General features: G+C 69.3%; 94 protein-coding genes, 4 tRNA genes, 1 other RNA gene and 1 pseudogene (1 of these 100 running past the window's edge). 74 read left to right on the plus strand and 26 right to left on the minus strand.

The genetic code is table 11. The annotated features are described in order from the left end of the window. The 3 genes from H521_RS21375 to H521_RS0103795 form a co-directional block, all read right to left on the minus strand. Positions 1–1917 (minus strand): metallophosphoesterase (locus tag H521_RS21375; protein WP_051159176.1); only part of this gene is annotated, 1917 nt, incomplete at its 3' end. Next, positions 1914–3944 carry a purple acid phosphatase family protein gene (locus tag H521_RS21380; RefSeq protein WP_022891705.1) on the minus strand — a complete coding sequence of 677 codons (2031 nt, stop codon included), beginning with the start codon at positions 3942–3944 and terminating at the stop codon, positions 1914–1916. The genes H521_RS21375 and H521_RS21380, both read right to left, overlap by 4 nt. 337 nt (positions 3945–4281) lie before the next feature. Next, positions 4282–4363, minus strand: a tRNA-Leu gene (locus tag H521_RS0103795). A gap of 151 nt (positions 4364–4514) precedes the next feature. Between H521_RS0103795 and H521_RS0103800 the strand changes: the two genes are divergently transcribed. From H521_RS0103800 to H521_RS0103840, 9 genes are read left to right on the plus strand one after another with little or no spacing between them, the layout of a single operon-like run. Further along, the gene (locus H521_RS0103800; protein ID WP_026481871.1) at positions 4515–5747 is read left to right on the plus strand and encodes a TadA family conjugal transfer-associated ATPase; all 1233 of its coding nucleotides are present in this window, start codon (positions 4515–4517) and stop codon (positions 5745–5747) included. Next, positions 5744–6601: a type II secretion system F family protein gene (locus tag H521_RS0103805; protein WP_022891707.1), complete on the plus strand. Its 858-nt coding sequence runs from the start codon at positions 5744–5746 to the stop codon at positions 6599–6601. The genes H521_RS0103800 and H521_RS0103805 overlap by 4 nt, the downstream gene beginning before the upstream one ends. Next, positions 6589–7542, plus strand: a complete 954-nt coding sequence (locus H521_RS0103810; protein ID WP_022891708.1) for a type II secretion system F family protein — start codon at positions 6589–6591, stop codon at positions 7540–7542. The genes H521_RS0103805 and H521_RS0103810 overlap by 13 nt, the downstream gene beginning before the upstream one ends. A 51-nt stretch (positions 7543–7593) precedes the next feature. Then, positions 7594–7764, plus strand: a complete 171-nt coding sequence (locus H521_RS26060; RefSeq protein WP_022891709.1) for a hypothetical protein — start codon at positions 7594–7596, stop codon at positions 7762–7764. A gap of 8 nt (positions 7765–7772) precedes the next feature. Next, positions 7773–8177 (plus strand): TadE/TadG family type IV pilus assembly protein, encoded by a 405-nt coding sequence (locus tag H521_RS25730; protein WP_022891710.1) that lies wholly within the window; start codon positions 7773–7775, stop codon positions 8175–8177. Then, a complete protein-coding gene (locus tag H521_RS21385) occupies positions 8152–8628 on the plus strand; it encodes a hypothetical protein (RefSeq protein WP_022891711.1) in 477 nt (158 codons plus the stop codon). The genes H521_RS25730 and H521_RS21385 overlap by 26 nt, the downstream gene beginning before the upstream one ends. Continuing rightward, entirely contained in the window at positions 8625–9074 is a 450-nt protein-coding gene (locus tag H521_RS0103830) for a pilus assembly protein TadG-related protein (protein WP_022891712.1), read from the plus strand. The genes H521_RS21385 and H521_RS0103830 overlap by 4 nt, the downstream gene beginning before the upstream one ends. Positions 9075–9125: 51 nt before the next feature. Continuing rightward, positions 9126–9524, plus strand: a complete 399-nt coding sequence (locus H521_RS0103835) for a PPOX class F420-dependent oxidoreductase (protein WP_022891713.1) — start codon at positions 9126–9128, stop codon at positions 9522–9524. 1 nt (position 9525) lies between these two features. Then, positions 9526–9816 (plus strand): hypothetical protein, encoded by a 291-nt coding sequence (locus tag H521_RS0103840; protein ID WP_022891714.1) that lies wholly within the window; start codon positions 9526–9528, stop codon positions 9814–9816. 47 nt (positions 9817–9863) lie between these two features. Here H521_RS0103840 and H521_RS0103845 read toward each other — a convergent pair whose 3' ends face one another. Then, positions 9864–11174, minus strand: coding sequence for an MFS transporter (locus H521_RS0103845; protein WP_022891715.1), 1311 nt, complete (start codon positions 11172–11174; stop codon positions 9864–9866). Between the two features lie 87 nt (positions 11175–11261). On the opposite strand from H521_RS0103845, the gene prfB reads away from it, so the two are divergent. After that, positions 11262–12368, plus strand: a complete 1107-nt coding sequence (gene prfB / locus H521_RS0103850) for a peptide chain release factor 2 (protein WP_022891716.1) — start codon at positions 11262–11264, stop codon at positions 12366–12368. 67 nt (positions 12369–12435) lie between these two features. Here the strand turns inward: prfB and H521_RS21390 are convergent, their stop codons facing one another. Further along, a complete protein-coding gene (locus H521_RS21390) occupies positions 12436–13128 on the minus strand; it encodes a TetR/AcrR family transcriptional regulator (protein WP_040423810.1) in 693 nt (230 codons plus the stop codon). Between the two features lie 140 nt (positions 13129–13268). Between H521_RS21390 and H521_RS21395 the strand changes: the two genes are divergently transcribed. From H521_RS21395 to H521_RS0103885, 6 genes are all read left to right on the plus strand, one after another. Continuing rightward, positions 13269–14912 (plus strand): amidohydrolase, encoded by a 1644-nt coding sequence (locus H521_RS21395; RefSeq protein ID WP_022891718.1) that lies wholly within the window; start codon positions 13269–13271, stop codon positions 14910–14912. Positions 14913–14934: 22 nt separating this feature from the next. Beyond that, positions 14935–16428: a Na+/H+ antiporter NhaC family protein gene (locus H521_RS0103865; RefSeq protein WP_022891719.1), complete on the plus strand. Its 1494-nt coding sequence runs from the start codon at positions 14935–14937 to the stop codon at positions 16426–16428. 88 nt (positions 16429–16516) lie between these two features. After that, a complete protein-coding gene (gene ftsE, locus H521_RS0103870) occupies positions 16517–17551 on the plus strand; it encodes a cell division ATP-binding protein FtsE (protein WP_022891720.1) in 1035 nt (344 codons plus the stop codon). Then, entirely contained in the window at positions 17548–18459 is a 912-nt protein-coding gene (gene ftsX, locus H521_RS0103875; protein WP_022891721.1) for a permease-like cell division protein FtsX, read from the plus strand. Before ftsE ends, ftsX begins: the two co-directional genes overlap by 4 nt. A gap of 125 nt (positions 18460–18584) precedes the next feature. Next, positions 18585–19061, plus strand: coding sequence for an SsrA-binding protein SmpB (gene smpB / locus H521_RS0103880; protein ID WP_022891722.1), 477 nt, complete (start codon positions 18585–18587; stop codon positions 19059–19061). 40 nt (positions 19062–19101) lie between these two features. Continuing rightward, positions 19102–19839: a tyrosine-protein phosphatase gene (locus H521_RS0103885; protein ID WP_022891723.1), complete on the plus strand. Its 738-nt coding sequence runs from the start codon at positions 19102–19104 to the stop codon at positions 19837–19839. Between the two features lie 20 nt (positions 19840–19859). On the opposite strand, the gene H521_RS0103890 is transcribed toward H521_RS0103885, so the two are convergent. Beyond that, complete coding sequence (locus tag H521_RS0103890) at positions 19860–20537, minus strand: SIMPL domain-containing protein (RefSeq protein WP_022891724.1); 678 nt, start codon at positions 20535–20537, stop codon at positions 19860–19862. A 197-nt stretch (positions 20538–20734) separates the two neighbouring features. Between H521_RS0103890 and ssrA the strand changes: the two genes are divergently transcribed. Beyond that, positions 20735–21106: a transfer-messenger RNA gene (ssrA, locus tag H521_RS25375) on the plus strand. A gap of 127 nt (positions 21107–21233) precedes the next feature. Here the strand turns inward: ssrA and H521_RS21400 are convergent. Then, on the minus strand, positions 21234–22130 hold the full coding sequence (locus tag H521_RS21400; protein ID WP_169513966.1) for a LysR family transcriptional regulator: 897 nt from the start codon (positions 22128–22130) through the stop codon (positions 21234–21236). Between the two features lie 82 nt (positions 22131–22212). Between H521_RS21400 and H521_RS0103900 the strand changes: the two genes are divergently transcribed. Next, positions 22213–23136 carry a DMT family transporter gene (locus H521_RS0103900; RefSeq protein WP_022891725.1) on the plus strand — a complete coding sequence of 308 codons (924 nt, stop codon included), beginning with the start codon at positions 22213–22215 and terminating at the stop codon, positions 23134–23136. 178 nt (positions 23137–23314) lie between these two features. Here the strand turns inward: H521_RS0103900 and H521_RS21405 are convergent, their stop codons facing one another. The 3 genes and pseudogenes from H521_RS21405 to H521_RS0103915 all read right to left on the minus strand — a co-directional run bounded on the left by H521_RS21405 (position 23315) and on the right by H521_RS0103915 (position 25752). After that, entirely contained in the window at positions 23315–23839 is a 525-nt protein-coding gene (locus H521_RS21405) for a septum formation family protein (RefSeq protein WP_022891726.1), read from the minus strand. A gap of 125 nt (positions 23840–23964) precedes the next feature. After that, positions 23965–24887: pseudogene (locus H521_RS21410) on the minus strand (LLM class F420-dependent oxidoreductase). Between the two features lie 4 nt (positions 24888–24891). Further along, positions 24892–25752: an inositol monophosphatase family protein gene (locus tag H521_RS0103915; protein ID WP_022891729.1), complete on the minus strand. Its 861-nt coding sequence runs from the start codon at positions 25750–25752 to the stop codon at positions 24892–24894. 150 nt (positions 25753–25902) lie between these two features. Here H521_RS0103915 and H521_RS0103920 point away from each other — a divergent pair. Continuing rightward, positions 25903–25975: transfer RNA gene (locus H521_RS0103920), tRNA-Lys, on the plus strand. Between the two features lie 103 nt (positions 25976–26078). Here the strand turns inward: H521_RS0103920 and H521_RS0103925 are convergent. The 7 genes from H521_RS0103925 to H521_RS0103960 form a co-directional block, all read right to left on the minus strand. Then, entirely contained in the window at positions 26079–26672 is a 594-nt protein-coding gene (locus H521_RS0103925; RefSeq protein ID WP_022891730.1) for an energy-coupling factor transporter transmembrane component T family protein, read from the minus strand. Further along, on the minus strand, positions 26669–27358 hold the full coding sequence (locus tag H521_RS0103930) for an energy-coupling factor ABC transporter ATP-binding protein (protein WP_022891731.1): 690 nt from the start codon (positions 27356–27358) through the stop codon (positions 26669–26671). Before H521_RS0103930 ends, H521_RS0103925 begins: the two co-directional genes overlap by 4 nt. After that, positions 27355–28533, minus strand: a complete 1179-nt coding sequence (locus tag H521_RS0103935) for a thiolase family protein (RefSeq protein ID WP_022891732.1) — start codon at positions 28531–28533, stop codon at positions 27355–27357. The genes H521_RS0103930 and H521_RS0103935 overlap by 4 nt, the downstream gene beginning before the upstream one ends. Beyond that, positions 28530–29783 (minus strand): AMP-binding enzyme, encoded by a 1254-nt coding sequence (locus H521_RS21415; protein ID WP_156891272.1) that lies wholly within the window; start codon positions 29781–29783, stop codon positions 28530–28532. The genes H521_RS0103935 and H521_RS21415 overlap by 4 nt, the downstream gene beginning before the upstream one ends. Next, a complete protein-coding gene (locus H521_RS21420; protein ID WP_022891734.1) occupies positions 29780–30460 on the minus strand; it encodes a biotin transporter BioY in 681 nt (226 codons plus the stop codon). Before H521_RS21420 ends, H521_RS21415 begins: the two co-directional genes overlap by 4 nt. Before the next feature lie 211 nt (positions 30461–30671). Beyond that, positions 30672–31130 carry a hypothetical protein gene (locus tag H521_RS0103955; RefSeq protein WP_022891736.1) on the minus strand — a complete coding sequence of 153 codons (459 nt, stop codon included), beginning with the start codon at positions 31128–31130 and terminating at the stop codon, positions 30672–30674. Between the two features lie 104 nt (positions 31131–31234). Further along, entirely contained in the window at positions 31235–31423 is a 189-nt protein-coding gene (locus tag H521_RS0103960) for a hypothetical protein (RefSeq protein ID WP_022891737.1), read from the minus strand. A gap of 96 nt (positions 31424–31519) precedes the next feature. Between H521_RS0103960 and H521_RS0103965 the strand changes: the two genes are divergently transcribed. From H521_RS0103965 to ilvC, 8 genes are all read left to right on the plus strand, one after another. Continuing rightward, positions 31520–32122 (plus strand): TetR/AcrR family transcriptional regulator, encoded by a 603-nt coding sequence (locus H521_RS0103965; RefSeq protein ID WP_022891738.1) that lies wholly within the window; start codon positions 31520–31522, stop codon positions 32120–32122. Between the two features lie 11 nt (positions 32123–32133). Continuing rightward, on the plus strand, positions 32134–35016 hold the full coding sequence (locus H521_RS21425) for an MMPL family transporter (RefSeq protein WP_022891739.1): 2883 nt from the start codon (positions 32134–32136) through the stop codon (positions 35014–35016). Then, positions 35013–36983, plus strand: coding sequence for a YhgE/Pip family protein (locus H521_RS0103975; protein ID WP_022891740.1), 1971 nt, complete (start codon positions 35013–35015; stop codon positions 36981–36983). The genes H521_RS21425 and H521_RS0103975 overlap by 4 nt, the downstream gene beginning before the upstream one ends. A 96-nt stretch (positions 36984–37079) precedes the next feature. Then, positions 37080–39326, plus strand: a complete 2247-nt coding sequence (locus tag H521_RS24880) for a bifunctional alpha,alpha-trehalose-phosphate synthase (UDP-forming)/trehalose-phosphatase (RefSeq protein ID WP_022891741.1) — start codon at positions 37080–37082, stop codon at positions 39324–39326. Positions 39327–39335: 9 nt separating this feature from the next. Next, positions 39336–41030, plus strand: coding sequence for a dihydroxy-acid dehydratase (ilvD, locus tag H521_RS0103985; protein WP_022891742.1), 1695 nt, complete (start codon positions 39336–39338; stop codon positions 41028–41030). Positions 41031–41074: 44 nt separating this feature from the next. Further along, on the plus strand, positions 41075–42883 hold the full coding sequence (locus H521_RS0103990; protein WP_026481879.1) for an acetolactate synthase large subunit: 1809 nt from the start codon (positions 41075–41077) through the stop codon (positions 42881–42883). A gap of 2 nt (positions 42884–42885) precedes the next feature. Further along, on the plus strand, positions 42886–43395 hold the full coding sequence (ilvN, locus tag H521_RS0103995) for an acetolactate synthase small subunit (RefSeq protein WP_022891744.1): 510 nt from the start codon (positions 42886–42888) through the stop codon (positions 43393–43395). Further along, the gene (gene ilvC / locus H521_RS0104000) at positions 43392–44489 is read left to right on the plus strand and encodes a ketol-acid reductoisomerase (protein WP_281167448.1); all 1098 of its coding nucleotides are present in this window, start codon (positions 43392–43394) and stop codon (positions 44487–44489) included. The genes ilvN and ilvC overlap by 4 nt, the downstream gene beginning before the upstream one ends. A gap of 92 nt (positions 44490–44581) precedes the next feature. Here ilvC and H521_RS21435 read toward each other — a convergent pair whose 3' ends face one another. Beyond that, the gene (locus H521_RS21435; RefSeq protein WP_156891273.1) at positions 44582–45412 is read right to left on the minus strand and encodes a hypothetical protein; all 831 of its coding nucleotides are present in this window, start codon (positions 45410–45412) and stop codon (positions 44582–44584) included. A gap of 174 nt (positions 45413–45586) precedes the next feature. Between H521_RS21435 and H521_RS0104010 the strand changes: the two genes are divergently transcribed. Next, positions 45587–46846: an alpha-L-fucosidase gene (locus H521_RS0104010; RefSeq protein ID WP_026481881.1), complete on the plus strand. Its 1260-nt coding sequence runs from the start codon at positions 45587–45589 to the stop codon at positions 46844–46846. Between the two features lie 5 nt (positions 46847–46851). Here H521_RS0104010 and H521_RS0104015 read toward each other — a convergent pair whose 3' ends face one another. Next, entirely contained in the window at positions 46852–48042 is a 1191-nt protein-coding gene (locus tag H521_RS0104015) for an ROK family transcriptional regulator (RefSeq protein WP_051159177.1), read from the minus strand. A gap of 225 nt (positions 48043–48267) precedes the next feature. On the opposite strand from H521_RS0104015, the gene H521_RS0104020 reads away from it, so the two are divergent. The 12 genes from H521_RS0104020 to serA all read left to right on the plus strand — a co-directional run bounded on the left by H521_RS0104020 (position 48268) and on the right by serA (position 60592). Next, positions 48268–49518, plus strand: a complete 1251-nt coding sequence (locus tag H521_RS0104020; protein WP_022891749.1) for an ABC transporter substrate-binding protein — start codon at positions 48268–48270, stop codon at positions 49516–49518. A 26-nt stretch (positions 49519–49544) separates the two neighbouring features. Beyond that, the gene (locus H521_RS0104025; RefSeq protein WP_022891750.1) at positions 49545–50456 is read left to right on the plus strand and encodes a carbohydrate ABC transporter permease; all 912 of its coding nucleotides are present in this window, start codon (positions 49545–49547) and stop codon (positions 50454–50456) included. Then, positions 50446–51375, plus strand: a complete 930-nt coding sequence (locus H521_RS0104030; protein WP_022891751.1) for a carbohydrate ABC transporter permease — start codon at positions 50446–50448, stop codon at positions 51373–51375. The genes H521_RS0104025 and H521_RS0104030 overlap by 11 nt, the downstream gene beginning before the upstream one ends. A 53-nt stretch (positions 51376–51428) precedes the next feature. Continuing rightward, positions 51429–52415 (plus strand): ROK family protein, encoded by a 987-nt coding sequence (locus H521_RS21440; protein ID WP_022891752.1) that lies wholly within the window; start codon positions 51429–51431, stop codon positions 52413–52415. A gap of 82 nt (positions 52416–52497) precedes the next feature. After that, positions 52498–54030: a M81 family metallopeptidase gene (locus H521_RS0104040; protein ID WP_040423861.1), complete on the plus strand. Its 1533-nt coding sequence runs from the start codon at positions 52498–52500 to the stop codon at positions 54028–54030. A 19-nt stretch (positions 54031–54049) separates the two neighbouring features. Continuing rightward, complete coding sequence (locus tag H521_RS0104045; RefSeq protein WP_022891754.1) at positions 54050–55396, plus strand: alpha-L-fucosidase; 1347 nt, start codon at positions 54050–54052, stop codon at positions 55394–55396. Next, on the plus strand, positions 55393–56154 hold the full coding sequence (locus tag H521_RS0104050) for a copper homeostasis protein CutC (protein ID WP_022891755.1): 762 nt from the start codon (positions 55393–55395) through the stop codon (positions 56152–56154). The genes H521_RS0104045 and H521_RS0104050 overlap by 4 nt, the downstream gene beginning before the upstream one ends. Before the next feature lie 52 nt (positions 56155–56206). After that, a complete protein-coding gene (locus H521_RS0104055; protein ID WP_022891756.1) occupies positions 56207–56947 on the plus strand; it encodes a copper homeostasis protein CutC in 741 nt (246 codons plus the stop codon). Continuing rightward, complete coding sequence (locus H521_RS0104060) at positions 56944–57996, plus strand: hypothetical protein (protein ID WP_156891274.1); 1053 nt, start codon at positions 56944–56946, stop codon at positions 57994–57996. Before H521_RS0104055 ends, H521_RS0104060 begins: the two co-directional genes overlap by 4 nt. Before the next feature lie 25 nt (positions 57997–58021). Beyond that, entirely contained in the window at positions 58022–58504 is a 483-nt protein-coding gene (locus tag H521_RS0104065; RefSeq protein ID WP_026481886.1) for a hypothetical protein, read from the plus strand. Beyond that, positions 58501–58851 (plus strand): hypothetical protein, encoded by a 351-nt coding sequence (locus H521_RS0104070; protein WP_022891758.1) that lies wholly within the window; start codon positions 58501–58503, stop codon positions 58849–58851. The genes H521_RS0104065 and H521_RS0104070 overlap by 4 nt, the downstream gene beginning before the upstream one ends. 151 nt (positions 58852–59002) lie before the next feature. After that, a complete protein-coding gene (gene serA, locus H521_RS0104075) occupies positions 59003–60592 on the plus strand; it encodes a phosphoglycerate dehydrogenase (RefSeq protein ID WP_026481887.1) in 1590 nt (529 codons plus the stop codon). Between the two features lie 102 nt (positions 60593–60694). On the opposite strand, the gene H521_RS26565 is transcribed toward serA, so the two are convergent. Beyond that, entirely contained in the window at positions 60695–61273 is a 579-nt protein-coding gene (locus H521_RS26565; RefSeq protein ID WP_022891760.1) for a TetR/AcrR family transcriptional regulator, read from the minus strand. Between the two features lie 115 nt (positions 61274–61388). Between H521_RS26565 and H521_RS0104085 the strand changes: the two genes are divergently transcribed. From H521_RS0104085 to H521_RS0104100, 4 genes are all read left to right on the plus strand, one after another. Beyond that, positions 61389–62942 (plus strand): MFS transporter, encoded by a 1554-nt coding sequence (locus H521_RS0104085; protein ID WP_026481888.1) that lies wholly within the window; start codon positions 61389–61391, stop codon positions 62940–62942. A gap of 73 nt (positions 62943–63015) precedes the next feature. Continuing rightward, on the plus strand, positions 63016–64077 hold the full coding sequence (locus tag H521_RS0104090) for a 3-isopropylmalate dehydrogenase (RefSeq protein WP_022891762.1): 1062 nt from the start codon (positions 63016–63018) through the stop codon (positions 64075–64077). 23 nt (positions 64078–64100) lie between these two features. Next, a complete protein-coding gene (locus tag H521_RS0104095) occupies positions 64101–65216 on the plus strand; it encodes a branched-chain amino acid aminotransferase (protein WP_022891763.1) in 1116 nt (371 codons plus the stop codon). Between the two features lie 130 nt (positions 65217–65346). Beyond that, positions 65347–66120 carry a fumarylacetoacetate hydrolase family protein gene (locus H521_RS0104100; RefSeq protein ID WP_022891764.1) on the plus strand — a complete coding sequence of 258 codons (774 nt, stop codon included), beginning with the start codon at positions 65347–65349 and terminating at the stop codon, positions 66118–66120. 27 nt (positions 66121–66147) lie between these two features. On the opposite strand, the gene H521_RS0104105 is transcribed toward H521_RS0104100, so the two are convergent. Continuing rightward, a complete protein-coding gene (locus H521_RS0104105; protein WP_022891765.1) occupies positions 66148–67179 on the minus strand; it encodes an aminotransferase class V-fold PLP-dependent enzyme in 1032 nt (343 codons plus the stop codon). An 81-nt stretch (positions 67180–67260) separates the two neighbouring features. On the opposite strand from H521_RS0104105, the gene H521_RS0104110 reads away from it, so the two are divergent. From H521_RS0104110 to H521_RS21445, 4 genes are all read left to right on the plus strand, one after another. After that, positions 67261–68202, plus strand: a complete 942-nt coding sequence (locus H521_RS0104110; RefSeq protein ID WP_022891766.1) for a LysR family transcriptional regulator — start codon at positions 67261–67263, stop codon at positions 68200–68202. An 11-nt stretch (positions 68203–68213) separates the two neighbouring features. Continuing rightward, the gene (gene gltX / locus H521_RS0104115; protein WP_022891767.1) at positions 68214–69728 is read left to right on the plus strand and encodes a glutamate--tRNA ligase; all 1515 of its coding nucleotides are present in this window, start codon (positions 68214–68216) and stop codon (positions 69726–69728) included. 97 nt (positions 69729–69825) lie between these two features. Next, positions 69826–69900 (plus strand) — tRNA-Gln (locus H521_RS0104120). Between the two features lie 183 nt (positions 69901–70083). Then, a complete protein-coding gene (locus H521_RS21445; protein ID WP_022891768.1) occupies positions 70084–72447 on the plus strand; it encodes a transglycosylase domain-containing protein in 2364 nt (787 codons plus the stop codon). 167 nt (positions 72448–72614) lie between these two features. Here the strand turns inward: H521_RS21445 and H521_RS0104135 are convergent, their stop codons facing one another. After that, a complete protein-coding gene (locus H521_RS0104135; RefSeq protein WP_022891769.1) occupies positions 72615–74297 on the minus strand; it encodes a hypothetical protein in 1683 nt (560 codons plus the stop codon). A 363-nt stretch (positions 74298–74660) separates the two neighbouring features. Then, positions 74661–75296 (minus strand): MBL fold metallo-hydrolase, encoded by a 636-nt coding sequence (locus H521_RS0104140; protein WP_022891770.1) that lies wholly within the window; start codon positions 75294–75296, stop codon positions 74661–74663. Positions 75297–75356: 60 nt separating this feature from the next. Between H521_RS0104140 and H521_RS0104145 the strand changes: the two genes are divergently transcribed. Together H521_RS0104145 and H521_RS0104150 are read left to right on the plus strand one after the other, a co-directional pair. Next, complete coding sequence (locus H521_RS0104145; RefSeq protein WP_026481890.1) at positions 75357–76259, plus strand: diacylglycerol/lipid kinase family protein; 903 nt, start codon at positions 75357–75359, stop codon at positions 76257–76259. A gap of 99 nt (positions 76260–76358) precedes the next feature. Further along, positions 76359–76431, plus strand: a tRNA-Glu gene (locus tag H521_RS0104150). 141 nt (positions 76432–76572) lie between these two features. On the opposite strand, the gene H521_RS21450 is transcribed toward H521_RS0104150, so the two are convergent. After that, a complete protein-coding gene (locus tag H521_RS21450) occupies positions 76573–77289 on the minus strand; it encodes a TIGR00645 family protein (protein ID WP_022891772.1) in 717 nt (238 codons plus the stop codon). A 212-nt stretch (positions 77290–77501) separates the two neighbouring features. Between H521_RS21450 and H521_RS21455 the strand changes: the two genes are divergently transcribed. The 17 genes from H521_RS21455 to H521_RS0104245 all read left to right on the plus strand — a co-directional run bounded on the left by H521_RS21455 (position 77502) and on the right by H521_RS0104245 (position 105740). Continuing rightward, positions 77502–78539, plus strand: a complete 1038-nt coding sequence (locus tag H521_RS21455) for a TerC family protein (RefSeq protein ID WP_022891773.1) — start codon at positions 77502–77504, stop codon at positions 78537–78539. Positions 78540–78650: 111 nt separating this feature from the next. Further along, positions 78651–79544: a PP2C family protein-serine/threonine phosphatase gene (locus tag H521_RS21460; RefSeq protein WP_022891774.1), complete on the plus strand. Its 894-nt coding sequence runs from the start codon at positions 78651–78653 to the stop codon at positions 79542–79544. Further along, positions 79525–80721: an FHA domain-containing protein gene (locus tag H521_RS0104170; protein WP_022891775.1), complete on the plus strand. Its 1197-nt coding sequence runs from the start codon at positions 79525–79527 to the stop codon at positions 80719–80721. Before H521_RS21460 ends, H521_RS0104170 begins: the two co-directional genes overlap by 20 nt. Continuing rightward, positions 80721–82448 (plus strand): serine/threonine-protein kinase, encoded by a 1728-nt coding sequence (locus tag H521_RS0104175; RefSeq protein WP_022891776.1) that lies wholly within the window; start codon positions 80721–80723, stop codon positions 82446–82448. Before H521_RS0104170 ends, H521_RS0104175 begins: the two co-directional genes overlap by 1 nt. Continuing rightward, a complete protein-coding gene (locus H521_RS0104180) occupies positions 82445–83137 on the plus strand; it encodes a hypothetical protein (protein WP_156891275.1) in 693 nt (230 codons plus the stop codon). Before H521_RS0104175 ends, H521_RS0104180 begins: the two co-directional genes overlap by 4 nt. Next, positions 83134–88362, plus strand: a complete 5229-nt coding sequence (locus tag H521_RS0104185) for an Ig-like domain-containing protein (RefSeq protein WP_022891778.1) — start codon at positions 83134–83136, stop codon at positions 88360–88362. The genes H521_RS0104180 and H521_RS0104185 overlap by 4 nt, the downstream gene beginning before the upstream one ends. Positions 88363–88511: 149 nt before the next feature. Continuing rightward, on the plus strand, positions 88512–93824 hold the full coding sequence (locus H521_RS0104190) for an Ig-like domain-containing protein (protein WP_022891779.1): 5313 nt from the start codon (positions 88512–88514) through the stop codon (positions 93822–93824). 43 nt (positions 93825–93867) lie between these two features. Beyond that, positions 93868–94836, plus strand: a complete 969-nt coding sequence (locus H521_RS0104195) for an AAA family ATPase (protein WP_022891780.1) — start codon at positions 93868–93870, stop codon at positions 94834–94836. After that, positions 94833–96149: a DUF58 domain-containing protein gene (locus tag H521_RS21465; RefSeq protein ID WP_022891781.1), complete on the plus strand. Its 1317-nt coding sequence runs from the start codon at positions 94833–94835 to the stop codon at positions 96147–96149. The genes H521_RS0104195 and H521_RS21465 overlap by 4 nt, the downstream gene beginning before the upstream one ends. Beyond that, positions 96146–98680 carry a transglutaminase TgpA family protein gene (locus H521_RS21470; protein ID WP_156891276.1) on the plus strand — a complete coding sequence of 845 codons (2535 nt, stop codon included), beginning with the start codon at positions 96146–96148 and terminating at the stop codon, positions 98678–98680. The genes H521_RS21465 and H521_RS21470 overlap by 4 nt, the downstream gene beginning before the upstream one ends. 42 nt (positions 98681–98722) lie before the next feature. Beyond that, positions 98723–99226, plus strand: coding sequence for an FHA domain-containing protein (locus tag H521_RS21475; RefSeq protein ID WP_022891783.1), 504 nt, complete (start codon positions 98723–98725; stop codon positions 99224–99226). Between the two features lie 165 nt (positions 99227–99391). Further along, a complete protein-coding gene (gene leuC, locus H521_RS0104220) occupies positions 99392–100852 on the plus strand; it encodes a 3-isopropylmalate dehydratase large subunit (protein WP_022891785.1) in 1461 nt (486 codons plus the stop codon). Between the two features lie 2 nt (positions 100853–100854). Further along, complete coding sequence (leuD, locus tag H521_RS0104225; protein ID WP_022891786.1) at positions 100855–101475, plus strand: 3-isopropylmalate dehydratase small subunit; 621 nt, start codon at positions 100855–100857, stop codon at positions 101473–101475. After that, positions 101472–102839 carry a UDP-N-acetylglucosamine 1-carboxyvinyltransferase gene (gene murA, locus H521_RS0104230; protein WP_026481893.1) on the plus strand — a complete coding sequence of 456 codons (1368 nt, stop codon included), beginning with the start codon at positions 101472–101474 and terminating at the stop codon, positions 102837–102839. Before leuD ends, murA begins: the two co-directional genes overlap by 4 nt. Before the next feature lie 7 nt (positions 102840–102846). Beyond that, complete coding sequence (locus H521_RS0104235) at positions 102847–103623, plus strand: lysophospholipid acyltransferase family protein (RefSeq protein WP_022891788.1); 777 nt, start codon at positions 102847–102849, stop codon at positions 103621–103623. Next, positions 103589–104752, plus strand: a complete 1164-nt coding sequence (locus tag H521_RS0104240; protein WP_051159178.1) for an NAD(P)H-dependent glycerol-3-phosphate dehydrogenase — start codon at positions 103589–103591, stop codon at positions 104750–104752. The genes H521_RS0104235 and H521_RS0104240 overlap by 35 nt, the downstream gene beginning before the upstream one ends. After that, positions 104652–105740, plus strand: coding sequence for a D-alanine--D-alanine ligase family protein (locus H521_RS0104245; RefSeq protein ID WP_084511930.1), 1089 nt, complete (start codon positions 104652–104654; stop codon positions 105738–105740). Before H521_RS0104240 ends, H521_RS0104245 begins: the two co-directional genes overlap by 101 nt. Before the next feature lie 32 nt (positions 105741–105772). Here H521_RS0104245 and H521_RS0104250 read toward each other — a convergent pair whose 3' ends face one another. Next, the gene (locus H521_RS0104250) at positions 105773–106291 is read right to left on the minus strand and encodes a DUF3515 family protein (RefSeq protein WP_245560934.1); all 519 of its coding nucleotides are present in this window, start codon (positions 106289–106291) and stop codon (positions 105773–105775) included. 237 nt (positions 106292–106528) lie between these two features. Here H521_RS0104250 and H521_RS0104255 point away from each other — a divergent pair, with 237 nt between their 5' ends. After that, a complete protein-coding gene (locus tag H521_RS0104255) occupies positions 106529–108265 on the plus strand; it encodes a VWA domain-containing protein (protein WP_022891792.1) in 1737 nt (578 codons plus the stop codon). Positions 108266–108293: 28 nt separating this feature from the next. After that, positions 108294–109304, plus strand: a complete 1011-nt coding sequence (gene thiL, locus H521_RS0104260; protein WP_022891793.1) for a thiamine-phosphate kinase — start codon at positions 108294–108296, stop codon at positions 109302–109304. Here thiL and H521_RS0104265 read toward each other — a convergent pair. Next, positions 109274–109885: an RsmD family RNA methyltransferase gene (locus H521_RS0104265; RefSeq protein ID WP_026481896.1), complete on the minus strand. Its 612-nt coding sequence runs from the start codon at positions 109883–109885 to the stop codon at positions 109274–109276. The genes thiL and H521_RS0104265 overlap by 31 nt on opposite strands. A 90-nt stretch (positions 109886–109975) precedes the next feature. On the opposite strand from H521_RS0104265, the gene H521_RS21480 reads away from it, so the two are divergent. The 5 genes from H521_RS21480 to H521_RS0104290 all read left to right on the plus strand — a co-directional run. Next, positions 109976–110782 carry a tetratricopeptide repeat protein gene (locus H521_RS21480; protein ID WP_022891795.1) on the plus strand — a complete coding sequence of 269 codons (807 nt, stop codon included), beginning with the start codon at positions 109976–109978 and terminating at the stop codon, positions 110780–110782. Further along, complete coding sequence (locus H521_RS0104275; RefSeq protein WP_022891796.1) at positions 110779–113019, plus strand: ATP-dependent DNA helicase RecG; 2241 nt, start codon at positions 110779–110781, stop codon at positions 113017–113019. Before H521_RS21480 ends, H521_RS0104275 begins: the two co-directional genes overlap by 4 nt. A 124-nt stretch (positions 113020–113143) precedes the next feature. Beyond that, positions 113144–113635 carry a pantetheine-phosphate adenylyltransferase gene (coaD, locus tag H521_RS0104280; protein WP_022891797.1) on the plus strand — a complete coding sequence of 164 codons (492 nt, stop codon included), beginning with the start codon at positions 113144–113146 and terminating at the stop codon, positions 113633–113635. Between the two features lie 26 nt (positions 113636–113661). After that, positions 113662–114636 carry an AAA family ATPase gene (locus H521_RS0104285; protein ID WP_026481898.1) on the plus strand — a complete coding sequence of 325 codons (975 nt, stop codon included), beginning with the start codon at positions 113662–113664 and terminating at the stop codon, positions 114634–114636. A 1-nt stretch (position 114637) separates the two neighbouring features. Next, positions 114638–115343 carry the 5' portion of a DUF58 domain-containing protein gene (locus H521_RS0104290; RefSeq protein WP_022891799.1) on the plus strand. The gene runs 686 nt beyond the window's last position, so 706 of the gene's 1392 nt are visible here — the first part of the coding sequence; the start codon lies at positions 114638–114640; the stop codon falls past the right edge of the window.

Here is a 115343-nt window from a genome sequence, read left to right on the forward strand (position 1 = left end):
GGCGTCGAGGACTTCGACGCCGCGGGAGGGAACGGCGCCGTAGACGAGTCCGCGCACGGGGTCGACGTCGATGGAGCGGTTGGATTCGATGAACGGGAAGGGCCCGCGCACGACCTGGCCGAACGTGGCATCCGCGATCGAGACGACGACCCAGTTGCGGTTCTGCTGGCCGACGTAGAGCAGTTGCGCCTCATCGTCGATGCCGAGGTCGCGGATGTTCTCGGGTAGTTCCATCTCGCGGAGCACCTGATCGGTCTCGGGGTCGATCTCGAAGATCTTCCGCGAGTTCTGGTCGCCGAGGTAGAGCACGTCCTTCGACTCCGAGAATGCCGAACCCGCCGGCAGCTTCGCATTGTCGCGGTTCACGGAGCCGATGCCGCCGATCACGCGGTAGTCGACGGTCTCGGTCGGCACCTCTGGTTCACCGGTGCCGGGGTCGGGGTTCGGGTTGCAGCCGAGGCACGGCTGCTGGGTGCCCGGGTCGATCTTCTGCGGCGCCGCGTCATCGGTCACGGCCTTGCCGGCCTCGTTCTTCACGATCGTGAGGCCGTCGAAGTACTCGCCGTCGGCGGTGCGCGCCTCGTAACGGAGCTCATCGCCCGCGACGTCGATCAGCTGGTAGAGCTGCTTGCCGCCCTCGAGCCGGCGAAGGTGGGCGCCGTTCTCGTTCCAGAGGCGCGGGCCGACGCCCGAGTACATCTTCGAGCCGACGACGGAGATCGCGTAGACCGGGCCGTCGTAGTTGAGCTCGGCGTTCCACCCGGCGGGGTTGCCCTCCTCCGCGGCATCCGTGTTGCCCCGACCGTAGTTGTGGTCGTGGCCCTGCAGCACGAGGTCGACGTTGTGCGACTCGAGGAGTGGGAGCCACGCCTCGCGGATCGCGCGGTTGTTGCGCCCCTCGTCGAGCGAGAAGATCGGGTGGTGGAAGAAGACGACCGTCCACTTGTTGGGGTTGTTCTCGAGAGTGGCCTTCAGCCACTCGGTCTGCACGGCGAGGGCGGATGCCTCGGTGATGTTCGAGTTCAGCGAGATGAACCGAACTCCCTGGTAGTCGGTCGAGTACACGGTGCCGTCGAGCAGCGCTTCGGCTTCGGCCGACCCGGTCGGACCGTTGTCGGGGTATGCGAACTGGGCCTGCCACTGCTTGGAGAGCTCGGTGCCCTCGTACTCGTGATTTCCAGCCGCCGCGAGGAAGTTCTGCGTGCCGAACTGATAGCCGGCGGCGTCGAACACCTCGCCCCATTGCGTATCGTCGTGCGCGTCGTTGATGAGGTCACCGGCCTGCAGCACGATGCTCGCATCCGGCCGGTCGCGGAAGGCATTGCGAATCACGCGGGAGGCGTCGGACTTGATGCCGTTCTGCACGTCGCCGAGGTAGATGAACGAGAAGTCCTCGGGCCCGGCGGCAGCGGTGGTGAAGTGCTGCCACTCGCTGAAGTTCGTGCCGTCGCCGACCCGGTACTGGTACTGGGTCGCCGGCGCCAGCCGGTCGAACTTCACGGTGTGGAACACCTCGGAATACCCGTGCGCGGTGTCGACCTGCTCGTGGTCGACGGCGTTCACCGTCGTGAGGTCGGTGCGGTAGGGCTCGGCCGTCGCGACGCGAAGCTGCGCCTGCGCGGTGGTGACACCGGTGCTCGTGCGCCAGGTCACCGCCTGGGAGGTCGCGAGGTCGCCCGACGGCGTCAGCACGATGCGATCGGGGATGCGTGACGGCCCGTGCTGCTCGACGGGCGTCGCCGTCGCGGCGGTCGCGGGCGGCGCAGTGCCGACCAACGGTGTGATGAACGCCGCGGTGAGTGCGGCCGCGACGAAGACGGAGGTGAGCCTGGCTCGCCGGGGGCGTGCTGGCACCAGCTTCATGGAACGGCCCTTCTCTGATGACTGGATGGGGGAGGAGTCGAGGAAGGCGCTCATGCGTCGCCCTCCTTGCGGAAGCGCAGCCGGCGCGCGATGAGGAGGCCGGCGAGGCCGAGCAGCAGTGCGCCGCCCGCGATCGCGATGCCGGTGCCGACCCACGCGGTGCCCGTGTTCGCGAGGTCGCGAACGCCGGTGCTCGGTGCGCCGACCGCGAGGATCGTGATGGGCGCCTCTGCGGTCGCCCCGGATTCGAGCCCGCGCACAACGATGGTGTGCGCGCCCGGGGTGGCTCCCGCCGGGATGTGCGCCGTGTACGTGAAGGCACCGCTCGAGTCGGCCGTCGGGAAGCCGAGCACGATCGGGTCGGAGTGGAGGCTCACCTCGAGGTCCTCGTTCGGGAGGAACCCCGAACCTTTCATCGGCAGCGATCCGCCTGCGGCCACGCCTGCGGCACCGAGCTCGAGCGGGCCCGGGTTCGCGGTCGGCGGTGTCGTCGGCGGCTGGGTCGTCGGGGGAGTGGTGGGCGGTGTCGTCGGCGGTGGCGTCGTGGCGGGCGGTGTCGTCGGCGGCGTGGTGGGCGGCGTCGTGGCACCCGGCACGACCGGCGTGGGCCGCTCGGGCGCACTGCCGTCGCCGCGACCGGAACCGGGGCCCGATTCGCGCCCCTCGGTCTCGTCGGTGACGAGCTTCACGCCGTCGTCGGTCTTCGTGATCGTGAAGGCGTCGAACAGCGCCCCCGTGACATCCCGGCTCTCGAGGTGGATCTCGTCGTCGGTCACGTCGACGGTCTGGAACATCTGGGTGTCGCGGTTCATCGCGCGCAGGTTCGCGTCGTTGTTGATCCAGTTGTTGTTCGCCGGGTCGTCGGGAACGTACATCTTGGGCCCTGCGACGGTGACGAGGTAGACGGGGCCGGTGTGGCTCGTCTCGGCGTCGGCGCCGGCCGGGAGGTTCTCTTCGTTGGCGAAGAGGTTGCCGCGCCCGTAGGCGTGGTCGTGGCCCTGCAGCACGAGGTCGACGTCGTGCGACTCGAACAGCGGCAGCCAGGCGTTGCGGATCGTCGCGTTGTCGCGGCCCGACGTCACGGAGAAGATCGGCTGGTGGAACGACACGACGGTCCACTTGTTGGGGTTCTCGGTGAGCACCCGGTCGAGCCAGGTCGTCTGGGCGGCGAGGTCGGCGCCGTTCACCTGCGAGGCGTTCAGCGACACGAAGCGCACGCCCTGGAAGTCGACGTAGTAGGTGTTCTCGCTGAAGGTCGCGGCAATGGCCTCGGTGTCGGCCGGGCCGTTCTTCGGGTACTCGAACTGCGCGCCCCAGTACCGGGTGAGCTGCGGCCCCGGGTAGTACTCGTGGTTGCCGGGGGTGGCGATGACGTTCATGTAGGCGTTCTGGTAGCCAGCGGCCGAGAACCACTCGCCCCACTCGGCGTCGGCGACGTCGGTGTCGATGAGGTCGCCCAGGTGCACGACGGCCTTCGCGTAGGGCCGCGCTTCGAAGGCGGCGCGGAACGCGCGGGATGCATAGGACTTGACGTCGTTCTGGGCGTCGCCCTGCACGATGAAACTGAACGGCGCAGCAGCGGATGCCGCGGTGCGGAACTCGAACCACTCGCTCCAGGTCTGCCCGTCGCCGACGCGGTAGACGTAGCTGGAGTCCGGGGTGAGGCTCGTCATCGTGGCGGTGTGGTAAGCGATGGTGTACTTCAGGTCGGTCGCGAACTCCTGCGTCGACGTGGCGTCGATCGTCGTCCACGCGGTGATCGGCCCGTCGGTCAGCGGGGCGAACTGCGCCTGCGGAGTCACGACGTCGGTCGAGGTGCGCCACGACACGTGCTGCGACGTCGCCGGCGTCTCGCTCGGCGTCAGGATGACCCGGTCGGGCACGGCGCTCGCGAGGTGCACGGTCGCCGGGTTCACCGGGGGCGGGGCGAGGCCACCGCCGGCGGCCATGGCGAAGCCGCTGCCGATGCCGGTCAGGGCGAGCGCGATCGCCGCACCTCCGGCGATCAGTCTTGCGCGCCGTCTCGGCTTGGGCTTGGGCTTCGGCGCTGGGGTGGATCGTTGCTGGGTTTCACCGGTCATCGCAGGGCAGTCCTCGGGTCTCGACATGGGGGAAGCTCGTCGCGGCGCGCTCGTGAGCGAGGCACCGAGAAGTGACGCTATCGATCGCAGAATCGGGGAATCGCTTCGTCTGGCGTGTCTTCAACGGCCGTTCAGCAAGCGCGCGAGGAGTTCGCGAAAGCGCCCTGCGAAGAGGGTTGACGAGGGTGGCGTGCGCAGATACCGATAGCGACGCTCGAGGAGGTCCTCGACATGCCAGGACCGTTCTGGAGCGTACCCCGAACGGGGGTGATCATGGAACGAAATCCACCGGGCGTTCATGTGCCATTCGGCGCCGCGACGCATGCCAGGAGCAAGGTGCGGAAGGTGGGACTCGAACCCACACGCCCGAAGGCACAGGAACCTAAATCCTGCGTGTCTACCGATTTCACCACTCCCGCGAGTGCCCGATCAGTTTAGGCGCTGCGCGGGATGCGCCCGCGAAGCAACCGAGCGGATGTCGCGAGCGCTCGCTGCCGTTCGGAGCGCGCGCACACGGGGCTTGTGGATAACTTCGAGGCGCGACATCCGCTGCACCGCATGATGGATGCCATGACCGACCCCGTGCGCACCATCGCCGATCGCGTGCGCACTCGAGTGCTTCGCGACGGGGTCGACCTCACGCGAGACGAGTCCGCTGCCGCTCGCTACGCCCACGAAGAGGTGCGCCGCTACAGCGAGCGAGCGCTCGGCGGCGCCCACGCGGGGCTCGGCGACGAGCACGGCACCACTCGCGACGTCGTCGCCTCGATCACGGGCTACGGGCAGTTGCAGCCGTTCTTCGACGACCCCGAGGTCGAAGAGATCTGGATCAACGCGCCGACCAAGGTGTTCATCGCGCGCAACGGGGTGTCCGAGCTGACGACGGTCGTGCTCTCCGACCGCGAGGTGCGCGAACTCGTCGAGCGGATGCTGCAGCACTCGGGCCGACGCGTCGACCTCTCGTCGCCCTTCGTCGATGCATCGCTCCCCGACGGGTCGAGGCTGCACGTGGCGATCCCCGACGTCGCGCGTTCGCATTGGTCGGTGAACATCCGCAAGTTCCAGCGCCGCATCCGTTCGCTGACGCAACTCATCGAGCTGGGCTCGATCACGCCGCATGCGTCCGAGTTCCTGCGCATGAGCGTGCTCGCGGGCGCGAACATCCTCGTGTCGGGGGCGACGCACACGGGCAAGACCACGATGCTCAATGCACTCATGTCGGGCGCCCGCACGGGCGACCGGGTCGTCACGGTTGAAGAGACGTTCGAGCTCGACCTCGATGTGCGCGACCTCGTGGCGCTGCAGTGTCGTCAACCGAGTCTCGAGGGCACTGGCGAGATCACGCTGCGGCGTCTCATCAAAGAGGCATTGCGCATGCGGCCCGATCGGCTCATCGTCGGCGAGGTGCGCGAGGCCGAGAGCCTCGACCTGCTGATCGCGCTGAACTCGGGCCTTCCCGGCATGTGCACGATCCACGCGAACTCGGCTCGTGACGCCCTCGCGAAGCTCTGCACGCTGCCGCTCCTCGCCGGGCGGAACATCGACTCGGCGTTCGTCGTGCCGACCGTCGCCAGTTGCATCGACCTCGTCGTGCACCTCGCGATCGACCGCGACGGTTCCCGGCGGGTTGCTGAGATCAGCGCCCCGACCGGGGCATGCACCGGCGCTTCCGTCGATACCGAGGCCATCTTCGTGACTCGCGATCGCGCACTCGTGGCGACCGGCTCCGCGCCGGTGCGACTCGAGAAATACCGTGCCGTCGGACTCGACCCCGATCTCGTGCTCGCGGCGGCCCGCCGATGAGCCTTGCGCTCGGCGCGCTGCTCGGACTCGGCGTGCTCCTGACCCTCGCCCCGCTGTTGTGGCCGGCCAAGCGCGCGCGGGCCGACGGTGCGGGCATCAGTCGCGTTCGCGATGAGCTCACGCTCGCCGGGCTCGGCGCGGTGCCGGTCGCCGTGATCGTGGTGATCGTCGCCGTACTCGCCATGGTGACGGGTGCGATCGCGCAGGCGGTCTTCAACGTCCCCGCACTCACCGTCGTCGCAGCGACCCTCGGGGCGGCTCTCCTTCCACTCCTCGTGCGGGCGCGGGCCGCACGTCGACGCGCGGCCAACCGAGCCGTGTGGCCCGATGTCGTCGATCATCTCGTCGCTTCGGTTCGCGCGGGCATGTCGCTGCCCGACAGCCTCGGAGCCCTTGCCGATCTCGGGCCGGCGTCGACGCGTGCGTCGTTCGCCGCCTTCGACGACGAGTACCGGCGCACTGGCAACTTCGGGGCATGCCTCGACCGGCTGAAGAGCACGCTCGCCGACCCGGTCGCCGACCGAATCCTCGAGACCCTCCGCATGGCGCGCGAGGTGGGCGGCAGCGATGTCACGGCGGTGCTTCGAGGCCTGGCCGGCTACCTCCGCGAAGACGCAGCGCTCAGGGCCGAGGTCGTCGCCCGGCAGTCGTGGATTCGGAACGCTGCACGCCTCGGCGTCGCGGCACCGTGGCTGCTGCTGGTGGTGCTGGCCTCGCGACCCGAGACCATCGCCGCGTACGACTCGGCTGCCGGCGCAGCACTGATCATCGCCGGTGTCGCGGTGACCATCGTGGCGTACCAGGCCATGGTCACGCTCGGCCGACTGCCCGAGGAGCGCCGATGGTTCCACTGAATGGCGCGGCGGCGCTCGGGCTCGTGTTCGGCGCAGTGCTCGGCCTCGGCCTCTGGCTCATCGTGTCGACTGTGCCGCGTGTCGGGCGCGCTCGGCTCATCGAACGGGTGGCGCCGTATGTCGCCGACATCTCGGCCGAGGCGCGAACCCTGCTCGCCCGGCGTCCCGCCGATCCGACCCCGGTGCTGGGGTTCCTGGTCGGCCCGGTGGCCCGTGCTCTGCGTACCCTCGCCTCGGAGTGGCTCGGCGGTGCCGAGACGATCGCGCGGCGCCTGCGTCAATCGGGTTCGGCCGCATCCGTCGAGCGATTCCGCGGCGAGCAACTGGCGTGGGGCGCCGGGGGATTCGTCATCGCGTCGGCCCTCGCCCTGGCCTCACCTGCCTTCAGCTCCATGCCGCCCGTCGTGCGTCTGGCCATGCCGTTCCTCGCGGCTGCGCTCGGCATCGTCGCCCGCGACTGGCTGCTGCAGCGCGCTGCCAAGCGCCGACTCGCGCGCATCTCGGCGGAGCTGCCGACCGTGCTCGAGTTCCTCACCCTGAGCCTCACCGCAGGCGAGGGAATGCTCGATGCGATCCGCCGGCTCGCGGGCGTCGGCGCCGGCGGCGGAGAACTGCCCCGAGAGTTCGCCGGCGTCGTCGCTGCCGTCGGCACCGGCGTTCCGTTGGGTCAGGCGCTTGCGCAGCTCCGCGACGAGCTGGAGCATCCGGCCCTCTCGCGGGCGCTCGACCAGGTGCTGGGCGCGCTCGATCGAGGCGCCCCGCTGGCCGCCGTGCTGCGATCGCAGGCCGGCGATGCGCGAGAAGAGGCCAAGCGCACGATCATCGAGCTCGCCGGGCGCAAAGAGATCGCCATGCTCGTGCCGCTGATCTTCCTGATCCTGCCGGTGACGATCGCCTTCGCCCTGTTTCCCGGCTACCTCGTCTTGCAAGCGGGCTTCTGATGACTCCCGGCACCGATCGCGCGACTTCGCGCACCGACGAAAGGAACACCAATGCGCCAGTGGATCCAGCAACGGCTCGGCGACGAGCGCGGCGACGTACCGGGCTGGGTGTTGATCACCCTCATGACCGCGGGGCTCGTCATCGTCATCTGGGGCCTCGCCGGCCCGGCATTGTCGGGCGTCTTCGACCAGGCGATCAGTCGGGTGCTCGGCGGCGTCTGAGCACTTCGGTGCTGTTGGGGCGCACCCGCGCGCTGGCGCACGATGAGCGGGGCTCGGCCGTCGCCGAGTTCACCATGGTGGGCGTGCTGCTCACGGTGCTCGCGCTCGCCGTGGTGCAGCTCGCCCTCGCCTTGCACGTGCGCAACACCGTGCTCGACGCCGCTGCAGAAGGTGCTCGATACGCGGCTCTCGCGGGATCGAGCGAGGTGGCTGGCATCGCTCGTACCCGGGAGCTGATCGGTGCCGCCATCTCCACGGAGTACGCCGACGACATCGTCGCCGGTCTCGGGTCGGTCGGCGGCGTTCCGACGGTTTCGGTGACCGTGCGTGCACCGCTGCCGGTCATCGGCCTGCTCGGCGTCGAGCGTGCGCTGGAGGTGACCGGGCATGCAGCGCTCGAGGTGGTCGAATGAGACGGGGTCGGCCTCGCTCGAGTTCCTGACGGTCGGCGTCATCCTGCTCGTGCCGCTCGTCTACCTCGTGCTCGCGATGTCCGCGATCCAGGCCGGCGCGCTCGCCGTCGAAGGCGCGGCCCGCCAGGCTGCTCGCGTGGCAGTGCAGGCGATCGACGCGGGCGCTGCCGATGCCGCGGTCGAGCGCGCGGTGCGAGTGACGCTCGACGACTACGGCATCGATGCCGACGCGGCATCCGTCGTCGTCTCCTGCACCCCGACCGGCGACTGCCTCGCCGCCGAAGAGCGCGTGCGGGTCATGGTCTCGGCGAGCGTGTCGCTGCCGCTCGTGCCCGAGTTCCTCTCGCTCGACCGTGCCACGAGCGTTCCGCTCGAAGGTACCGCGACGCAGACGGTGTCGCGCTTCGCCTCGAACACGAGCACCGCAGTCACAGGTGGGAGCGGCCGATGATCGCACGGATAGGCGCTCGCCTCGACCGTGACGAGCAGGGGTCGACACTGCTGCTCACGATCTTCTACTGCTTCCTCGGCCTCTCGCTCGTGCTCGTGGTCATCTCGGCGACCTCGCTCTATCTCGACCGCAAGCGACTGTTCACCCTGGCCGACGGTGCCGCGCTCGCCGCAGCCGAGGCCTGGAGCCTCGACACCGTGCAACTCGACGGCGATCGCCTGTCACTCGAGCTCGACCCCGCGGAGGTGAGCGCGGCGGCCGGTGCGTACCTCGGCGACGCCGTGCACGGGCTGCGCGATGTCGAGCTCGTGCGCGCGACATCCGACGACGGCCAGAGCGCGACCGTCACGATTCGCGCCGTCTGGTACGCGCCGATCCACACCGAGTTGCTGCCGGTTTCGGTGCCGATCGAGGTGACCGCGACCGCACGATCGGTGTTCCACTGACGCCGTCGCGGACGGTTTCGTCGAGCGTGCTCGGTGCGATTGACTGGGAACATGACCGTCGAGATCTCAGACCACTTCACCCGCATCCTCTCCTCACCGGTGTTCGCCCACCTCGGCACGGTGCGCCCGAACGGCGAGGTGCAGGTGAACCCGATGTGGTTCGAGTTCGACGCCGAGCCGCAGACGATCCGCTTCACCCACACCTCGAAGCGCGCGAAGTTCCGCAACCTGCAGGCCGACCCGCGCATGACCCTCGAGATGACCGACCCTGAGAACCCGCTGAAGTACGTCGAGGTGCGCGGCACGCTCGTCGAGGTGATTCCCGATCCCGAAGGCTCGTTCTACGTGCACCTCGGGCAGCGCTACGGCAACCCGCACGAGCAGGCGCCTGCCGACAAGGCCGATCGGGTCATCCTCGTGATGCGCATCGAGAAGGTCAACGGGCGCTGAGATGAGCGGTGAGCGGGCGGCCCGACCCTCGTCGCGGGCAGACGGGCGTCGATACGCGTGGACGGCGATCATCGCCGTCGCGATCGTCGTCGTCGCATTGTTCACGCCGGCGATCGCCTCGCTGCCGCTCTCGGCGCTCGGCGTGGTGCTCGGGCTGCGTGCACGACGTGAGGTGAAGAACGACCCCACACTCGTGGCCGGGTGGCTCTGGATCGGTGCGGTCGTGGTCGGCGGCTTCGTGCTCGTCTCGCAGCTCATTCTCGTGGTGCTCTCGCTCACGACCACGGGCTGACCCGCACTCGCACGCAGCATGCACGGCGACGCGCATCGAGCCGGCCGTCAGCCCCGCCGTCGGTGCGGTACGTAGCGCGGAATCCAGCGCCAGAGCACGGCGGCACCGGCGAGGCCGAGCACGCCGACGACGACGTTCGCGGCCATGATCGAAAGGAGCGAGGTCACCCCGGCGATCATGAGCGGTGCACCCGCGCCGCCCGCGTCGGCGATCATGCGGAACGCGCCGAGGAACGGCGCCGGGCCCGACTTCGGCGCGAGATCGGCGCCGAGCGTCATGATGATGCCGCTCGTGATGCCGTTGGCGAGGCCGAGCCACACGGCGATCACCGTGAACCAGAGCGCGGCGCTCGGCAGGTCGTGGGTGAAGGCGAGCGCGATGTGGCCAGCGGCCATGCCGAGCATGCCGGGAATCGCGCTCCAGAGCCGGCCGAAGCGATCCATCAGCTGACCGCTCGCATAGAACAGTGCGAAGTCGAGCGTGCCCGAAATGCCGATCACGAGAGCCGCCTGCTCGGCGGGCAGGTCGATCGAGATCGACCACAACGGCAGTATGACGGTGCGACTCACACGGATCGCCGAGAGCAGGCCGACGCCCGTGCCGATGCGGGCGAGCACGCCGCGGTTCTCGCGGATCGCACGGAACACGCTCGTCGACGAGCCCGCCGCGGCCTCGGCTTCACCCGCGGTGAGCGGTGCGCCCGAGGCATCCGCCGCCGCGATCGCCGCGGCAGCCGAACGATCAGCGGATGCCTCGCGCGCGAGCTTCGCCGCCCCGAACACCCGCTCGGGGTCGGGCAGCAGCACGAGCACGGCGATGACCGCGAAGCACGCGGCCACGAGCACCCAGAAGACGGGCTCGCTCGAGCCCGTCCACGCGATGATCGCTGCGGCGAGGAACGGGCCGACCGCCCAGCCGGCTCGGAACACCCCGCCGAGCGTCGACAGGGCCCGTGCCCTGATGCGCACAGGCACGTAGCTCGTGAGGAACGCATGCCGAGCAAGGCCGAACACCGCGGTCGCGAGCCCCAGGAGGAACACGCCGATGCCGAGCGCAGCGACCGTGGGGGAGACGAGGGCGATGAGCACGCCGGTGACGGCGAGCAGGGCGGCGCCGATCATCGCGTTGCGCTCGCCGATGCGGGCGACGAGCCATCCGGCGGGCAGGTCGCCGGCGAGCTCGCCGACCATGATCATCGCCGCGATGAGGCCGGCGAGCGCGAGCGGGGCACCGCGTTCGGTCGCCACGAGCGGGATGATCGGGATCATCGCGCCCTCGCCGAGGGAGAAGACCAGCGTCGGCAGGTAGACGGGGAGGATGGTCGAGCGCCACGAGAATCGGGGCGCTGAGTCGGTCATCGATTCGACGCTACACCCGGTTCGGCGCGCCGCCCCGGCCCGCGCCGTCGGCAGGAGCCGGGGCGACTCGCGTAGTCTGGCAACGACATGTTGGATCTTGACCTCACACAGGAGATCGCCGCGCTGCGATCCACGTTCCGCGACATCCGTTCCGTCGTCGATGTCGACGGCCTCCAAGCCGAGATCGATCGCCTCTCGGAGCAGGCAGGCGCGCCCGACCTCTGGGACGACACCGAGAACGCCCAGAAGGTGACGAGCGCGCTCAGCCACCGGCAGACCGAGCTCGCTCGGGTGAAGCGCATCGATGCGCGGCTCGACGACCTCGAGGTGCTGATCGAGCTCGCCAACGAGATGGGCGACGAAGACAGCGCCGAAGAGGCGCGCGCAGAGCTCGTCTCGCTGCAGAAGGCGATCGGCGACCTCGAGGTGCAGACCCTGCTCGACGGCGAGTGGGACGACCGGCCGGCGGTCATCACGATTCGCGCGGGCGCGGGGGGCGTCGACGCCGCCGACTTCGCCGAGATGCTCATGCGCATGTACCTGCGCTGGGCCGAGCAGCACGGCCACAAGGCCACCGTCATGGACACGAGCTACGCCGAAGAGGCGGGCATCAAGTCGGCGACGTTCGAGATCGACGCTCCCTACGCCTTCGGCACCCTGAGCGTCGAGGCCGGCACGCACCGCCTCGTGCGAATGAGTCCCTTCGGTGCGGCGGGCAAGCGCCAGACGAGCTTCGCGGCGGTCGAGGTCATTCCGCTCATGGAAGAGGCGCAAGAGGTCGAGATTCCCGAGAACGACATCCGCGTCGACGTCTTCCGCTCGAGCGGCCCCGGCGGCCAGTCGGTCAACACCACCGACTCCGCCGTGCGCCTCACCCACCTGCCCACCGGCACCGTCGTGTCGATGCAGAACGAGAAGTCGCAGATCCAGAACCGCGCCGCCGCCATGCGCGTGCTGCAGTCGCGACTGCTGCTGCTGCAGAAAGAGCAGGAGGCAGCCCAGAAGAAGGAGCTCGCGGGCAACATCACCGCGAGCTGGGGCGACCAGATGCGCTCGTACGTGCTCGCGCCCTACCAGATGGTCAAAGACCTGCGCACCGAGTACGAAGAGGGAAATCCCTCGAAGGTCTTCGACGGCGATCTCGACGGCTTCATCGCCGCCGGCATCAAGTGGCGCAAGCGCCCGGCCGAGTAGCAGTTTCGCGACTTCGCTGAGCGGATGCCTCGAGCCGGCGTCGGCTCGAGGTCCGCGATGATCGCGGTCAGATGCGCTCGGCCTCCACGGCGGCCGCGAGTGCCGCGGGCAATCCGCCGACGAGCGCGGCGAGTCCGAGTTCGAATGAACGATCGGCGGGGTGGATGCCGCGTGCTGCGGCCTTCACACTGCGCAGCGCCTCGGCGCGGCTGAACTCGGGCGCGAGCCGCGCGGCGGTGCCCGGCGACATGATGTCGGCCGGAGCGATCGCGTCGAGCGCCGAGCCGATGATGAACGACTCGAGCGCCACGATCGCATCGACGGCGCCGCCGACGGGCCACCCTTCGCGCACGAATCGACGGGTGATCGACTCGTAGTTGGCGACCGACCGCTCCTGGCCGTCGATCGCGGTGGTCGCGAGCAGGGCGATGGCGGCGGGGTGGGTGGCGAACGCGGAGCGATACGAATGCGCCCAGCGCAGTACCGCGTCGGTGAGCGCGATCTCGGGAGTGTCGAATCCCGAGACGTCGAGCAACCCGGCGACGCGCCCGCGCATCGCGCGAACGACATCGGCCTTGCCGGCGAAGTAATGGTAGAGCGCCGGAGGATGCACCGAGAGGGAGCGCGCGAGCGCGGCCATCGTGAATCCGTCGGGTCCCGCCGTGCGGGCCAAGGCGAACGCCGCATCGACGATCTGCTCGGCGCTCAGCACGGGCGTGCGCGGGCGACCCGCGCCACGCTTGGCTGGAGAGGGACTCACGGGGCTCCTTCGAGGTGGTCGACGCACGGGGATTTGTCGATGAGCGTAGACGGGAGTAGCGTGTGCCCGAATTTAATCACATTAAATTGATTGATCGCCGATGGAGGTGATCTGAGAGGCGGGCGCACGTGCATCGGGCCATGGCTGACACCATCCTCGTCGGAGCGCGCGTCATCACGATGAATCCGCGGCAGCCGCACGCGACGGCCGTCGCGATCCGAGGCGGCCGCATCCTCGCCGTCGGCGACGGCGCCGACCTCGCCGAGTACCGCGGCCCGCACACGACGGTCGACGACCTCGCCGGGGCATCCGTCACCCCAGGGCTCATCGACGCCCACATGCACCCCATCCAGGGCATCGAACTCGCGGTCGGCATCGACTTCGGGGGAGTGCGCGACCCCGCCGTCTTCCAGCGGATGCTTCGCGAGGAGTCCGCCCGCGTCGCCGACGGCACCGCCGGCGGCTGGGTGCGCGGCTGGAACCTCGACTACGACCTCTTCTCGAGCCAGCCGATGACCGCCGCCGCGATCGACGAGGCCACCGACGGGGCGCCCGCCTTCCTCATGTGCTTCGACGGCCACACGGCGCTCGCCAACACCGAGGCCCTTCGGCGCTCGGGCATCACGGGCGCACGGCGCTTCGGCGACACCTCGGAGATCGTCGTCGACGAAGCCGGCCGGCCGACCGGATGCCTCCGCGAGGACTCGGCGTTCGACCTCGTGCTGCGCACCGCGCCCGAGTACACCCGCACCGAGACGCTCGAGCGCGTGCGCGGCATCCTCGGCGGGCTCGCCGCGTCGGGCATCACCGGCGGATGCATCATGGACGGCAACCCCGGCACGCTCGACCTGCTCGACGAGCTCGACGGCGGGGCATCCGCCGACCCCGAAGCCCCGAGCGGGCTGCCCGTGCGCATCGTCTCGGCGATGGCGCACAACCCCGGCTACGACGAGGAGCGCACGCAGCACCACCTCGCACAGCGCGATCGCCGCGGCAAACGCTGGCGCGGCGGCCTCGTGAAGCTCTTCGCCGACGGCGTCATCGACACCGGCACCGGCTGGCTCTACGAACCCGACACCCACGGCGACGGCGGCACCTCGTTCTGGGCCGACCCCGACGAGTTCGAACGAGTCGTGCACCGCTACGCCGAGGCCGGGTTCCAGATCGCGACGCACGCGATCGGCGACCGCGCGATCGGCGAGACGATCGACGCGTATCTCGCCGCCGGCGTGCATTCGAGCCGTGTCGCCGCGCACCGCATCGAGCACCTCGAGCTCCTCGCCGACCGCGACCTGCGCCGCATGGCCCACGCCGGCATCACCGCGTCGGTGCAGCCGCTGCACATGCAGTGGCGCAAGGCCGACGGCTCCGACTTCTGGGCCGAACGCCTCGGCCCCGAGCGCGCCGCCCTCGGCTGGCGAGTGCGCGACATGATCGATGCCGGCGCCCCCGTGGCGCTCGGCTCCGACTGGCCCGTCGCGCAGACCGATGCGCGCATCGGCCTCGCCTGGGCGCGGCTCCGCCGCGAACCCGGCAATCGTGATGCCCCGGTGTTCGAGCCCGACCAGGTACTCACGCCGTACGAGGCCCTACAGGGCTACACCGTCTGGGCTGCTGAAGCCCAGGGCGATCGCGATCTCGGCGTCATCGCGCCGGGCTACCGCGCCGACCTCGTCGTCTGGGCCGACAGCCCGCTCGACGTCGACGCGGACGAACTGCTGAACCTGCCCGTGCTGACGACGATCGTCGACGGGCAACCCGTGTTTGCGGCATCCGCCGCCTGACCCCTTCGAATCAGAGGCAACCATGCAAGACGTCGGCGCGCTCGCGCTCCTCCCCGTCGTCATCATCCTCGTCGTGGCCGTGCTCACCCGGCGCACGCTCTTCGCGATGCTCTGCGGCACCCTCGCCGGTGCCGTGCTGCTCGGCGGCTGGGAGTTCTTCGACTCCTGGATCGGCTACTTCGGCACCGCCATGGCCGATGAGACGCTGCAGTGGCTCATGCTCGTCGTCGTGCTCTTCGGCATCCTGATCACGCTCTTCGAGCGCTCGGGTGCCGTGCGGGAGTTCGCGGCCTGGGCCGAGCGCTTCGTGAACTCGCGGCGCAAGTCCACGGTGCTGAGCTTTCTGCTGAGCATCGTGCTCTTCGTCGACGACTACCTGAACGTGCTCACCGTCGGCACCTCGATGAAGGCCGTGACCGACCGCTACAGCGTGCCGCGCACCGAACTCGGCACGATCATGAAGATGACGGCGGCACCGATCGCCGTCATCGTGCCGTTCTCGACGTGGGCGCTGTTCTTCGCCGGCCTGCTCGAGGCGCAAGGCGTCACGTCGAACGGGTCGGGCTTCGGGGCCTACCTCGAGGCGATCCCGTTCATCTTCTTCGGCTGGATCGCGCTCGTGATCGCCGCGCTCGTCGCCATCGGATGGTTCCCGAAGCTGGGTGCGCTGAAGCGCGACATCGCGCGAGCGGATGCCTCGAGCGACGTGTTCCCCGTCGGCACGACGGCCGAGGAGCGCGCGGCCGAAGGCGGCCTGCCCGTGAATGCCGAGGTCGGCGAGTTCGCGGTCTCGGGCGACGACGCGGACCGCGCCGTCGCCGCGGCATCCGCATCGTCGACGGCGACGGCGACGGCGACCGCGACAGCCGTGGCGACTCGTGCGCCCGAGTACGCGAAGCCGCGCCCCTGGAACTTCCTGGTGCCGATCGCCGTCATGATCGCCGTGACGATCCTCACCGAGGTCGACGTGCTGAAGGGCACGGTCGCCGCCCTCATCGTCGCGATCGTGATGTACACGGTGCAGCGACGCCTGAAGATCACGGGCGTGCTCGAGGCCGCGTTCGATGGCGTCGGCAGCATGCTCTTCGTCATCGTGCTCACCGCGCTCGCCTTCATGGTGCAGCACATGAACATCGACCTGCACCTCGCCGACTGGGTGATCGACGCGACGCAGCCCGTCATGAACGGTGCGCTGCTGCCGGCGATGGTGTTCCTCGTCTGCGGGGTGTACGCGTACGCGACCGGCTCGTTCTGGGATCTCGCGGCCGTCATCACGCCCATCGTGATCCCGCTCGCCTTCGCGATGGACGTGAACCCGATCATCGCGGGCGCCGCGGTCTTCTCGGGCGCGGCGCTCGGCTCGACCACATGCCTGTACGGCGACGGCATCATCCTCGCCTCGCGATCGACGGGCATCAAGCCGCTCAACCTGATGACGGCGATCCCGCCGTACGCGGCGATCGCCGCCGCTGCCTCGCTCGTGCTCTACCTCATCGTCGGGTTCGCGGGCGTGTAGTACCGCGCGTCCCGAACCTGTGGGCGGCGACCCGGAATACCGGTGTCGCTGCCCACTTTTGCCCGGCCCCTGTTTAGGCTCGATTCCGATGATCCGCTTCGACTCCGTCACCAAGACCTACCCCGGCCAGGCCAGGCCCGCCCTGAACGACATCGGGGTGGAGATCCTCCGCGGCGAGTTCGTGTTCCTCGTCGGCGCCTCCGGCTCCGGCAAGTCGAGCTTCCTCCGGCTGATCCTCAAAGAGGAGAAGCCGTCGAAGGGCGCCATCCACGTGCTCGGGCAGGACCTCGGCTCGATCTCGAGCCGCAAGGTGCCCTACTTCCGGCGCGACCTCGGCGTCGTCTTCCAGGACTTCCGGCTGCTGCCGAACAAGTCGGTCTACGAGAACGTCGCGTTCACCCTGCGGGTCATCGGCAAGTCACGCGGCTTCGTGCAGACGGCGGTGCCCGAGACGCTCAAGCTCGTCGGCCTCGACGGCAAGGGCAAGCGCATGCCGCACGAGCTCTCGGGCGGTGAGCAGCAGCGAGTCGCCATCGCGCGCGCCATCGTGAACAATCCGCAGATCCTGTTGGCCGACGAGCCGACCGGCAACCTCGACCCGGTCACGAGCGCCGGCATCATGACCCTGCTCGAACGCATCAACTCGAGCGGCACGACCGTCGTGATGGCCACGCACGAAGCCGGCATCGTCGACCAGATGCGCCGACGCGTGATCGAGCTCTCGGCCGGCGACATCGTGCGCGACGAGCGCAGCGCCGGCTACGACGGGCAGACGGTTCGCGACATCGACTACGTTCCCGAGCAGGAGGGCGAGCCGGCACAAGCCGCCCAGCCCGCCCAGCCGGTCACTTCGGCCGCTCCGAAGGTCACCGTCGAGGTCATGCGCGACGCCGAGCCGCTCTACGTCGAGCCCGAGGCGACCGATGCCGTCACCGACGCCGCCGCCGAGATCACGGCGGCCGCCACCGGCACCATCCAGGTCGATCCCGCGAAGCTCGCGTCGAAGCCACGCGGCGCCGGCGCGGCATCCGAACACCTCACGCTCGCCGAACGACTCGGGCTCAGAGCCCCGGGAGGCCCCCGGGAAGGCGACGACGACCAAGAAGTGGGGCCGACGAAATGAGGATCGGTCTCGTGCTCTCCGAGGCGGCGAACGGCCTGCGCCGAAACGCCTCGATGGTGGTCTCCGTCGTGCTCGTCACGTTCATCTCGCTGACGTTCGTCGGCACGGCCGCCCTGCTGCAGCTGCAGATCGGGCAGATGAAGAACTACTGGTACGACCGCGCCCAGGTCGCCGTCTACCTCTGCACCGGCGTCTCGACGACGGCGGGCTGCACCGACGGCGAGGCGAGCGAAGAGCAGAAGGCCGCGATCGAAGATCAGCTGAGCTCCAACACGCTGGCCAAGTACATCGACGAGTTCTACTTCGAAGACCACGACCAGGCCTTCGCCAACTTCCAGGAGCAGTTCGCAGGCACCCCGGCGGCCGACTACGTGACGCCCGAGGTGCTCAACGAGACGTTCTGGGTCAACCTCGTCGACCCGTCGCAAGCGGCGGTGCTCGTCGAGAGCCTCGCGGGCATGGCCGGCGTCGAGGGAGTGGTCGATCAACGTCGCTACCTCGACCAGATCTTCGACGTCTTGAACGCCGCGAGTTACACCGCGATCGCGATCGCGGCCATCATGCTCGTCGCTGCGGCGCTGCTGATCGCCACGACCATCAGGCTGTCGGCGTTCTCACGCCGCCGAGAACTCGGCATCATGCGGCTCGTGGGTGCGTCGAACCGGTTCATCCAGACGCCGTTCGTGCTCGAGGGCGTGTTCGCCGGACTCATCGGGTCGCTGCTCGCGGGCGGGGCGGTGGTGGCGATCGTGCAGGTCTTCGTGCAGGGCTATCTGGCCGACAACCTGTCGTTCACCTTCGTCGACCTGACCGACGCCCTCATCGTCGTGCCGTTGCTGATCATCGTCGGCGTGCTGCTCGCAGCGGTGTCGGCCGGCATCGCGATCACTCGCTATCTGAAGGTGTAGTTGCGGCGGCTCGGCTCGAGTCGGTGGGGCGGCTGGCGATCGGCGAGCGGATGCCGCGGCATCCGCTAGACTGAACGGCTGCCCCGGATGCACCGGGGCTCCGCTATCGAAGCAAGGAGCAGCTCGTGCCCAGGGAGACCGGTCAGAAGGTCGTGGCGACCAACCGCAAGGCGCGCCACGATTACTCGATCGAAGACACCTATGAGGCCGGCATCGTGCTGACCGGCACCGAGGTGAAGTCGTTGCGCGAGGGTCGGGCGTCGCTCGTCGACGGCTACGCGTTCCTCGACGGCGGCGAGCTGTGGCTCGATGCGGTGCACATCCCCGAGTACACCGAAGGCACGTGGAACAACCACGCCCCGAGGCGCAAGCGCAAGCTGCTGCTGCACAAGCAGGAGATCGTGAAGATCAGCCACCGCACGAGCCAGGGCGGCTACACCCTCGTGCCGTTGCAGATCTACTTCAGCAACGGCCGTGCGAAGGTCGAGATCGCCGTCGCGAAGGGCAAGCGCGAGTACGACAAGCGCCAGGCGCTGCGCGAACGCCAAGACAAGCGAGAGGCCGATCGCGCCATGGCGAGCCGGAAGAACCTCGGCGACTGAGCCGGGCTCTGCACGGTGCCCACGGAGTAGGCTCGGCCCGATGGAGACCTCCACCCGCATCCCGGTGCCCGGCACGTTCAACTTCCGCGACGTCGGCGGCCTGCCCGCGCAGAACGGCGCGGTGCGCGGCGGGGTGCTGTACCGCTCCGACGGACTGCATCGCCTCGGCGATGCGGGGCGTGCCGCGCTGAGCGACCTCGGCGTCGGCATCGTGATCGACTTGCGCGACGAGAACGAAGCGGCATTCATGCCCGACGACCTCGGCGACCTCGAGGTCGAGGTGCTGCGCCTGCCCGTCTTCGAGGGCTCCGGAGCCTCGCAGGGGGCCACTGGCGTCTCGCTCGAGGCACTCTACGAGCGCATCGTCACCCAGCACGCATCGGTGGTGGTCGCGGCGCTGCGAGAGATCTCGACGGCCCAGGATCGCGCCGTGCTCGTGCACTGCACGGCGGGCAAAGACCGCACGGGCGTCGTGGTGGCACTCGCGCTGCTGGCAGTCGGAGTCGACCGCGAGTCGGTCGTCCTCGACTACACCTCGACCGAGGCGAACCTCGCCGGCCAGTGGCTCGACGAGATGGTGGCGATGGCCGTGCGCTACGGCGTACCCGACACCCCCGAGCTGCGCACCCTCATGGGCGGCAGCCCGCGCGATGCGATCGAGGGCGTCATCGAGATCATCGAGCGCGATCACGGCTCGGTGCGCGAATACCTGCTGGCGTTCGGCCTCAGCCTCGCGGAGCTCGCAGCCCTCGAGACCCTGCTCATCGACCCGAGCTGACCGGCGACCGCGGCGTCACCTCAGCCGGCGGCCTCTGCGGTGAACCTCGCTTCGACCGACGCCGTGATCACGAGCTGCGCCGGGGTGAACTGGGCGGGGCCGCCGCCGCCCGACATGTCGGCCGAGGCCCGCATGGCGTACATGCGTTCACCTGAGCCTCCGTGCGGCACCGGCTGCGCGGTGAGCAGCCCGGTATCGGCGAGCTCCGCCGGCGTCGGAGCGCCGAGCCCGAGTGCGGCGGCGTAGACCGCGGCCTTCGCGACGGCGTCTGACACGGCGCCTCGCTGGGCGAGCTCCTGGGTGCGCTTGCGCGTGGCATCCGTCAATCGCCAGTCGATGCCGCCGATGCCGATGAACTCGCCGAGCGAGACGGTGCTCACCCACTCGCCCAGTCGCTCGAGATCGGTGAAGACGACTTCGACGTCGGCGTTGGCCTGATGCACGACGGGCAACTGCTTGCCCTCGTTGTTCCATGGGCGGTGCGACGAGACGCGAAGCTGGCCGGCCGACCAGACATCGAGCACGCCGGATGCCTCGAGCTCGCGGATGCCCTCGATGAGGCGCTGGTGGGCATCGGAGGTGCGTGCGAGGGTGGCGTCGCGTTCTGCCCCGGATGCGCTCACGGTCAGCGACACGGCGCCGAGTTCGGGCGCGATGCGCTCTTCGGCGGTGCCCCGCACGGCGATGACGGTCGTCACATGAACCTCCAGATCGAGCCGCTCGGGAATGGCGGAGCGGCCGCGCCTGTTCTAGACTGTAAGGCCGGGCACTTCTCGTGACAACGAGGGGCGCTCGACCGGGGTTCACGCCCCTTGAGAATTCCACAGTGTGCGACAACGGCCCGCCAGAGGCCCACTGCTCAGTTTCGGCTGAGCGAGCGGTCACGGCGACACATGGGGATGATCGGTTTCGACATCGTCTGCGAACCCACGAGAAGCGGGCCGAGGATCCAGGGTTATCTCGTTAACGATCTCTGGAAAACAATAAGTGCCAATTCAAAGCGCACTGACTTCGCTCTCGCTGCTTAAGCGAGCCCGATAGTCCGTCAGCCCGCGGGTCTGTTCCCGCCCCGGTAGCTGGCGTCATCTAGGGAGCTTGCTGCGTGTCGTCGCCTGAGCGACACGCGGGACTTCATTCAGGCTGGGCTCGTCGACCTAGGCGCCTGTGGCAAAGGTCGGAGCCGAGCAGAACGCTTTCACAGGCTGCGCCCGGAGAAGGCGTGGAATCACAGCGATGGACGGGGGTTCAATTCCCCCCATCTCCACCAATGGTCGTTGTCGCACACTGAGGAAACCCCGAAGGCCGCCCATGGGCGGCCTTCGTCGTCTCAGCGCTCAGCGCTCGGTTCGATGGGTTCTGCGACCGGGGTGGCAGAGTCGGCAGCGTCGGCGGCCTCACGAAGCAGCGCCGAGATGCGCGCCACGGCCGGATGCATGCGCATCGACCGCTTCACTCGCAGCATGATGCGCCGTTGCACGTCGCCGTCGGCGATCGGCAGCACGACCACCCCGTCGGGAAGGGTCGATCACGCCGAGTCGGGGGAGCACCGTGATGCCGACGCCGTGGGCGACGTAGTCGAAGGCCGTGGCGTAGTCGGGCGCTTCGAGGCGGAACTGCGGGGCGAATCCCAGTTCGTTGCACGCCGCGAGGGTGATCTCGCGGCACGGGCCGTGGGCATGATCATTGTCGATCCACGGCTCGCCGGCGAGTTCTGCGAGCGTCACCGCATGCCGCGTCGAGAGCGGATGCGTGATCGGCACGACGGCGACGTAGCCCTCGGTGAGGAGGAGCTCGATGTCGTAGCCGTCGACGCTGCCGTCGGCCACGGCGGGGTCTCGGTCGCCGCGTACAGACTCGGCGACGTAGAGTTCGAGGTCGGCCTCGCCGACCTGCCGGCCCGGCAGTTCGATGAGACCGAGTTCGAGCCGTAGATCGGGGAACTCTCGAACGAGCGCTGCGACGATGGCGGGCATCCAGGCGCGGTTGGCCGACATGAAGCAGCTGATGCGCACCGTGCCGCTGCGGCCGGACCGGAGGTCATCGGCGAGCGAGTCGAAGTCTGCGAGCTGGTCGAGCACGCGATCGGCCCGCTCGGCCACGGCGATGCCGGCGGCGGTCGGCGCGATGCCGCGACCCCGTTTCTCGATGAGGGTGAGGCCGGTCTCACGTTGCAGCGTGCTGACGTGCTGGCTGACCGCCGACGGCGTGTATCCGAGCCGGGCGGCTGCGCGATTGATCGAGCCCGTCTGCACGACGGCTCGGAACACGCGGAGTCGATGTGGGTCCACCATGCTGACGATCGTACAGCGCCGCTGTACGAAACAATAGAAACGTTCACTTTTACTCAGGCGAACGGGGCGACAGGCTAGAGGGATGAGCCTCCCCGCGAACACCTCTCCCAGCGCCGTCACAACGACCGCACCGTCCGCGGCGATCGGCTGGAAGGTGCTCACGGCGATGCTCATCGTGCTGGTGCTGTGGGCGTCGGCGTTCATCGCCATCCGTGCGGTCGGCGATGCCATCTCCCCGGGTCCCCTTGCGCTCGGCCGGCAGCTCGTCGGGGCCGCCGTGCTCGTGGCCATCGCCGTCTGGCGGCGGCCACCGCTTCCGGGACCGCGTGCCCTCGCGCTCATCGCGGTCTACGGAGTGCTCTGGTTCGCGGGCTACACGCTCGTGCTCAACATCGCCGAGCGCCACCTCGACGCCGGTACCGTCGCGATGCTCGTGAACATCGCACCGCTCCTCGTGGCCCTGGCTGCCGGTGCGCTGCTGAAGGAGGGGTTTCCGAGACCGCTCATGGTCGGAATCGGCATCGCCTTCGCGGGCGTCGTGGTCATCGCGACCGGCGGTGTCGGCGCGCACAGTGAACCGCTCGGCATCGTGCTCGGCATTCTCGCCGCCGCGCTCTACGCCTCGGGCGTGCTCGTGCAGAAGGTGGCACTGCGTGAAGCCGACGCGCTGAGCGCGACGTGGATCGGCTGCGTCGTCGGCGCCGTGGTGCTGCTGCCGTTCCTCCCGCAGACGGTGGTGGAACTGAGCGGGGCGCCGGTGCCCGCCGTACTGGCGGTGGTGTACCTCGGCGTGTTCCCGACGGCGGTCGCGTTCCTGCTGTGGGCCTACGTGCTCAAGCGCAGCCCCGCCGGCGCCACCGCCTCGGCGACGCTCGCCGTTCCAGCGATCGTGGTGCTGCTGTCATGGCTGCTGCTCGGTGAGCTGCCCACCGTGCTCGGCATGATCGGCGGCGTGCTCTGCCTCGCCGGTGTCGCCTGGAGCCGCAGGAGGCCCCGCCAGGCGTGAGAATGTCGCCTGGAGCCGCAGGAGGCCCCGCCAGGCGTGAGAATGCCGCCTGGAGCCGCAGGAGGCCCCGCCAGGCGTGAGAAATGCCGCCTGGAGCCGCAGGAGGCCCCGCCAGGCATGAGAAATGCCGCGTGGTGCGCCCGAGGGCGCGCCACGCGGCATCCGTCTGCTCAGTCGATCAGCGAGCGGCAGCCGCGAGGGTGCCGGTCACCTGACCCGCCGGGTCGTAGATGACGCAGGAGACGACGCGGTCGTCGAGGCTCTCCCAGCTCTCCTGCGAGGGCCGGTAGGCGTAGAAGTCGAGTGTCGACGAGTCGTATGCGAGGCCGACGAACGTCTCGAACTGTGCAAGGCAGCCCTCGTCGGACTGCGTCTGCACGGCGTCGTCGCCGGGGTACTCCTCACCCTCGATGGTGAAGTCGAAGAAGACCTCTTCGTCGTGCGGCTGGTCGCACGGAACGACGGGAACCTCGGAGACGAGTTCTTCGGACACCTCGTTCATGCAGTCGCCGACCATGAGGGCGAAGACGTCGGCGTCACCCTCCTCGACGATCTCCTGAGTGGTGTCGTCGCGCTCGGGCTGCGGCGCCGGGCCGCCAACGAGGTCGCGGACCATGCTGCATCCGGAAAGCGGTATCGCCACCGCGACGGCGGCGAGGGAGACGAGTGCGCGCGTCAGCGTGCGGCGCGTGGCAGAGTTCACGGGGTAAGGCCTCTCGGTTCGGGGATCGATGACCACGAGAGGGCCGTAGTGCAGACCGACGCCCCCGCCTCATCCGGATGATTCGGTGTCAGCATAGCGGCAGATCGGAAACCGATGCTCGCGCTTCAGCGCAGGTGAGGCAGCACTTCTGCGGCGATGAGTTCGAGGTGCTCGAGGTCGCGGAGATCGACGAGCTGCAGGTAGACGCGGTCGGCACCGAGTTCGCGCAGGCGGAGGAGTTTCTCGACCGCCGCCGCGGGGGAGCCCGCGATGTTCACCGTGGCGAATTCTTCGGGGTCGGCGCCGATCGCAGCAAGACGGCGCCGATATTCGGCATCGTCGGCGGCGACGACCGTCGGCAGCGCCACGCTGGTGCGCATCGTCGCCGGGTCGCGACCGATCTGCTCGCACGCGCTTCGCACACCGTCGAAGGCTGCGGCGATGATCTCTTCGGAGCGGAAGCCGATGTTGAATTCGGTGGCGAACCGAGCCGCGATCGCGGGCGTGCGGCGCAGTCCCGAGCCGCCGAGATCACGGGCATGCGCGACTGTGCAGGCTTCGGCAGCGCAGGGGAGCCCTTCAGCGTGTAGTGCTCGCCGACGAAGTCGAGCGTCTCGCCGATGGGTGTCGACCACAGCCCGGTCAGCACTGCGAGCTGCTCCTCGAACATGCCGAAGCGCCTCGCCGGGAACGGAACCCCGTAGGCCTCGTGCTCCTCGGCGAACCATCCGGTGCCGAGCCCGAAGTCGACGCGCCCGCCCGACATCGCGTCGACCTGGGCGACCTGGATCGCGAGCAGCGACGGGTGCCGGAACGTGGCCGACGACACCAGGGTGCCGAGCCGGATGCGCTCGGTCTCGCGGGCGAGGCCCGCGAGCGTGACCCACGCGTCGGTCGGGCCGGGAAGCGGGTCGGTCTCGCCCATGACGAGGATGTGGTCGGAGCGGAACCAGCCGTGGAATCCAAGTCGCTCGGTGAGCGTCGCGTGCGCGAGTTGATCGTCGTAGCTCGCGCCCTGCTGCGGTTCGGTGAAGATGCAGAGTTCCACGCGGTCAGGCCTCCTTGGTGGAATCGAGGGCCGCGAGCACGGCGTCATGCAGCAACCCGTTCGTCGCCAGGGCGCTGCCGTGGGAATGGCCGGGCTCCCCGGTGATCGAGGTGAAGCGACCGCCCGCCTCTTCGACGATCGGGATCAGGGCCGCGAGGTCGTACGACTTCACGTCGAACTCGCCGGTGATGTCGATGAGCCCCTCGGCGAGCAGCATGTACGACCAGAGGTCGCCGTATGCGCGATCGCGCCAGACCTGCTGCGACAGCGAGAGGAGGTGATCGAGGTAGCCGGCGTCGCGCCACTGCGCGAGGCTCTGGAAGCTCAGCGAGGCATCGGCGAGCGAGGAGACTCCCGAGACCTGCAGGCGTCGCGCGCCCGGCACGGATGCGGCCGAGACCTCGGTGATCGACTCGCTCGCGCCGGCTTCGGCGGCCGAGGTCGTCGTCCAGGCGCCGAGGCCGGTCGCGCCCCACCACCGGCGGCCCATCGCCGGCGAGGATGCCACGCCGACGACCGGCACTCCGTCGACGGCGAGCGCGATGAGCGTGCCCCAGACCGGCACCCCGCGCAGGAAGTTCGCCGTGCCGTCGATCGGGTCGATGATCCACTGCCGCCGAGAGTCGCCCTCCGAGCCGAACTCCTCGCCCAGAATGCCGTCGCCGGGGCGGGCCGCTGCGATGTGTTCGCGGATCGCGCGTTCGACCGCGAGGTCGGCTTCGGTGACCGGAGAGCGGTCGGGCTTGGTCTGCACATCCAGATCGATCGCGCGGAACCGGGCGATCGAGACGGCGTCGGCGAGATCGGCGACGTCGAGGGCGAGCGCGAGATCGGCGGTGAGATCATGCTGAGGGTCGGCGGTCACGCTGATCAGGCTATCGCGGCGCCGCGACGGGCGACGCCGGTGCGCTTGCGCCGAATCCGGGGCTCGATTGGTGCAACGGTGGGTTCTCCTGATAATGTGATTCCTCGGTTCGGGTTGTTGGAAATCTGAACTGAAACATGCGAAAGCAACGCACCTCTAGCTCAATCGGCAGAGCAACTGACTCTTAATCAGTGGGTTCTGGGTTCAAGTCCCAGGGGGTGCACGATCAAGCCTCGAACCTCTCGCCGGGTTCGGGGCTTTTTCATTTGCGCAGCGGCTGTACCCGCCACACCCGCCGCACCTGCCGCACCCATCGCGCTGTCGTCTCAGTCGTCGAACCCGCGCGCGGTGAGCGCGTCGCCGAGGTGTTCGGCCGTCTGCAGCGCTCGCACGATCACCGGCACCGCCAGCGCCGCGATCGACCCCTCGGCACCGCGGGCCTTCCTGGCCTCGAGCACCTCTCGAACGATCTCGGCGAGCAGCGGCACGCAGCGGATCGTGAGGGCGAGCGTCAGGCCGACGCGATCGGCGTCGATCCACCGCCGGAACGGCCGCAGCAGCGCCTGCATCGCGTCGAGGGTCGCCGACACCGGCGTCGTCAGCGTGTAGAGCGCAGCCAGCGCGACCGCGAGCACGAGGCGCACCGCCATCATCGCCGCCGCTTCCCAGCCGCCGAACACGACCTGCACCGGCACCGCGAACGCGAGCAGCCAGAGGATCGGAACGACCTGCTGCCAAACAAGCCGCAGCGGCAGCCATGCGATGAGGAACAGCACCATGACGAGCACGGATGCTACGGCGAGTGCCATGAGCGACCCCTGCAGGGCGACGGCGGTGACGAACGCCGCGAGGAGGCCGAGTTTCAGCAGGGCGGGCGCACGGTGCAGGAGCGACCGCCCGGGGTGGAAGACCCCGATCATCGTGCACTGCCGATGAGCTCGCGATAGACGTCGAGCGCGGGGCCGGGGCGATCGTCGGCGATCACACGGCCGCCTTCCATCACGATGACCCGATCGAACTCCTCGAGCAGTTCGAGGTGGTGGCTCACGACGACGAGCTGCTGGGGGAGCTCGGCGAAATGCTCGCTCACGAGGCGGGCGTTACGTGCGTCGAGCAGGGTGGTCGGCTCGTCGGCGACGATGATCGACGGCTCGGCCACGAGCACCGCGGCGAGGGCGAGCAATTGCTTCTGCCCGCCCGAGAGCCGGTGCGCGGGGCGGTCGGCGAGTTCGGTGAGGCCGAAGCGCTGCAGCGCGGCATCGACGCGCGCCGCGGCATCCGCTCGGTCGAGCTTGTGCCGGCGCAGCGTGAAGGCGACATCTTCTCGCACCGTGGGCATGACGATCTGGTTGTCGGCGTTCGTGAAGACGAAGCCGACCATGCGGCGCACCTCGCGGGCGTGACGGGCGAGATCGAGACCACCGACCGAGACCCGGCCGGAGCTCGGGGTGACGAGGCCGTTGATCATGCGGGCGAGCGTCGACTTGCCCGAGCCGTTGGCGCCGACGATGCCGATGCGGTGCTCGGCGAGCACGAGCGAGACGTCGTCGACGACGCGGTCGGGTCCGAAGTCGTGGCTCACCCGGTCGAAGACGATCTCGGTCATGATGCACGCTCCACGATCATGGCGATGCCCTGGCCGCCGCCGATGGAGCACGCGGCGAGGCCGGGACGAGCGTCGTCGGACGCCAGCATGCGGGAGGCCAGTCGCACGAGGAGCACTGCACCGGATGCGCCCCACGGGTGGCCGAGGGCGATGGCCCCGCCATCGGCCGAGATGATCGACTCGTCGAGGCCGAGCTCGTCGCTGACGGCGAGCAGCTGGGCTGCGAACGCTTCGGTGATCTCGACGAAGCCGAGCTCGCCGGGGTCGATGCCGGCTCGGGCGAGCGCGAGACGGGCCGCCGGCGCGGCACCGAGGCCGGGCAGCGACGGGTCGCCGCCGGCGACGGCGGCGGCTCGCACGCGGAGCGAGGGCAGGCCGAGTTCGCGCGCGAGTTGCTCGGTCGTCACGGCCATGGCTGCCGCGCCGTCGGAGAATCCGCACGAGTTTCCGGCCGTGACGGTACCACTGCCCGGCCACTCCTGGGGCGATGCGTGGTCGGCGACAGGGAACGCGGGGGAGAACCTCGCGAGTCGTGCCTCGTTCATCGACGCGCGCGGGCGATCGTCGCGAATGACGCCGTCGACGTCGACGATCTCGCCGTCGAAGACACCGCTCGCCTGGGCCGAAGCGGCGCGCGCGTGCGAGCGCGCACCCCAGGCATCCTGTCGCTCACGTGAGATGCCGCGAATCGCCGCGAGACGATCGGCCGCCGGCCCCATGTCGGGATCGGGGAACCCGGCCGGGGCGAACGGGGCTCGCGAGTAGCGCTCACCGGAGTGCGCCCAGAGCCGGTGCGGCGCCGTCGAGGCCGATTCCGCTCCGCCCGCGATGAAGAGGTCGCCGTCGCCCGCCCTGACTCGGGAGGCGGCCTGCATGACGGCGTCGAGGCCCGAGCCGCACTGCCGGTCGACGGTCACCCCCGTGACCGAGTCGCCGAGCCCTGCCCGCAGCGCCGAGACGCGGGCGACATCGCCGCCCGGGCCCATGCAGTTGCCGAGCACGACGTCGTCGATCGCGATTCCGCTCGGGGCGACCGCCCGCGCGACCTCGGCGATGACGGGCGCAGCGAGCGCGTCGACCGTGCGGCCGGCGAAGCTGCGCCCCGCGGTGCCGATCGCGGTGCGACGGGCCGCGATGATGACCGGTGCGGAGCGAAGGTTCGGCTCACGCGTCATGCTTGGCTCCTGTCTGCTGCGAGCGGGTACGGCGAACCGAGAGTGCCGGCTGCGAGCGCGGCACGCAGCGCTCCGCGAGCGGGCTTGCCCGAGGCGGTGTCGGGAACCGGGTGCACGAACCAGCGTCGCGGGCGTTCCGCAGCGGACAGGGCCGATCGTGCCGAGGCGACGATCGCGGCGAAATCCGCCGTGCCGTCGAGCTCGACGACCGCGACGATGCGCTCGCCGAGCAGTTCGTCGGGTTCGCCGACCACCGCCGCCGCGGCGATTCCGCCGAGGCGGAGGAGGCGCGCTTCGACGTCTTCGGCCAGCACCGTCGTGCCGGCTGTGGTGATTGCGGAATCGCCGCGCCCCAGCACGCGGAACTCGTCAGAGCCGACGCGTTCGGCGAGATCGCCGACGGTGGCGAAGCCGCGCTCGTCGCGACGCAGCATGCCGCCGCCCACGACGCCGAGCGCGAGGTAGGGCGAGCGGGCCCAGACCTCGTCACCGGAGGGGCCGGCGCGAAGCTCGACCTCCACGCCGGGGAACGGCGACAGCGGCCCGCCGTCGCCCGCCGCGACGAAGGAGAGTTCGGCTGCGCCGTAGTACTCGGTCACTCGGATGCCGCGCTGCGCCGCCTGCGCCCGGAGACCGTCGTTCATCGCCGCTCCGGCGACGATCGCCGCGGGCGGCACAACTGCGCCCTCGATCAGCCGCGCGAACCGCGTCGGCGTCGCGTGCACGATGCTCGCTCCGTCGAGCTCGTCGCCGACGGCGGCTCCGAGCCAGAGCGCGTGCAGGGCGGCGTACAGGTGCATGGAGACGTGCAGTGGGCCGGTGACCGCGACCCGGTCGGTGGCACTGAGCCCGGCGATCTCGGCGAGCGGCGCGGCCGACTCGAGCCAGGAAGCACTCGTACGGGCGACGGCCCGCGGTGCCGCGGCGGCATCGGAGGAGCCGGAGGTGAGCACTGCGAGTTCGGTGCCGGCCGGCAGGGCCGCCGAGATGCGCGCGGCCTCGCCGCGCTCGCCGCCGGTGCCGAGCTCGTTCGATTCGCCGCCGACGAGCACGGGACGACCGCGTTCCAGACAAGCGAGCACGCGAACGATGAGGTGCACCGGGTCGGTGCCGACCGGGCAGACGACGAGGTCGTCGCCCGGCGGAAGGGAGGCCGCGGCGACCGCATCGGCGAGCTCGCCATAGCGCACGGCGTTGCCGCCGAACGTCAGGGCGAGTCCGTCGCGCGGTCCCCGAAGCCAGTCGCTCACGCGGTCCCGGTCGATTCGGCGGCGACGGAGCGGCGCGCCCACGGCCACGAGCGCGGCTCGATCAGGCCCGGCCAGGCGCGGTGCACGCCCTTCGCGACGAGCACCGTCACGACGACCTTGAACACATCGCCCGGCAGGAAGACGGTCGAGGCGAGCGCTGCGGCGCCGATCGGAGTGCCCGTGACCACAGAGAACACGGGGATGCCCACGAGGTAGATCGCGACGATGCCGCCGAGCGCCGTCCACCCGAGCGCGGGCGCGATCGGGTAGCGCGGCAGCAGGCGAGCCGTCGCCCATCCGATCACGGCCGCACCGAGCAACCAGCCGAGGAGGTATCCGACCGACGGGCCGACGAAGACGCTGAGTCCGCCGCGACCGCCCGAGAGCAGGGGGAGGCCGGCTGCGACGAGCACGATGAGCAGCAGCACGGCGAGAACGCCCTTGCGCGCCCCGAGAATGGCGCCGGCGAGCATCACGCCGAGGGTCTGGAAGGTGATCGGCACCGCAGCGCCGCCGATGGAGAGGGCGCCCGGCAGGCCGAGGGCTGCGATGAGGGCGGCGAACACCGCGATCTGGGCGAGGTCGCGAGCCGTGCTGCGGGGCCGCCGGGGTACGGGTGTCGGCACCGCCGTCGTCGCGTCGCTGTCGCTCGTGCTGGTGCTGTGGGCGGAGCTCATCGGGTTCCCCTCTCGTGGCGTGCGGGCAGTTGCCCGGAAATCACGCTACGAGCCGCGATGGAGCGTCTTCTCGATGCAGCCGTACAAGAATCGCCGTGCGATTTTGAATCGCCGTGCACGAGCCCGCCGGTCGAACTCGCCGACGCCTGGTTCGTGGAGGCTCGCGACAGGCTCGACCAGTGAAGTGGCGGTTCGACCAGCGAAGCGGCGGTCAGGCGGCGCGAGCGGCCTCGAGCGCCGTGGCAGCGCCGATCGTCGGCAGCTCCGAGGCCTCGACGTCGGATGCCTCGGCCGCCTGCTGCTCGACCGGAGCGACCTCGACGGGGTCGGCCCAGACGATGAGCGGCGCGGGCTCCCAACCGAGTGCGAGCGTCTCTTCGCCGGCCGGCACGACGACGGCGACCGAATCGCGCTCGTCGAGAATGGCGCGGGTGAGCTCGGCGGCGATCTGGTGCGTCAGCATCGCGTGGAAGATGCGGTCGGTGTCGCCGTCGGACTTGCGCACGAGCGACCAGCCTCCGCCGGGGCCGATGAACTCGGACAACCTCGTGTTCAGGAGATCGAAGATGTGCTCACCGCGAAGGTCGGCCGCGGTAGGGCGCGGCGTCGGGGCGGCAGCATGGGCGGAGGCCTGGGCGGCAAGCCGTGCACGGCGCCAGCGGCGGAACATCGGTGGCCCCTCTCGTGAGGTCGTTTTCGGGTCGTTCGTCCCAGTTTCGGGCACAGCGCTGCGGATCGCGCGTGACACGCCGCGAAATGGCCGCGCGGCCCCGGTTATTCGCCGAGTTCGGGGTGCCTGGTCTCTTCCGCGACCGTGCCGATCGCGATCGCGAGGCTCGCCGCCCACGACACCCACATGAGCAGCAGTCGCCAGTCGCGCGGTCCTGAGGCCGTCGCCTTCGCCACGCCGATGCCGCTGATGACGGCACTGATCACGGCTCCGCTGAAGAGGTACTTGCGCATGCCGCCACGCTACCGCCTGTGCCGCCGGGCTGGGAGACATCCGTGAATCTGACCGATCGTGCAGAAGCTGACCGATCGGTCAATTACCGTGGAGCCATGCCCACCGATGCTCCATCGCCCACCCGCGTGCGCGCCAGCGATGAACTGCGCGAGGTCGCCTTGCAGCAGTTCGCGACCGTCGGCTTCGCCGCGAGCTCGCTGCAGCACATCGCCGACCACGCCGGCTACTCGAAGTCGAGCGTGCTCTATCACTACGCCTCGAAAGAGGCGCTGCTCGAGGCGGCGATCGGCCCGGCCATCGACCGGCTCGAGACCCTGCTGCGCGAGTTCGTCGACGGCGGTCGCGGTCAAGCCGCGCGCGCCGTGTTCATCGAGCGCTTCGTCGACTTCCTGCTCGGCAACCGGCTCGCGGTGCACACCTTCGTCAACCAGGGCCAGTCGCTGCGCGGCCTGCCCGTGATCGAACGTGCGAACACGGCCATCCGCGGCCTCGCCGACTCGATCTGCGACGAGCACGCGACGATCGCCGAGCAGATGCGCTTCGGTGTCGCGCTCGCCGGTGCGACGTACACGCTCGTCGCCGGTGCCACCTTCCTCGACGACGATGACGCCCGGCCGATCGCCGACGACGACGTGCGCGACGCGCTCATCACCGTGCTCTCCGAACTGCTGCTCACGGCCGACGGCCTCCCCGACTGAGAGGCCCGACCATGGCACTCCTCCTCCACCGCATCGGCCGATTCGCGTTCCGGCGGGCCTGGTACGTCATCGTCGCCTGGGTGCTCGCCCTCGGCGCGCTGCTCGGTGCCGGGCTCGGGCTCGGCGGGCAACTGCAGGACTCGTTCGCGATCCCCGGCACCGAGTCGCAGACCGCGATCGACCAGCTCGCCGCGGTGTTCCCGCAGACGGCCGGTGCCTCGGCGAAGGCCGTCGTCGAAGCACCTGACGGGGCATCCGTCGAATCGCCGTCGTATCGCGACGCGATCGAGGCCATGGAGGCCGAACTCGAGCAGGTCGACGGCATCGCGAGCGTGCTCGGCCCGTTCGACGAGTACGCAGGCGACCAGATCTCGAGCGACGACCGCACCGCGTACCTCCAGCTGCAGTTCGACGGCCCGTCGACCGAGGTCACGGCCGACACTCTCGACGCCGTGCTCGCCACGGGCGAGACCGGCCGCGACGCGGGCCTGACCGTGGCCTTCGGCGGCGACGTCTTCCAGGAGACGAGCTTCGGCCTGACGATCACCGAGGTGTTCGGGGTGCTCTTCGCCGCCGTCGTGCTCATCATCACCTTCGGCTCGCTGCTCTCGGCGGGCATGCCCTTGCTGACGGCCCTCGTCGGCGTCGGGGCGGCCTTCGGCGGCATCTCGATCGTGGCGGCCTTCACCACGGTGTCGTCGACCGCGCCGATGCTCGCGGTGATGATCGGCCTCGCGGTCGGCATCGACTACGCGCTCTTCATCCTCTCGCGCCATCGAACGCAGCTGGCCAGGGGCCACGACCCCGAGGAATCGGCGGCCGAGGCCGTCGCCACGGCCGGCGGCGCCGTCGTGTTCGCCGGCCTGACCGTGATCATCGCGTTGCTCGGCCTGCTCGTCGTCGGAATCCCGTTCCTCAGCGTCATGGGCGTCGGCGCGGCCTTCGCGGTACTGATCGCCGTGGCCGGGGCCGTCACGCTGCTGCCGGCACTGCTCGGCGTGCTCGGCCGACGGCTCGTACCGAAGCCCGGCAGTCGCGCGCATCGGCGGGCGAACGCCGCCGACGACAGCGGCAAGCGCACGATGGGCCGTCGCTGGGTCGACCTCGTGCTGAAGGCGCCGGTCGTCTTCGTGGTGCTCGTGATCGCCCTGCTCGGCACCGCCGCGGTGCCGGCCGTGAGCCTCGACCTGAATCTGCCGAACAGCTCGGGCACCGAGGGCTCCAGCCAGCGCGAGGCCTACGAGATGATCGAGAACGGCTTCGGCCCCGGCTACAACGGCCCGCTCATCGTCACCGTCGACATCACGCAGACGACCGACATCTTCGACGACCTCGACGCCATCGGCGATCGCATCGGCCAGCTCGACGACGTCGCATACGTCGGTGAGGGACTGCCGAACGAGACGGCGGACACCGCGATCATCCAGGTGGTTCCCGAGAGCGCACCGGATGCGCCGGCGACCAAGGTGCTCGTCGAGAGCATCCGCGAGCTCGAGCCCTCGATCACCGCCGACCTCGGCACGCCCATCGCGGTGACCGGGTACACGGCCGTGGCGATCGACATCTCGAACCGGCTCGCCGACGCGCTCATCCCGTTCGCCCTCATCGTGGTCGGCCTGTCGATCGTGCTGCTGCTCATGGTGTTCCGTTCGGTGTTCGTGCCGGTCAAGGCCGCGCTCGGCTTCCTGCTCTCGGCGTTCGCCGCGATCGGCGTCACCGTCGCGATCTTCCAGTGGGGCTGGTTCGCCGACCTCCTGCACGTCGAGCCCGGTCCGATCCTGAGCTTCCTGCCGATCCTCTTGATGGCGGTGCTGTTCGGCCTCGCGATGGACTACGAGGTGTTCCTCGTGTCGGGCATGCGCGAGGAGTTCGTGAAGACTCGCGAGCCGCGTCAAGCCGTCGTGCACGGCTTCCAGCACGCCGCACGTGTCGTCACGGCGGCCGCGCTCATCATGTTCTTCGTCTTCTTCGCCTTCGTGCCAGAGGGGTCGGGAGTGATCAAGGGCATCGCCTTCGCGCTCGCTGTGGGGGTCGCCTTCGATGCGTTCCTCGTGCGGATGACCCTCGTGCCCGCCGCGATGGCGCTCGCCGGCAGAGCTGCGTGGTGGCTGCCGACGTGGCTCGCGAGAGTGCTGCCGAACGTCGACATCGAGGGCGAGGGGCTGCGGGCCCACCTCGAACAGGAGGCGTGGGCGGCGTCGCGACCGGCCGCCGTGAACGCCGACGCAGCCGTGTTCGGACTCCCGGAGCGGCCGATCGGTCCGCTCACCGTCGAGGTGCCGATCGGCGGCGTGCTCGTCGTGCGGGGTGAGACGGTCGACCGCCGTGTCGTCGCTGCGACGCTCGCGGGTCGGCTCGACCCAGTCGACGGCCGTCTCGCGGTGCTCGGCTCGCCGCTTCCGTCGGGCGCCGGCACGGTCATGCGCGGCGTGGCGATCGCCGAGCTCGCAGCGGATGCCGCGCCGGGCGGCACGGTCGGTGAGCTCATCGCCGGCCGGCTCGACGCCACCCGCCCGTGGTATCGCCTCGCTCCGTCGAACACGCTCGTTCGCAACTGGGTGGCTCGTGCCGCGCTCGCCGCGAGCCACGGCGCCGACGGCCCGCGCTTCACGGTCGATACTCCGCTCGCTGCCCTCGGCGTCGAGGCGCGCACCCTCGTGGCGGTCGCCGCCGCGCTCGCCGAGCGACCGAAGGCCGTCGTCGTCGATCTCGACGACGATCCGGGCTCGGCCAGCGGCGAGCTCTGGCGCGCGCTCGCCGCGCTCGTGCCCGCCCAGGTGGCGCTCATCGTCGGCCTCGGCCGCGGGGCAGTGTCACCCGAGGCCTCACCCGAACTCGCGGCACGCGGCATCCGCACCATCGAACCCGTCTCGACACAGGAGGCCCTGCAATGAGCACCCGACTCTCCCGACTCTTCGGCTCGACTCCTGCTCAGCGCCGTGTGCGCTACGGGGTGCTCGTCGCCGCGGTCATCGCGGTGCCGCTCGCCGTCTCGGGACTCGTCTCCGGCGCGCTCGGCGGTGCCGGCGACACCCTCGAGCACGTGCCGGCCGTGGTCGTGAACAACGACGAGATGGTCACGATGACCCTGCCCGACGGCAGCGATCAGGCCGTGCTCGCCGGGCGTCAACTCGTCACCGAACTGACCGACCCCGACACCGCGGGCTTCCAGTGGAAGATCTCCAACGACGAGGAGGCGGCAGACCTGCTCGCCGCCGGCGACGCCTATGCGGTGCTGACGATTCCCGCGGACTTCTCCGCGTCGGTGACCTCGCTCTCGGGTGAAGCGCCCACCAAGGCGAACCTCGACATCCGCACCGACGACGCGCACGGCTACCTCGCGGGCGCCGTCGCGCAATCGGTCGGCGATGCGATGTCGGCGACTTTCGGTCGTGAGCTCACCGCGCAGTACCTCGAGGGCTTCTACACGAATCTCGCGACGATGGGCGGTTCGCTCGGCGACGCTGCCGACGGCGCGACGCAGCTCTCGACGGGCGCGGGCTCGCTCGCGGGCGGACTCGGCACGCTCTCGAGCGGCGTCGCCTCGGCGGCGTCCGGCGCGAGCGAGGCGGCGAGCGGTGCGGCAGCCGCCGCCGAAGGCGCCGCGAGCTATGCAGGGGGCGTCACCAGCTACACGGCCGGTGTCGATGGGCTCGCGGGTGGACTCTCGCAGCTCGCAGCTCAAACGTCTGGACCGGCCGGTCTGAGCAGTCTCGGCGCCGGCATCACGACGTACACCGGGCTCGTGGCCGAGAACGAGGCCAAGCTCGCCGACATCACACAGAAGCTCCTCGCCGGCGCCGACCCGGCGGCGGTACCGGGCCTCTACGCTGATCTCGCGACGGTCAGCGGAACGCTGACGGGCGTGCAGACGCAGCTCGGCGCACCGCTTGCGGCGGGCGCCTCCGGGCTTCCCGCACTCGAGAGCGGCATCGCTGGCCTGTCGAGCGGTGCGGCGCAGCTTTCGGGCGGATCCGCGGCCCTTCGCACCGGTGCCACCGACTTGACAGCCGGAATCGAGGGCCTCGCCACCGGCGTCGACTCGCTCGCCGTCGGCCTCGGTCAACTCACGACGGGCGCCACGGATGCCGCGACGGGTGCGACCGAACTCGCCGGAGGCGCCAGCTCGCTCGCGAGCGGTCTCACCTCCGGGGCGGAGAGCGCTGCGGCGTTCAGCGACATCGACGGTGCAGCGACGGCCGACGTGGTGGCCGAGCCGGTCACCGTCGCCGCCAGCCGCGACCACGAGATCGCCGGCATCGGCGAGGTGATCGGCATGTTCTTCGTGCCGATCGGGCTGTGGCTCGGTGCCATGGCGCTCTTCCTCGTGTTCCGCCCGTTCGGGCGAGAGGCGCTGCGCAGCACCGCCTCGACGGGCGGGCTCGTCTGGCGCACGCTCGCGCGGGCGGGGCTCCTCGCGCTCGCCCAGGCGGTCGCCGTGGTGCTGCTGCTGCACGGCGCGATGGGCGTCGCATGGACGCTGCTGCCGCAGACGCTCGCCTTCGCAGCCCTGCTGGCGCTCGTCTTCACGGCGCTGCATGCCTTCCTCACGGTGTGGCTCGGTCGCGCCGGCCTGCTCGTCTCGCTCGTACTCGTGGCGTTGCAGCTGACGGCGTCGGGCGGGCTCTATCCGATCGAGGTGCTGAGCGTCCCGTTCCAGGCGATCAGCCCGCTGCTGCCGCTGACTTGGGCCGTGCAGGGCATGCAGCTCATCGTCGCCGGTGCCTCCGGGGGAGCGATCGCGATGGCCGCCGGCGTGCTCGCGGTCTTCGGTCTCGTCGGCGTGATCGGCACCGGCATCGTGATCGGTCGGCGCCGCGGCATCCGCTCGATCGGATTCGCCGCGGCCGCGCTCGGCTGAACTCGGCCGGGAGCGGCGACATCGATCGCGCCCGGGCCGGACGTGGCGCCACCGGCTGTTAGCCTGAGGAAAGCGCCAGGAGGGACTTTCGCCGATATGCACGCCCCTGAACCGAAACGCGACGAACTCTACGTCGATGCCGCCTACGACATGATCGTGGTCTCCAACCGACTGCCGGTCGACTACGAGCGCGGCCCAGACGGCGAGACCAGGTGGAAGAGCTCACCCGGCGGGCTCGTCACCGCTCTCGAGCCCGTGATGCGCGCCGCCGACGGCGCCTGGATCGGCTGGGCCGGCATCGCCGACCGCGAGTTCGACCCGTTCGAGCACGACGGCATCAACATCGTGCCGGTGCCGCTCTCGGAGTCGGAGCTCGAGGAGTACTACGAGGGCTTCTCGAACGACACGCTCTGGCCGCTCTACCACGACGTCATCGCGCCGCCGTCGTACCACCGCGAATGGTGGGAGGCGTACGTGCGCGTCAATCGCCGCTTCGCCGAAGCGGCTGCGCGCGCGGCATCCGACGGCGCCGTCGTCTGGGTGCAGGACTACCAGCTGCAGCTGGTGCCGCGGATGCTTCGCGAGAGCCGCCCCGACCTCGTGATCGGCTTCTTCAATCACATCCCGTTCCCGGCATACGGCATCTACTCGCAGCTGCCGTGGCGGCGCCAGGTCATCGACGGGCTGCTCGGCGCCGACGTCATCGGGTTCCAGCGCCCCGCGGATGCCGGCAACTTCACCCGCGCGGTGCGCCGCCTCTACGGCTATGCGACGCGCGGCAGCGTGATCGACGTGCCCGGTCCCGACGGCGACGTGCGGCACGTCGTCGCCCGCGCCTTCCCCATCTCGATCGACGCCGCCGGCTTCGAGGAGATCGCGCGACGGCCCGAGGTGCAGGCTCGCGCCCATGAGATCCGCGAGAGCCTCGGCAATCCCGAGACGATCATGCTCGGCGTCGACCGGCTCGACTACACGAAGGGCATCAGGCACCGCCTGAAGGCCTACGGGGAGCTGCTGAACGAAGAGCGGCTCTCGGTCGAGGACGTCACCCTGGTGCAGGTCGCGAGCCCGTCGCGCGAACGCGTCGAGACCTACCGTCAGTTGCGCGACGAGATCGAGTTGATGGTCGGGCGCCTGAACGGCGACCACTCGACGCTCGGCCACCAGGCGATCGCCTACCTGCATCACGGGTACCCGCGCGAAGAGATGGTCGCGCTGTACCTCGCGGCCGACGTCATGCTCGTGACGGCGTTGCGCGACGGCATGAACCTCGTGGCGAAGGAGTTCGTCGCCTGCAGCTTCGACGATGACGGCGTGCTCGTGCTCAGCGAGTTCACCGGGGCATCCGACGAGCTCAGGCAGGCGATCCTCGTGAACCCCCACGACATCGAGGGGCTCAAGGACGCGATGGTCGAGGCCGCGCGGATGCCGCGCAAGGAGCGAGCCCGTCGCATGCGAGCCCTGCGCAAGCGCGTGCGCGAGAACGACGTGGCGAAGTGGTCGGCGACCTTCCTGAAGACGTTGACCGGCGCCGGAATCATCGCATCCGGAGTGCCCGACGGGCTCGGCTCGGCGGTCGCCCGCATCGCGGACACCGACCGGCTGCTCGTCGCCCTCGATTTCGACGGCACCCTCGCGCCACTCGTCGACCGGCCCGAAGACGCCCGGGCGACGAACCGCGCCCGCACGGCCATCGAGCGGCTCGCCGCACTCGACGACACCCGCGTCGCGATCGTCTCGGGCCGGGCGCTCGAGAGCCTCCGCGAGGTGGCCGACCCGCCGCACGGCGCGCTGCTCAGCGGCTCTCACGGCGTCGAACTGCAGCTGGACACCGGGGGAGTGACGATCGATCTGCGCGACGCAGAGCTCGCCGCGCTCGAGCACCTCACCCGCATCCTCGAAGAGGTGGCCTCGGGCGCCGAGGGTGCGTGGGTCGAGTGGAAGCCCGCCGGGCTCGCCCTGCACACCCGCAAGGTCGCGTCGGCCACCGCGGTCGAGCTGCAGCGCACCGCGCGGGCTCGGGTCGAGGCCGAGATCCCCGAGCTCACCGTGCGCAGCGGCAAGGGCGTGCTCGAGTTCTCGGTTCGGCCGAGCGACAAGGGTGAGGCGCTCACGAGGCTCAGGCAGCACTCGGGGGCGAGCGCCGTCGTCTACGTCGGCGACGATGTCACCGACGAAGACGCGTTCGCCGCGCTCGAGAGCGACGACCTGGGCGTCAAGGTCGGCCAGGGGCGCTCGCTGGCGACGCATCGCGTGCGCAGCCCCGACGACGTCGCCGATCTGCTCGAGCGGCTCGCCGATGCCCGTGACGCGACGCGCGGAGGGCCTTCGCGCTGGCCATAGACTCGACGCATGTCGGAGTTCGATCCCAAACCGCGTAGCCGTACCGTCACCGACGGCATCGAAGCCATGACCAGCCGGGGCATGCTCCGCGCCGTGGGCATGGGCGATGCCGATTGGGACAAGCCCCAGATCGGCATCGCGTCGTCGTGGAACGAGATCACGCCCTGCAACCTCTCGCTCGCCCGCCTCGCGCAAGCCGCGAAAGAGGGCGTGCACGGCGGCGGCGGCTATCCGCTGCAGTTCGGCACCGTCTCCGTCTCCGACGGCATCTCGATGGGCCACGAGGGCATGCACTTCTCGCTCGTCTCGCGAGAGGTCATCGCCGACTCGGTCGAGGTCGTCATGCAGGCCGAGCGCCTCGACGGCTCGGTGCTGCTCGCCGGCTGCGACAAGTCCATCCCCGGCATGCTCATGGCGGCCGCTCGACTCGACCTCGCCTCGGTCTTCCTCTACGCCGGCTCGATCGCTCCAGGCTGGGTGCGCCTCTCCGACGGCACCGAGAAGGACATCACCATCATCGACTCGTTCGAAGCGGTCGGCGCGGTCAAGGCCGGCACGATGAGCGAGGCCGACGCGAAGCGCATCGAGTGCGCGTTCGCGCCGGGCGAGGGCGCCTGCGGCGGCATGTACACCGCCAACACGATGGCCTCGGTCGCCGAGGCGCTCGGGCTCTCGCTGCCGGGCTCGGCCTCACCGGCATCCGCCGACCGTCGTCGCGACTACTACGCGCACCGCTCGGGCGAAGCCGTCGTGAACCTGCTGAAGCACGGCATCACCGCCCGCCAGATCCTCACCAAGAAGGCGTTCGAGAACGCCATCGCCGTGGGCATGGCGCTCGGCGGCTCGACGAACATCGTGCTGCACCTGCTCGCGATCGCGCACGAGGCCGAGGTCGACCTCACCCTCGACGACTTCAACCGCATCGGCTCGAAGGTGCCGCACATCGGCGACCTCAAGCCCTTCGGCAAGTACGTCATGAACGACGTCGATCGCCGCGGCGGGCTGCCGGTGCTCATGAAGGCACTGCTCGACGCCGGGCTCATGCACGGCGACGCGCTCACGGTCACCGGCAAGACGCTCGCAGAGAACCTCGCCGAGATGGACATCGAGCCGCTCGACGGCGAAGTGCTGCGCACGCTCGACAACCCGATCCACGAGACCGGCGGGCTCACGATCCTGCACGGTTCGCTCGCGCCAGAGGGCGCCGTCGTCAAGACCGCCGGCTTCGACGCCGCAACCTTCGAGGGCCCGGCACGGGTGTTCGAGCGTGAACGCGCCGCCATGGACGCCCTCACCGCCGGTGAGATCAAGCATGGCGACGTGGTCGTCATCCGCTACGAAGGGCCGAAGGGCGGGCCCGGCATGCGCGAGATGCTCGCCATCACCGCGGCCATCAAGGGCGCCGGCCTCGGAAAAGATGTACTACTCTTGACGGACGGTCGATTCTCAGGCGGCACAACCGGCCTCTGCATCGGCCATCTGGCACCCGAAGCGGTGGACGCAGGTCCCATCGCCTTCGTGCGCGATGGTGATCTCATACGGGTCGATATCGCAGCTCGTTCCATCGACCTACTGGTCGACGATGCCGAGCTGGCTGCCCGCCGTGAAGGCTGGGCTCCGCTTCCCCCGCGCTATACCCGTGGCGTCCTCGCGAAGTACTCGAAGCTCGTGCGTTCCGCCGCCGAAGGCGCCACGACGGGCTGAGTGCTGCGTCTCCCGCACACACCGTCCACCAGAACAGGAACCGAATGTCCACGGAATCCAGTCCCGTGCCATCGCCCGCCCCAGTGCCTCCCGGCGCGCCCGTGGAGATCACCGGCGCCGAGGGAGTCGTGCGTTCACTCGAGATGCTCGGCATCACCGACGTGTTCGGCCTTCCCGGCGGCGCGATCCTCCCCGTCTACGACCCGCTCTTCGAGAGCAAGAAGCTCCGCCACATCCTCGTGCGCCACGAGCAGGGCGCCGGCCACGCCGCCGAGGGCTACGCCTCGTCGTCGGGCAAGCTGGGCGTCGCCATCGCGACCTCCGGCCCCGGCGCGACGAACCTCGTCACGGCGATCGCCGACGCCCACATGGACTCGGTGCCGATGCTCGCGATCACCGGCCAGGTGTTCTCGAACCTCATGGGCACCGACGCGTTCCAAGAGGCCGACATCGTGGGCATCACGATGCCGATCACGAAGCACTCCTTCCTCGTGAAAGACCCCGCCGAGATCCCGGCGACGCTCGCTGCAGCGGTGCACATCGCGACCACCGGCCGCCCCGGCCCGGTGCTCGTCGACATCACGAAAGACGCGCAGCAGGCCAAGTTCATGTTCCGCTGGCCGCCGAAGCTCGACCTGCCGGGCTACCGGCCGATCACCAAGGCGCACGGCAAGCAGGTCGCTGCCGCGGCCCAGATGCTCGTCGAGGCGAAGCGCCCCGTACTGTACGTGGGCGGCGGCGTCATCCGTTCCGGTGCCTCCGACGAGCTCCGCACGCTCGCCGAGACGACGAACGCCCCCGTGGTCACGACGCTGATGGCGCGCGGCGCGTTCCCCGACTCGCACCCGCAGCACCTCGGCATGCCCGGCATGCACGGCACGGTACCCGCGGTGATCGCTCTGCAAGAGGCCGATCTCCTGATCGCGCTCGGCGCGCGCTTCGACGACCGGGTGACCGGCAAGGCCGCGCTCTTCGCCCCGAACGCGAAGGTCGTGCACGTCGACATCGACCCGGCCGAGATCTCGAAGATCCGGGTCGCCGACGTGCCGATCGTCGGCGATGCGAAAGACGTGCTCGTCGACCTCGAGTCGGCCTATCGCGACGCCGTCGCGGCGCAAGAGGGCACGCCTGATCTCGACGAGTGGTGGGCCACGCTCGACGGGCTCCGGGCCGAGTTCCCCCTCGGCTTCACGAAGCCGTCCGATGGTCTCCTCGCCCCGCAGCAGGTCATCCAGCGCATCGGGGAGCTCACGGGGCCAGAGGCGGTCTACGCCGCGGGCGTCGGGCAGCATCAGATGTGGGCGGCGCAGTTCATCAAGTACGAGCGGCCGAACTCGTGGCTGAACTCCGGTGGCGCCGGCACCATGGGCTACGCGGTTCCCGCGGCCATGGGCGCCAAGGTCGCCGAACCAGACCGCGTGGTCTGGGCGATCGACGGCGACGGATGCTTCCAGATGACGAACCAGGAGCTCGCCACCTGCACGTTGAACAAGATCCCGATCAAGGTCGCGATCATCAACAACTCCTCGCTCGGCATGGTGCGCCAGTGGCAGACGCTGTTCTACGACGGCCGGTACTCCAACACCGACCTGAACACCGGTCACGACACCGTGCGCATCCCCGACTTCGTGGCGCTGGCAGAGGCCTACGGCGCGCTCGGCATCCGGGTCACGAAAGAAGACGAGATCGACGACGCGATCAAGCTCGCGCTCGAGACGAACGACCGGCCGGTCGTCATCGACTTCGTCGTCTCGGCCGAGGCAATGGTGTGGCCGATGGTGCCGCAGGGCGTCTCGAACAGCTACATCCAATACGCCCGCGACCACTCGCCGGCATTCAGCGAGGAGGACTGACCATGTCGACACACGTGCTCTCCCTCCTCGTCGAAGACAAGCCGGGCCTCCTCACCCGGGTCGCCGGTCTGTTCGCACGCCGCGGGTTCAACATCGAGTCGCTCGCCGTCGGGCACTCCGAGATCCCGGGGCTCAGCCGCATCACGGTCGTCGTCGATGTCGACGAGCTGCCCCTCGAGCAGGTGACGAAGCAGCTGAACAAGCTCATCAACGTCATCAAGATCGTCGAGCTCGATCCGACGCAGTCGGTGCAGCGCGAACACCTGCTGATCAAGGTGCGCGTCGACAACGCCACGCGTTCGCAGGTGCTCGAAGCGGTGAACCTCTTCCGTGCGCGCGTCGTCGACGTGTCGACCGACGCCCTCGTGATCGAGATCACCGGCGACTCGGGCAAGACCACGGCGTTCCTGAAGGTGCTCGAGCCCTACGGCATCAAAGAGATCGCCCAGTCGGGCCTGCTCGCCGTCGGACGTGGCGGCAAGTCCATCACCGAGCGCGTCTTCAAGAACTGACCGCCGGCTTCACCCCAGCTTCAACGAACTGCACGAGACCACTACCAAGGAGAATGAACAGCATCATGGCTGAGATCTACTACGACAAAGACGCCGACCTCGCCCTCATCCAGGGCAAGAAGGTCGCGGTCATCGGCTACGGCTCGCAGGGCCACGCGCACGCGCAGAACCTTCGCGACTCGGGTGTCGAGGTCGTCATCGGACTCAAGGAGGGTTCGAAGTCGAAGCCGAAGGCCGAAGAGGCCGGCTTCCAGGTGCTGAGCGTCGCCGACGCCGCGGCATCCGCCGACGTCATCGTCATCCTCGCTCCCGACCAATATCAGCGTCACATCTACGCCGAGTCGATCAAAGACAACCTCGCCGAGGGCAAGACGCTCGTCTTCGGTCACGGCTTCAACATCCGCTTCGGCTACATCGAGGCGCCCGAGGGCGTCGACGTCGTCATGGTCGCGCCGAAGGGCCCCGGCCACACGGTGCGTCGCGAGTACGAGGCGGGTCGCGGTGTGCCCGTGATCGTCGCGGTCGAGAAGGATGCCTCGGGCAACGCGTGGCCCCTCGTGCTGAGCTACGCCAAGGCGATCGGCGGCCTTCGCGCCGGCGGCATCAAGACGACGTTCACCGAAGAGACCGAGACCGACCTGTTCGGCGAGCAGGCTGTGCTCTGCGGCGGCGTCTCGCAGCTCGTGCAGTACGGTTTCGAGACCCTGACCGAGGCCGGCTACCAGCCGCAGGTCGCCTACTTCGAGGTGCTCCACGAGCTGAAGCTCATCGTCGACCTCATGTGGGAGGGCGGCATCGCCAAGCAGCGCTGGTCGGTCTCCGACACGGCCGAGTACGGCGACTACGTCTCGGGCCCCCGCGTCATCGACCCGCGCGTCAAGGAGAACATGCAGGCCGTGCTCGCCGACATCCAGTCGGGCGCGTTCGCGAAGCGCTTCATCGACGACCAGGACAACGGCCAGCAGGAGTTCCTCGAACTCCGTGCCAAGGGCGAGGCGCACCCGATCGAGGCCACGGGCCGCGAGCTCCGCAAGCTCTTCGCCTGGAACGCCTCGAACGATGACGACTACGTCGACGGCGAGGTCGCGCGCTAAAGCCGCGAACCAAGCAATCCGAACAACGACGAAGCCCCGCCCGGATCAGATCCGGGCGGGGCTTCGTCGTTCACTCGTGGCGATGAGCCGAGTCACTCCGCTTCGGGCGTCTCCTCGGGCTCATCGGCGGGCGCATCGCTCGTGGTGCCGGCCGTCACCGCGTCGACCTGTTCCTGCGTGTACCCGCAGTAGTTCACGGCCTCGCGGTCCCAATAGCTCACGAGGCGGTCCTTGCCGGCCGCGTGGGCATCGGCGACCGTGCCCTCGTAGATCTGGCCGTCCTTCGATTCCTTGTTGACGTCGGGTACGTCGGCGCAGACGTGGAAGACGCTGCCCGACTTCGTCCAGTACACGAGATCCTGCCCGGTGAGCTGCTCGATCGTGTTCGACTCCTCGGTGTACTGCTCGACCGACGGCGGGTTGTAGTCGACGCCGAGTGCGATGGCGCCGCCGCCGATGACGATCGCGATGACGCCGGCGAGCGCCTTCTGCTTGCCGTCCATGTTCTTGTTCGTGAAGACGAGGATGATGAGCGGCAGGAAGGCGATCACTGCGATGATCGCGCCGAGCTGGTTCTGCATGAAGAACCGGACCGTGTCCTCCTTCGACGCCGGGTCGAGGCGGTTCGCCTTCTTCCACAGCAGCGAGCCGCCGATCGCGAGTGCGCCGATGACGACGATCAGAATGATGAGCAGCACCATGTTCACGGGCACCTGCCGCAGCACCCAGAAGATGGCGAACGCCTCGCCGGCGATGGCCAGCAGCCAGAGCCCGCCGGCGATCAGGCGCAGCGTCGTCGCCTGCTTCTTCGCCTCGGGCGTCGGGGTCCAGGTCGGTGCGTCGACGGCGACGGCACCGCTGCTCTGCGCGTTCGCGGCAGTGGGCTCGACGCGAACGATCTTCTTCTTGCCTTGCTCTGCCACGTTCGTCCTTCCGAAGGGGTTGAGTGCCGCGATGAGCATATTGGAACGCGGCCACGTGTTGGGGGATCGACGCGGAATCGTCACCACGGCGTCATCGTCGGTGAACGCGCCGTCGCCGAGACATCTGATGTCTGTGTGTCAAGATGGATGGACCGCACCGATGAGAGAGACGACATGCGACAGGAATGGTTCGACACGGCCCGATTCGGGCTCTTCGTGCACTTCGGCGCCTACAGCGGCGCCGCTCGCCATGAGTGGGTGCAGGCGTACGAGCGGCTGACCGATGCGGAGTACCTGCCGTACGCCCGTCACTTCGAACCCGATCGCTTCGATGCTGCGGCGATCGCCGCGACGGCCGTCGCCACCGGCATGGGCTACTCCGTGCTCACGACGAAGCACCACGACGGCTTCTGCCTGTGGGACTCCGAGCTCACCGACTTCTCGAGCAGCACGGCCTGCGGCCGTGATCTCGTCGCCGAGCACGTCGAGGCGACACGGGCCGCCGGACTCAAGGTCGGCCTGTACTACTCGCTCATCGATTGGCACCACCCCGACTTCACGGTGGACTGGAACCACCCGCGCCGCGATGACTCCGGGGCGCACGCGTTGAACGACGGCCGTTCGATGGAGCGGTACCGCGCGTACCTGCACGGGCAGGTGCGCGAGCTCCTCACCCGCTACGGCACGATCGACTACCTCTTCTTCGACTTCACGTACCCCGAGACGAAGCAGGGCTGGGCGGGCAAGGCCGCCGAAGACTGGGATGCGGAGGGACTCATGGCGCTCTGCCGTGAACTCCAGCCGGACATGCTCGTCAACGACCGACTCGGCGTGCCCGGGGACTTCGTGACGCCCGAGCAGTACCAGCCGACGAAACCGATACTGGAGGCGGGGTCGCCCGTCGTCTGGGAGGCGTGTCAGACGACGAACGGCTCATGGGGCTACCATCGCGACAACGTCGACTTCAAGAGCGCGCCGCTGCTCATCCGCATGCTCGCGGACTCAGTCTCGATGGGCGGCAACATGCTGCTGAACGTCGGACCCGACGGGCGCGGAGCGATCCCTCCCGCCGACCTGGCCCTCCTCGGCGAGATCGGCGACTGGATGGAACTGCACCGAGACGCGATCGTCGGCGCAGGGCACGCGTCGTACACACCGCCGCGAGAGGGCGTCTACACGCTGCGCGGTGATCGTCTCCACCTGCACCTGTTCAGCTGGCCGCTCGGCTTCGTGCACCTGCCGGGGCTCGCGGGCAAGGCCTCCTATGCCCGGTTCCTCCACGACGGCTCGTGGCTTCGCACGAGCGTCACCGACCCCGATCAGACGGCGAACGTGATGCGCCCCGCAGGGGAGGAGGCGGGCACGCTGACCGTGTCACTGCCGGTCAGGCGGCCGGATGTTGCGGTTCCGGTGATCGAGCTGACGCTGGCCTGAGTCGATCAGCGAGTCACGGGCACGGATGCCTCGGCACTGAAGGTGAGCTCGTCGAGCACGAGCCGCGCGGCGCCGAGCAGCCCGGCATTCAGGCCGGTCGACGCGGGTTCGATGCGCAGGCGCTGTGTCACGAGCGGGTGGCAGCCCTCGTAGATACGACTGCGCACCGCGGCGATGAAGGGTTCGCTCGACGACATGCTTCCGGTGAGGAACAGCGCGTCGGGATTGAAGAAGTTCACGACGGTCGAGAGCACCTGGCCGAGGTAGGTGCCCGCCGTGCGCACGAGCGTCGTCGCGACGGGGTCGGCGTCGCGGGCGAGGGCGAGCACGTCCGCGGTCGTGCGCACCACGATTCCACGCTCGTTCATCTGCCGCACGAGGCTCGCGCCGCTCGCGACGGTCTCGAGGCAACCGGTGTTCCCGCAGGAGCACGGCATGTCGTCGGCCGCGTCGATGCGGGTGTGCGTGACGTCGCCGGCCGCCCACGTGGCACCGCGGTGCAGCACGCCGTCGACGATGATGCCACTGCCGATCGCCGTGCCGGCCTTGACCGTGACGCTGTGGCGCGTCGCACCGAATTGCGCGCGGTGCTCGCCGAGCGCCATGAGGTTGGCATCGTTGTCGACGGCGGCGGGCACGCCGAACTCGCGACTGAGCCAGTCGCGCACCCGGAAGCCCGGCCATCCAGGCATCCGAGACGGCTGGTCGACGCCGCCGGTGCCGATGTCCACCGGGCCAGGCAGTGCCAGGCCGACTCCGCGAATGCCTCGGAATTCGGGATCGACCTCGGTCGCAAGAGCGCGCATCGCGGCGGCGATCGTGCTGAGGGTCGCCTCCGGCCCATCGCCGACATCGACCGGGATCGAGGTCGTGGCGAGCAGCGTGCCGCTGAGATCGACGCGGCCGATTCGCGCGTGACCGCCGCCGAGGTCGGCGACGAGGATGCTGCCGCGATCACCGCGGAGTCGAAGGATGCGGGGCCGACGCCCGCCGCTGGAGACGCCGACGCCCTCTTCATGGAGCACACCGAGCTCGGTGAGTTCGGCCACGCGGAGCGAGACGGTCGATGGGGCGAGCCCGAGGATGCGCGACAGATCGCTGCGCGAGTTCGCGTCGCCGCGGGCGATGAGCTCCACGATCTGGCGGGTGTGATGTGGCTGCGACGACGGGGGCGTCTGCGGAGTCGACGGTGACATGAGCTTCTTTCGCGGTCGAAGTAAGTTGAGGCTAGTGCGTCTGCGAGGTCTTGGCGAGAGCGACCCGCGGAAAATCAAGGATCTGCGACAGACATCCGATGAAAGCTGGCGCAGGATTCGCCTGTCTGGCATGATGACTTTACGCACGAAGTTGAATAAGTTCATTCGACGATCGAAAGAACTCATTGCTCATGTGCGTCCTTATGCCTGAGGAGGCGACATTCAATGAAGAAGATCCACGTCGGCGCGATGGCGGTCGCGACCGCCGCCGCACTCGTGATGACGGGTTGCAGCAACGGAGCCGCTGACGCGTCATCCGACACCATCGTCATCGACATGTGGGCGGGGAGCCAGTCAGACACCGACGCGCTGAACGCGCAGCTCGCGATCGCGCAGGAGCAGAACCCCGACCTGAAGATCGAACTGCGCACTGCGCCGTGGGGCGACTTCTTCACGAAGCTCACGACGAACATGGCCTCGGGCAATATGGCCTGCGTCACCGGAATGAACTCGGGCATGCTCTCGAGCTACACCGAAGGGTTCGCCGAGCTCACCGCTGCCGACCTGAAGACTGCAGGGCTGGACTCCGCGGACTTCGCGACGGGCAGCGAAGAGATCCTCTCGAACAAGGGCACCATGTACGGCCTGCCGTTCGACATCGCGACCATGCTCGTCTATTTCAACCAGGACTTGCTCGACGCCGCCGGCGTCGAGGCGCCGCAGCCCGGCTGGACCTTCGACGAATTCGAGGCGACCGCGAAGGCGGCCACCACCGATGGCAAGTACGGCTTCGCCGTCGGCATGGGCGACTTCCAGTGGCAGGCGCTTCCGATCGCCAAGTCGGGCACCCAGCCCGTCGAGGACGACGGCACGCTCGACCTCACCAACCCCGACTTCGTCGACGCGGCCACCTGGTACTCGGGCCTCGTCACCGACGAGAAGGTCGCCGCGCCGGTCGCGTCGGCGTCGGACACCGGCTGGGGCGAGGCCCAGTACTCGGGCGGCAACGCGGCCATGGCGGTCGACGGCACCTGGAACGCGGTCACGTACCTGAACAACGACTCCGGATTCAACGCGGGCATGACCACGCTGCCCACGGGCGACAACGGCTCGCTCGGCCTCATCCTCGGCTCGGGCTTCGGCATCGCGAAGGACTGCGAGAACAAGGATGACGCGCTCAAGGTGCTCGGCTCTCTCCTCAGCACCGACGCGCAGGACTACATCGCCTCTTCGGGCCGCAGCTACCCGGCGCGCGTGTCGTCGCAGCCGCTCTACTTCGAGTCGATCGACGAGCAGTACCGCGACCAGGTCGAGGCCGTCTTCACGAAGGCGTTCGAGCAGGTCGAGGGCCAGAAGGTCAGCGACAACTGGTCGAAGGTCGGCACCTACATCCAGCCGCAGCTCGTGAGCGTCTACAACGGGCAGGAATCCATGTCGAACGTGCTCGAGTCCGCTCAGCAGCAGTTCGGCGAATAAGCACCACCGGCAAGGACCCTCTCGAGATGTCGAACACCAACCAGATACCTCGTCGAGGGACGCTCGCCAGAGCTGAATCCCGTCAGGCGCTGGGCTTCGTCAGCCCAGCCCTGGCGGGGCTCGCCCTGTTCACGGTCGTCCCCGTCGTACTGTCCATCGTCATGGGCTTCTTCAACTGGCCCACCTTCGGCGAGAAGACGTTCGTCGGGTTCGACAACTACGTCAAGCTCTTCACGCAGAGCCCCGACTTCTGGCCGGCGCTGCGCAACACCTTCGTCTTCGCCCTGTTGTACGTGCCGATCAGCGTCGGGCTGTCGCTGCTCCTCGCGATCTCGCTCAGCGCCCGCATCCGCGGTCGGGGCATGCTTCGCGTGCTCTTCTTCATCCCCGTCGTGACCCCGATGGTCGCGAACGTGCTCGTGTGGAAGATGATGCTGCAGCCGCAGGGCCTCTTCAACGGCCTCTCCCAGACCTGGTTCGGGGTCGAGCTGCCGAACTTCCTCGCCGACCCGCAGTGGGCCATGATCATGGTCGTCATGATGTCGGTCTGGCAGGGCCTCGGCTACAACATGCTGATCTTCTCGGCGGCGCTCGAACAGCTGCCCGAGTCCGTCGTCGAGGCGGCGCGCATCGACGGCGCTCGCGGCTTCCGGATGCTCTGGAGTGTCACGCTCCCGATGATCTCGCCGTCGCTGTTCTTCGCGAGCATCATGACCATGATCACGGCGTTGCAGGTCTTCGTGCAGCCGCAACTGCTCACCGGCGGTGGTCCGGGCAACGCGACCCAGCCGCTCGTGCAGTTCATCTACAACCAGGGCTTCAAATTCCAGGAGCTCGGTCTCGCCGCGGCGGCAGCCTGGATCCTCTTCGCCATCATCATCATCCTGACCGCGCTGCAGTTCCGCGCGCAGAAGAAGTGGGTGCACTATGAGCATTGACACGCTCCCGGCCGCGACCGCGGTGTTCGATGCGGAGACGGATGCTCCCGCAGAGCCCGACGAGCGATCGGGTGGTCGCGAACCGCTCACGAAGCGCGGCCGTGTGCAGCTCGTCTTCGCGCACATCGCCGTCTACGTCGCCGCTGCGATCTTCGTCTCGCCGATCGTCTACGCCTTCTTCTCGGCGCTGAAGCCGAACTCCGAGATGTTCTCGATGCCGCCGACCCTCGTCGGGTCGGAGGTGCGCTGGTCGAACTTCGCCGACGTCTTCGCCTACGGGCCCTTCCTGACCTACATCGGCAACTCGTTCTTCGTCTCGATCACCGGCACGCTCGTCGTGCTCGCGGTGTCGACGACGGCCGGCTACGCGTTCGGCCGCCTCCGCTGGAAGGGCCGCGACGCGGTGTTCGTGATCTTCCTCGCGACGCTCATGGTGCCGCAGGAGGTGCTCGTCATCCCGATGTTCCAGGTGATGCAGTGGTTCGGCTGGGTCGACACCTACCAGTCGCTCATCCTGCCCTTCGCGTTCACCGCGTTCGGCACCTTCCTCATGCGCCAGTTCTTCCGCGGCATCCCGTTCGAACTCGAAGAGGCCGCGCGCGTCGACGGTGCGGGGCCCATCCGCTCGTTCCTGCAGATCATCCTGCCGCTCGCGAAGTCCGCCGTCGCCGTGCTCTCGGTCTTCACGTTCCTCTCCTTCTGGAACAGCTACCTCTGGCCGCTCATCGTCACGGTCGACTACGCCACCCACGGCACCCTGCCGGTCGGCCTCGCGTCGTTCTCAGGGCTCCAGGGCACCCGCTGGGATCTCCAGATGGCAGCTGCGATCATCTCCATGATTCCGACGACCGTGCTCGTGATCGTGCTGCAGAAGCACCTGGTGAAGGGCATCGCGATGGCCGGGCTCGGCGGTCGGTAGTGCCCGATCGCTCGACCAGCACCGCTCTTCTCCACCTCGAACCAGGTACCACCATGTCTTCGCAGCACGTCGTCGCCGGCCTCGACATCGGCGGCACCAAGATCTCGGCGGTGCTCTGCGACCGTTCGGGCACCGTTCTCGCGGCGGGCGTCGTCCCGGCGCCCGCCAGGGAGGGCGGCCCCGCCATGACGGCCGCCGCAGCTGCGCTCGTGCGTTCGCTCGAGCAGAGCTCGGGCCTCGTCGCGGTCGCGGCCGGCGTCGGCGCAGCCGGCGTCATCGACCAGGCGAGCGGCACGGTGCGCGCGGCATCCGAGTCGTTCACCGACTGGGTCGGCTACGCCATCGGGCCTGAGCTCTCGAACGCGCTCGGCGTGCCGGTCTCGGCCGAGAACGACGTGAACGCGTTCCTGATGGGCGAGCTCCGCTGGGGCTCGGTCGCCGGCTCGGAGCACGCCATCGGCATCACGCTCGGAACGGGCGTCGGCGGTGCGATCGCGATCGACGGCCGCATCATGAGCGGCCCGCACGGCGCGGCCGGTGAGATCGGGCACACGCCGGGGTACAGCGAACTCGTCTGCACGTGCGGCCAGGTCGGGCACCTCGAGACGCTCGCCTCCGGTCGCTCGATCGAGGCCCGTTACGCGGAGCGCATCGGTGCTGTCGGCACCTCGGGCATCGCGATCGCCGAGCTGGCGCGGGCCGGCGACGCCGACGCCGCGGCCGTCTTCGACGCGGCGGGTCACGCGCTCGCCCTCGCCATCGCCACCGCCGCGAACCTCTTCGACGTCGTCGACGTCGTCGTCGGCGGGGGAGTTCGCGAGGCCTGGGACGTGCTCGAGCCGTCGCTCTCCAGGACGCTCGCGCAGAACGCACCGATCTCGGGCATCCCGCTCGCGGTGCATCCTGCACGGCTCGGCGGCCGCGCCGTCGCGCTCGGCGCGGCGGCACTCGCCTGGCCGCTCGCCGTCGACGGTGCGCCCGGCATCGCAACGGAAGCGGATGTCGCAGCACCGGCGTCGCCGGTCGGCATGACGGCGTGAGCCGGATCCGATGCAGAACACGAACGAGGAGCAGAACGTGAACGACGCCCAGACCATCGCGCCGGACGCATCCGAGATCTGGATGGGGCCGCTCGGCGCCCTGGAGGAAGGTGGGCTCTCACGTCCCCGCATCGGCATCGCCGGCATCTCGATCGAGTCGAGCACCTTCTCGCCGCATCTGAGTGGCGATGAGGCGTTCACGGTTCGGGAGGGTGCCGCGCTCATGGCGTACTACCCGTTCCTCTCGGAGGGATCGGAACTGCGGGTGGCGGCCGAATGGGTGCCGTTGACGCACGGTCGGTCGCTCCCGGGCGGCGCGGTCGCTCGCGAGACATATGAGCGCATGAAGCGCGCGATCATCGCAGGTATCCGCGCCCGAGGACCGTTCGACGGCTTCTTCTTCGACATCCACGGTGCGATGAGCGTCGTCGGCATGATCGACGCCGAAGCCGATCTCGCCGCCGCGGTACGCGCCGAACTCGGTGCGGCGACCCTCGTCTCGACCTCGATGGACCTGCACGGCAACGTCTCGCGCGAACTTCTCGATGCGGTCGACCTCATCACCTGTTACCGCATGGCACCCCATGAGGACGTGTGGAACACCAAGGAGCGGGCGGCGTTCAACCTGCTCACGCGCCTGCGTTCCTCCGTCGGCGCGGACGTGCTCGAGCGGCGCCCCTACAAGGCGTGGCTGCAGGTGCCGGTGCTGCTGCCCGGCGAGAAGACGAGCACCCGCCTCGAGCCGGCGCGCGGCATTTATGCCGAGGTGCAGGTGGTCGAGCACACCGAGGGCGTCGTGGATGCCGCCGTGTGGGTCGGGTACGCCTGGGCCGACGAGCCCCGCTGTCAGGCCGCCGTCGTCGTCACCGGCGACGACCGGCAGGTGATCGCGGCCGAGGCTGAGCGGCTCGCCCGCGCCTACTGGGATGCCCGCGACGACTTCGAGTTCGTCGCCGATGCGCTGCCGCTCGCCGAGTCGATCGACGCGGCACTCGCTGCGACCGACGAACGGCCCTACCTGATCTCGGATTCGGGTGACAACCCGACGGCCGGCGGTGCCGGCGACGTGTCGTGGACCCTCGGACAACTGCTCGACCGGCCGGAGTTCGCAGACGACGACCTCACGGTCATCCACGCGTCGATCTTCGATCCGACTGCTGTCGAGGTCGCCAGGACGGCCGGCGTCGGCGGGGAGATCGCCGTGCTCGTCGGCGGTCGCGTCGACGGCGGTCCGTCGGGCCCGGTGCCGATCGCGGGAACCGTGTTCTCGATCACGGACGGCGACGCCGACGCGGGAACCCAGGTCGTCATCAAAGCCGGCGGCGTGCACGCGATCATCACCGAACGCCGCAAGCCCTTCCACCATCTCGCGGACTTCACGATGCTCGGGCTCGACCCGCACGCGGCCGACCTCGTCGTCGTGAAGATCGGCTACCTCGAACCCGAGCTCTACGACCTCGCGCAGGGCTGGAAGCTCGCCCTGACTCCCGGAGGCGTCGACCAGGATCTGCTCCGCCTCGGCCACCGTCGCCTCGCTCCCGGCGTCTTCCCCTTCGAGACGGATACCCCCGACCCCGCGCTCGAGGCCGTCGTCACCCGCCGAACGACCCGCTGACACCCCGAACAGGAACGACATGCTGAACTTCGAGACCCGCATCGGCCCCGACTTCGGTGCCGACGCACCCGTCTACCCGGCCGCCGGCGTGCCCGAGTGGTACCGCGACGCGAAGCTGGGCTTCTTCGTGCACTGGGGTCTCTACTCGGTGCCCGCGTGGGGAACGCCGCACGACGGCCGCCGCGTTCCCGCCGAAGACGCGTACGCGCACCACCAGTACGCCGAGTGGTACGGCAACACCGTGCGCATCGCGGGCAGCCCGACGTGGCAGCGCCACCAGGACGTCTACGGCACTGGCACGAGCTACGAGGACCTCGCCGACCGCTGGGAGGCCTCGGCCTTCGACGCCGACGCATTCGTCGGCTCGCTCGTCTCGGCGGGTGCCCGGTACGTGATCCCCACCACGAAGCACCACGAGGGCTTCTGCCTCTGGGACACCCGGACGACGGCCTTCAACGCGGCGCGCCGCGGCCCCCGCCGCGATCTCATCCGGGAGTTCCATGACGCCACGCGCGCCGCCGGGGCGAAGTTCGGCGTCTATTTCTCGGGTGCCCTCGACTGGCATGTGAGCGACTTCCCGCCGATCGAGTCCGACACCGACCTCTTCCGCTACCGCCGCAACGACGAGCGCTTCTCGCGCTACTCGGCCGCGCAGCTCGAGGAACTCGTCGAGCGCTTCAGCCCCGACATCCTCTGGAACGACATCGACTGGCCCGACGGCGGCAAGGGTCGCGACGACTTCGCCGTCGCCGCGCTGCTCGAGCGCTACCTCGAGCGCGTGCCGTCGGGCGTCGTCAACGACCGCTGGGGCGTGCCCTACCAGGGCTTCCTGACGCGCGAGTACACCCACGTCGAGGACATCGTCGAGTCGCCGTGGGAGTCGACGCGCGGCCTCGGCTTCTCGTTCGGCTACAACGAGGCGGAGGGCCCAGAACACTCGCTCTCGGGCGCCGCGCTCGTGCGCCTGCTCGTCGACGTGGTCTCGAAGAACGGCAACCTGCTCATCAACGTCGGCCCCCGGGCCGACGGCTCGATCCCCGAGCTCCAGGCTGCGAGCATGAGCGCGATGGGCCGCTGGCTCGAGGTCAACGGCGACGCCGTCTACGGCACCCGGCCCTGGCTCCGCGCCGGCGACCGCGTCGGTGCTCCGGTCTCGTACACGACGATCGGCGGCGACGTGTTCGTGCACGCGATCGACCCGGCCGTCGGCGAGATCCGACTGCCATCCGAGCTCGCGGGTGCCGGGCGCGTGACCTGGCTCGGCGCGGGCGAAGCCGCCATCGAGTCGTCGAGCGCCGGGGCATCCGTGCCGATTCCCGAATCGCTTCGCGGCGAGCCGATCGCCGTCGCACGTGTGACGGCGTGACCGGGGAGCCGCTCGTGACGGCGCCCGCGATCGAGATCGCCGTGCAGGACGCCGGCGGCACGGCCATCGCGATCGCCGCCGGTGCGGACCGCGTCGAGCTGTGCAGCGCTCTCGTCACGGGCGGCCTCACGCCGTCGATCGGCACCGTGCTCGAGTCCGTCGAGGCGGCTCGGGGCCTCGGCGTCGACGCCGTCGTGCACGTGCTCGTGCGCCCGCGCGCCGGCGGTTTCGTCTACGACGCCCGCGAGGTGTCGGCGATGGTACGCGACGTCCGCGCGCTCGCCTCGACCGGCATCGCCGGCGTCGTGATCGGCGCGATGCGGCCGGGCGGCACGATCGACGAACGCGTCGTCGCCGAGCTGATCGCCGCGGCCGACGGCCTGCACACGACCTTCCACCGCGCGATCGACACGGTCGCGCGCCCGAGTGCGCTGATCGACACGCTGGCGGCGCTCGGCGTCTCGCGCGTGCTGACCTCTGGGGCGGCGCGTCGCAGCATCGACGGCATCGACGAGCTCGCCGCGATGCACGATGCCGCCGCCGGTCGCCTCGAGGTCATGGCCGGGGGCGGAGTCGCCGCCGGCGACATCCCCTCGCTGCTCGACCGCGGGCTCGCGGCCGTGCACCTGTCGGCGCGGCGCTCCGTGACCGATCCGGCACCGAGCGGTCCGGGCGGCGGCGCCGAGACGATCGACCGCACCGACGCCCAGCTCGTTCGCGGCGCGGTCGCAGCTCGATCGGCGTGGCGCTCGGCGTAGCGCGGCAGCCCACGTCGCATCTGGCGGTTCGAGAACCGGTAGCGTGTCGGGAATGCCAGGACTCCTCCCGATCGAGATCGCCGTTCAGGATGTCGCGGGGGTGCGAATCGCCGTGACCGCCGGCGCCACCCGGGTCGAACTCTGTCAAGCGCTCGCCGTCGGCGGGCTGACGCCCTCCGCAGGGCTCATCGAGGCGGCGGCGGCCGAGGCCCGCAGCTCGTCCGCGCCGGCGTTCGTGCACGTGCTCGTGCGCCCGCGCGGCGGGGGGTTCGATTACGACGCCGACGAACTCGAGACGATCGATCGCGACATCCGCTTCGCGTTCGCCCACGGCGCCGACGGCGTCGTCGTCGGCGCGCTCACCGAGTCTGGTGACCTCCATGTCGACGCGATCCGTCGATTCGTCGATGCTGCCGGTGGCGGCGATGTCACGGTGCACCGGGCGGTGGATGCGAGCAGTGACCCGCGAGCCTCGGTGGCGGCGCTCGCGGCGCTCGGCGTGCGACGGGTGCTCACCTCTGGCGGGGCCGTCGATTGTCGTTCGGGTCTGGAGACCCTGCGGCAGATGGCCGCGGAGGCCAGGGTTCTCGAGATCATGGCGGGCGGGGGAGTGCGCATCGCCGACATCGAGGAGCTCGCCGCCGCCGGGGTGCACGCCGTGCACCTCTCGGCGCGGGGCACGACCACCAGGGGCGGAGCGAGCGGACCGGGTGGAGGCGTCGACGGTTTCGACGTGACCGACCCGGGCCTCGTGCGTGCGGCCGTCGCCGCCGCGGGGGTCGCCCGGCGATGACCGCTGCGCCGCCGCGCGTTCCGGTACGGCCGCCGCCGATCCCGGTGCGGCTGCCTCGCGACCGCGGCGCCGCCGGCATTCTTCGTGACGCCGTGCAGCTCGCGTCCCGCAGCATCCTGATCGGCGTCGCCGTCGCGGCACTCGCCCTCGTCCTTCTCGGGCTGGTGCTCGGACGCATGTCGCTGACCTGGGCACCGACGATCCTCGGGGCGTCGGTCTCGGCCGGTGTCGGCGCCGCAGCCGTTCTCGTGGTCTGCCGGGCGCTGCGGAACCGGAGCGAGTGGCTCGTCGTACCCCTCGGCGGGCTGCTGCTCTCCATTCCGTCGTTGATGCTCTTCGGGGCCGTGCTCGGGGCGCGCCCCGTCGGGCCGCTGTTGTGGGTCGCGACCGCCATCGTCGTGCCGTTGATCGCGTTGCAGCGCGGAAACGCGCGTCCCGTTGAGTCCTGGCGGCCGGTGATCGCGCGAGGGCTCATCGCGTTCGGCGCGCTCGCCCTGCTCGGGGTGATCGGATTCGCGTTGCTGTCGGTCGGCTTTCGGCCCTCGTTCGTCACGGAGTCCACGGGCACCGGTGCACGGCCTGCCGACGCGGTTCCCTCGGCCGAGCCGATGCCGCCCGCTGACGAGAGCCCGGCCGAGACGCCGTTGCCGACCATCGAGGAGGCACGCGGGCAGTTCGCTGCGCTCGCCGATGCCGCAGCTACGGCGGCCGGCGATGCGGCGACCTGGTCGGAGAGCGCACCGCTCCTGGTGACCGAGACCGCCTGCGACGGTGGTGTCGTGCTCAACCTCAACGGCGAGTTCACGACGGGGATCATCACCGACACGACCAGCGACGAGCACGACCGCGAGGTTACCGAGCGCAACCTCGCGGCGGCGCAGCGCATCGTCGACGCATGGGATGCAGCGGGACTGAGCAGTGGCGAACGCCTGCATGACGAGCCGCTGCTCGGTGGCGGGGAGCTCGGCAGCGTCGAGTCGGCGAAGATCGACTTCGCCTTCGGCATCGTGCTGCCGAGGGTCGACGGGCGCTGCGTGCCCGTGCCGTGAGCCCGCCGATCGCTAGGGTGGTGGCATGAGCCGCGATTCCGACGACGATGCGCTGCGCTGGGAGGGCGACGACGATCCGACCCTCGCGCCCGGCTGGAAGGCCGTCGGCGCGCCGGCGCAGCCGGAGGCCGCCGATGAGGGCACCGATGAGCAGGTGCGGCAGCGGCGCGAAGACGGCGCCGCGGCCTCTGGTGACGAGGTCGAGACGTCGGATGCCCCGCCGCAGACGGCGTCCGCCACGCTCGTGATACTCGGCGTGCTCGGCGGCGTGTACCTGCTGTACGCCGTCGGCTGGCTCATCGTCGCGGTGCGCAGCACTGCGCCCGGGGCCAGCATCGTCGGCGACGCGATGTACGTGCTCGGACTCTGGTTCGCAGTGCTCGCGCCCGCCTTGTGGTTCGCGGTCGTGCTGCTCGCCACCGAGCGGCCCAGAGCGCGACTGTCGTGGCTCGCGCTCGGGGTCGTCGTGCTCGTGCCGCTGCCGTTCGTGCTCGGAATGAACGCATGAGCGCCGAGACGACGGCGTCGACGAACGAGCGGTTCGCTCGACCGTCGCGCATCCGCATCGCGCTTGCCGTCGTGTTCGGGCTCTTCTACGCCTACGACGTGTGGGAGGTCATCGAGTCGGTCGCGCAGATCATCGGCCTCGGGCTCGGCTTTACCCCGGTCGGATGGGCGATCATGGTCATCGCCGTGCTCGCACCGTTCGCGTGCTTCGCCGCGGCGTACGTCGTTGGTCGGCGGCGCAGCGCATGGTTCGCCGTCCTGGCCTACCTCGCCGGTCTCGGCGTCTCGGCCGCACTCTTCTTCTCGCTGACGGTGCTGCTCGGGGCGTCGGGCGCCGTGGTGGTCTGATGCGGTCCGCACTGCCGTGCGCGCAGCGTCACAGAGCGAATACCACCCGGCGGCTCCAGTAGAGTGAGCGGGTAGGCGCCCCGACGGCGTGTGGCGCATCCCACCGCAAGTCGCAGCGTCGTGCGTGCGCATCGCCCCGAAGGAACCGTTCGTGTCAAAGCCGGTCGTGCTGATCGCTGAAGAACTCTCGCCCGCCACCGTCGAGGCCCTCGGCCCCGACTTCGACGTCAGGTCCGTCGACGGCACCGATCGGCCCGCGCTGCTCGCGGCGCTGGCCGATGCCGACGCGATCCTGGTTCGCTCGGCGACCAAGGTCGATGCCGAGGCGATCGCCGCGGCCCCGAGGCTCAAGGTCGTCGCCCGTGCCGGCGTCGGCCTCGACAACGTCGACATCAAGGCCGCCACGGCCGCCGGCGTCATGGTCGTCAACGCGCCGACCTCGAACATCATCTCGGCGGCCGAGCTCACCGTCGGTCACATCCTGAGCCTTGCCCGCCACATCCCGGCGGCGCACGCAGCGCTCGCGCAGGGGGAGTGGAAGCGTTCGGCCTACACCGGCGTCGAGCTCTACGAGAAGAACGTCGGCATCATCGGCCTCGGCCGCATCGGTGCACTCATCGCGGCGCGCCTGCAGGCCTTCGGCACCAACGTCATCGCCTACGACCCCTACATCACGGCAGCTCGCGCTCAGCAGCTCGGCGTGCAGACCGTGAGCCTCGACGAACTGCTCGAGCAGAGCGACTTCATCACGATCCACATGCCGAAGACGCCCGAGACCACGGGCATGATCGGCGCCGAGCAGTTCGCGCGCATGAAGCCGACGGCGTTCATCGTCAACGTCGCCCGCGGCGGGCTCATCGATGAAGACGCGCTGCACGACGCCCTCGTCGGCAAGACCATCGCCGGCGCGGCGGTCGACGTGTTCGTCTCGGAGCCGCCGCGCGATTCGCCGCTGCTCGGCCTGCCGAACATCGTCGTGACCCCGCACCTCGGTGCCTCGACCGATGAGGCGCAAGAGAAGGCGGGCGTCTCCGTCGCGAAGTCGGTGCGGCTCGCCCTCGCCGGCGAACTCGTTCCCGACGCCGTCAATGTCGCCGGCGGCGTCATCGACCCCTACGTGCGCCCCGGCATCCCGCTCGTCGAAAAGCTCGGCCAGCTCTTCGCGGGCGTGGCCAGCGGCCCGCTCACGAGCCTCGACGTCGAAGTGCGCGGCGAGCTCGCCGACTACGACGTGAGCGCGCTGAAGCTCGCCGCGCTGAAGGGCGTCTTCACGAACGTCGTGAGCGAGACGGTGTCGTACGTGAACGCACCCCTGCTCGCCGAGCAGCGCGGCATCGACGTACGGTTGATCACCTCGGCCGAGTCGCCCGAGTACCGCAACGTCATCAGCCTCACGGGCGCGCTCGCCGACGGCACCCAGGTCTCGGTGTCGGGCACGCTCACCGGCCCGAAGCAGATCGAGAAGCTCGTCGGCGTCAACGGCTACGAGCTCGAGGTGCCGATCGCGACGACCCACATCGTCATGGAGTACGCCGATCGGCCCGGCATCGTTGCGGTCTACGGCCGCGAGTTCGGCGACGCAGGCATCAACATCGCCGGCATGCAGATCGCCCGCCGCGAGGCCGGCGGCCGCGCGCTCAGCGTGCTGACCGTCGACTCGCCGGTGCCCGCCGAGGTGCTCGATCGAGTGCGCGAGGCGATCGACGCGAGCCTCTTCGTCGAGATCGACATCACCGAGTAGCGATCAGCCGGCGCCTCTCCGCCGGTCGGGGGCATCTCTCCGCCGGTCGAGTAGCGAAGCGTATCGAGACCTGTACGTCGAGGTCTCGATACGCGCTTCGCGCTACTCGACCGGCGATTCGCGTGCGATGCGCTCGAGCAGGGCGACGAGTTCGTCCATCTCCTTGGGGCCGATGTCGTCGGCCGTCGTGCCGTCGTCGGCCTCGGCGCCGACCTCGGCGCGCAGCGCCGAGTGGTAGTACAGGCCGTCGCCGATGAGCGTGATCGCGAGCGCGAGCGCGCGATCGTCGACGTGTCGCCCCATCTCGACGAGCCACCGCGAACGAACGGCGTCGATCGCCTGCGCCGCCTCGCGGTCGCCGCCCTGCGCGAGGCGCACCGTCGCGACGAAGCTGTGGTCGAGCGGTGACTCGAGGTCGACCGACGAGCGCACGAAGTACGAGATCGCGCCGTCGGGCGCGGAGTGGATGCGCTCGACGTCTTCATCGATGAGCCGGTGCAGGCGTTCGATCAGTCCGGCGATCAGCGCGTGGCGCGAGCCGAAGTGGTAGAGCAACCCGCCCTTGGAGACGCCGGCCTCGCGAGCGGTGGCCTCGAGGGTGGCGCCGCGTTCGCCGTCGGCGATGATGAGGCGCTCGAACGCGTCGAGCACGGCATCGCGGGCCGCAGGCGGTCGACTCATGCGCCTGATGCTACTTCGTGCGGAGAGGTCATTTCTGTTACTATACCGGCTGGACGGTAAAGTAATGAGAAACGACATGATGAACGACACCCACGCGAACGATTCCACCGACACGATGCGATCGACGGATGCCGCGGCATCCGCAAGCGCTGCGCCCCGCGCACCCCGGGCGCCCCGACGCGCCTGGGTCGCCCTCGCGGTGCTGATGCTGCCCGTGCTGCTGGTCTCGGTCGACAACACCGTGCTGAGCTTCGCCCTGCCTGCGATCTCGCGCGACCTGGCACCGACCGCGGCTCAGCAGCTGTGGATCATCGACGCCTACCCGCTCGTGCTCGCCGGCCTCCTGGTCGCGATGGGCAGCGCCGGCGACCGTTTCGGCCGTCGCCGCATGCTGCTGATCGGTTCGGTCGGCTTCGCGCTGCTCTCGATCGTGGCCGCCTTCGCGCCGACGGCCGAGGCGCTCATCGCCGCCCGTGCCGCCCTCGGCTTCTTCGGCGCGATGCTCATGCCCTCGACGCTGTCGCTGTTGCGCACGGTCTTCGCCGACCGCGAGCAACGCCGGCTCGCGATCGCCATCTGGGCGACGGGCTTCGCGGCGGGCAGCGCCCTCGGCCCGCTCGTCGGTGGTGTGCTGCTCGAGCACTTCCACTGGGGCTCGGTGTTCCTACTCGCGGTTCCCGTGCTCGTGCCGATGCTCGTGCTCGTGCCCCTGCTCATCCCAGAGAGTCGCGACCCCGCTCCCGGCCGCATCGACGTGCCGAGCACGCTGCTCTCGCTCGCCGCCATGGGGCCCGTCGTCTACGGCATCAAGTCGCTCGCCACCGAGGGCGTCTCGGGCGTCGGCATCCAGGCGATCGTGCTCGGGCTGTTCTGCGGGGTCTGGTTCGTGCGTCGCCAGCTGAAGTCCGATTCGCCGATGCTCGACGTGCGGCTCTTCCGTCAGGGCTCCTTCGGCGGCGCCGTGCTCGTCAACCTCTTCAGCGTGATCGCGCTCGTCGGGTTCCTCTACTTCGTCTCGCAGCACCTGCAACTCATCGCGGGCCTCAGCCCGGTGGCTGCGGGTCTCGCGCTGCTGCCCGGTCTCGTCGCGATGATCATCGCCGGTCTCGTCGTCGTGCCCATCGCGCGCCGGGTGCGCCCGCGCATCCTCGTGCCGATTGCGTTGCTGCTCTCCGCGGCCGGCTACGCGGTCATCGCGCTCAGCGCGACGGCCGAGTCGATCGCGCCGGTCGTGATCGCGTTCGTGCTGCTCGGCATCGGCATCGGAGCGGCCGAGACCGTCTCGAACGAACTCATCCTCTCGAGTGCGGCGCCCGAGAAGGCCGGCGCCGCCTCGGCGGTCTCCGAGACGGCATACGAACTCGGGGCCGTGCTCGGCACCGCCGTGCTCGGCTCGATCCTCGCGGCGCACTTCCGCACAGCGCTCGAGCTGCCGGCGGTGCTCACCACCGCGCAGGCCGCCGCGGCGCGCGAGACCCTCGCCGGCGCCATCGCGGTGGCGGAGCAACTGCCCGCCGCGATCGGCGAGAAGCTCGCGGCATCCGCTGCCCTCGCCTTCGACGAGGGGGTCGTGATCACCTCGTTCATCGGGGTGGCGCTCATGGTCGCCGCGGCGCTCGTCGCCGCATTCGCGCTGCGCAATCCGAAGGCGGCCGTCACCCACGACTGAGCCTTCGTGATGCCGGGTGTCACCCGCGCGTGCGGCCAGTACGCTGGGAGGGCTGGCGCACGAAGGAGCATTCATGGTGGACACGGTCAAGCTCGCGGTCATTCCCGGTGACGGGATCGGACCCGAAGTGGTCGGTGAGGCGCTCAAGGCGCTCACCGCTGCAACCGAGGGAACGGATGTCGCCTTCGAGCAGACCCTGTTCTCGCTGGGGGCGACGCGCTACCTCGAGACCGGCGACGTGCTCACCGACGATGACCTCGAGGCCATCAGGGGCCACGACGCGATCCTGCTCGGTGCCGTCGGCGGCGCCCCCGGCGACCCCCGGCTGGCGGGTGCGAACATCGAGCGCGGCCTGCTGCTGAAGCTGCGCTTCGAGCTCGACCACTACGTGAACCTCCGGCCGTCGGTGCTCTACCCGGGCGTGCCGAGCCCGCTCGCGGCACCCGGCGATGTCGACTTCGTCGTCGTGCGCGAGGGCACCGAAGGCCCCTACGTCGGCAACGGCGGCGCCATTCGCGCGGGCACCCCGCACGAGGTGGCCAACGAGGTCTCGGTCAACACCGCATACGGGGTCGAGCGGGTCGTGCGTTACGCGTTCGCCGCGGCATCCGCCCGACCGCGCAAGCAGCTCACGCTCGTGCACAAGACGAACGTGCTCGTCTTCGCAGGTTCGCTCTGGAAGCGCACGGTCGACGCCGTCGCCGCCGAGTTCCCGGGCGTCGCGGTCGACTACCTGCACGTCGACGCGGCCACGATCTTCCTCGTGACGAATCCTGCTAGATTCGATGTCATCGTCACGGACAACCTCTTCGGCGACATCCTCACCGATCTGGCCGGCGCAATCAGCGGCGGCATCGGCCTCGCAGCCTCGGGCAACATCAACCCCGACGGCCGATTCCCCAGCATGTTCGAGCCGGTTCACGGTTCCGCACCCGACATCGCAGGGAAGGGCATCGCAGACCCCACCGCCACGATCCTCTCCGTGGCACTCCTGCTCGGCCACCTCGGCCGGGCAGACGCTGCGGCGAAGGTGCAGCGGGCCGTCGTCGCCGACATCGCCGAACGCGGCGACACCCGGCGAACGACTTCAGAGGTCGGCGACGCCATCGCCGATCGCATCGGCGCACTCGACTGATCCAGCGCATCGAAGGACACATCATGACGATCAACCTCCCGCTCCAGGCCCCATCCGCAGCCGGTCTCATCTGGCAGGTCATCCGCAACGAGCAGGCGAAGGCGCCCGCCGAACGCGAGGCGATCCTCGCCGATCCCGGCTTCGGCAACCACTTCACCGACCACATGGTCGACATCTGCTGGTCGGAGAAGGGCGGATGGCATCGCCCGCGCGTCTCGCCCTACGGCCCGATCTCGCTCGACCCGGCCGCTGCGGTGCTGCACTACGCGCAAGAGATCTTCGAGGGCATGAAGGCCTACCGTCACGCCGACGGGTCGATCCACACCTTCCGGCCGTTCGAGAACGCCGCCCGCATGCAGCGTTCGGCGCGGCGCATGGCGCTGCCCGAGCTGCCGAGCGAGTACTTCATCGAGTCCCTGAAGCAGCTCATCGCCGTCGACGCCGACTGGGTGCCGAGCGCACCCGAGACGAGCCTGTACCTGCGGCCGTTCATGTTCGCAAAAGAGGCCTTCCTCGGCGTGCGGCCCGCGAAGAAGGTCAACTACTACGTCATCGCGAGCCCCGCGGGCGCCTACTTCCCGGGCGGGGTCGAACCGGTGAACATCTGGCTGTCGACGCAGTACTCGCGCGCCGGCAAGGGCGGCACGGGCGCCGCGAAGACCGGCGGCAACTACGCGTCGAGCCTGCTGCCGCAGGCCGAGGCCTACGAGAAGGGATGCCAGCAGGTCGCGTTCCTCGACGACGAGGGCAACCTCGAAGAGCTCGGCGGCATGAACATCGTGCTCGTCAAGCGCGACGGCACGCTCGTCACCCCCGAGTCGGATTCGATCCTCGAGGGCATCACGCGCGACTCGATCCTGCAGCTCGCGACCGATCGCGGTCACGCGGTCGAGCGGCGCACGGTCTCGCTCGACGAGTGGCGCGACGGCGCGGCATCCGGTGACATCGTCGGCGCGTTCGCGTGCGGCACGGCCGCGGTCGTGGTGCCCATCGGGCGCCTGCTCGGCACCGATTTCGAGATCGCGCACACGGGTGCCGAGGCATCCACGCTCGCCCTCTCCCTGCGTCAGGAGCTCACCGACATCCAGTACGGTCGCGTCGAAGACCGCCACGGCTGGATGACCCGTCTCGACGCGTGACGGCCGTCACGCCCGAGTTTCTTCGCTGAGTCGCAGGATGATTCGTGCGACATGCCGGCCGTGCGCGGCGTGCCGGGTGGATCATCCTGCGACTCGGCGAACGCGCGGCAACGCTCAGTAGGCTGAGGGCATGAAGATCGCGCGTTTCAGCCACGACGACACCATCTCATTCGGCATCGTCGACGAAGAGGAGCACGAGCTCGTCGTGCTGAAGGCCGACCCCATGTTCGCGGGCTTCGAGCCCACCGGTGAGCGCGTCAAGCTCACCGATGCCAAGCTGCTCGCCCCGGTGATCCCTCGCTCGAAGGTCGTCGCGGTCGGCAAGAACTATCGCGATCACGCTGCCGAGATGGGCGGCGACGCCCCGGCCGAGCCCCTGCTGTTCCTGAAGCCGAACACCTCCGTCGTCGGCCCCGGCGACGCGATCGTGCTGCCACGGCAGAGTGAACGCGTCGAGCACGAGGGCGAACTCGCGGTCGTCATCGGTCGCATCGCCAAGAACGTCGCCGAGGCCGACGCCGAAGACATCATCTTCGGCTACACCATCGCCAACGACGTGACCGCGCGCGATCTGCAGCAACGCGACGGTCAGTGGGCCCGTGCCAAGGGCTTCGACTCCTTCTGCCCGCTCGGGCCGGTGATCGACACCCACGTCGACATCGAGACGGCCACGATCGAGACGAGTGTCAACGGCGAGCTGCGCCAGTCGGGTCGGCTCGCCGACATGGTGCACTCGGTGGCGGCGATCGTGGCCTACGCCTCGAGCGTCTTCACCCTGCTACCGGGCGACGTGATTCTCACGGGCACGCCGGCGGGCGTGGGCCCGATCGTCGACGGCGACACCGTCGAGGTCAGCGTCTCGGGTCTCGGCACCCTGTCGAATCCGGTGCGCTCAGCAGCCTGAACGGGGAGCCTCGGGCGAGTTCGGGGCTCAACGCCCGAGGGCGCGCGCCGCGAGCTCGACGTCTTCCTCGTCGTTCCAGAGGTGGAACGCCGCTCGAGCGCGCCCGGCTCGCCCTGAGGCGGTGAGTCCGGCGGCACCGAGGGCCGCGAGTGCCGCGCCGTCGGCGTCGGGCCACGCCACGATCGCGCTGTCGGAGGGCGCGAGCCCGATGCGCTCGCGGAACGCGTTGGCGAGCGCGACGTCGTGACGTCGCACCTCTTCCATGTCGAGTGAGGCCGCGAAGCCGAGCGCGGCCTCGGCACCGGCCCAGGCGTGCCAGGCGGGGGAGACGTCGAAGCGCCCTGCGTCGTCGGCGAGATGGAGGGCGGGCCCGTAGCACGAGGCCCACGGGTCGGCGCCCGAGTACCAGCCGGCGGTGTGCGGCGTCAGCGCTTCGAGTGCGCGCGCCGAGAACGCGGCGAAGGCGGCGCCCCTGGGCGCCGCGAGCCACTTGTAGGCGTGGCAGATGATGATGTCGGCCTCGAGGGCATCGGTCGGCATCCAGCCCGTGGCCTGCGTCGTGTCGACGAGTGTCAGGGCTCCGGCGTCGCGAGCCGCTTCGGCGACGGATGCCGCGTCGGCGAGCTCGCCCGTCGCCGACTGCACGAGCGAGTAGGAGACGAGCCAGGTCGACGGGGTCACGGCGTCGGCGAGGGTGTCGAGCGGCACGTGGCTGATGCGCAGGTCGCTGCGGGCGAGGAACGGGCCGACGATCGATGAGAAGTCGCCCTCGGCGCAGATGATCTCCGCACCGATCGGGGCCGATGCCGCGACGATGCCGGCGAAGACCGACACTTGTGAGCCGGTGGCGATCTCGCCGGGCGCGCGCCCGAGCAGCGTCGCGGCGTGGGCTCGCGCGCGCTCGAGGGCACTCGAATAGTCGGCACCGCTCGCGGTGCCGGCGCTCCATCGCTCGAGGTCCCGACGCACCGCGTCGCGGGTCACGTCGGCGGGAAGGCCGAGCGTGCAGGCTGCGAGGTAGCCGCGGCCGGCGGCGAAGCGTTCACGAGAGGGATGCATGTGTCCAGTCTCGATCGCCGCAATTCATTCGACAAGCGCCAGTGATCGATGACATACATGCGAACTCGTTATAATTCGGCCATGCCGGATGCCTCGATCGACTCCCTCGCCGCTGCGCTCGACCTGCAGACCGTGCGGGTGGTGCGGCGCATCGCTGAACGCGGTTCGCTCACCGCAGCGGCCGACTCGCTCGGCTACAGCCAGCCCGCCGTGAGCCAGCAACTGCGGCGGTTCGAGAGCCGCACGGGCATCGCCCTCGTCGAGCGAGTGGGCCGCGGCATCCGTCTGACCGAATCCGGGCGGGTGCTGGCCCGACACGCGCAAGCGGTGGCGACTGCCATCGAGGCGGCGGCCGACGAATTGGCCGAGATCCAGGGGCTCCGAGCCGGCCGGGTTCGTCTCGTCGCCTTCCCCTCCGCCTCGGCGACCCTCGTGCCGCGGTTGATCTCGGCGCTCGCCGCCGCCCACCCCGGCGTCGACATCACCTACGTCGAAGCCGAGCCGCCCGAGGCCGTGCAGGCGGTGCGTGCCGACCAGGCCGACCTGGCGATCACCTTCAGCTACCCCGGCGACCGTGACGACCCGCACCGGGCGAGCGCCCGCGGTCTCGAGGTGCGCGCGTTCGGTGAAGAGCCGATGCGACTCGTGCTGCCGGCCGGGCACGCCGCCGCGGCATCCGATGTCGTCGACCTCGAGGTGCTGCGCGACGAAGCGTGGATCGCCGGCTGCCCTCGTTGCCGAGGCCATCTGCTCGAGCTCGCCGGCACCGCCGGGTTCACGCCGCGCATCGCCTTCGAGACCGACAACTTCGTGGCCGTCGAGGGAATGGTCGCGCAGGGACTCGGCGTCGCCCTGCTGCCCGCGCTCGCACTCGCCGCCTCGCCGCGGCACGCCGATGTCGTCGCCAGGCCGACGGCGCGGGCCGACGTGCGATCGTTGCACCTCGTGACCGCACGGGGTGCCGATCGGGTGCCCGCGGTGGCCGCGGCACTGGCCGCACTGACGATGCTCGCCGCTCGATAGCATTGAGGCGTATGTCTGAGACAGCTCACCCCACGACCCAGGCCACCGGCAGTGACATCCGTGTGCGTTTCTGCCCTTCGCCGACCGGCACGCCGCATGTCGGCCTCGTGCGCACGGCGCTCTTCAACTGGGCCTACGCCCGGCATACCGGAGGCACGTTCGTCTTCCGCGTCGAAGACACCGATGCCGCACGCGACAGCGAAGAGAGCTACGAGCAGATCCTCGACGCCCTCACCTGGCTCGGCCTCGACTGGAACGAGGGCGTCGGCGTCGGCGGCCCCCACGAGCCCTACCGTCAGTCGCAGCGCGCCGACATCTACGCCGACGTCATCGAACGGCTGAAGGCGTCGGGCCACGTCTACGAGAGCTACTCGAACGCCGAAGAGATCGACGCCCGCAACGAGGCCGCCGGGCGTCCGAAGCAGCTCGGCTACGACAACTTCGACCGCGACCTCACTGACGAGCAGCGCGCCGCGTTCCGCGCAGAGGGCCGCGAGCCTGCGCTGCGCCTGCGGGTCCCCGAGGTCGACCTCGGGTTCGACGACCTCGTGCGCGGCGAGATCACGTTCCCCGCCGGCACCACCACCGACTTCGTGGTCGTGCGGCCGAACGGCGCACCGCTCTACACTCTCGTGAACCCCGTCGACGACGCGCTCATGGGCATCACGCACGTGCTGCGCGGCGAAGACCTGCTCTCGTCGACTCCTCGCCAGATCGCGCTGTACCACGCGCTCATCGACATCGGCGTGACCGGCTTCGTGCCGCGCTTCGGCCACCTGCCCTACGTCATGGGCGAGGGCAACAAGAAGCTCTCCAAGCGCGACCCCGAGTCGAACCTGTTCCACCACCGCGACCGCGGCTTCATTCCCGAGGGGCTGCTCAATTACCTCGCGCTGCTCGGCTGGGGCTTCTCGGCCGACCGCGACGTGTTCAGCCGTGATGAACTCGTCGCCGCATTCGACGTGGCGAACGTGAACCCCAACCCGGCGCGCTTCGACCTGAAGAAGGCCGAGGCGATCAACGGCGACCACATCCGCCAGCTCGACGTCGCCGACTTCGCCGCTCGCACGGTGCCGTACCTGCAGGCGGCAGGAGCGGTCAGCACTCCGATCACGCCGGGTGAAGAGGCGCTGCTGGCCCAAGGGGCGCCGCTCGTGCAGGAGCGCATCGCGTTGCTGGGCGAGGCGCCCGGCATGCTGGGCTTCCTGTTCACGGATGCCGCGGGGCTCGACTTCGACGAGACCGCTGTCTCCGCGCTCACCGCCGACGCGCCCACGGTGCTCGCGGCCGCGCGCGACGCCCTCGACCGACTGCCCGCCGAGGAATGGACGCACGAGCAGATCGAAGAGGCCCTTCGGGCGGCGCTCGTCGACGGCCTCGCGCTCAAGCCGCGCGTCGCTTTCGGCGCAGTGCGCACGGCGATCTCGGGCCGGCGCGTCTCACCGCCGCTGTTCGAGTCCATGCAGATCCTCGGCAAGGTCGACTCGATCGAGCGCATCGATCGGCTCTCGGCGCTCATCGCCTGACCGTAGGGGCGCCCGTCGCCTGAGCGCTGCTCAGTTTGGCGGGCGTCAATCGGTAGGCTAGAGTTACATGTCGGCCGGGGACTTCGGTTTCGGCCATTGGGGTATGGTGTAATTGGCAACACGGCGGTTTCTGGTACCGTTGTTCTTGGTTCGAGTCCAGGTACCCCAGCCAGTTTTTTGAGAAGAAGGCCCGGTCATCCGGGCCTTTTCTGTTTCTCTCCCACGGGTTGCGATATCGACGGTCGCTGGGCTGGACATCCGGGGTGCGCTGCGCTTGCATGGACATGTCGGCACCGTTCGAGTTCGCCCTACGGCTCGAAGGTGACGTGAGATGCCGACAGGAGATGGGTGAGCCATGGTTTCTCGGAACCTGCGGAATCGTGACTTCGAAGAGACGCGCACGCCGCTCGGTGTGATCGGTGGTTTCATCGGACTCATCGCCACGAGCGTGGGCGCCGCCATGCTCGTGGTCGCCGGCGTCACCCCGGCGCTCGCGACCGTGGGCATGGCAGCGTCGGGAACGATCGGCATGTTCGAGAAGCTGCCCGGCTACCTCGAGATCGACGAGTTGTCGGAGAAGAGCAACATCTACGCGACGACAAACGACGGCACGCCCGTGCTGCTCGCCTCGTTCTACGACCAGAACCGGGTCGAGGTCGGCTGGGACGCCATCGGCCAGTATGTGAAAGACGCCGCCATCGCCGGCGAAGACCCGCGGTTCTACGAACACGGGGGAGTCGACCTCCAGGGCACCGTGCGCGCCGCGCTGAAGACGGCGAGTGGCGGCGAGACCCAGGGTGGTTCGTCGATCGCCCAGCAGTACGTCAAGAACGTGCGGGTGCAGGAATGCGAGGGTGAAGCGCACGTCACCGCAATCGAAGACATGACCGAAGACGAGGTCGCCGTGCTGACCCCCGATGAGCGCTTCGCCCTCGTCGAGGCCGAGAAGATCGAGTGCTACGAGGCCGCCACCGAATCCGATGGCAGCGCCGGCATCGAACGCAAGCTGAAAGAGATGCGGCTCGCGATCGGCGTCGAGAAGCGCTACTCGAAGAACGACATCCTGCTCGGCTACCTGAACATCGCAGGATTCGGCGGCACGGTCTACGGCATCGAAGCGGCCGCGAACTACTACTTCAGCACCAGTGCCGCGAACCTCACGCTCGCTCAGGCCGCCTCGCTCATGGCGATCGTGAACAATCCCTCGGAGTTGCAGCTCGACAAGCCCGACAGCGAGACCAACGGTGCTGCCAACGGGTACGCAAGGAACCTCGGCCGCCGCGACTACATTCTCAAGCACATGTACCTCGAGAAGAAGATCACGAAAGAGGAGTACGACGCGGCGGTCGCCACCCCCGTGCAGCCGGTCATCAAGGAACCGAGCACGGGGTGCCAGACCGCCGGCGGATCGGCGTACTTCTGCGACTACGTGAAGAACATCCTGCAGACCGACCCGACCTTCGGCGAAGACGCCGAGACGCGCATGCAGAACTTCCGGCGCGGTGGGTACGAAGTGTTCACGACCCTCGACCTCGACCTCCAGATGGCCGCCGAGACCGCGATCGCCCAGAACGTGCCGCAGACCTACCCCGGGTGGGATGTCGGCAGCGTGATCTCGAGCGTGCAGGTCGGCACCGGCCGGGTGCTCGCCATGGCGCAGAACAAGCAGTACAGCCAAGATCCGAACGTGCTCCAGAGCGGACCGCAGTTCACGAGCATCAACTACAACACCGACTACTCGCAGGGCGGCTCGAGCGGGTTCCAGCCCGGCTCGACGTACAAGGTGTTCACGCTCGCGCAGTGGCTGAACGAGGGGCACTCGCTCAATGAGCGAGTCGACTCCAAGCAGAAGGCCAATTGGGGCACATTCAACGACAGTTGCCTGGGGCCCCAGAACGCCGGGCCGTGGAACCCCAAGAACGATGCCAACGAGCCCGGTGCGAATTACTCCGCGCTGGAGTCGACGCTCGGCTCGATCAACACGGGGTTCATCGGCATGGCGAAGAAGATCGATCTCTGCGGCATTCGCAAGACCGCCGAGGCCTTCGGGATGCACCGCGCCAACGGTCTGCCGCTCGAGCAGTATCCGTCGACCGTGCTCGGAACGAACGAGGTGGCACCGCTCAGCCTCGCGGTCGCCTTCGCCGGTATCGCGAACAACGGCGTCACGTGCAGCCCGGTCGCGATCGACCGGATCGTCGATCGCGACGGAAACGAGGTGCCGGTGCCGCAGTCGAGCTGCACCCCCTCCGTCTCGCCTGAAGTCGCTGCGTCGATGCATTACGCGATGCAGCTCGTGATGACGAACGGCACCGCGACCGCTTCGAACAGCGGGGTGAGTCCGCGAGTTCCGCTCATCGGCAAGACCGGCACGACCGACGGAAACAAAGACACGTGGATGGCGGGCGCGAGCTCGAAGGTCGCGACCGTCACCGGTGTCGTCAGCGTGAACGGCGATGCGAACCAACGCGGCATCTCCTTCGACAGCGGCCAGGCGGCGACCGCTCGACACCGCATGTGGCCCGTCGTCATGTCGGTCGCCGCGGCGAAGTACGGCGGCGACCCGTTCACGGTCGCGGCACCCGGGCCAGTCGCGCCGCCGACCTCCGCACCGACGGCCAGCCCGCCGGCCCCTGCGCCCCAACCCGAGCAGCCCCCCGGCGACGGTCCCCAGGGCGGGGGACCCGACGGCGAGGGCCCACCCGGGCGCGACGATTGACGCCTCAGTCCGCCAGCCGCGACGCCTCGTGAGCGTCGACGGCGTCTGCTGATCGGAGCGAAGGCATTTCGCCGCAGTAACGACGGTCAGGTGGAGATCGGCGGCGTGTCGAACGATGCGGGAACGGGCCAGGGCGTGAGCCCCGGCCCGTCGCGAATCCGCAGCGTCTAGGCGGTGATCTCCCGGCGGGCGAATCGCACCCGGTGGGTGACCCAGCCGGCGATCGCCGCCGCGCCGAGGCCCAGTGCCACCAGGAGCCACGGCATGAGCGTTCCTGGGGACACGCCGGCGGCGCCCGAGGCCAACGTCCCGCTCCCTTCGGCGACGAGCGCGTTGCCGTCGCTCAGTTCGCCGGCGCCGGTCGCGAGCTCACCCGCGCCGCTCGCGAGCGATTCGGCTCCGTCAGCGAGCTTCGTGGTGCCAGTCGCGAGCTCAGATGCCCCACGCGAAAGGGTGCCGGTTCCGGCGACGAGGTTTCCCGCGCCGGTATTCAACTCGCTCGCCCCCGTCGAGAGGTTGCTGGCACCCATCGAGAGGCGTTCCGCCCCTGATGAGAGGCTCGTCGCACCGGTCGCGACCCGCTGGGCACCGGCCACGAGTTCGTCGACCTTGACGTCGAGGGTCGCGGTGCCGTCGTTCAGCCGGACGGTGCCGGCCACCAGATCACCCGTCTTCGTGAAGAGTTGTGCGGCTCCGCCGGCGAGCGCACCATTTCCGGCCGCGACCGCCGCAGCGCCATCGGCGAGAACGATCGTGCCCGCGGCGAGCGGCGCAGTCCCGGCACTGAGATCCAGCGTTCCTGCGGCGAGGTCGTCGGCGCCGGTCGACAGTTTCGTCGCGCCCTCAGTGAGTTTGATCACGCCGCCATGCACCGTTTGCAGCCCGCCACTGAGTGCAGCTGCGCCATCGGCGGTGGCGCCGGCGCCCGCTGCGAGCGATTCTGCGCCGTTCTTCACCTGGGTTGCGCCGGCGTGCAACTTGTCGAGCGCTCCGACGACCGAGGGGTCGGCGCCACCTGCGGCGAGCTGCTCGCGCAGCGCCGCGATGCCGTCGGCCAGGTTCGTGTTCGCGGTGGCGAGGCTCGCCGCCCCGTCGCGCACGCTCGTCGTGCCGGCGGCGACTTGTGCAGCTCCACCCTTCAGCCCTTCGACACCGGGCTGAAGTGCACCGAGTCCAGATTCGATGGCATCGGCACCGACCCGGACTCCGCGGGCGCCTTCGGCTACAGCGCGTGCACCGGCGTCGACCTTTTTCGCGCCATCACGGACCGAAACTGCACCTGTGGCCACGTCGCGCGCGCCCTTGCTGAGGTGCACGGCGTTTCCGGCGATCTGACCGTTGGCCGCTGCGATCTGCGTTGCGCCTGATTTCACCTCGGACGCGCCGACGGCGGCACGAGTGATCCCGTCGGAGAGCGCGACGGAGCCGGTGGCTGCCTTGTCCGCGCCCTCGGCGAGGGTCGCTGCTCCGGTCGCGCTCGCTGCGGCGCCGTCGGCAAGGGTCAGAGCGCCAGTGGCAGCCTTTTCGGCCCCGACGCGGAGCCTCTCCGCACCCGCAGCGGCCGAGCTGGCACCCGCGGAGACCTTCTCGGCCCCGACGACTGCACTTGCAGCGCCGTCGTCGAGTTCGGATGCCCCCGTGGCGAGTTCGTTCGCACCCGCGGCGACCTTCGACGAGCCGTCGTCGGTCTGCGAAGCTCCCGCCGCGAGCTCCGCGGAGCCGCTCGCGATCTTGCCCGTGGTGAGGAGGAAGAGCGTCGTCATGGTCGCCAGCGCAAGCGCCAGCACGACGACCGTCACCTTGAGGCCGACGCCGTGGCGGTGCTCTGCTGCGTATTCGATTCTCGTCATTGAGGCTCCAGGGGAGTGCGGGCGCGCGACAGTGCGTGCCGAGGTGGGATGCAGGAGGTCACGGCCGGTGCGATGGCCGCCGCCCGACGTCCGGCGAGGGTGGGCCGGCGTGGAGAGCGCGGAGTGTTCGCACCACCGAGGATGCCGACGTTGGCATCAGGTGGGCGGAACATCCCCGAAGTGCCATGAACGTACCAGCGGCGGAGGTTTCGTCAACGGTTGCCATGGAAGTTGTGTGCGTACCGCCAACAGAATCAGCACGAGCGCCGGCTTGGTTGTCGGGGAGCTACAGGTGCGCCGCTCGCCGCGCCCCGAGCCCAGACGTTCATCGTGAGCGTCGACGGTACCGAGGCATCCGCTTGATCAGAAGTCGAGCGTGTCGCCGGGCTCGAGCGGCAGATACTCGCCGCCGCCCTGTTCAACGGCCCACGTGAGGCGAACATCGGAGAGCACCTTGCCCGCGCGCGAGAGCACCATCTCGTGCGTCGGGAACGCCCGTTTCGGCGCGACCTCGACGACGTAGTCCATCGCTTCGCTGATCTTCATCCAAGGGGCGCCGGCGGGGGCTGCGAGCACCTCGACCGGAACGCCGGGCAGCGTGAACGAGTCACCGCCGTAGTAGAGCGCGTCGTTGACGAGCACGCCGAGGTTGTCGATCACCGGAATCGACGGATGGATCACGGCGTGCCGGCCGCCGAAGAAGCGCAGCTCGAACGGTCCGACCTCGACCGAGTCGCCCGCTTCGACGGTCTCGACCGGAAAGCCCGCAGCGGCGGCGGCGACTCCGGCCGGCCCGAAGATGCGCACCTCGGCGTTGGCCTCGACGATGCGCGTGAGCTGGTCGGGGGTCCAGTGATCGTCGTGCTGGTGCGTGATCACGACGGCGACGGTCCCAGCGGACTCGGTGATCGGCGTCGTGAACTTTCCGGGGTCGACGTACAGCTTGTCGCCGGAGTGCTCGACGACGAACGCGGCGTGCTCGAGTTTCGTGAGGCGCATGCGTCGAGCCAACACCGCGCGGCGTCGGTGCGCAACCCGTCGGACTGCCAGAATCTGCCTATGCACCGCGCCCCTCTGCGACTCCTCGTCGCGATCAACCCTGCTGCCTCGTTCGGACGGAATCGCGCAGTCGGGTCGAGGGTCGCCGAGCGGCTGATGGCAGAGGGCTACGAGATCTCGATGCTGAGAGAGGCGAACTTCGAGTTGCTGCGCCGTGAAGCCGAATCGGCACTCGCGCTCGGGGCCGACGGCATGGTCGTGGTCGGGGGCGACGGCATGGTCTCGCTCGGCGTCAACCTGCTCGCGGGTTCCGGTGTGCCGCTCGGCATCGTCGCGACCGGCACTGGCAACGACTTCGCTCGAGGTCTCGGCCTGCCCCATGCTGATCCCGGCGCAGCCACCGAGGCGCTCGTTGCGGCGTTGCGCCGGCCGACCCGACTGGTCGACGTGGGAACCATTCGGCACGGCGGTGCGCAGACGATGTTCGCGTGCGTCGTCTCCACCGGCTTCGACGCCGTCGTCAACGAACGCGCCAATCGGATGACCCGGCCCAGGGGAGCGAGCCGATACACGCTCGCCATGGTGCGCGAGCTCGCCACCTTCCGGGCCCGCCGATATGTGATCACGATCGACGGCGTGCGGCGAGAACAGCGCGCGATGCTCGTCTCGGTGGCCAACAGCCCCTCCCTCGGCGGCGGCATGCGCATCGTGCCGCAAGCCGATCTCGCCGACGGCCTGCTCGACGTGTTCATCGTGCACCCGCTCTCGCGATGGCGCCTCATCGGGGTCTTCCCGAAGGTGTTCGCAGGCCGGCACACCGACCACCCCGCGGTGGAGTTCCTCACGGCTCGCGAGGTGCGCATCGAGGCTGACGACATCGTCGCGTATGCCGACGGCGAGCGCATCGGGCGGTTGCCGATCGACATCGGGATCGCGCCCGGCGCGCTCTCGGTTTTCGCCTGACCGTCGCGATGGAGCGCCCCCTTCCACCGGCGGATGTCGCGGCCGGCTCGATTTTGCGGCGGCCCCGAAGCTGTGTCATACTCTTCAAGTTGTCGATTCGGCCCCATCGTTTAGCGGCCTAGGACACCGCCCTCTCACGGCGGCAGCGCGGGTTCAAATCCCGCTGGGGTCACGCATGTGACATCCGACAACCACTCGAGAGCCCTCGCTTCTGCGAGGGCTTTCGGCGTTTCCGGGGTCGTCCCGAGATGCCCGTGACGCACCGTTCGACGCCGCGGTGCGGCATCCGCTCGATGCCGCACCGCCGGCGAGGTCAGTGGCGCGCGTCGGTGCCGACGAACTCGGGGGCGGCGGGAGTGCCGAGGCCCGGGCGTGCGTCGGGATACGGCACCACGGTGCCGTCGTGCACCTCGTGCGGGCTGACCTTGTGGTACGACATGCGGTCGATCCAGGCGAGCGCGAGAGCGGAGAGGATGAAGACCGAGTGGATGATGACCTGCCACATGACGCCCTCGCCCGTGTAGGTGGCGCCGGTGAGGTTCTCGGCTCCGCCACTGCTGCCGAGGTCGCCGACCTCGATGAAGGTCTTCAGCAGGTGGATCGACGAGATGCCGATGATCGCCATCGCGAGCTTGACCTTGAGCACGTTCGCGTTGACGTGCGAGAGCCATTCGGGCTGATCGGGGTGACCGTCGATGTTGATTCTCGACACGAATGTCTCGTAGCCGCCGATGATCACCATGATGAGCAGATTGGCGATCATGACGACGTCGATGAGACCGAGGACTGCGAGCATGATGGTTGCTTCATCGAGATGACTGATGTCGGTGACGACCTCTTCGGCGAGGTGCCAGAGCTCGACCACGAACACGACGACGTAGATCGCCTGCGCGACGATCAGGCCGAGATAGAGGGGTGCCTGCAACCACCGGCTGGCGAAGATGGCATAACCGACGAGCGCGGAGCCCGGTGTTCTCCGATATTGGCGCGGCGTCGTCGGGGCGGGCGGTGGCGTCTTCGTGGCGCTCAAGGTCTCTCCTCGGATCGGGGGTTCGAGTCTACGGTGCACGGGTTTCGGCTAGACTCGCCGGAGCGAAGGGGAGTATCCCGCGGGGCCAGGCCTCGACCCACGATCGTCAGTACGAGCGCCGTCGTCGCCGCTCCGGGCGTGGGACCTGTGAATCAGCAGGGGGAGAGACTTTCGGATTCCGCCGTCCCCTGCACCCTCCGAAAGGCACGACCTTGCTCGATCTCCCCATCTGGTTCGAAGTCGGATCCCTCGTCGTCCTCACGCTGATCCTCGTCGGCGACCTCCTGCTCGTGCTGAAGCGGCCCCACGTGCCCTCGATCAAGGAGTCGTCGCTCTGGGTGGCGTTCTACGTCGCCCTCGCGCTCGTCTTCGCCGGCCTGATGTTCGTGCTGGGCGACACCGAGCACGGCGGACAGTTCCTCGCCGGCTGGCTGACGGAGTACAGCCTCTCGATCGACAACCTCTTCGTCTTCGTCATCATCATGGCGAAGTTCTCGGTGCCTCGAAAGCTGCAGCAGGAGGTGCTGATGGTGGGCATCATCATCGCGCTCGTGCTGCGCGGCATCTTCATCCTGCTGGGCGCCTCGCTCATCGAGAACTTCTCGTGGATCTTCTACATCTTCGGCGCGTGGCTCGTGTGGACCGCCATCCAGCAGGTGCGCGACAGCCACGAAGACGACGACAGCGACACCTTCGTCGTACGCATCCTGCGCAAGCGCGTCGCACTGACCGACGAGTACGACGGCGTCAAGCTCCGCACGGTCATCGACGGCAAGCGGTTCTTCACGCCGATGCTCATCGTGTTCGTCGCCATCGGCACGACCGACCTGCTCTTCGCCCTCGATTCCATCCCCGCGATCTTCGGCATCACGCAGAGCCCGTTCATCGTCTTCACGGCGAACGTGTTCGCGCTCATGGGCCTGCGTCAGCTGTACTTCCTGCTCGGCGGCCTGCTCGAGCGCCTCGAATACCTCAAGTACGGCATCGCGTTCATCCTCGCCTTCATCGGCGTCAAGCTCGTGTTGCACGCCATGCACGTCAACGAGCTGCCCTTCATCAACGGCGGCGAGCACATCGAGTGGGCGCCCGAGATCTCGACTTGGGTCTCGCTCGGCGTGATCCTCGCCGCGATGGCCGTCGCGACGGTCGCGAGCCTCCTGAAAGCCCGCCTCGACGCGAAGTCGCGCGGCCACAAGCTCATGGACGAGGTGCCGCACTTCACCGAGGATTCACACACCGACGGCCGCTGATTCTCTCCACAGGGCGTCATCGCAACGCCGCCGGAGTTGCTAGCGTGGAGGGTCGGCGCCCCGACACACGGTCATGGGCGCCACCCGCTTTCCGCTCGATCGAGGAGAACCGTGTCAGGTGATGGCGAGGGCGTCGTCGCCCTGACGCGCGGCGCCGCGCTCATCGCGCACAGTGCGCGAACGGATGTCGGGCGCGTGCGCAGCGTCAATGAAGACTCGTTCCTCGCCGAGGCGCCGATCTACCTCGTCGCCGACGGCATGGGCGGTCATGCCCGTGGCGATGCCGCGAGCCAGGCCGTCATCGAGACCTTCTCACGCCATCTCGAGTTCGGCGTTCCGTCGTCGCCAGAGCAAGTGCTCGATGCGATCCACAGCTCGAACGAAGCCGTGCGTGCGCTCAGCGAGGCCGGTGAAGAGGGCACCGCGGTCGCCGGCACGACGCTGACGGGAGTCGCGCTGGTCGACGCGGGCGATGGCGCCGGATTCCATTGGATGGTCTTCAACATCGGCGACTCGCGGGTCTACGCGTGGGACGGCCGCACCCTCGAGCAGCTCAGCGTCGATCACTCCGCCGTGCAAGAGCTCGTCGACGCTGGTCTCATCCAGGCCGAAGACGCCGAACGGCATCCCGAACGCAACGTCATCACCCGGGCGCTCGGGGCCGACGAGTTCGTCGACCCCGACGTCTGGCTGATCCCCGCCGCAGGCCGGCAGGTCTTCCTGGTGTGCAGCGACGGCCTCTCCAAAGAGGTCGACGATCAGTCGATCGCGCACATCCTCGCCGGTGATTCCGGTCATGCGGCGGGCCTCGCGGGCGAACTCGTCGACGCCGCGCTGGCGCACGGCGGTCGAGACAACGTGACGGCGATCGTCGTCGAGTCCGTGCTCGGCGGCGACGACGACGATGACGAGACCACGCGCGATCGGCGCGGCAGACTTTCGAGAGCGGCCGAAGACACGCGGCCGCGCACCGCGGGAGGCGGAAATGGCGACGTACCGGCATGATCCCGAGGGCGCGTGGTTCGCGGCGGTCCGCGGAGGCGTGATCCTCGTGGTGCCCACCGACGCGGTCGGCGAACTCACGGCGCTCTGGTCCGGGTTCGGTGACGGCGATCCCACCTCGCATGTGCTCGATCGCCTCACGGCGAAGGGCCTCGCGGCGACGCCGTCGTTCGCTCTCGTGGTGCGCGACGAGTCCGCCGGCTCCGCCCGCGTGATCGTACGGGGGCCCATCACCGTTCGATCGGGGTCCGACGAGATCCACGACGCGGGCGTCTCCAGTTGGGTCGAGCGAGTGCTCGACGCCGCAGCCTCGATCGAGATCGTCGTGGGCAGCGAAATCGACGAGGCGTCCGAGCCGCTGCCCGTGATCGAGGCCGTGGTTCCGGTGCGGTCGGTCGTCTCCGATGGCGTCGAGCCGATCGTTCGCGCGACGCCCGATGCGCGTGCGGCTGCGGCATCCGACGCAGTGTCCGTGACGCCCCCTCCGACTCCCATCGTCGCTCCGGCTCCGGCTCCGGCTCCGGCTCCGGCGCCCGCGGCTGCCGTGCCGAGTGCAGTGCCGACGGTCGTGCCGACTGCCACTCCGGCTCCTGTCACGGGTCCCGCCGCAGACGAGCCCGCGCTCGTGCGGGCGTCGGAGCTCACCATGGTGCCCGACGAAGAGACGGTGGTCGGTTCGTCGGCCGGCCTCCCCGAGGCCGAGCCGGCCGGCGAGGTCGATGGCGACCACGACGGAATGACCGTCGCGAGCGTCGATATCCGTCGGCTTCGCGCGGAACGTGCTGCGCGCGGCGGGGTCCCCGCTCCGGCCGGTGCAGCCCCCGCAGTGGCGGCCCCGCATGCGCCGGCGAGCATCAGGATGCCCGACGGAACCCTTGAGCCCATCGGGCACGAACTCGTGCTCGGCAGGGCGCCGAGCGTCAGCAAGGTCTCCGGTGGCCGCATTCCGCGGCTCGTCACGATCGGTCTCGGCGATCCCGACATCTCCCGTAGCCACGTGCGGCTCGCACTCGAAGGCGACACGGTCGTCATCACCGATCTGCACTCCCGCAACGGCACCCACGTGGTGGCGCCCGGCAAGGCCCCGGTGAAGCTCCGTTCGGGCGAGCCGACGCCGGTGCTCACCGGCACCGTCGTCGACCTCGGCGGCGGCTGGACCATCCAAGTGGTCGACGCCTGATGCGCCGCGCCCCGTCCACGCCGCCTGAGCTCTCGGGCTACGCCCCGCTCGGGCTGCTCGGATCGGGCGGCTTCGCCGACGTCTTCCTCTACGAGCAGAAGCTGCCCCGTCGCAAGGTCGCGGTGAAGGTGTTGCTCGCCGAAGGGCTCGGTCGCGACACCAAGGCGCAGTTCGTCGCCGAGGCGAACCTCATGGCGCAACTGTCGGCGCATCCGTTCATCGTCACGATCTTCCACGCCGACGTCTCCGCCGACGGCCGCCCGTACTTCGTCATGGAGTACTGCTCCGGCCCGAGCCTCGCCGAGCGTTACAAGCGGCAGCCGCTCCCGATCGACGACGCGCTCCGCACCGGTGTGCGGCTCGCCGGTGCCATCGCAACGGCGCACGCCGCCGGCATCCTGCACCGCGACATCAAGCCGGCCAACGTGCTCACCAACGATTACGGCTGGCCGGCCCTCACCGACTTCGGCATCTCGTCGAACCTCGAGGGCGAGTTGCCCGTGCACACGATCACGGCGACCACGGGGTCGTCGACCACCGGGTCGGGCCAATCGGCCGTCGGCATGAGCGTGCCGTGGTCGCCGCCCGAGATGTTCGAAGACGACCCGAAGCCCGACACTCGAAGCGACGTGTTCTCGCTCGCCGCCACGGTGCACACACTCGTCGCTGGGCGCACGCCGTTCGAGATCCCCGGGCGCTCCAACGGCTCGCTCGACCTCATCGGCCGCATCGAGCGTGGCGCGATCACCCCGATCGATCGTGCCGAGGTGCCACGCAGCCTGATCGCGGTGCTCGCCAAGGGCATGTCGCCGCGTCGTGAAGATCGCTACCCGAGCGCCGTCGAGTTCGCCAGGGCCCTGCAGCGCATCGAGCTCGAACTGGGGTATGCGGCCACGACGATCGAGGTGCCGAACCTCGCGAGCGCGCGTGATGAGAGCGAGCCCGATGGCGACGACGCCACGAGGGCGCGGTCGGTGCGCACGGTCGACGCGCAGGCGCCGCGCACGGTGGCACCGACCATCGCGCCGGCACCAGTAGTCATCCCGGCCGGCGATGATGACGACGCGACACGGGCCCGGTCGCCGCAGCAGATCGCCGCGCAAACGCCGACACGTGCGCCCGCCGCGGTCCTCGACGACGGCACCGTCGTGCGCGACCGGCCCGGCACCACGACGTCGAGTTCGCAGATCGACCCTCCGCTCGGAGCACCCGCTGCGCTCGCACCCGACGCGGTTGCCGGCGACTCGACGATCATGCGACCGGCTCGTCCGACCCCTGCCGTCACGGGCGCCGAGCGTTCCGCTGCCGACCACCCACCGCGCCGCAGCCGCCTCGGACTCATCGTCGGTCTCGCCGCTGCTGTCGTCGTCGCCGCGGTGATCGGTGTGGCGATCGCGCTGTCGGGCACGATCAGCGCGCCGCCGGTCGTCGAGACCGGCGGAACCGGCGGTGGGAACGCCGTGGTCGACACCATCCCCAAGCCCGTCGTCTCGACCGGCGTCGCGAGTGCCGACGGCACGAGCGTGACATTCCAGGTCTCGCACAGCGGCGCCGAGAAGGACGACCGGTACCGGTGGGAGCTGACCGACGGATCCGGCGACCCGCACATCGCCGACGGCGCGACGATCACGGTCGACGGTGTCGCCGCCGGCGTGCGCACCTGCATCGATGTGAAGGTGCAGCGGGGCAGCAAGGTCTCCGAGTCCGCGACGGGGTGCACACCGTGAGACCGCTCCGTGTCGAGTACTGCGGTGAGTCGTACACCGTCGAGGTGGGCGCTCCGTTCACGATCGGGCGCGAATCCGATCTCACGATCGACGACAACCCGTACCTGCACCGAACCTTCCTGACGCTGTCGTCGGAGTTCGGGCTGTGGTGGCTCTCGAACGTCGGCCAGATCCTGTCCGCCACCGTCTCCGACGCGACCGGCAGCGTGCAGGCCTGGGTCGCCCCGGGCGCGAAGCTTCCACTCGTCTTCCAGACGGTGCATGTGATGTTCAGCGCTGGAGCGACGACGTATGACTTCACGGTGCATGCCGAAGAGGACTTCTACAACACGTCGCTCACGGCTGCACCCACCGACGGTGGCACCACCATCCTCCCGGTGACCCTCACCTCCAGCCAGCGGTTGCTCGTCGTCTCGCTCGCCGAGAACGTGCTTGCGCAACCGGCCGGCGGGCGGGCACTCGTGCCGAGTTCCGCCGAGGCGGCCGCCCGACTCGGCTGGAGCATGACCACGTTCAACCGCAAGCTCGACAACGTCTGCGAGAAGCTCGACCGCATCGGCGTCGACGGTCTGCGCGGCGGTCGAGGCAAGCTCGCGACCAATCGCCGCGCTCGACTCGTGGAGTACGCGGTCGCGACCCGGCTCGTGAGCATCGACGACCTCGCGTTGCTCGACGCGCCGGCTGAATGAGGCCGTTCGCCCGGCTGAGCGAGCGCAGGGGGCTCGCGTCGACCGTGGTGCTCTCGTTGCTCGCCGCCGGCGGGCTCACCGCTGCCGTCGTGCATCGCGGATTCCCCGTGGTCGATCCAGACCTCGGCGCGCGCGAGGTCTGGGTCACGAATGGCTCAGAGCTGCTCGCCGGACGCCTGAACCGTCAGATCGAAGAGCTGGATGCCTCCGTCGCGACCGCCTCGAACGGCGCCGACGTGCTGCAAGACGGCGACGACGTGTTTCTCTACGACGGTGACGCCGGATCCATCGAGCGAATCGATCCCGCATTCACGACGCTGACGCAGCGTGTCGACGTGCCCATCGGCTCACGCGTCGCATACGGCGGTGATGTGCTCGCGGTGCTGTCTCCGAAAGGCGAGCTGTGGACGATTCCGGCTGGTGGCGAGCTCTCGTTCACGGCTGCTGCGACGAAGCCGACGCTCGAGCTCGATGCTGGGGCAGAAGTCGCCGTCGGCCCCGACGGCACCACCTTCGCGACGGCCCCCGACGACGGGCGGCTGTATCGGCTGGAGCGCGACGGCAGCGCTCCCACCTCGATCACATTGCCGAAGGTCGGCAACCATCAACTGGCCGTGGTCGGCGACCGCGCCGTCGTGCTCGACACCGACCGTGCCATCGTGCTCGTCGGCGGCCGCGAGACGAAGCTGCCGGGCGACGGCGTGCGCCTGCAGCAATCCGGAACCGAGCACGATGTCGTCTACGTGGCCGGCACCGCGTCACTCTTCGCGGTGCCGATCGGTGGAGGCGAGGTGCGCGAGATCGATGTGGATGCCGCGGCCTCTGCACCGGCACTCGCGGATGACGATGTCGCTGCGCCGGTGCAGGTCGACGGGTGCGTGCACGCGGCGTGGGCGAACTCCGGATCCTACGTCTCCCACTGCTCGGACTCCGAGCCCGAAGAGATGCAGATCCCGGCATCGACCGTCGGCGCGCACCTCGAGTTCCGGGTCAATCGCGACGTGGTCGCGCTCAACGATCTGAACACCGGCAACACATGGCTGGTCGACGCGAACCTCCGCCTGGTCGACAACTGGGAGGAGGTCACGCCGCCCGAGGAGTCGGATGAGCTCGAGGGCGATGAGAAGAGCGCCCAGCAGGTGTTCGAGGACACGCTCGCCGAGCGCACCGAGGCGAACCGCCCGCCGACCGCGCGAGACGACGAGTTCGGTGTGCGTCCCGGTCGTACGACGGTGTTGGAGGTGCTCGGGAACGACACCGATCCCGACGGCGATGTGCTCACCATCGGGTCGGTCTCCGATGTCCCGGCGACCCTCGGCCGGCTGGAGACGATCGACGGCGGGCGAGCGCTGCAGTTCACGCCGGCAGAAGCATCGGCCGGCACGGTCTCGTTCCGATACTCGGTCGACGACGGTCGATCCGGCGCGTCCGAGGCTGCCGTCGATGTGCGGGTCGTTCCGAACAGCGAGAACTCGCCGCCCGTCGCATCGCGCGCGGCCGCAGTCGGCGTGGAGCAGGGCCAGCAGATCGGCTACAACGTGCTCGCCGACTGGAGGGATCCCGACGGCGACGACGTCTTCCTCGTGAACGCCTCGCCGACCGGCGGTGATTCGGTGCGGTTCAGCCCCGATGGATTCGTCACCTTCGAGCACCGAAGCGGCGAGCTCGGCCTGAAGGATGTCGCCTACACGGTCTCCGACGGCCAGACATCCGCCGCGGGCTCGCTCGCCGTCGACGTGCAAGCGGTCGGTACGGTCGATCCCGTCGGAACTCCTGACTTCGCTCAGGGATTCGCCGGCGAGACCGTGATCGCGGAGGTGCTGGCGAACGACCTCAGCCCCTCTGGAGCGACCTTGACGCTGCTCGGAACCGACGAGATCCCCGGTGGGCTCATCGCCGTGCCCGATGTAGAACACGGCACGATCGCGTTCACGGCATCCGAGCCAGGGGACTTCACCGTGCTCTACGATCTCGGCGCCGGAGCCGCGGTCAGCGCAGGCCTCGTGCGCGTGCGGTTCCTCGAGCCGCCGGCCGTGGAACCTCCTCCGATCGCAGTGGTCGACACCGCATATCTCCGGCCAGGCGAGCCGAGTACGGTACCGGTGCTCGCGAACGATGTCTCGCCGTCGGGTCGGGTTCTGGCCGTTCAGTCTGTCGACCCCGGCGACGCGAGCGATTCCGTATCGGTCGAGGTGCTGACGAACACGGCGCTCCGGATCACCGCAGCCGAGGCGCTCGACCGACAGCTGCAGCTGCGGTACACGGTCTCCGACGGTAGCGGGGTGTCGAGTGCGACGGTCACCGTGGTCCCGGTTCCTCCCCTCGTGAAGCACCAGCCGCCCGTCGCGGTCGATGATGCCGCGAAGGTGCGCGCCGGCGACATCGTGACGGTTCCAGTGCTCGAGAACGACCTCCATCCGGATGGCGCGCCGATGCACCTGCTTCCCGAGCTCGCATCGCCGAGTCTCGGAGATGGCGTCGCGTTCGTCGACCGCTCGCGCGTACGGTTCCAGGCCCCCGAGGAGCCGGGTACCTACTCGGTGGTGTACACGGTCGCCGACGACTTCGAGCAGACGGCCCGCGCGACCGTCGCCTTCACCGTTCTCCCACCAGACGACGGTGGGAACACGGCGCCGCTCCTGCCGCCGCTCACCTCCCGCACCTTCGCCGGGTCAGCAGTCACCATCGACATCCCGCTCGACGGACTCGATCCCGAGGGAGATTCGCTCGCGCTCACCGGTGTGCTCGGCGGGGCGGCACTCGGGCGTGTCTCCGATCAGACGAGCACCTCGATCACGTATCAGGCGTTCGACGGGTCGAGCGGCACCGACACGATCGCCTACGAAGTGCGCGATGCGCTCGGCGATCGAGCTACGGGCTCGATCCGCATCGGAGTGATCCCTCCGCCCGAGACGGCGCCACCGCCGAACGCCGTCGACGATGCGATCGAGATGCGACCCGGCCGCCGTGCCTCCGTCGAGGTGCTGCTGAACGACTCCGACCCGAGCGGCCACGCTCTGCGCGTCGTCGACCTGCCGCAGGTCGACGACGCGGTCGAAGCTGAGATCAGAGACCGCCGCCGCGTTGTCGTCTCCGCGCCGGAACATGAGGGCGCGTTCACCGTGCGGTACGAGGTGTCGAACGGTCACGGCGGTGCCGACACCGCCTTCATCCAGATCATGGTGAGCCACGACGCGAAGATCTTGCCGCCCACTGCGGAGGACCAGGTCGTCGAGCCCGACGAGGTCATCGGCGTCGACGAGGTGCGGGTCGATCCCCTCCGTGACGCCACGAACCCCGGCGGCCTCGTCGAGGACCTCGAGGTGCATGTCGAGGGACCGAACGCCGAGCGCGCGACAGTGCTCGACGACGGCAGGGTGGTGGTTCGGCCGGGCGCCCGACGATTCGCGGTCGCCTATCGGCTCACGAACGGGGTCGACGATCTCGACGCGATGGCTTTCATCGTGGTGCCCTCCGCAGGAGCGGAGGCCGCCGATCCCTATCTCGCCGATCTCGGCCGGGTCGTGATCCCCATGAACGGACGCATCGCCTGGCAGGTTCCCGACATCGTCGTGGCTCCTTCGGGTCGGCAGGTGCGAGCGGTGAGCGCAACGAGCACGAACTGGGCGGAGCCGGCCTTCATCGACGGCGAGTCGCTCCAGTACGTGCCGAAGCGAGACTACCGCGGAGAGGCATCGGTGACCTTCGAGGTCACCGATCGTGCCGAGGCGAAGTCGGGCGACCCGCGGAACGTGTTCCTCACCATTCCCGTGTTCGTCGGGGATCCCGATTTCGCCGACACGCCACCGGTGTTCACACCTCGAGCAGAGACCATCGAAGCCGGTGAGACGGCGCTCACGATCGATCTCCGCGGCTCGACCGACCACCCCAACCCGGCGCTGCTCGACCAGGTAGCGTATGCCGCCCTTCGCGGCACGACGGCCGACATCGCAGCATCCGTCTCCGGTTCGATGCTCACCGTCTCGGCACCGCTCGGCGTGCCCAAGGGCACCTCGGCCCGGCTCGCGTTCGATGTCGTGCTCGGCGAGTTCACCGTGCCTGGGTACGTCGATGTGACCGTCGTCTCTTCGACGCGTGCGAAGCCGCAGGCGCTCGATGACGGCCCCTTCGAGATGTTGCGCAGCGATTCGACGACCCTCGACGTGCTCGCCAACGACGTCAATCCGTTCCCCGGGTCGCCGTTACAGGTGGTCGGAGCCGAGATCGACCAGTCCGATGTCGGATCGAGCGCATCCGTGACCCACAGCTCCACCGGACTCTCGGTGCGCACCGGGGCATCGTTCACGGGAACGCTCAGTGTCGTCTACCGCATCCAGGACGCCACGAAGGACCCGAGCCGTCAGACGCAGGGTCGGGTCATGGTCACCGTGCGCGATCGGCCCGACCCGCCGAAGGCGCCCGTGATCGTCTCGGAGCAGAACGGTTCGGTGAGCGTGCGGTGGGCGGCGCCGGCCGACAACAACTCGGCCATCTCCGCGTACCGATTGACCTGGAACGGCGGCAGCGCCGACTTCCCGGCCGACGCGGCGGGCTCAGTGCACGTGATCTCCGGACTCGCGAACGGCACCGCCTATCGGTTCCAGATCGCCGCCACCAATGGCATCGGAGCTTCGGCCGCCTCGCCCTCGAGCACGGCCGGCACGCCCTTCGGGCTCCCGGGAGCACCGGACGGTGCGAACCTCACGGCATCGGCCTCGGGCGATGGGCGACTCTCGTTGAACTGGTCGGCGCCCGCTGACAACGGAGGGCGCGGCATCTCGCGATACGAGTGGACCTTCGAGGGCACGCCCGGCGGGTCGGGCACGGCGAGCGGCACTTCGGCGACCACCACGGGCACGAACGGCGCAGGGTCGCGGTACTTCGTCGTGGCGTGCAACGTCGCGGGTTGCGGCCCAAGAACCATGTCGGGCACGGCGACGCCGACGGCACCGTGGGTGCCCGCCAACCGCACGACGGTCACGCAGACGACGTGCCCCGAGCCCGAAAGGACCTACACGGAACCGCCGAAGAACTCCGAGCGAGGATGCACGATGGACCCGGCCGGCATGATCTCCGCCGGCACGGTCATCGACGCGATCTGCCGCTCGCAGCGTTGGGGTGAGAACTACTTCTACATGGCTCAGGCGAACGGCGTGTACAACGGCTGGTTCGTGCTCGCCGCCCACACCGACCGCGGCGGCCGCACGGTGTCCGACTGCCGGTGAACGGGCACCGCTCGCGCGATCGGAGTCTGTTCGATTCCTGGGGAGGACTCCCCATATGGCGCCGTTGACTGATCGTGTTACCGTGTACCCCGGTGTGGGGTCAGGCTCGGCGCCAGTCATGTGTCGACCGAAATCAGGGGAGTGGCGGCTTGGGTACCTTCACGTCGTGGGTGCGCACGCGCAAGGCGACCGCATCGACCGTCGCGATCACGCTCCTGGCCGGAGTTCCGTTGACGTTCGCGGTGCTGCATCAGGGCTTCCCGGTGACCGATGTCGATCTCGAGGCGCGAGAGGTCTGGGTCACCAACGGCAAGGAGCTGCTCGCCGGGCGTCTGAATCGTCAGATCGAAGAGCTCAATGCTGCGGTGAACACGGCGTCGAATGCGTTCGACGTGCTGCAAGACGGCGATGACGTCTTCCTGTATGACGAGAGTGTCGGCTCGATCGAGCGCATCGATCCGGCGTTCACGACGCTGGGCCAGGGCGTCGCTGCGCCTCCCGGGTCGGAGGTCGCTCATGGCGGCGAGACGCTCGCGATCCTCTCACCCAAGGGTGAGCTCTGGGTCACCGGTGCTGCGGGTGAGCTCCAGTTGAACCCGGCCGACACCAAGCCTGTTGCCCAGCTCGGCAAGGGCGGCCATGTCGCGGTTTCCAAAGATGGTGTCGTCTACGCGAGCTCGCCTGAGAAGGACCAGCTCGCGCGGGTGGAGTCGCCAGGCGCGGAACCCGAGCTGAACGACCTGCCCTCGATCACCGAGCACCAGTTGTCGGTGGTGGGTGACAAGCCGGTCGTGCTCGACACCGAGCAGAACCGACTCATCATCGACGGATCGACGCGCGAGTTGCCCGACAACGCGTTGAAGCTGCAGCAGGTGGGCGCCGAGAACGATTCGGTGCTCGTGGCCACCGGCGACGGCCTCATGCAGGTTCCGCTCGGCGGCGGCGACATCGAGATGATCTCCGCCGACATCGATACCCCGGTGACCTCGCCTGATGAGGTGTCGAGCCCGGTGTGGCTCGACGGGTGCGCGCACGGTGCTTGGGCCGCGTTCGGGCGGTACCTGAATGCGTGTGATGACGGTGAGCCGTCGGCGCAGACGATCGAGCAGTCGACGAAGGGCTCGCGCCTCGAGTTCCGAGTGAACCGCAACGTCATCGCCCTCAACAACCTCTCGAACGGCAACGTCTGGCTCGTCGACTCCAATCTTCGGTTGGTCGACAACTGGGACGAGGTCACCCCGCCCGACGAGACGGATGCCGAAGAGGGCGATGAGAAGGCCTCGCAGCAGACCTTCGAAGACACCCTCGCCGAGCGGAGCGAGACGAACCGGCCCCCGACCGCGCGGGATGACACCTTCGGTGTGCGCCCCGAGCGCACGACGCTCCTCGAGATCCTCGAGAACGACACGGACCCCGACGGGGATGTGCTGACCGTCACGAACGTGAGCGAGATCGCCGAAGAGTCGGGCCGACTCGAGGTCATCGACGGCGGCCGTGCACTGCAGTTCACTCCGGCCCCGGATGCCGCGGGCACGGTGTCGTTCCAGTACACCGCCGATGACGGGCGACTGGGCGTTGCGCAGGCTCATGTCGACGTGACGATCAAGCCCCCGCTCGAGAACACGGCACCCGTGGCGCTGCGCGAGGGCGCGATCAGCGTCGAGCAGGGCAAGTCGATGGGCTACAACGTGCTCAGCGACTGGCTCGACCCCGACGGCGACGACGTCTTCCTGGTGAGTGCGTCGCCGACGAGCGGCGACTCGGTGCGGTTCGCGCCCGACGGGTTCGTGACGTTCGAGCACAAGACGGGTGAGCTCGGCACGAAAGAGGTGCAGTACGTCGTCTCCGATGGAACGCTGACTTCGGCCGGCGTGCTCACCGTCGACGTGAAAGAGCCGGGTGCCTTGAACCCGGTCGGCACTCCCGACTTCGCCGAGGTCTTCGCCGGCGAGACCATTCTGGTCGAGCCGCTCGTCAACGACCTCAGCCCATCTGGCGAGCCCCTCGCGCTCCTCGGCGTCGAGAACACGTCCACTTCTGCGACGATCACGCCCAACACCGATCGCGGAGCGATCGCTTTCTCGTCCGACCAGGTCGGCACGCACATCTTCCTGTACAACCTGGGCGCCGGTGCGGCCACGAGCGTCGGGCTGATCCGGGTCGATGTCAAGGATCCGCCGGGGGAGTCGCCCCCACCGATCGCGGTGAAGGACACCGCGTACCTGCGACCTGGTGAACCGACGACGCTGCCCCTGTTGACCAATGACGTGTCCCCGAGCGGCCGCGTACTCGCGGTGCAGACCGTCGACACCGAGGCATCCGGTGACCTGCTCTCAGTCGAGGTGCTGAACAACACGGTCGCACGCATCACGGCGTCACAGGCCATCACCCAGCAGCTGCAGTTCGAATACACCGTCTCCGACGGCATCGCGACGTCGACGAGCACCGTCACTGTGGTGCCGGTGCCGCCGCTCGTCAAGCATCAGCCGCCGGTCGCGACGGATGACGCGGTGACGGTGCGTGCCGGCGACATCACGACGGTGCCGGTGCTCGAGAACGACTACCACCCCGACGCCGCCCCGCTCACCCTCGACAGCGCGCTCGTGGACGTGACCGGCGCCGGTGGACTCGTCTTCACGGCTGGCGACACCGTGCGGTATCAAGCGCCGAGTGAACCCGGGGTCTACACGGCCTCGTACAAGGTCTTCGACGACTACGAGCAATCGGCCACCGCCGTGGTGCGGTTCACCGTCGTCGGCCCCGACGCGAAGGGCAACCGCGCGCCGTTGCCGTTGCCGTTGACATCGCGCACGTTCGAAGGCACCGCGGTGAAGATCGATGTCCCCCTTGACGGCATCGATCCCGACGGCGATTCGGTGACGCTCGTGGGCATCACGACGCCGCCGTCGCTGGGCAAGATCGTCGACATCGGCAGCACGCACATCAGCTACGAGGCGTATGCCGGCTCTGCTGGCACGGAATCGTTCACGTACGAGGTCGCGGACACGGGCGGCAAGTCGGCCACCGGCACGATTCGCATCGGCGTGATCCCACGCCCCGTCGAGGCGTTGCCGCCGAACGCGGTCGATGACGTGGTCGAGTTGCGGCCAGGTCGCCGTGCGGCGATCGACGTGCTCGGCAACGACTCCGACCCGAGCGGCTACCCCATCAAGGTGCAGAAGAAGCTGCCCGAGGTGGGCGAGGGCCTCACGGCGAGCGTGAAGAACAACCGGGTGCTCGTCGAAGCGCCCGACGCCGAGGGCGGCAACTCGGTTCGCTACGAGATCACCAACGGACATGGCGGCGCCGACGGCGCGTTCATCCAGGTGCTCGTGACCGAAGACGCGAAGATCGAACCGCCCACGGCGCACGACCAGGTCGTTGAACCGAAGCAAGTCGCAGACAAGAACTCGGTGACGGTCGACCCGCTGAAGGACGCGCAGAACCCCGGCGGTCTCGTCGAAGATCTCGTGGTCACGGTCGAGGGGCCGAATTCCGAGAACGCCGAAGTCATGCCCGATGGCACGGTGAAGGTCAAGCCGACCTCGAAGCGTCAGGCGATCGCGTACCGCCTCACCAACGAGGTCGACGAGCTCTCGGCGATGGCGTTCGTGATCGTGCCGCCGAACGCCGATGCTGAAGCCGAGAAGGAAGAGGAAGAGACCTTCCCGCCGCCGTACCTTGCTGAGCTCGGACCGCAGATCGTGCGCATGAACGGCACCATCTCATGGAGCGTCGGCGACATCGTCATCGTGCCGTCGGGCAAGCCGGCACGTATCCTCTCGGCGACGGCGACGAACAGCAACGGCACCTCGCCGATGACGGATGCCTCGTCGTTGACGTACACGCCGGCGAAGGACTTCCGCGGCCAGTCGGCGGTGACGTTCGAAGTCACCGACGGTGAGAGCGCGAGCGATCCCAAGGGCCGCAAGGCGTTCCTCACGATTCCCGTGACGGTCGGCGATCCGAACTTCGAGGACGTGCCGCCGACATTCACGCCGCGCAGCATCAAGGTCGAGGCCGGTGAGGCGGCGCAGCAGGTCGATCTGCGCCAGTCGAGCGGTCACCCGAGCGACAAGGTGCTGCAGGAGCTCTCGTACAACGGGCTCAGCGGTCAGAACGCGGACTTCTCGGCCGGCATCAACGGCTCGATGTTGACGGTCAGTTCGCCGCTCGGTGTGCAGCCGGGCACGAAGACCACGCTGACCTTCACCGTGAACTACAAGGAGTTCTCTGTTCCGGGCTCGATCGACGTCGAGGTCGTGAGTTCTTCGCGTCCGAAGCCTGTCGCACGCGACGATGGTCCGATCGAGATGCTGCGCAGCCAGTCGGAGACGATCGATGTGCTCGCAAACGACGTGAACCCGTTCGCGGCCGAAGGGACGCCGCTGCGCGTCGTCGATGCGCAGATCGATCAGCAATCGGTCGGTAGCGCGGCGAGCGTGACCTTCACGTCGACGGGGATCACGGCGAAGACCGGGCCCGCGTTCACCGGTGAGCTGAGCATCGTCTATCGGGTGCAAGACGGCACGAAGGATCCGACGCGCGAGGTGCAGGGGCGCGTCACCGTGATCGTGCGCGCCGCGCCCGACGCACCGGCCGCGCCTGATGCCACAGCCGGGGATGCCTCGGCCGTCGTGAGCTGGAGGGCGCCGGCCACGAACAACTCACCTATCACGAAATATGTCGTGCAGTGGGCGGGCGGCAGCCAAGAGTTCGGAGCCAGTGCCGCTGGCGCGAACCACACCATCGATGGTTTGACCAACGGTCAGGCCTATACGTTCACCGTTACCGCACGGAATGCCATCGGCGACTCTGCAGCCTCGGCGCCCAGCCGCACTGTGACGCCGTACGGCACCCCGAGTGCACCCCGAAACGTCTCGATCTCGAAGAGTGGCGACGCGCCCGCCACATTGCGGATGGACTGGAACGCGCCGTCCGTCACCGGCGGCGGTGCGATCCACTACCAGTGGCGTCTGAATAATGGCAATTGGCAAACCACGAACAGCACCTCAGCCTCGACGGGGGGCGCCGGCGCCGGTACATGGACCGTCGACGTGAGAGCGGTCAACGAGGGCAGCGGCAAGCCCGGACCGATCAACAGTGCCTCCGTCGTCGTCAACGACCCGCCACCGCCGCAGCCCTCGGGCTCGCTGGGCAAGGGTCCGAGCATGGGGTGCCAGAGCGGCGGTAGCGGCTGCGCTGAGGTGCGCATCACCTGGAGCAACATGGATCCGGGCACTTATCGCGTCTACGCGACGATCAACGGCGGTGCCGTGGGTTACCAAGGCACCTTCGACGTCGGAGCGAGCGGCCGACTGCAGCTTCAGAACCACCTCGGCATCCGGCAAGCCGGCGAGACCATCGCGGTGCGATTCGAGAACGTGAGCGGTGGCACCTCGCGCACCCTCGGCGGTATCAGCGGAAGCCAGTGGAACAACATCGGTTTCGACACGTGGTGATCACGTGGAACGAACACAGCCTGCATACATCAGAGGAGCAAACATGTCAGTGACACAGGAACAGGCCGATTGGTTCTCGGACGCCTTCACCAAGCTCGTCGACAACGTCGACCAGGCGATCCTCGGCAAGCGCGAGGTCATCCGGCTCGTCGTCATGGCGCTGCTGAGCGATGGCCACGTGCTGCTCGAGGACGTGCCGGGCACCGGCAAGACGGTGCTCGCGAAGGCGCTCGCGAACACGCTCGACGGCTCGAACTCGCGCATCCAGTTCACGCCCGACCTGCTGCCCTCCGACGTCACCGGCGTCACGATCTACGACCAGGGCAAGGGCGTCTTCGAGTTCCACAAGGGCCCGATCTTCGCGTCGGTCGTGCTCGCCGACGAGATCAACCGCGCCAGCCCGAAGACGCAGTCGGCGCTGCTGGAGGTCATGGAAGAGGGCCGTGTCACCGTCGACGGCGTGAGTCATGACGTCGGCCGCCCGTTCATGGTCATCGCCACGCAGAACCCGGTCGAGCAGGCGGGCACCTACACGCTGCCCGAGGCGCAGCTCGACCGCTTCCTGATCAAGACCTCGCTCGGCTACCCCGACCACAACACCGCGGTCGCACTGCTCCTCGACTCGTCGAACCGCGCTCGTGCGTCGAAGATCTCGCCGATCATCGCGCCCGACTCGGTGTCGGCCATGGCCCAGCTCGCCTCCGAGGTGTACGTCGATGCATCCGTGCTCGCGTACCTGAACCACATCGTGACCGCGACCCGCAGCCACAAGGATTCGACGCTCGGCGTCAGCATGCGAGGTGCGCTCGCCCTCGCTCGTGCGGTGAAGACGTGGGCGCTGTCGCAGAGTCGCACCTACGTGACGCCCGACGACGTGCGTGAGCTCGCGGTGCCGGTGCTCGCGCACCGCATCATCGTGGACCCCGAGTCCGACTTCGCCGGCGTGACCGCCGAAGACATCGTGAGCCGCGTGCTGGTGGACATCGAGCCGCCGGCCTATCGCGCGGCATGAGTGGCACCACTCCCGCAGAACGCGTCGAACCAGCTCCGCGCGCGCCCTCGCAGTCGCTGATCGCGCTGCGAGGCCTGTGGCGTGCGCTCCTCGGCGGGCTCCGTAACATCGCGCGATTGGCCGGGCAGGCGCTCAGGCGACTCTTCGCGTTCGCGACGCCCGTCACGCGGGTGATCTCGCCGCTCGGCTGGATCGTCGTCTGCGGCGCGATCCTGGCGTTCGCGCTCAGTCGCATCTTCGGGTGGGTCGAGTTCGGCTATGTCGGCGCGACCCTCGCCGCAGCCCTGCTCGTCGCCGTCGCCTTCGTCTTCGGGCGCACCAACTTCGGCGTGCACATCGAGCTGAACCCGCACCGCGTCGTCGCTGGTGAACGAGCCCTCGGCCGCATGGTGGTGACGAACATCGCGGCGAAGGCGTCGATCCCATCGCGCATGGAATTGCCGGTGGGCGACGGCGTCGCCGAGTTCGTCATTCCGGTGCTCGCGCCGAAGGCCGAGCACGACGAGCTGTTCGCCGTGCCGACGCACCGGCGTGCCGTGATCGTCGCCGGCCCTGCGATCACCGTTCGCGGCGACCAGCTCGGGCTGCTGCGCCGCACCGTGCGCTGGACCGATCAGGTCGAGCTCTTCGTGCACCCCGTGACCGCCCGACTCGCCCCGAGTGCTTCGGGCCTCGTTCGCGACCTCGAGGGCGAGATCACGAAGACCATCACGAACGACGACATCTCCTTCCACGCCCTGCGGTCCTACGAGCCCGGGGACGCACTGCGCAACGTGCACTGGCGCACCTCGGCGCGCACCGGCCAGCTCATGGTGCGCCAGTTCGAGGAGACCCGCCGTTCGCAGCTCACGATCGTGCACTCGACCGATCGAACGGCGTACTCCTCTGACGACGAGTTCGAGCTCGCGATCTCGATCACCGCGTCGATCGGCGTGCAGGTCGTGCGCGACGGCACGAACATGAGCATCGTGAGCGAGCGGATGCCCCTCTCGACGGCGACGCCCGTGGCATTGCTCGATGACTCGTCGCGTCTCGAAGAGACCTCGGGCGACTACCAGAACCTTCGCGACTTCGCGCGGGACTCGACGAAGCGACTGCCCGCCCCGAGCGTCGTGATGATCGTCACCGGCTCGAAGGTGCCACTCGCCGACTTCCGCGCCGCCGAGAGCATCTTCGGCCTCGATACCCAGACGATCGGATTCCGTGCCGAGTTCGGGGCCCCTTCGCGCATCGCGAAGGTCTCGGGACTCACCGTGGTCACCATCGGTCAGATCGGCGACCTGCCGCGTGTTCTCCGGAGGGTTCGACCGTGAGTGTTCCAGAACCAGTGGCGCCCGCCGAGGCCGCCGCGCAGCCGTCGACCCGCCTCTTCCCGTCGCGGGCCTGGCTCGACGTCGTCATCCTGTCGATCCTCTCGCTGCTCGGCGTCATCGGTTACGAGACCTCGTTCGGCGACCACAACTTCCTGCTCGCAGGCGTCGGCGGACTCGTCGTCGGCACCGGGTTCGGTGTGCTCGGCTACGTGCTGCGACTCGGCGTCCTGACCAACGTGCTCGCCGCGATGCTCGGCTACTTCCTCTTCGGCAGCGTGCTCACCATGCCGGGCCAGTCACTGTTCGGATTCCTGCCGAGCCTCGAGACGCTCGCCGGACTCGCGCTCGGCGCGGTCTGGGGCTGGGCCGACATCGTCACGCTGCAGACGCCCGTCGAGGCGCCGTACTACATCCCGGTCGTGCCGTACTTCGCCACGTGGCTCGTCGCGCTCATCGGCACGATGCTCGCGAGCCGCTGGCTGGTGACCAAGCGCACGCCGTTGCGTGCGAGCGTCCTCCTCGTCGGCCCTGCCCTCCTCTTCCTTTCGGGAATTCTGCTCGGCACGGACGAGGCGTACTTCGCGGGCGTGCGAGGTGTCGCCTTCGCGGCGATCGCGCTCATCTGGCTCGGTTGGCGACGCCGCGCCGTCGCTTCTGCGAGCGATGACGGCGCCAGCAGGCTGCAGCGACGCAAGCTCATGGGTACGGGCATCCTGGTCACGGGCGCGGTTCTCGTCGGCGCTCTCGCCGGCACCGCGCTGGCGCCCACCCAACCCGATCGTTTCGTGCTGCGTGAAGAGATCACGCCGCCCTTCGATCCACTCGCGTTCCCGAGTCCGCTCGCCGGATTCCGCGCCTATACGAAGGACCTCGCCGATACGCCGATCTTCACGGCGACGGGTCTCGAACCGGGCGACGTGATCCGCCTCGCGAGCATGGACGCCTACGACGGCAAGCTCTGGAACGTCGCAGGTCCTGACGACATGGCATCGACCGACGGCGGGTTCTCCCTCGTGGGCGAGACGATCCCGTTGCCGAAGCTGATGCGGCCGGGCGCCGAGCGCACGGCCGAGATCGAGGTCAGCGCGTACGACGACGTGTGGCTGCCGGGCGTGGGGTATCCGACCCGGTTGGTCTTCGACGACCGCACGAGCTCGGATCGCGCCGGAGACCTCCGGTACAACCCGTCGACCGGCACTGCCGTGCTCACAAGCGGCGTCAGCGACGGCTATCGGTACACGATCGACGCGACGACGCAGAAGGGCATCGACGACGCCGACCTCGTCGACACGCCGGCCGCCCGGCTCGATCTCCCACCCGTCGAGAACACGCCCGATGTCGTCGTCGCCAAGGCACAGGAACTCGCCGGCACGGCGGAGACGCCGATCGAGCAGCTTCGCGCGATCGAGAAGGCGCTGAAGACCCAGGGCTTCCTCAGTCACGGTCTCGCCTCCGACTCGGTACCCTCGCGCGCCGGACATGGTGCCGACCGCATGATCGAGCTGTTCACGCGGAGCCAGATGATCGGCGACGAAGAGCAGTACGCCTCCGCCATGGCGCTCATGGCCAGGTACCTCGGCTACCCCTCGCGCGTCGTGATGGGCTTCGCCCCCGAGATCGGCGACGACGCGGAGTCGGTGGAGGTCGTCGGCGACGACGTGACCGCCTGGGTCGAGGTCGCCTTCGAGGGCGTCGGCTGGGTCTCCTTCCAGCCGACACCCGACGAGACCGACATCCCGCAGGACCAGACGCCGAAGCCGAAGTCCGAGCCGCAGCCCCAGGTGCGCCAGCCTCCGCGCAGCGACAACGAGGACGAAGACCTGCTGACCGCCGTCGAGATCGACGACAGCGATGACGAGAAGAAGGATCAGGGCTTCATCATTCCGGTGTGGGCCTGGATCACGGCCGGCGCGGTGGGCATTCCGCTGCTGCTCTTCTTCGGAACCATGTTCGTGATCGCGGCGATCAAGGCCCGGCGGCGCCGGCGCCGCCGCACCAAGGGTTCCGGCGATCGCCGTGTCGCCGGTGCGTGGGACGAGCTGACCGACGAGTTCGCCGAACTCGGCTTCGAGGTGCCTCGCGTCGGGAGCCGCCGACAGGTCGCCTCGTCGCTGGAAGACCAGCTCCGCGCGCAGGGTCTCGGCGACGTGCCCGCCCGGCACACGGACACCGGTCCGGTTCGCGTCGTGCGCGCCGACTCGCCGGCGAGCAGCATCCGCATCATGCCGCTGGCCGATGCCACCGATCGTGCGGTGTTCGGCGGACACGAGGTCGACGAGGCAGTGGTCGAGCAGACTTGGAGCGAGGTGATCGAATCGGTCGGACTCGTGCGCGCGGCATCCGGTCGACTGCGTCGCCTCTTCAGCCGTTTCCGCATCCGATCCAAGCGCGACTGGTCGAAGGTCGACATCTCCGGCTCCTCGACTGCGAAGGCGGGGGCCGCCGGCACGCAGTCGGCGCCGCCCAGCGCGCCGACCATGCCAGGGACGACGGAATCGGGAGGGCCGCTCGCGGCACCGGCAGCAGGGTGACGGTGCGCCTCGATGCGCCGTGTTGCTCGCTAGAGTGGTGTCGTGGCACACGAGGGGTTCATCGTTCCGCCTCCCGGGTTGATCCCCGACACGGTCGAGGCCGCGCCGCCGCGCGCGCGCGAAGTGCCGCCGGCGACATTCCCGGTCTTCTCGGCCGTGACCGGTCCTGCGGCTCCGCCTGCGCCGGTGGCGCCCGTCTCCGAGGCGACGGCGCACGGCCCGTGGGTGCTCACGCTCGCCGATGGTCAGCGGTTCCAGGTCGGCGGCTCGCTCGTGCTCGGCCGCGATCCGTCGGCGGTTCCCGCGCGCCCGCATGCCGCACTCGTGCCGGTCGTCGACCCTGCCAAGTCCGTCTCCAAGACGCACGCGGTCATCGATCTCGAGGGTGCAGAGCTCTCGGTCACCGACTTGCATTCGACCAACGGCGTGCTCGTGACCGGCCGGCAGAGCGGCGCACGCGATCTCGCGGCGGGCGAGCGGGTCGTGCTGCAACCGGGCGATCGCATCGAGTTGGGATCGTTCGTCGTGTCCGTCGAACGCTTGTGACGTGACGACGCGTTGGCCGCTCCTCCATTTCCGAGGTGTTAGCCTGAAGTGGTGCGCGCACGACGACGTCTTCTCCTTCGGTGCCGCGGCGGGGCTTCGTTCTGAGGCCTTCCCCGCCGCGGAGTCCGTCGTCGGCTGACCCCCGGAACTGAGGAAGACGAACGCATGAACGCAGCATCGACGAACACCGTCGAGACGATCGAACACCCGCGAACCCTGGCCGAGAAGGTCTGGAACGCCCATCTTGTGGCCGAGGGCGAAGACGGCACACCTGACCTCATCTACATCGACCTGCACCTCGTGCACGAGGTCACGAGCCCGCAGGCCTTCGACGGGCTGCGGCTCGCCGGCCGCCCGGTGCGCCGCCCCGATCTCACGATCGCGACCGAAGACCACAACACGCCGACGCTCGACATCGACAAGCCGATCGCCGACCTCACGAGCCGCACGCAGATCGAGACGCTGCGTCGCAATGCGGCCGAGTTCGGCATCCGCCTGCACTCGCTCGGCGACAAGGAGCAGGGCATCGTCCACGTGGTGGGCCCGCAGCTCGGGCTGACCCAGCCGGGCATCACGGTGGTCTGCGGCGACTCGCACACCTCGACGCACGGCGCGTTCGGCGCGATGGCGTTCGGCATCGGCACGAGCGAGGTCGAGCACGTGCTCGCCACGCAGACCCTGCCGCTGAAGGCGTTCAAGACGATGGCCATCAACGTCGAGGGTGCGTTGCGGCCCGGCGTCACCGCGAAGGACATCATCCTCGCGGTGATCGCGAAGATCGGCACCGGTGGCGGCCAGGGCTACGTGCTCGAGTACCGCGGCAGTGCGATTCGCGCGCTGTCGATGGACGGCCGCATGACGATCTGCAACATGTCGATCGAGGCAGGTGCTCGAGCGGGCATGGTGGCTCCGGATGCCACGACCTATGCGTATCTCAAGGGCCGCGCGCATGCGCCGGCCGGTGCCGACTGGGATGCCGCGGTCGAGTACTGGGAGACCCTCGCGACCGACGAGGGCGCGCAGTTCGACGCCGAGGTCTTCATCGACGCCGACACGCTCGAGCCGTTCGTCACCTGGGGCACGAACCCGGGTCAGGGCGTCTCGCTCTCCGAGACGGTGCCCGATCCGGCGACGATCGCCGACCAGCACGAGCGAGCCGCCGCCGAGCGCGCGCTCGAGTACATGGCGCTCGAACCGGGCACGCCCCTCAAAGACGTCAAGGTCGACGCCGTCTTCATGGGATCGTGCACCAACAGCCGCATCGAAGACCTTCGCGCGTTCGCCTCGATCGTCAAGGGCAAGCGGAAGGCCGACGGCGTGCGGGTCATGGTCGTGCCGGGCTCGGCTCGCGTGCGGCTCGAGGCCGAGGCCGAGGGCCTCGACAAGGTCTTCACCGACTTCGGCGCCGAGTGGCGTTTCGCCGGCTGCTCGATGTGTCTCGGCATGAACCCCGACCAGCTCGCGCCCGGCGAGCGGTGCGCCTCGACCTCCAACCGCAACTTCGAGGGCCGGCAGGGCAAGGGCGGTCGCACGCACCTCGTCTCGCCCCTCGTCGCCGCTGCCACCGCGATTCGCGGAACGCTCTCGAGTCCCTGGGATCTGCAGACCGAAGGAGAGGTGCACTGACCATGGAGAAGATCACCACCGTCACGGGCACCGCGGCGCCGCTGCGCCGGTCGAACGTCGACACCGACCAGATCATCCCCGCCGTGTTCCTGAAGCGCGTGACGAAGACCGGGTTCGACGACGCGCTGTTCTACGCTTGGCGCCAAGACCCCGAGTTCGTGCTGAACCGGCCCGAGTACCAGGGCGCGAAGGTGCTCATCGCCGGGCCCGACTTCGGCACCGGCTCGAGCCGTGAGCACGCTGTGTGGGCGCTGCGCGACTTCGGCTTCGACGTCGTGATCAGCTCGCGGTTCGGAGACATCTTCCGCGGCAACTCGGGCAAGCAGGGCCTCGTCGCAGCTCAGGTCGCGTACGAAGACGTCGAACGGCTCTGGGCGGTTGTCGAGGCCGAGCCGGGAATAGCGGTGACGGTCGATCTCGTTGAGCGAACTGTGACCGTAGGGTCGCTCAGAGTGCCGTTCGACATCGACGACTACACTCGGTGGAGGCTTCTCGAGGGACTCGACGACATCGGGCTCACCCTCAGAGACGAAGCCGCCATCACCGAGTTCGAGTCTCATCGAGAAGCGTGGCGGCCGACAACGCTCCCCATCCGGGAGCCGGCGGAATCAGGGAGTCTGTGAACACACTCGGGCAGGATGCCAAGAACCATGGAACGGCAGTCGGATTGAACGTCGACAAGATCACGATCAACGGCGGCAAGCCGCTCCGTGGCCGCATCGAGCTGAAGGGCGCGAAGAACCTCGTCACCAAGGCGATGGTCGCGGCCATCCTCGGCGACACCCCGAGCGTGCTGAAAGACGTGCCGAACATCAGTGACGTCCGCATCGTGCGCGGGCTGCTCGAGGTGCACGGCGTGAGCGTCACGCAGGGCATCGAGGGCGAGTTGATCCTCGACCCGTCGGCGGTCGAGACGGCGCACATGGCCGACATCGACGCGCATGCCGGTTCGAGCCGCATCCCGATCCTGTTCTGCGGGCCGTTGCTGCACCGCCTCGGCGAGGCGTTCATCCCCGACCTCGGCGGTTGCCGCATCGGCGATCGCCCCATCGACTACCACCTCGAGGTGCTGCGCAACTTCGGCGCCATCGTCGAGAAGCTGCCGAGCGGCATCCGCATGTCCGCACCCGGCGGGCTGCACGGCGCCAAGGTGTCGCTGCCCTACCCGAGCGTCGGCGCCACCGAGCAGGTGCTGCTGACCGCGGTGCTCGCCGACGGCATCACCGAGCTCTCGGGCGCGGCGATCGAGCCCGAGATCATGGATCTCATCAACATCCTGCAGAAGATGGGTGCGATCATCACGGTCGACACCGATCGGGTCATCCGCATCGAGGGTGTCGAGAAGCTCGACGGCTACACGCATCGTGCCCTCTTCGACCGCAACGAGGCCGCGAGCTGGGCTGCAGCGGCCCTCGCCACCGACGGCGACATCTTCGTCGGCGGTGCCCGCCAGGCCGAGATGCTCACGTTCCTGAACGTGTTCCGCAAGGTCGGCGGCGACTTCGAGATCCAGGAAGACGGCATCCGCTTCTTCCACCCGGGCGGAGAGCTTTCGCCGGTGATCATCGAGACCGACGTGCACCCCGGCTTCATGACCGACTGGCAGCAGCCGCTCGTGGTGGCCCTCGCGAAGGCCAAGGGCGTTTCGATCGTGCACGAGACGGTCTACGAGCAGCGCTTCGGATTCGTCGACGCGCTCGTCGAGATGGGTGCCTCGATCGAGGTGCACAAGGAATGCCTGGGTTCTGCGCCGTGCCGCTTCGGACAGCGCAACTTCAAGCACTCGGCCGTCATCTCCGGGCCGACGAAGCTCACGGGCGCCGACATCGAGGTGCCCGACCTGCGCGGCGGCTTCAGCCACCTCATCGCGGCGCTCACCGCCGAAGGCCGATCCACTGTCTCGAACGTCGGAATCATCGCGCGCGGCTACGAGGACTTCATCACGAAGCTCGAGCTGCTCGGGGCGGATTTCGAACTCGAAGGATAATGGGGGAGTGCCACACGACGACCCGTCTTCGAACTCCCCGGCGAGGGTACGTTCGGAGACCCGCCGCCCCTCGTTCTTCTGGCTCCTCGCCGCGATCGCCCTGCCACCGCTCGCCGTCGCGGCCCGCTTCCGGTTCCACCACCGCGAGCGGATGCAGCAGTCGGGCGCGTTCGTGCTCGCGCCCAACCACTTCAGCGAGATCGACCCACTCGTGATGGGTGCGGCGGCATGGAAGCTGGGCCGCGCGCCCCGGTTCCTCGCCAAGGCGTCGCTGTTCAAGAATCCGGTGCTCGGTTGGCTCCTGCGCACGTCGGGGCAGATCCCCGTCGAGCGGGCCGGCAGTCGCAGCCATGCAGCGCTCAGGGCGGCCGAAGAGCTCGTCGAGAAGGGCCGCATGGTCGTCGTCTACCCCGAGGGATCGCTGACCCGCGACCCCGATCTCTGGCCGATGCGGGGCAAGACCGGTGCCGTGCGCATCGCGCTCGAACGCGACATCCCGATCATTCCGGCGGCCCACTGGGGCACGCAGACCCTGATGCCCCGGTACGGCAAGAAGATCAGCGTGTTCCCGCGCAACACGATCGACGTGATCATCGGCGAACCGCTCGACCTCAGCGCGTATCGAGGCAAGCCGCTCGACCAGCGAACGCTCCTCGCCGCCACCGACGAGCTCATGGCCGCCATCGCCGAGTTGCTCGCCGAGTTGCGGGGCGAACCGGCTCCGGCCGCGCGCTGGAATCCGGCCGCACATGGCCAGAAGGAGACCGGTCGCCTTGAAGACTAGAACTCCGTCGCGAAAGGTCGCCGGCAAGCGCGTCGCCGTGCTCGGCGCCGGCAGCTGGGGCACCACGTTCGCGAAGATCCTCGCCGACGGCGGGGCCGATGTCGTGCTCTGGGCCCGGCGCCCGGAGCTCGCCCGTGAGATCCAAGAGGGCAAGCGCAACAGCGACTACCTGCCGGGCGTGAACCTGCCGCTCGGCCTCCGGGCCACGAGCCGCCTCGATCTCGCCCTTGCGGGTGCAGAGCAGGTCTACGTGTCGGTGCCGAGTCAGTCGCTGCGCGAGAACCTCGTCGCGATGGCTCCGCATCTGCACGCCGAAGCCACGGTCGTGTCGCTCATGAAGGGCGTCGAAAAGTCGACCGGCAAGCGCATGAGCGAGGTCATCGCCGAGGTGCTGCGCATCGACCCCGCGCAGATCGCGGTGATCTCGGGGCCGAACCTCGCGCTCGAGATCGCCAAAGAGCAGCCCACGGCCGCCGTCGTGTCGTCGACGAGCCTCGAGACGGCGCAGGCCGTGGCATCCGTCGCCCGCAACCGCTACTTCCGCTCGTTCGTGAACACCGACGTCATCGGCACCGAGTTCGGCGGCGTGCTGAAGAACCTCATCGCCGTCGCGATCGGCATCGTCGACGGCGTGGGCTACGGCGAGAACACGAAGGCCTCGATCATCACGCGCGGCCTCGTCGAGATGACCGACTTCGCGGTCGCCTACGGAGCGCACCCCGAGACCCTCGCCGGCCTCGCTGGGCTCGGCGACCTCATCGCGACGAGCCAGTCGCCGCTCTCGCGCAACAACACGGCCGGCCGGCTGCTCGGCCAGGGCTACCACCTGAACGACGTCGTCAATCAGATGCAGCAGACCACAGAGGGGCTCGCCTCGGTCGGGCCGGTCCTCGAACTGGCGCGAGCGATGGGCGTCGACATGCCCATCGTCGAACAGGTGCGGCAGGTGCTCGCGGGCACCCTCGACCCGAAGGACATCGCGCCGCACCTCACGACCGACGACGAGCCGCAGGGCGAAAGGACGATCGATGGACAAGCTCAGAGTGGTTCTGCTATTCGGAGGGCGTTCCAGCGAGCATTCGATCAGCTGCGCAACGGCGGGCGGAGTGCTGCGGGCGATCGACCGTAGTCGTTACGAGGTGATCCCCGTCGGGATCACCCGCGACGGGGCGCTCGTGCTCGAGTCCGACGACGCCGATCGCTTCGCCCTCGACCCGGCGCACCTGCCAGAGGTCGTCGACAACGGCAGTCGCGTGCGCTGGCCCGAGAGCGCGTCGTCACGCGAGCTGAGAGTGACGGATGCTTCTGGCGAACGTTCACTCGGCGACGTCGACGTCGTGTTCCCGATCCTGCACGGCAGGTTCGGCGAAGACGGCACCATTCAGGGGCTGCTCGAGCTGATCGGGCTGCCCTATGTCGGCAACGGGGTGCTCGCCTCGTCGATCGGCATGGACAAGCACTTCACGAAGACCGTGCTCGAGGGCGCGGGCATCGCCGTCGCGCCGTGGGTGACCCTCACTCGAGCGGGGCTCGAGGCGAACCGCGAACTGTGGGAACGGCGCACGAAGGCGCTCGGCCTGCCCGTGTTCGTGAAGCCGGCGCGCGCCGGCTCCTCGGTGGGCGTCACCAAGGTCGCCGACTGGTCGGAGCTCTACGCCGCGCTCGAGACCGCGTTCGCCGAAGACGGCACCGTGCTCGTCGAGGCCGCCGTGGTCGGCCGCGAGATCGAGTGCGGCGTGCTCGGTGGCGCCGAGACATCCGTTCGGGTGAGCGTCGCCGGCGAGGTCGTGGTCACCGGCCGGGAGTTCTACGATTTCGAGGCGAAGTACCTCGATGCGCCGGGTGTCGACCTCATCTGCCCGGCCGAGCTCGGCGATGGCGAGCTCTTCGAACTGCAGCGCATCGCCCAGCGCTCGTTCGAGGCGATCGGCGCCGAGGGGCTCGCCAGGGTCGATGTCTTCCTGACCGGCGAGGGCTTCGTCGTCAACGAGATCAACACGATGCCGGGCTTCACGCCGATCTCGATGTTCCCGACCTGCTGGGTGCAGTCGGGTCTCAGCTATCCCGACCTGATCGCCGAGCTGATCGATGCGGGGCACGCGCGCGGCAGCCGCTAGGCGACTCGACGAGTGGCTCTCGGCCGGCGGAGTCAGCCGGCGTTCTCGCCGATCGTGGTGCAGGCGCCATCGGCGGGGATGACCGAGACTGCGTCGGCGAGCTCGGTGATCACCGTCGTGCCCGACACCACGTCGTTGTCGACGAGCACTTCGACGGCCGGCGTGCGACCGTACGTGGTGAAGAGGTAGTCGGGCGCAGACGACTCGTCGATGACCCAGTCGACCCCGTTCACCGTGACGCAGCGGTCGGTCGTCGGGCCCGGTGCCTCGGCGCCGCACCGCAGCACGACGGAGGCCGGCGTGCCCCAGGCACCCGTGCCCTGGGCGTTGGTCTCGCGCTGGGCCTGCTCGGCCTCGGTGTCCTTCGCGAGGGCATCGGGCAGCCGCACGACGACGGCGGCGCACGCGGGATCGCTCGCAGCGTCGGCGGCCTCGACCGGAACCGCTTGGCTGCATGCGGCGAGCACGAGCACAGATACGGCGGTGACGGTCGAGGCGGCAAGGGCGCGGAGCGCCGGATTGGACCACGCGGGCATCGGTGACTCAGACATCCTGCTCAGGCTATCGCGAGCGGCTCGGCGCAAGCTTGCCGCGCAGATCGGTGCCCGACGCCATGTGTGCGCCATCTTCGTCGCGCGCGGGAGGTGCGCTCAGACGGCTTGAATGTAATGATTGCTTACCAATGCGTTGCGGTGCCGCCTCGTCCACCCACTGATCCGGCACCGCGGCCTCCCCGAGCGCGGTGATCGAGACAGCTCACCGTCGAGCAGTCGAGCAATGGAGCGCGAGTGAGCCGTCGAAGCGAGCGAGAGCAGAGCCGGAGACGGCGCCGTCGCACGAGCAGCGTCATCGCGGCGGCGGTCGCCATCGCGGCGCTCGTCGGCGGCGTCGGCGCCGTCGGCACCGCGTGGGCGACGGGCGGGCTCGACGCATGGATCGCCTCGGTGCCCGAGTGCATCGAGCCCGTCGAGCTCACGGTCGTGGCCGACCGGGCCATTGCATCGACCGTGCAGGCCGTCGCAGCCGAGTACGACGCGAGCGAGGCCGCCTGCTCGCGCACGGAGGTGCTCGCGCAGGAGTCCGCAGACACCGCGGCCGTGCTCGCCTCGGGCACTGCCTCCGATGTCGATGCCTGGATCCCGGACTCGCCGGTGTGGCTCGTGCGCATGTCGAGCATGGCGCGCTCGCTCGGCCGCCCGGTGCCCGACATCGCGCTCGAGCGCTCGGTCGCGACGAGCCCGGTCGTCTTCGCGGCCCCCGTCAGTCGCGCCGAGGAGTTCGCCGATCGTGACGTCAGCTGGAAGGCGCTCCTGACCGGCGAGTTCCCGGCGCTGCTGCCCGACCCCGAGGCGTCGTCGGCGAGCCTGAACGCCCTGCAGTCGCTCGAGAGCCGGGCCGACATCACCCAGCCGCGGCAGTTCCAGGACGCCATGTTCGCCCTGAACGGCGAGGTGCCGGCGACCGCCGACGCCGCGTTCGCCGCGCTCAGCGTCAGTGATCCCGGCACTGTCGCCATCGCGAGTGAACAGCAGATCGCGCTCCACAATCGCGAGGCGGGCGCAGAGCCGCTGCTCGCGCTCTATCCGGCCGACGGCAGTCTTGCGCTCAGCTATCCCTTCCTTCGGCTGCTCGATGAGACCGAGTTGGCGAAGCACCTGCCGGAGGCGGCTCGGCGGCGCGCGCAGAACGACGCCGAGGCGCTCGCGCTCGAACTCCGCGCGCGTGAGCTCGGAGCGTTGAAGATGGTGCTCTGGGAGGCGACGGAGCGATTCGCGGCCGACGGCTTCCGTGATGGAAGCGGTGGCGGCACGCTCGAGCAGGACGGCGTGATCGAGGCACCGATCGAGGTGAGTTCGGCCGCGGCATCCGCTCAGGTCGCGATCCTCCGCACGTGGGGCGTCGTGAGTGTGCGCTCCCGGATCCTCACCGTGATCGACCTTTCGGGGTCGATGGAGGAGCCCACCGTGTCGGGCCAGCGCCGCATCGACGTGCTCCAGCAGGCGGCAGGCGCCACCCTGGCGCAGTTCTCGGGCCAGGTCGACCTCGGCATCTGGGGCTTCTCGACGCTCCGCTCGGGGGCCGAGGACTGGGAGTCGCTCGCCCCGATCGACCGCCTCTCGAACGACGCACACAAGCAACTGCTGAACGAGGTGATCGCGTCGCTGCCATCCCGGCTCGGTGGCGCCACCGGTCTCTACGACACCACGCTCGCCGCGGTGCAGAGTGTGCGCGCCGGTTACGACCCCGAGAAGGCCAACTCCGTGCTGCTGCTCACCGACGGACGCAACGAAGACGAGCACGGCATCTCGGGTGAGCAACTGCTGGCCGAGCTCGCCGCATTGAACGACCCGGAGAAGCCCGTGCCGGTGGTACTCGTGGGCATCGGCCCCGACACCGACCTCGAGGCGATGCGCAGGATCGCCGAGGCGACCGGCGGAGCCGCCTATTCGGCAGCCCGCCCCGAAGACCTCAGCGCGGTGCTCACCGACGCCCTGTCGCAGCGCGCGTGCCGTCCCAACTGCTGAGGCCGCGCGGCACGCTAGCGTGAGAGGCATGCACGACCCCCAGCGAGCGGATGCCGCGGCCGACCATCGCACCATCGGAGAACTCGGCGAAGACGCCGTGCTGGCACGCATCCTGCCGCGGCTGCGGGCCGGTGATGCCGCGCTCCTCGGCGCCGGCGACGATGCCGCGGTCGTCGCGGCCGTCGATGGCCGGTTCGTGGTGACCACCGATCTGATGGTGCACGGGCCCGACTTCCGGCTGGCCTGGTCGAGCCCGTTCGAACTCGGCTGGAAGGCCGCGGCGACGAACCTCACGGATGTCGCGGCGATGGGCGCCCGACCCACCGCGTTGGTGGTCGCGATCGCCGCCCCGCCCTCGACCGATGCCTCGGTGCTCGAGGGCATCGCCAACGGCCTCCGCGAGGGGCTCGCCGCACTCGCGCCGGGTGCGGGCGTGGTGGGCGGCGACCTCTCTGCCTCTCCCGTGCTGACGATCGCGGTGACCGCGTTCGGTGACCTCGAGGGCCGTGCCCCGGTCACTCGCAGCGGCGCCCGCCCAGGCGACGTGCTCGCCCACGCCGGCGTACGAGGCGATGCCGCTCGAGGGCTCGCGCTGCTGTTCGGTGAGGCGAGAGACGCCGCAGGCGAGCCCGACGCCGCACTGGCCGAGGCGCTGCGGGCGCGGCATCCGCTGCTCATCGCGGCGCAGCTCGCACCCGAGCCGCCGGTCGCCGCCGGCGTCGCGGCCGCCGTGGCGGGTGCCACCGCCATGCTCGACGTCTCCGACGGCCTCGCCCGCGACGCCCGCCGCATCGCCCTCGCGAGCGGCGTCGGCCTCGACTTCTCGTCGGCGGCGCTCGGCCCCGACGTACGGCTCGCCCTCGCCGGCGCCGAAGACCACGGCCTGCTCGCGACGTTCCCGCCGGGAACGACGCTGCCTGCGCCCTTCGAGCGCATCGGCTCGGTCACGGATGCCGCGGGGGCGCTCCTGCTCGACGGCGATCCGATCGGCGCCGACGGGTGGGACCCCTATTCGGGCTGGGACGGCCGTACGGGCTGATCGGGCTCGGCGGGCTGTACCGTGGTCGCCCACCAGAGCGTGGTCTCGCCGTAGTCGCGCCGCCGTTCGGCCGCGATGCCGCTCGGCCACTGCGGCTCGGGGGAGCGGGAGCTGCGCTCGACCATCACGACGGCGTCGGCGGCGAGGAGCGGCGCGAGCAGCTCGAGGTCGCGGGCGAGCGCGCTCTCTGACAGATCGTACGGCGGATCGATGAACGCGATGTCGACGCCGGCCGGTGCGGTTTCGAGGTAGGCGGCCACCGCGCGCACGACCACACGGATGTGCGGCGCAGAGTGGCCTCGGGCGGCCTTCACGACGGCCGCCGCGTTGGCACGGCAGACCTCGGCCGCCGGCTTCGCACGCTCGACGAGCACGACATCGGTCGCGCCCCGGCTCGCCGCCTCGAGGCCGAGGGCACCCGACCCAGCGTACAGATCGAGCACTCGGGACCCCTCGAGGGCATCTCGCGCCTCGAGGGCAGAGAAGATCGCCTCGCGCACGCGGTCGCTCGTCGGCCGGGTGCCGGCGCGCGGCACGCGGAGGGTCAGGGAGCCGGCGAATCCGGAAATGATACGGGTCATGCTCAGGGCAGCATAACGTTCGGTGTCGTCGCGCTGCCATGATGGGGTGCTGCGCTGCATGACGGCTCGTCGCGCTGCCATGATGGGTGGGTGGATGACTCGACAGACCAGGTGCCCGCCGACCCGTCCCGACACCGCGGCGCCGAACAGCAGATGATCGACCGACTCTGGGACTTCAGCGACCCGGCGGCCAGCGAGGAGCGGTTCCGGGAGGCCGCCGACGACGACGGCAACTCCGCGCACCTTCGCGCCGTGATGACGACCCAGCTGGCCAGGGCGCTCGGCATCCAGGGCAGGGCGGGGGAGGCACTCGCCGCGCTCGAGTCGGTCACCGCCGGAGTGCCCGCGAGCGATTCCCCGGCGGATGCCGCGGAGCTGCGCGCGCGAGTGGCCATCGAGCGGGGGCGGCTCGCGGCATCCGCCGGCCTGCCTGCCGACGCCATTCCCGAGCTGACCCGCGGGGTGCGCGAAGCGGCGCTCGCGGCCTCGCCGTTCCTCGTGCTCGATGCCCTGCACATGCTCGCGCTGAACGACGCCGGGCACGAAGAGGAGTGGGCCGCTGAGGGCTTCGACGTGCTCGCCGGTGTGCGCGACGCCCGGGTGCTGCGGTGGGGCATCGCCCTGCACAACAACCTCGGCTGGACCATGCACGACGCAGGCCGGGCCCAAGCAGCGCTCTCGCACTTCGAGCAGGCGGTCGAGGCGGCCGATCGCTTCGGCACGACCGAGCAGCGCCACGTCGCCCGATGGTCGGTCGCGCGCTGTTTGCGCAGCCTCGATCGCATCGACGAGGCCCTCGCTCTGCAGCGGGAACTCGCTGCCGCGAGACCCGATGACCCGTACGTGCAGGCCGAGCTCGCCGCGCTGACGGAGGCGGAGCCTACGATCGACGCATGACCGAGGGCGCAGACGCGATCACCGACGGGGCGACGCCGCCGGGATCGTTCACCCTCGATTCGCGCCTGTCGGGTGCCCTGGGCGGTCGCACGGCGCAGGCCTTCGAGCGTGGATTCGGGCACCGAACGGTCGGCGACCTGCTCGCGCACTACCCGCGTCGCTATGCGATGCGCGGTGAGCTCACGGCGCTCGCGACGCTGCCGCTCGACGAGAACATCACGATCATCGCCGAGGTGATCGAGGTGGGCGAGCGGTCGATGCGCGCCCGGCGCGGCTCGATCGTCGAGGCGAAGATCACCGACGGCACCGGCGTGCTGACCCTCACGTTCTTCAACCAGCGCTGGCGCGCGGCCGACCTCCGCCCAGGGCGGCGGGGCATCTTCGCCGGCAAGGTGAGCGACTACAAGGGACAGCGGCAGCTCGCCCACCCCGACTACGAGCTCTTCGACGATGCCGCCCCGCTCGAGGCCGGCGACGCCGCGGCCAAGCGATGGGCCGAGGCGCCGATCCCGATCTACCCGGCCACCGGCACGCTCGCCAGCTGGCAGATCGCGAAGGCCGTCGAGCTCGTGCTCGACGGGCTCGCGCCCCTCGACGACCCGCTTCCCCTGAGCGTGCGGCAGTCGCAGTCGCTGCTCGCGCACCGCGACGCCCTCGAACTCGTGCACCGGCCCGAACGCGACGGCGACTGGAAGAGCGCGCGGCGCACCCTGCGCTTCACCGAGGCGTTCGTGCTGCAGACCGCCCTGCTCGCCCGCCGAGCCGAGTTGAGGACGCACGCGACCGCTGCACGGCTTCCTGTCGCGGGCGGGCTCCTCGAACGGTTCGACGCCGCCATGCCGTTCACCCTCACGGGCGACCAGCTCGAGGTCGGCGCCGAGATCGCCCACGACCTCGGCGAGCCGGTGCCGATGAATCGGCTGGTGCAGGGCGAGGTCGGCTCGGGAAAGACCGTCGTCGCGCTGCGGGCGATGCTCGCCGTCGCCGACTCAGGCGGCCAATCGGCACTGCTCGCCCCGACTGAGGTGCTCGCGGGCCAGCACCTCAGGTCGATCGCGAAGATGCTCGGTCCCGATCTCGCGGCCGAGCTCATGCCCACGCTCATCACCGGCCAGCTGCCTCTCGCCGAGCGCAAGAAGGCGCTGCTCCGCGCGGCCGCCGGCCAGTCGCGCATCGTCGTGGGCACGCACGCCCTGCTCGGCGAGACAGTCTCCTTCGCCGACCTCGGGCTCGTGGTGGTCGACGAGCAGCATCGATTCGGCGTCGAACAGCGCGAGGCGCTGCGGCTCAAGGGCCGCAACCCCCCGCACGTGCTCGTGCTCACGGCCACCCCCATTCCGCGGACCGTCGCGATGACCGTCTTCGGCGACCTCGACGTCTCGACCATCCGCGAGCTTCCGGCCGGTCGCGCCGGCATCACGTCCCAGGTCGTGCCGCTCGCGATCCGACCGGCATGGCGGCCCCGCATCTGGGAACGCCTCGCCGAAGAGCTCGCGCAAGGGCGCCAGGCGTTCGTGGTGTGTCCGGCGATCGAGCCGAAGGTCCTCGAAGAGGGCGCCGCGGCCGAGGCCGCCGTCGCCGAGGCGGGCTCGGGCGGCAACGCACCGACGGATGCCGCGGCCCCCGTCGCATCCGTCGCCGCCGTGCTCGCCGAGCTGCTGGCGCATCCCCGGTTCGCCGAGACCCGCGTCGCACCCCTCCACGGGCGAATGTCGGCCGACGAGAAAGACGCCACGATGCGCGCTTTCGCGGCCGGTGAACTCGACGTGCTGGTCGCCACGACCGTGATCGAGGTCGGCGTCGACGTGCCGAACGCGAGCGCGATGGTCGTCGTCGACGCCGATCGGTTCGGCGTCTCGCAGCTGCACCAGCTGCGCGGCCGGGTGGGGCGCGGCAGCGTGCCGGGCATCTGCCTCCTGGTCACCTCGGCCGTGCCCGGCTCGCTCGCGCTGCAGCGTGTCGAGGCGGTCGCGGCCACGCTCGACGGCTTCGACCTCGCGCAGGCCGACCTCGAGCTGCGGCAAGAGGGAGACGTGCTCGGCGCCACCCAGTCTGGCGGCCGTTCCTCGCTGAAGCTCCTCAAGGTGGCCCGTGACGGCGACCTCATCGCCGAGGCCCGCGAGCTCGCGCACGACGTGCTCGCGAGCGGTGGGGGCCTCGCCGACCATCCGGCCCTCGCGGCCGCGGTGCGCCGTCGCCTCGACGAGGAGACGAGCGGTTACTTGAGCAAGGGCTGAAACCGGAGCACGGGCTGAAACCGGAGCACGGGTTGAAACCAGAGCAAGAGTCGAGGCTGTGCACAGCCTCCGAGACTGTGCACAGCCCCTGACGACCGGCCACGCGGGCAGTACGCTGGAGCGTATGCAGCGGATCGCCGTCGTCCCAGGATCGTTCGACCCCGTCACGCTCGGCCATCTCGATGTCATCGGGCGGGCCGCGGGGCTCTACGACGAGCTGCATGTCGTGGTGGTGCACAACCCCGACAAGTCGGCGCTGCTGCCCATCGGCCAGCGGGTGTCGCTCATCGAGCGCTCGATCGCCGACGCCGGCATCCAGGGGCGCATCGTGGTCGCATCGTGGAGCATGGGTCTCCTCGTCGACTACTGCACCGACGTCGGGGCATCCGTGCTCGTGAAGGGCGTGCGATCGCAGCTCGACGTCGCCTACGAGACGCCCATGGCCATCGTCAACCGGCATCTCGCCGGGGTCGAGACCGTCTTCCTCCTTCCCGATCCGGCCAACGCGCACGTGTCGAGCTCGCTCGTGCGCCAGGTGTCCGCCCTCGGCGGCGACGTCGCGCCCTACGTGCCGGCCTCCGTCTCCGAGTACCTCCAGTCGGCGATGACGCCATGACCGACACCGCCGCCGTCACGGCGAAGATGAGCATCGACGAGGTCGGGGTGCGTGCCGCGGCCATCGTGCAGAACGTCGAGGCGGTCATCGCGGGCAAGCGCGACGCGGTCACGAGCGCCCTCACCGTGCTGCTCGCCGAGGGTCACCTGCTCATCGAAGACGTGCCGGGCGTCGGCAAGACGATGCTCGCCAAGACCCTCGCCCGCTCGGTCGACGCGACGGTCAGTCGCATCCAGTTCACTCCCGACCTGCTGCCGAGCGACGTGACCGGCGTCTCGGTCTTCGACCAGGCGAGTCGTCGCTTCGAGTTCAAGCACGGGCCGGTGTTCGCGAACATCGTGATCGGCGACGAGATCAACCGGGCGAGCCCGAAGACGCAATCGGCCCTGCTCGAATGCATGGAGGAGCGGCAGGTCACGGCCGACGGCACGACGTACCGCCTCGAACCGCCCTTCACGGTGATCGCGACGCAGAACCCCGTCGAGATGGAGGGCACGTACCCGCTGCCCGAGGCGCAGCGCGACCGATTCATGGCGCGCATCTCCATGGGCTATCCCTCGTCGGCCGACGAGCTGGCGATGCTCTCGACCCGAGAGACCTCGAGCCCGCTCGACTCCCTGGGGCCGGTCGTCACGCTCGACGAGCTCCGCGGCATGATCGAGGCGGTGCAGCACGTGTTCACCTCGCAGCCGGTCAAGGAGTACGCGGTCGAGCTCGCACGGACTACGCGCGACGACCGACAATTGCGGCTCGGCGCCAGCCCGAGGGCGACTCTGCAGCTGATTCGGGCGGCGAAGGCGCATGCCGCCATGCACGGTCGCGACTTCGTGCTACCCGACGACGTCGACGCGCTCGCGGTGCCGGTGCTGGCGCACCGCCTCGTGCCGACGAGTCGTGCGATCGGTGCGCATGACCGCGACAGCGGGCCGCTCATCGACGCCATCGTGCGCCGCATCGTGGGGGAGACGCCGGTTCCGGTCGGCAGCGCTCGAAGGAACTGACATGTGGCGCCCACGCTCCGTAAAAGTCGCGATCTGGCCGCGACTCACCCGGCGCGGCGCCACGCTCGTGATCGTGGGCGTACTCCTCCTGGCGCTGTCGCTGTGGTTCGACCTGCGCGACATCCTCGTGCTCGCTTTCGTCGGCATCGCGATGCCGGGCGTGGCGGCCCTCTTCGTCGCACTGCGCACGCCGCGCCTCGCCGTGACCCGGCGCTTCGCGCCGCCGGTCATCGCCGCCGGAGGTTCGACGCTCGTCGCCCTCGTCGTCAAGAACCGTTCACGCCGCACCTTCGACGGCGCCCACTGGCGAGACGGCGTGCCCTCCGGACTCGCATCGGCGCCCGAGGCCATCCTGCCCGCGATCGGCCCGTACGAGTCGATGCTGCCGGCAGGCGACGACACCGTGCGCCTCGAGTACCGGCTCCGGATGCCGCGTCGCGGCGTGTTCCAGGTCGGCCCGTTGCGCGTGGGCATCTCCGATCCCTTCGGGCTCGCCCGCATCGACCGCGACGTGGGCAACGGCCATGAGGTGGTGGTGACGCCGAGGGTGACTCCGCTCGATGCCGCTCTCGGCTCCGCGGCGAGTGTCGACGGCGTGCTCAACGGGCTGCAGCGACGCACGCACCCCAACTCCGACGAGCTGATCGCCCGGGAGTACCGCTACGGCGACCCCATGCGCCGGGTGAACTGGGCCGCCACGGCCCGCC

Source organism: Agromyces subbeticus DSM 16689, from assembly GCF_000421565.1.
Taxonomy (GTDB): domain Bacteria; phylum Actinomycetota; class Actinomycetes; order Actinomycetales; family Microbacteriaceae; genus Agromyces; species Agromyces subbeticus.

What these genes read in the sequence shown, in the direction of transcription:
- H521_RS0104030 (WP_022891751.1), top strand. Translation starts at nt 50,446, where the DNA reads ATGAGCATTGACACGCTCCCGGCCGCGACCGCGGTGTTCGATGCGGAG.
- H521_RS0104015 (WP_051159177.1), bottom strand. Translation starts at nt 48,042, where the DNA reads ATGTCACCGTCGACTCCGCAGACGCCCCCGTCGTCGCAGCCACATCAC.
- H521_RS0104025 (WP_022891750.1), top strand. Translation starts at nt 49,545, where the DNA reads ATGTCGAACACCAACCAGATACCTCGTCGAGGGACGCTCGCCAGAGCT.
- ftsE (WP_022891720.1), top strand. Translation starts at nt 16,517, where the DNA reads ATGATCCGCTTCGACTCCGTCACCAAGACCTACCCCGGCCAGGCCAGG.
- H521_RS0104170 (WP_022891775.1), top strand. Translation starts at nt 79,525, where the DNA reads ATGGCGACGTACCGGCATGATCCCGAGGGCGCGTGGTTCGCGGCGGTC.
- H521_RS21395 (WP_022891718.1), top strand. Translation starts at nt 13,269, where the DNA reads ATGGCTGACACCATCCTCGTCGGAGCGCGCGTCATCACGATGAATCCG.
- ilvN (WP_022891744.1), top strand. Translation starts at nt 42,886, where the DNA reads ATGTCGACACACGTGCTCTCCCTCCTCGTCGAAGACAAGCCGGGCCTC.
- H521_RS0103975 (WP_022891740.1), top strand. Translation starts at nt 35,013, where the DNA reads ATGAGCACCCGACTCTCCCGACTCTTCGGCTCGACTCCTGCTCAGCGC.
- H521_RS0104145 (WP_026481890.1), top strand. Translation starts at nt 75,357, where the DNA reads ATGCACCGCGCCCCTCTGCGACTCCTCGTCGCGATCAACCCTGCTGCC.
- H521_RS0103900 (WP_022891725.1), top strand. Translation starts at nt 22,213, where the DNA reads ATGAGCCTCCCCGCGAACACCTCTCCCAGCGCCGTCACAACGACCGCA.
- H521_RS0103840 (WP_022891714.1), top strand. Translation starts at nt 9,526, where the DNA reads ATGAGCGGTGAGCGGGCGGCCCGACCCTCGTCGCGGGCAGACGGGCGT.
- H521_RS0104045 (WP_022891754.1), top strand. Translation starts at nt 54,050, where the DNA reads ATGCTGAACTTCGAGACCCGCATCGGCCCCGACTTCGGTGCCGACGCA.
- H521_RS0104245 (WP_084511930.1), top strand. Translation starts at nt 104,652, where the DNA reads ATGGACAAGCTCAGAGTGGTTCTGCTATTCGGAGGGCGTTCCAGCGAG.
- H521_RS0103805 (WP_022891707.1), top strand. Translation starts at nt 5,744, where the DNA reads ATGAGCCTTGCGCTCGGCGCGCTGCTCGGACTCGGCGTGCTCCTGACC.
- thiL (WP_022891793.1), top strand. Translation starts at nt 108,294, where the DNA reads ATGCACGACCCCCAGCGAGCGGATGCCGCGGCCGACCATCGCACCATC.
- gltX (WP_022891767.1), top strand. Translation starts at nt 68,214, where the DNA reads ATGTCTGAGACAGCTCACCCCACGACCCAGGCCACCGGCAGTGACATC.
- H521_RS0104110 (WP_022891766.1), top strand. Translation starts at nt 67,261, where the DNA reads ATGCCGGATGCCTCGATCGACTCCCTCGCCGCTGCGCTCGACCTGCAG.
- H521_RS0103865 (WP_022891719.1), top strand. Translation starts at nt 14,935, where the DNA reads ATGCAAGACGTCGGCGCGCTCGCGCTCCTCCCCGTCGTCATCATCCTC.
- coaD (WP_022891797.1), top strand. Translation starts at nt 113,144, where the DNA reads ATGCAGCGGATCGCCGTCGTCCCAGGATCGTTCGACCCCGTCACGCTC.
- H521_RS0103835 (WP_022891713.1), top strand. Translation starts at nt 9,126, where the DNA reads ATGACCGTCGAGATCTCAGACCACTTCACCCGCATCCTCTCCTCACCG.
- prfB (WP_022891716.1), top strand. Translation starts at nt 11,262, where the DNA reads ATGTTGGATCTTGACCTCACACAGGAGATCGCCGCGCTGCGATCCACG.
- H521_RS0104020 (WP_022891749.1), top strand. Translation starts at nt 48,268, where the DNA reads ATGAAGAAGATCCACGTCGGCGCGATGGCGGTCGCGACCGCCGCCGCA.
- ftsX (WP_022891721.1), top strand. Translation starts at nt 17,548, where the DNA reads ATGAGGATCGGTCTCGTGCTCTCCGAGGCGGCGAACGGCCTGCGCCGA.
- H521_RS0103990 (WP_026481879.1), top strand. Translation starts at nt 41,075, where the DNA reads ATGTCCACGGAATCCAGTCCCGTGCCATCGCCCGCCCCAGTGCCTCCC.
- H521_RS0103845 (WP_022891715.1), bottom strand. Translation starts at nt 11,174, where the DNA reads ATGACCGACTCAGCGCCCCGATTCTCGTGGCGCTCGACCATCCTCCCC.
- H521_RS21380 (WP_022891705.1), bottom strand. Translation starts at nt 3,944, where the DNA reads ATGACCGGTGAAACCCAGCAACGATCCACCCCAGCGCCGAAGCCCAAG.
- H521_RS0103800 (WP_026481871.1), top strand. Translation starts at nt 4,515, where the DNA reads ATGACCGACCCCGTGCGCACCATCGCCGATCGCGTGCGCACTCGAGTG.
- H521_RS21425 (WP_022891739.1), top strand. Translation starts at nt 32,134, where the DNA reads ATGGCACTCCTCCTCCACCGCATCGGCCGATTCGCGTTCCGGCGGGCC.
- H521_RS0103960 (WP_022891737.1), bottom strand. Translation starts at nt 31,423, where the DNA reads ATGCGCAAGTACCTCTTCAGCGGAGCCGTGATCAGTGCCGTCATCAGC.
- leuC (WP_022891785.1), top strand. Translation starts at nt 99,392, where the DNA reads ATGAACGCAGCATCGACGAACACCGTCGAGACGATCGAACACCCGCGA.
- H521_RS0104070 (WP_022891758.1), top strand. Translation starts at nt 58,501, where the DNA reads ATGAGCGCCGAGACGACGGCGTCGACGAACGAGCGGTTCGCTCGACCG.
- H521_RS21465 (WP_022891781.1), top strand. Translation starts at nt 94,833, where the DNA reads ATGAGTGGCACCACTCCCGCAGAACGCGTCGAACCAGCTCCGCGCGCG.
- ilvD (WP_022891742.1), top strand. Translation starts at nt 39,336, where the DNA reads ATGTCGGAGTTCGATCCCAAACCGCGTAGCCGTACCGTCACCGACGGC.
- H521_RS0104065 (WP_026481886.1), top strand. Translation starts at nt 58,022, where the DNA reads ATGAGCCGCGATTCCGACGACGATGCGCTGCGCTGGGAGGGCGACGAC.
- H521_RS21445 (WP_022891768.1), top strand. Translation starts at nt 70,084, where the DNA reads ATGGTTTCTCGGAACCTGCGGAATCGTGACTTCGAAGAGACGCGCACG.
- H521_RS0103955 (WP_022891736.1), bottom strand. Translation starts at nt 31,130, where the DNA reads ATGTTCCGCCGCTGGCGCCGTGCACGGCTTGCCGCCCAGGCCTCCGCC.
- H521_RS26060 (WP_022891709.1), top strand. Translation starts at nt 7,594, where the DNA reads ATGCGCCAGTGGATCCAGCAACGGCTCGGCGACGAGCGCGGCGACGTA.
- H521_RS0103810 (WP_022891708.1), top strand. Translation starts at nt 6,589, where the DNA reads ATGGTTCCACTGAATGGCGCGGCGGCGCTCGGGCTCGTGTTCGGCGCA.
- H521_RS0103935 (WP_022891732.1), bottom strand. Translation starts at nt 28,533, where the DNA reads ATGACGCGTGAGCCGAACCTTCGCTCCGCACCGGTCATCATCGCGGCC.
- H521_RS0104175 (WP_022891776.1), top strand. Translation starts at nt 80,721, where the DNA reads ATGCGCCGCGCCCCGTCCACGCCGCCTGAGCTCTCGGGCTACGCCCCG.
- H521_RS0104140 (WP_022891770.1), bottom strand. Translation starts at nt 75,296, where the DNA reads ATGCGCCTCACGAAACTCGAGCACGCCGCGTTCGTCGTCGAGCACTCC.
- H521_RS0104095 (WP_022891763.1), top strand. Translation starts at nt 64,101, where the DNA reads ATGACGATCAACCTCCCGCTCCAGGCCCCATCCGCAGCCGGTCTCATC.
- H521_RS0104105 (WP_022891765.1), bottom strand. Translation starts at nt 67,179, where the DNA reads ATGCATCCCTCTCGTGAACGCTTCGCCGCCGGCCGCGGCTACCTCGCA.
- H521_RS0104250 (WP_245560934.1), bottom strand. Translation starts at nt 106,291, where the DNA reads ATGTCTGAGTCACCGATGCCCGCGTGGTCCAATCCGGCGCTCCGCGCC.
- H521_RS0104090 (WP_022891762.1), top strand. Translation starts at nt 63,016, where the DNA reads ATGGTGGACACGGTCAAGCTCGCGGTCATTCCCGGTGACGGGATCGGA.
- H521_RS0104085 (WP_026481888.1), top strand. Translation starts at nt 61,389, where the DNA reads ATGCGATCGACGGATGCCGCGGCATCCGCAAGCGCTGCGCCCCGCGCA.
- H521_RS0104135 (WP_022891769.1), bottom strand. Translation starts at nt 74,297, where the DNA reads ATGACGAGAATCGAATACGCAGCAGAGCACCGCCACGGCGTCGGCCTC.
- H521_RS21420 (WP_022891734.1), bottom strand. Translation starts at nt 30,460, where the DNA reads ATGAGCTCCGCCCACAGCACCAGCACGAGCGACAGCGACGCGACGACG.
- H521_RS24880 (WP_022891741.1), top strand. Translation starts at nt 37,080, where the DNA reads ATGCACGCCCCTGAACCGAAACGCGACGAACTCTACGTCGATGCCGCC.
- H521_RS0103925 (WP_022891730.1), bottom strand. Translation starts at nt 26,672, where the DNA reads ATGATCGGGGTCTTCCACCCCGGGCGGTCGCTCCTGCACCGTGCGCCC.
- H521_RS0104285 (WP_026481898.1), top strand. Translation starts at nt 113,662, where the DNA reads ATGAGCATCGACGAGGTCGGGGTGCGTGCCGCGGCCATCGTGCAGAAC.
- H521_RS0104010 (WP_026481881.1), top strand. Translation starts at nt 45,587, where the DNA reads ATGCGACAGGAATGGTTCGACACGGCCCGATTCGGGCTCTTCGTGCAC.
- H521_RS21400 (WP_169513966.1), bottom strand. Translation starts at nt 22,130, where the DNA reads ATGGTGGACCCACATCGACTCCGCGTGTTCCGAGCCGTCGTGCAGACG.
- H521_RS21440 (WP_022891752.1), top strand. Translation starts at nt 51,429, where the DNA reads ATGTCTTCGCAGCACGTCGTCGCCGGCCTCGACATCGGCGGCACCAAG.
- H521_RS0103930 (WP_022891731.1), bottom strand. Translation starts at nt 27,358, where the DNA reads ATGACCGAGATCGTCTTCGACCGGGTGAGCCACGACTTCGGACCCGAC.
- H521_RS0104060 (WP_156891274.1), top strand. Translation starts at nt 56,944, where the DNA reads ATGACCGCTGCGCCGCCGCGCGTTCCGGTACGGCCGCCGCCGATCCCG.
- H521_RS0104185 (WP_022891778.1), top strand. Translation starts at nt 83,134, where the DNA reads ATGAGGCCGTTCGCCCGGCTGAGCGAGCGCAGGGGGCTCGCGTCGACC.
- leuD (WP_022891786.1), top strand. Translation starts at nt 100,855, where the DNA reads ATGGAGAAGATCACCACCGTCACGGGCACCGCGGCGCCGCTGCGCCGG.
- H521_RS21385 (WP_022891711.1), top strand. Translation starts at nt 8,152, where the DNA reads ATGCAGCGCTCGAGGTGGTCGAATGAGACGGGGTCGGCCTCGCTCGAG.
- H521_RS0104100 (WP_022891764.1), top strand. Translation starts at nt 65,347, where the DNA reads ATGAAGATCGCGCGTTTCAGCCACGACGACACCATCTCATTCGGCATC.
- H521_RS0104055 (WP_022891756.1), top strand. Translation starts at nt 56,207, where the DNA reads ATGCCAGGACTCCTCCCGATCGAGATCGCCGTTCAGGATGTCGCGGGG.
- H521_RS0104275 (WP_022891796.1), top strand. Translation starts at nt 110,779, where the DNA reads ATGACCGAGGGCGCAGACGCGATCACCGACGGGGCGACGCCGCCGGGA.
- H521_RS0104040 (WP_040423861.1), top strand. Translation starts at nt 52,498, where the DNA reads ATGGGGCCGCTCGGCGCCCTGGAGGAAGGTGGGCTCTCACGTCCCCGC.
- H521_RS26565 (WP_022891760.1), bottom strand. Translation starts at nt 61,273, where the DNA reads ATGAGTCGACCGCCTGCGGCCCGCGATGCCGTGCTCGACGCGTTCGAG.
- H521_RS0103885 (WP_022891723.1), top strand. Translation starts at nt 19,102, where the DNA reads ATGGAGACCTCCACCCGCATCCCGGTGCCCGGCACGTTCAACTTCCGC.
- H521_RS0104265 (WP_026481896.1), bottom strand. Translation starts at nt 109,885, where the DNA reads ATGACCCGTATCATTTCCGGATTCGCCGGCTCCCTGACCCTCCGCGTG.
- H521_RS0104195 (WP_022891780.1), top strand. Translation starts at nt 93,868, where the DNA reads ATGTCAGTGACACAGGAACAGGCCGATTGGTTCTCGGACGCCTTCACC.
- H521_RS0103965 (WP_022891738.1), top strand. Translation starts at nt 31,520, where the DNA reads ATGCCCACCGATGCTCCATCGCCCACCCGCGTGCGCGCCAGCGATGAA.
- H521_RS0104240 (WP_051159178.1), top strand. Translation starts at nt 103,589, where the DNA reads ATGGCCAGAAGGAGACCGGTCGCCTTGAAGACTAGAACTCCGTCGCGA.
- H521_RS0103830 (WP_022891712.1), top strand. Translation starts at nt 8,625, where the DNA reads ATGATCGCACGGATAGGCGCTCGCCTCGACCGTGACGAGCAGGGGTCG.